104 protein-coding genes, 1 tRNA gene and 1 pseudogene (2 of these 106 running past the window's edge) are annotated in these 114,293 nt (G+C 63.2%); 43 read left to right on the forward strand and 63 right to left on the reverse strand.

What is annotated here, in order from left to right; translation table 11 throughout:
* Positions 1-821: the 5' portion of a geranylgeranyl reductase family protein gene (locus tag SM755_RS18700; RefSeq protein ID WP_323173968.1), read on the reverse strand. It extends 556 nt beyond the left edge of the window; only the first 821 of its 1,377 coding nucleotides appear in the window; it begins with the start codon at positions 819-821; its stop codon lies off the left edge, out of view.
* A 112-nt stretch (positions 822-933) separates the two neighbouring features.
* Complete coding sequence (locus SM755_RS18705; RefSeq protein WP_323173969.1) at positions 934-1,680, reverse strand: proteasome assembly chaperone family protein; 747 nt, start codon at positions 1,678-1,680, stop codon at positions 934-936.
* 113 nt (positions 1,681-1,793) lie between these two features.
* On the opposite strand from SM755_RS18705, the gene SM755_RS18710 reads away from it, so the two are divergent.
* Together SM755_RS18710 and SM755_RS18715 are read left to right on the forward strand one after the other, a co-directional pair.
* A complete protein-coding gene (locus SM755_RS18710) occupies positions 1,794-2,702 on the forward strand; it encodes an RsmB/NOP family class I SAM-dependent RNA methyltransferase (protein WP_323173970.1) in 909 nt (302 codons plus the stop codon).
* The gene (locus SM755_RS18715; RefSeq protein WP_006666441.1) at positions 2,702-3,253 is read left to right on the forward strand and encodes a hypothetical protein; all 552 of its coding nucleotides are present in this window, start codon (positions 2,702-2,704) and stop codon (positions 3,251-3,253) included. Before SM755_RS18710 ends, SM755_RS18715 begins: the two co-directional genes overlap by 1 nt.
* Positions 3,254-3,337: 84 nt before the next feature.
* On the opposite strand, the gene SM755_RS18720 is transcribed toward SM755_RS18715, so the two are convergent.
* A complete protein-coding gene (locus tag SM755_RS18720) occupies positions 3,338-4,048 on the reverse strand; it encodes a hypothetical protein (RefSeq protein ID WP_323173971.1) in 711 nt (236 codons plus the stop codon).
* A gap of 170 nt (positions 4,049-4,218) precedes the next feature.
* Entirely contained in the window at positions 4,219-5,799 is a 1,581-nt protein-coding gene (locus SM755_RS18725) for a DUF790 family protein (protein WP_323173972.1), read from the reverse strand.
* Between the two features lie 106 nt (positions 5,800-5,905).
* Between SM755_RS18725 and SM755_RS18730 the strand changes: the two genes are divergently transcribed.
* The gene (locus tag SM755_RS18730; RefSeq protein ID WP_323173973.1) at positions 5,906-6,793 is read left to right on the forward strand and encodes a mechanosensitive ion channel family protein; all 888 of its coding nucleotides are present in this window, start codon (positions 5,906-5,908) and stop codon (positions 6,791-6,793) included.
* Between the two features lie 491 nt (positions 6,794-7,284).
* On the opposite strand, the gene SM755_RS18735 is transcribed toward SM755_RS18730, so the two are convergent.
* The 5 genes from SM755_RS18735 to SM755_RS18755 form a co-directional block, all read right to left on the reverse strand.
* Complete coding sequence (locus tag SM755_RS18735) at positions 7,285-7,683, reverse strand: hypothetical protein (protein ID WP_323173974.1); 399 nt, start codon at positions 7,681-7,683, stop codon at positions 7,285-7,287.
* Complete coding sequence (locus SM755_RS18740; RefSeq protein WP_323173975.1) at positions 7,670-8,605, reverse strand: ABC transporter permease; 936 nt, start codon at positions 8,603-8,605, stop codon at positions 7,670-7,672. Before SM755_RS18740 ends, SM755_RS18735 begins: the two co-directional genes overlap by 14 nt.
* The gene (locus tag SM755_RS18745) at positions 8,602-9,615 is read right to left on the reverse strand and encodes an ABC transporter permease (RefSeq protein WP_323173976.1); all 1,014 of its coding nucleotides are present in this window, start codon (positions 9,613-9,615) and stop codon (positions 8,602-8,604) included. Before SM755_RS18745 ends, SM755_RS18740 begins: the two co-directional genes overlap by 4 nt.
* A gap of 72 nt (positions 9,616-9,687) precedes the next feature.
* Entirely contained in the window at positions 9,688-11,328 is a 1,641-nt protein-coding gene (locus tag SM755_RS18750; RefSeq protein ID WP_323173977.1) for an ABC transporter substrate-binding protein, read from the reverse strand.
* A gap of 212 nt (positions 11,329-11,540) precedes the next feature.
* Positions 11,541-14,531 (reverse strand): ABC transporter ATP-binding protein, encoded by a 2,991-nt coding sequence (locus tag SM755_RS18755; RefSeq protein WP_323173978.1) that lies wholly within the window; start codon positions 14,529-14,531, stop codon positions 11,541-11,543.
* Positions 14,532-14,612: 81 nt separating this feature from the next.
* Here SM755_RS18755 and SM755_RS18760 point away from each other — a divergent pair, with 81 nt between their 5' ends.
* The gene (locus SM755_RS18760) at positions 14,613-15,107 is read left to right on the forward strand and encodes a hypothetical protein (RefSeq protein ID WP_323173979.1); all 495 of its coding nucleotides are present in this window, start codon (positions 14,613-14,615) and stop codon (positions 15,105-15,107) included.
* Positions 15,108-15,179: 72 nt separating this feature from the next.
* On the opposite strand, the gene SM755_RS18765 is transcribed toward SM755_RS18760, so the two are convergent.
* The gene (locus SM755_RS18765) at positions 15,180-16,724 is read right to left on the reverse strand and encodes a DEAD/DEAH box helicase family protein (protein ID WP_323173980.1); all 1,545 of its coding nucleotides are present in this window, start codon (positions 16,722-16,724) and stop codon (positions 15,180-15,182) included.
* A gap of 107 nt (positions 16,725-16,831) precedes the next feature.
* Here SM755_RS18765 and SM755_RS18770 point away from each other — a divergent pair, with 107 nt between their 5' ends.
* From SM755_RS18770 to SM755_RS18785, 4 genes are all read left to right on the forward strand, one after another.
* A complete protein-coding gene (locus SM755_RS18770; protein ID WP_323173981.1) occupies positions 16,832-17,314 on the forward strand; it encodes an SRPBCC family protein in 483 nt (160 codons plus the stop codon).
* 209 nt (positions 17,315-17,523) lie between these two features.
* Entirely contained in the window at positions 17,524-18,804 is a 1,281-nt protein-coding gene (grpE, locus tag SM755_RS18775; RefSeq protein WP_323173982.1) for a nucleotide exchange factor GrpE, read from the forward strand.
* A 171-nt stretch (positions 18,805-18,975) separates the two neighbouring features.
* Positions 18,976-20,154, forward strand: coding sequence for an SPFH domain-containing protein (locus SM755_RS18780; protein ID WP_323173983.1), 1,179 nt, complete (start codon positions 18,976-18,978; stop codon positions 20,152-20,154).
* 49 nt (positions 20,155-20,203) lie between these two features.
* Positions 20,204-22,048, forward strand: coding sequence for a YcaO-like family protein (locus SM755_RS18785; protein ID WP_323173984.1), 1,845 nt, complete (start codon positions 20,204-20,206; stop codon positions 22,046-22,048).
* Between the two features lie 9 nt (positions 22,049-22,057).
* Here SM755_RS18785 and SM755_RS18790 read toward each other — a convergent pair whose 3' ends face one another.
* Positions 22,058-22,558 carry a fibrinogen-binding protein gene (locus SM755_RS18790; protein WP_323173985.1) on the reverse strand — a complete coding sequence of 167 codons (501 nt, stop codon included), beginning with the start codon at positions 22,556-22,558 and terminating at the stop codon, positions 22,058-22,060.
* Between the two features lie 117 nt (positions 22,559-22,675).
* Here SM755_RS18790 and SM755_RS18795 point away from each other — a divergent pair, with 117 nt between their 5' ends.
* Positions 22,676-23,161 carry a cupin domain-containing protein gene (locus SM755_RS18795; protein WP_006824436.1) on the forward strand — a complete coding sequence of 162 codons (486 nt, stop codon included), beginning with the start codon at positions 22,676-22,678 and terminating at the stop codon, positions 23,159-23,161.
* Between the two features lie 3 nt (positions 23,162-23,164).
* Here SM755_RS18795 and guaB read toward each other — a convergent pair whose 3' ends face one another.
* Positions 23,165-24,667 carry an IMP dehydrogenase gene (gene guaB, locus SM755_RS18800; protein ID WP_323173986.1) on the reverse strand — a complete coding sequence of 501 codons (1,503 nt, stop codon included), beginning with the start codon at positions 24,665-24,667 and terminating at the stop codon, positions 23,165-23,167.
* Between the two features lie 475 nt (positions 24,668-25,142).
* Here guaB and SM755_RS18805 point away from each other — a divergent pair, with 475 nt between their 5' ends.
* Both SM755_RS18805 and SM755_RS18810 read left to right on the forward strand, forming a co-directional pair.
* Complete coding sequence (locus tag SM755_RS18805; protein ID WP_323173987.1) at positions 25,143-26,207, forward strand: DUF5794 domain-containing protein; 1,065 nt, start codon at positions 25,143-25,145, stop codon at positions 26,205-26,207.
* Between the two features lie 46 nt (positions 26,208-26,253).
* Positions 26,254-26,428: transfer RNA gene (locus tag SM755_RS18810), tRNA-Trp, on the forward strand.
* A 2,076-nt stretch (positions 26,429-28,504) separates the two neighbouring features.
* Here the strand turns inward: SM755_RS18810 and SM755_RS18815 are convergent.
* Positions 28,505-28,924 carry a VOC family protein gene (locus tag SM755_RS18815; protein ID WP_006666421.1) on the reverse strand — a complete coding sequence of 140 codons (420 nt, stop codon included), beginning with the start codon at positions 28,922-28,924 and terminating at the stop codon, positions 28,505-28,507.
* A 901-nt stretch (positions 28,925-29,825) separates the two neighbouring features.
* Here SM755_RS18815 and SM755_RS18820 point away from each other — a divergent pair.
* On the forward strand, positions 29,826-32,111 hold the full coding sequence (locus SM755_RS18820) for a catalase (protein WP_323173988.1): 2,286 nt from the start codon (positions 29,826-29,828) through the stop codon (positions 32,109-32,111).
* Positions 32,112-32,541: 430 nt separating this feature from the next.
* Here the strand turns inward: SM755_RS18820 and SM755_RS18825 are convergent, their stop codons facing one another.
* Entirely contained in the window at positions 32,542-33,036 is a 495-nt protein-coding gene (locus SM755_RS18825) for a hypothetical protein (RefSeq protein ID WP_323173989.1), read from the reverse strand.
* Positions 33,037-33,213: 177 nt separating this feature from the next.
* The gene (locus tag SM755_RS18830) at positions 33,214-33,624 is read right to left on the reverse strand and encodes a DUF2267 domain-containing protein (protein ID WP_006666418.1); all 411 of its coding nucleotides are present in this window, start codon (positions 33,622-33,624) and stop codon (positions 33,214-33,216) included.
* Positions 33,625-33,826: 202 nt separating this feature from the next.
* On the opposite strand from SM755_RS18830, the gene SM755_RS18835 reads away from it, so the two are divergent.
* Positions 33,827-35,008, forward strand: coding sequence for a redox-regulated ATPase YchF (locus SM755_RS18835; RefSeq protein WP_323173990.1), 1,182 nt, complete (start codon positions 33,827-33,829; stop codon positions 35,006-35,008).
* A gap of 21 nt (positions 35,009-35,029) precedes the next feature.
* Here the strand turns inward: SM755_RS18835 and SM755_RS18840 are convergent, their stop codons facing one another.
* Complete coding sequence (locus tag SM755_RS18840; RefSeq protein ID WP_323173991.1) at positions 35,030-35,890, reverse strand: UbiA family prenyltransferase; 861 nt, start codon at positions 35,888-35,890, stop codon at positions 35,030-35,032.
* 163 nt (positions 35,891-36,053) lie between these two features.
* Between SM755_RS18840 and SM755_RS18845 the strand changes: the two genes are divergently transcribed.
* Positions 36,054-37,751, forward strand: a complete 1,698-nt coding sequence (locus SM755_RS18845) for a thiamine pyrophosphate-binding protein (protein WP_323173992.1) — start codon at positions 36,054-36,056, stop codon at positions 37,749-37,751.
* A 100-nt stretch (positions 37,752-37,851) separates the two neighbouring features.
* Here the strand turns inward: SM755_RS18845 and SM755_RS18850 are convergent, their stop codons facing one another.
* Together SM755_RS18850 and SM755_RS18855 are read right to left on the reverse strand one after the other, a co-directional pair.
* The gene (locus SM755_RS18850; RefSeq protein WP_323173993.1) at positions 37,852-38,007 is read right to left on the reverse strand and encodes a hypothetical protein; all 156 of its coding nucleotides are present in this window, start codon (positions 38,005-38,007) and stop codon (positions 37,852-37,854) included.
* Between the two features lie 185 nt (positions 38,008-38,192).
* Positions 38,193-39,608: a glycoside hydrolase family 32 protein gene (locus SM755_RS18855; protein ID WP_323173994.1), complete on the reverse strand. Its 1,416-nt coding sequence runs from the start codon at positions 39,606-39,608 to the stop codon at positions 38,193-38,195.
* 624 nt (positions 39,609-40,232) lie between these two features.
* Here SM755_RS18855 and SM755_RS18860 point away from each other — a divergent pair.
* The 3 genes from SM755_RS18860 (at position 40,233) to SM755_RS18870 (ending at position 43,377) form a co-directional block, all read left to right on the forward strand.
* On the forward strand, positions 40,233-41,291 hold the full coding sequence (locus SM755_RS18860; protein ID WP_323174070.1) for an ABC transporter substrate-binding protein: 1,059 nt from the start codon (positions 40,233-40,235) through the stop codon (positions 41,289-41,291).
* 117 nt (positions 41,292-41,408) lie between these two features.
* Positions 41,409-42,383 (forward strand): hypothetical protein, encoded by a 975-nt coding sequence (locus tag SM755_RS18865; RefSeq protein WP_323173995.1) that lies wholly within the window; start codon positions 41,409-41,411, stop codon positions 42,381-42,383.
* Between the two features lie 229 nt (positions 42,384-42,612).
* Positions 42,613-43,377: a glucose 1-dehydrogenase gene (locus SM755_RS18870; RefSeq protein ID WP_323173996.1), complete on the forward strand. Its 765-nt coding sequence runs from the start codon at positions 42,613-42,615 to the stop codon at positions 43,375-43,377.
* Between the two features lie 85 nt (positions 43,378-43,462).
* Here the strand turns inward: SM755_RS18870 and SM755_RS18875 are convergent, their stop codons facing one another.
* Positions 43,463-44,383 (reverse strand): hypothetical protein, encoded by a 921-nt coding sequence (locus tag SM755_RS18875; RefSeq protein ID WP_323173997.1) that lies wholly within the window; start codon positions 44,381-44,383, stop codon positions 43,463-43,465.
* Positions 44,384-44,712: 329 nt separating this feature from the next.
* Positions 44,713-46,113: an FAD-linked oxidase C-terminal domain-containing protein gene (locus SM755_RS18880; protein ID WP_323173998.1), complete on the reverse strand. Its 1,401-nt coding sequence runs from the start codon at positions 46,111-46,113 to the stop codon at positions 44,713-44,715.
* Between the two features lie 236 nt (positions 46,114-46,349).
* On the opposite strand from SM755_RS18880, the gene SM755_RS18885 reads away from it, so the two are divergent.
* A complete protein-coding gene (locus tag SM755_RS18885) occupies positions 46,350-47,357 on the forward strand; it encodes a TIGR04024 family LLM class F420-dependent oxidoreductase (protein WP_323173999.1) in 1,008 nt (335 codons plus the stop codon).
* A 27-nt stretch (positions 47,358-47,384) separates the two neighbouring features.
* On the opposite strand, the gene SM755_RS18890 is transcribed toward SM755_RS18885, so the two are convergent.
* Complete coding sequence (locus tag SM755_RS18890) at positions 47,385-48,506, reverse strand: pyridoxal phosphate-dependent aminotransferase (RefSeq protein WP_323174000.1); 1,122 nt, start codon at positions 48,504-48,506, stop codon at positions 47,385-47,387.
* 191 nt (positions 48,507-48,697) lie between these two features.
* On the opposite strand from SM755_RS18890, the gene SM755_RS18895 reads away from it, so the two are divergent.
* A complete protein-coding gene (locus tag SM755_RS18895; protein WP_323174001.1) occupies positions 48,698-49,408 on the forward strand; it encodes a DUF6517 family protein in 711 nt (236 codons plus the stop codon).
* Positions 49,409-49,429: 21 nt separating this feature from the next.
* Here SM755_RS18895 and SM755_RS18900 read toward each other — a convergent pair whose 3' ends face one another.
* The 3 genes from SM755_RS18900 to SM755_RS18910 form a co-directional block, all read right to left on the reverse strand.
* On the reverse strand, positions 49,430-49,939 hold the full coding sequence (locus tag SM755_RS18900) for a GNAT family N-acetyltransferase (RefSeq protein ID WP_323174002.1): 510 nt from the start codon (positions 49,937-49,939) through the stop codon (positions 49,430-49,432).
* A gap of 162 nt (positions 49,940-50,101) precedes the next feature.
* Positions 50,102-50,974 carry a 2-oxoacid:ferredoxin oxidoreductase subunit beta gene (locus tag SM755_RS18905; RefSeq protein ID WP_323174003.1) on the reverse strand — a complete coding sequence of 291 codons (873 nt, stop codon included), beginning with the start codon at positions 50,972-50,974 and terminating at the stop codon, positions 50,102-50,104.
* Positions 50,971-52,725: a 2-oxoacid:acceptor oxidoreductase subunit alpha gene (locus tag SM755_RS18910; RefSeq protein WP_006666404.1), complete on the reverse strand. Its 1,755-nt coding sequence runs from the start codon at positions 52,723-52,725 to the stop codon at positions 50,971-50,973. Before SM755_RS18910 ends, SM755_RS18905 begins: the two co-directional genes overlap by 4 nt.
* Positions 52,726-52,878: 153 nt before the next feature.
* Here SM755_RS18910 and SM755_RS18915 point away from each other — a divergent pair, with 153 nt between their 5' ends.
* A complete protein-coding gene (locus SM755_RS18915; protein ID WP_323174004.1) occupies positions 52,879-53,532 on the forward strand; it encodes an FAD-dependent oxidoreductase in 654 nt (217 codons plus the stop codon).
* Between the two features lie 28 nt (positions 53,533-53,560).
* Here SM755_RS18915 and SM755_RS18920 read toward each other — a convergent pair whose 3' ends face one another.
* The gene (locus SM755_RS18920) at positions 53,561-53,881 is read right to left on the reverse strand and encodes a zinc ribbon domain-containing protein (protein WP_323174005.1); all 321 of its coding nucleotides are present in this window, start codon (positions 53,879-53,881) and stop codon (positions 53,561-53,563) included.
* 169 nt (positions 53,882-54,050) lie between these two features.
* Positions 54,051-55,883, reverse strand: a complete 1,833-nt coding sequence (locus tag SM755_RS18925) for a PGF-CTERM sorting domain-containing protein (RefSeq protein WP_323174006.1) — start codon at positions 55,881-55,883, stop codon at positions 54,051-54,053.
* Positions 55,884-56,364: 481 nt separating this feature from the next.
* Here SM755_RS18925 and SM755_RS18930 point away from each other — a divergent pair, with 481 nt between their 5' ends.
* Positions 56,365-56,559, forward strand: coding sequence for a cold-shock protein (locus tag SM755_RS18930; RefSeq protein WP_006108691.1), 195 nt, complete (start codon positions 56,365-56,367; stop codon positions 56,557-56,559).
* An 86-nt stretch (positions 56,560-56,645) separates the two neighbouring features.
* Here the strand turns inward: SM755_RS18930 and mce are convergent, their stop codons facing one another.
* The 4 genes from mce to SM755_RS18950 all read right to left on the reverse strand — a co-directional run bounded on the left by mce (position 56,646) and on the right by SM755_RS18950 (position 62,300).
* A complete protein-coding gene (mce, locus tag SM755_RS18935; RefSeq protein WP_323174007.1) occupies positions 56,646-57,029 on the reverse strand; it encodes a methylmalonyl-CoA epimerase in 384 nt (127 codons plus the stop codon).
* 319 nt (positions 57,030-57,348) lie between these two features.
* Complete coding sequence (locus SM755_RS18940) at positions 57,349-60,000, reverse strand: PQQ-dependent sugar dehydrogenase (RefSeq protein ID WP_323174008.1); 2,652 nt, start codon at positions 59,998-60,000, stop codon at positions 57,349-57,351.
* Positions 60,001-60,170: 170 nt separating this feature from the next.
* A complete protein-coding gene (locus SM755_RS18945) occupies positions 60,171-61,853 on the reverse strand; it encodes a methylmalonyl-CoA mutase family protein (RefSeq protein ID WP_323174009.1) in 1,683 nt (560 codons plus the stop codon).
* A 165-nt stretch (positions 61,854-62,018) separates the two neighbouring features.
* On the reverse strand, positions 62,019-62,300 hold the full coding sequence (locus tag SM755_RS18950) for a hypothetical protein (RefSeq protein ID WP_006666397.1): 282 nt from the start codon (positions 62,298-62,300) through the stop codon (positions 62,019-62,021).
* 218 nt (positions 62,301-62,518) lie between these two features.
* On the opposite strand from SM755_RS18950, the gene SM755_RS18955 reads away from it, so the two are divergent.
* Positions 62,519-62,743 carry a hypothetical protein gene (locus SM755_RS18955; protein ID WP_323174010.1) on the forward strand — a complete coding sequence of 75 codons (225 nt, stop codon included), beginning with the start codon at positions 62,519-62,521 and terminating at the stop codon, positions 62,741-62,743.
* Here SM755_RS18955 and SM755_RS18960 read toward each other — a convergent pair whose 3' ends face one another.
* The gene (locus SM755_RS18960) at positions 62,744-63,391 is read right to left on the reverse strand and encodes a GNAT family N-acetyltransferase (RefSeq protein ID WP_323174011.1); all 648 of its coding nucleotides are present in this window, start codon (positions 63,389-63,391) and stop codon (positions 62,744-62,746) included.
* A gap of 107 nt (positions 63,392-63,498) precedes the next feature.
* On the opposite strand from SM755_RS18960, the gene SM755_RS18965 reads away from it, so the two are divergent.
* On the forward strand, positions 63,499-65,538 hold the full coding sequence (locus SM755_RS18965) for a prolyl oligopeptidase family serine peptidase (RefSeq protein WP_323174012.1): 2,040 nt from the start codon (positions 63,499-63,501) through the stop codon (positions 65,536-65,538).
* A 22-nt stretch (positions 65,539-65,560) separates the two neighbouring features.
* On the opposite strand, the gene SM755_RS18970 is transcribed toward SM755_RS18965, so the two are convergent.
* Both SM755_RS18970 and SM755_RS18975 read right to left on the reverse strand, forming a co-directional pair.
* Positions 65,561-66,499: a hypothetical protein gene (locus SM755_RS18970; protein ID WP_323174013.1), complete on the reverse strand. Its 939-nt coding sequence runs from the start codon at positions 66,497-66,499 to the stop codon at positions 65,561-65,563.
* A 146-nt stretch (positions 66,500-66,645) separates the two neighbouring features.
* Positions 66,646-67,356: an HAD family hydrolase gene (locus SM755_RS18975; RefSeq protein WP_323174014.1), complete on the reverse strand. Its 711-nt coding sequence runs from the start codon at positions 67,354-67,356 to the stop codon at positions 66,646-66,648.
* A 196-nt stretch (positions 67,357-67,552) separates the two neighbouring features.
* Between SM755_RS18975 and SM755_RS18980 the strand changes: the two genes are divergently transcribed.
* On the forward strand, positions 67,553-69,235 hold the full coding sequence (locus SM755_RS18980; RefSeq protein ID WP_323174015.1) for an aldehyde ferredoxin oxidoreductase C-terminal domain-containing protein: 1,683 nt from the start codon (positions 67,553-67,555) through the stop codon (positions 69,233-69,235).
* Positions 69,236-69,277: 42 nt separating this feature from the next.
* Here SM755_RS18980 and SM755_RS18985 read toward each other — a convergent pair whose 3' ends face one another.
* The 5 genes from SM755_RS18985 to dnaJ form a co-directional block, all read right to left on the reverse strand.
* A complete protein-coding gene (locus SM755_RS18985; RefSeq protein WP_323174016.1) occupies positions 69,278-69,670 on the reverse strand; it encodes a MoaD/ThiS family protein in 393 nt (130 codons plus the stop codon).
* Positions 69,646-70,155 carry a DUF892 family protein gene (locus SM755_RS18990; RefSeq protein ID WP_323174017.1) on the reverse strand — a complete coding sequence of 170 codons (510 nt, stop codon included), beginning with the start codon at positions 70,153-70,155 and terminating at the stop codon, positions 69,646-69,648. Before SM755_RS18990 ends, SM755_RS18985 begins: the two co-directional genes overlap by 25 nt.
* Positions 70,156-70,230: 75 nt before the next feature.
* Positions 70,231-70,800, reverse strand: coding sequence for an FAD-dependent oxidoreductase (locus tag SM755_RS18995; RefSeq protein ID WP_323174018.1), 570 nt, complete (start codon positions 70,798-70,800; stop codon positions 70,231-70,233).
* A 75-nt stretch (positions 70,801-70,875) separates the two neighbouring features.
* Positions 70,876-71,640 (reverse strand): hypothetical protein, encoded by a 765-nt coding sequence (locus SM755_RS19000; protein WP_323174019.1) that lies wholly within the window; start codon positions 71,638-71,640, stop codon positions 70,876-70,878.
* 70 nt (positions 71,641-71,710) lie between these two features.
* Positions 71,711-72,883, reverse strand: a complete 1,173-nt coding sequence (gene dnaJ / locus SM755_RS19005; RefSeq protein ID WP_323174071.1) for a molecular chaperone DnaJ — start codon at positions 72,881-72,883, stop codon at positions 71,711-71,713.
* 230 nt (positions 72,884-73,113) lie between these two features.
* Here dnaJ and SM755_RS19010 point away from each other — a divergent pair, with 230 nt between their 5' ends.
* Positions 73,114-73,899, forward strand: coding sequence for an SDR family NAD(P)-dependent oxidoreductase (locus SM755_RS19010; protein WP_049903737.1), 786 nt, complete (start codon positions 73,114-73,116; stop codon positions 73,897-73,899).
* Between the two features lie 260 nt (positions 73,900-74,159).
* On the opposite strand, the gene dnaK is transcribed toward SM755_RS19010, so the two are convergent.
* From dnaK to SM755_RS19025, 3 genes are all read right to left on the reverse strand, one after another.
* Positions 74,160-76,103, reverse strand: coding sequence for a molecular chaperone DnaK (dnaK, locus tag SM755_RS19015; protein ID WP_323174020.1), 1,944 nt, complete (start codon positions 76,101-76,103; stop codon positions 74,160-74,162).
* 532 nt (positions 76,104-76,635) lie between these two features.
* Positions 76,636-77,409 carry an ABC transporter permease gene (locus tag SM755_RS19020; RefSeq protein WP_323174021.1) on the reverse strand — a complete coding sequence of 258 codons (774 nt, stop codon included), beginning with the start codon at positions 77,407-77,409 and terminating at the stop codon, positions 76,636-76,638.
* Positions 77,406-78,419, reverse strand: a complete 1,014-nt coding sequence (locus SM755_RS19025; protein WP_323174022.1) for an ABC transporter ATP-binding protein — start codon at positions 78,417-78,419, stop codon at positions 77,406-77,408. The genes SM755_RS19020 and SM755_RS19025 overlap by 4 nt, the downstream gene beginning before the upstream one ends.
* Before the next feature lie 844 nt (positions 78,420-79,263).
* Between SM755_RS19025 and SM755_RS19030 the strand changes: the two genes are divergently transcribed.
* Positions 79,264-79,533 (forward strand): hypothetical protein, encoded by a 270-nt coding sequence (locus SM755_RS19030; protein ID WP_323174023.1) that lies wholly within the window; start codon positions 79,264-79,266, stop codon positions 79,531-79,533.
* Between the two features lie 312 nt (positions 79,534-79,845).
* On the opposite strand, the gene SM755_RS19035 is transcribed toward SM755_RS19030, so the two are convergent.
* Positions 79,846-80,487, reverse strand: a complete 642-nt coding sequence (locus SM755_RS19035) for a helix-turn-helix domain-containing protein (RefSeq protein WP_006666382.1) — start codon at positions 80,485-80,487, stop codon at positions 79,846-79,848.
* 146 nt (positions 80,488-80,633) lie between these two features.
* Positions 80,634-81,464 carry a hypothetical protein gene (locus SM755_RS19040; protein WP_323174024.1) on the reverse strand — a complete coding sequence of 277 codons (831 nt, stop codon included), beginning with the start codon at positions 81,462-81,464 and terminating at the stop codon, positions 80,634-80,636.
* 165 nt (positions 81,465-81,629) lie between these two features.
* Between SM755_RS19040 and SM755_RS19045 the strand changes: the two genes are divergently transcribed.
* Positions 81,630-82,016 carry a MaoC/PaaZ C-terminal domain-containing protein gene (locus tag SM755_RS19045; RefSeq protein ID WP_006666380.1) on the forward strand — a complete coding sequence of 129 codons (387 nt, stop codon included), beginning with the start codon at positions 81,630-81,632 and terminating at the stop codon, positions 82,014-82,016.
* 26 nt (positions 82,017-82,042) lie between these two features.
* On the opposite strand, the gene SM755_RS19050 is transcribed toward SM755_RS19045, so the two are convergent.
* The 5 genes from SM755_RS19050 to SM755_RS19070 form a co-directional block, all read right to left on the reverse strand.
* The gene (locus tag SM755_RS19050; protein WP_323174025.1) at positions 82,043-82,483 is read right to left on the reverse strand and encodes an RNA-binding protein; all 441 of its coding nucleotides are present in this window, start codon (positions 82,481-82,483) and stop codon (positions 82,043-82,045) included.
* A gap of 234 nt (positions 82,484-82,717) precedes the next feature.
* A complete protein-coding gene (locus SM755_RS19055) occupies positions 82,718-82,939 on the reverse strand; it encodes a hypothetical protein (protein WP_006824539.1) in 222 nt (73 codons plus the stop codon).
* Between the two features lie 111 nt (positions 82,940-83,050).
* Positions 83,051-83,449 carry a hypothetical protein gene (locus SM755_RS19060; RefSeq protein ID WP_323174026.1) on the reverse strand — a complete coding sequence of 133 codons (399 nt, stop codon included), beginning with the start codon at positions 83,447-83,449 and terminating at the stop codon, positions 83,051-83,053.
* The gene (locus tag SM755_RS19065) at positions 83,446-84,336 is read right to left on the reverse strand and encodes a succinylglutamate desuccinylase/aspartoacylase family protein (RefSeq protein ID WP_323174027.1); all 891 of its coding nucleotides are present in this window, start codon (positions 84,334-84,336) and stop codon (positions 83,446-83,448) included. Before SM755_RS19065 ends, SM755_RS19060 begins: the two co-directional genes overlap by 4 nt.
* Before the next feature lie 115 nt (positions 84,337-84,451).
* A complete protein-coding gene (locus tag SM755_RS19070; RefSeq protein ID WP_323174028.1) occupies positions 84,452-85,129 on the reverse strand; it encodes a type 1 glutamine amidotransferase domain-containing protein in 678 nt (225 codons plus the stop codon).
* Between the two features lie 154 nt (positions 85,130-85,283).
* On the opposite strand from SM755_RS19070, the gene SM755_RS19075 reads away from it, so the two are divergent.
* Complete coding sequence (locus SM755_RS19075) at positions 85,284-85,766, forward strand: Hsp20/alpha crystallin family protein (protein WP_006666374.1); 483 nt, start codon at positions 85,284-85,286, stop codon at positions 85,764-85,766.
* Positions 85,767-85,771: 5 nt separating this feature from the next.
* On the opposite strand, the gene SM755_RS19080 is transcribed toward SM755_RS19075, so the two are convergent.
* Complete coding sequence (locus tag SM755_RS19080; protein WP_323174072.1) at positions 85,772-86,791, reverse strand: bifunctional oligoribonuclease/PAP phosphatase NrnA; 1,020 nt, start codon at positions 86,789-86,791, stop codon at positions 85,772-85,774.
* 262 nt (positions 86,792-87,053) lie between these two features.
* Between SM755_RS19080 and SM755_RS19085 the strand changes: the two genes are divergently transcribed.
* Together SM755_RS19085 and SM755_RS19090 are read left to right on the forward strand one after the other, a co-directional pair.
* Entirely contained in the window at positions 87,054-88,235 is a 1,182-nt protein-coding gene (locus SM755_RS19085) for a thiolase domain-containing protein (RefSeq protein WP_323174029.1), read from the forward strand.
* Complete coding sequence (locus SM755_RS19090) at positions 88,232-89,737, forward strand: zinc ribbon domain-containing protein (protein ID WP_323174030.1); 1,506 nt, start codon at positions 88,232-88,234, stop codon at positions 89,735-89,737. Before SM755_RS19085 ends, SM755_RS19090 begins: the two co-directional genes overlap by 4 nt.
* A gap of 137 nt (positions 89,738-89,874) precedes the next feature.
* Here the strand turns inward: SM755_RS19090 and SM755_RS19095 are convergent, their stop codons facing one another.
* From SM755_RS19095 to SM755_RS19145, 11 genes are all read right to left on the reverse strand, one after another.
* Complete coding sequence (locus SM755_RS19095; protein WP_323174031.1) at positions 89,875-90,090, reverse strand: hypothetical protein; 216 nt, start codon at positions 90,088-90,090, stop codon at positions 89,875-89,877.
* 347 nt (positions 90,091-90,437) lie between these two features.
* The gene (locus SM755_RS19100) at positions 90,438-90,854 is read right to left on the reverse strand and encodes a DUF3054 domain-containing protein (RefSeq protein ID WP_323174032.1); all 417 of its coding nucleotides are present in this window, start codon (positions 90,852-90,854) and stop codon (positions 90,438-90,440) included.
* Between the two features lie 102 nt (positions 90,855-90,956).
* The gene (locus SM755_RS19105) at positions 90,957-91,556 is read right to left on the reverse strand and encodes a toll/interleukin-1 receptor domain-containing protein (RefSeq protein WP_323174033.1); all 600 of its coding nucleotides are present in this window, start codon (positions 91,554-91,556) and stop codon (positions 90,957-90,959) included.
* Between the two features lie 91 nt (positions 91,557-91,647).
* On the reverse strand, positions 91,648-92,046 hold the full coding sequence (locus SM755_RS19110) for a hypothetical protein (protein ID WP_323174034.1): 399 nt from the start codon (positions 92,044-92,046) through the stop codon (positions 91,648-91,650).
* Positions 92,047-92,109: 63 nt separating this feature from the next.
* The gene (gene tpiA / locus SM755_RS19115; RefSeq protein ID WP_323174035.1) at positions 92,110-92,754 is read right to left on the reverse strand and encodes a triose-phosphate isomerase; all 645 of its coding nucleotides are present in this window, start codon (positions 92,752-92,754) and stop codon (positions 92,110-92,112) included.
* A 157-nt stretch (positions 92,755-92,911) separates the two neighbouring features.
* Positions 92,912-93,457, reverse strand: coding sequence for a multiprotein bridging factor aMBF1 (locus tag SM755_RS19120; RefSeq protein WP_323174036.1), 546 nt, complete (start codon positions 93,455-93,457; stop codon positions 92,912-92,914).
* Between the two features lie 131 nt (positions 93,458-93,588).
* Positions 93,589-94,200, reverse strand: coding sequence for a CDP-alcohol phosphatidyltransferase family protein (locus SM755_RS19125; protein WP_323174037.1), 612 nt, complete (start codon positions 94,198-94,200; stop codon positions 93,589-93,591).
* Positions 94,197-94,730: an adenylate kinase family protein gene (locus tag SM755_RS19130; protein ID WP_323174038.1), complete on the reverse strand. Its 534-nt coding sequence runs from the start codon at positions 94,728-94,730 to the stop codon at positions 94,197-94,199. The genes SM755_RS19125 and SM755_RS19130 overlap by 4 nt, the downstream gene beginning before the upstream one ends.
* The gene (gene hisC / locus SM755_RS19135) at positions 94,727-95,908 is read right to left on the reverse strand and encodes a histidinol-phosphate transaminase (RefSeq protein ID WP_323174039.1); all 1,182 of its coding nucleotides are present in this window, start codon (positions 95,906-95,908) and stop codon (positions 94,727-94,729) included. Before hisC ends, SM755_RS19130 begins: the two co-directional genes overlap by 4 nt.
* Before the next feature lie 185 nt (positions 95,909-96,093).
* A complete protein-coding gene (gene ligA, locus SM755_RS19140) occupies positions 96,094-97,860 on the reverse strand; it encodes an ATP-dependent DNA ligase LigA (RefSeq protein ID WP_323174040.1) in 1,767 nt (588 codons plus the stop codon).
* 209 nt (positions 97,861-98,069) lie between these two features.
* On the reverse strand, positions 98,070-99,566 hold the full coding sequence (locus SM755_RS19145; protein ID WP_323174041.1) for a hypothetical protein: 1,497 nt from the start codon (positions 99,564-99,566) through the stop codon (positions 98,070-98,072).
* A gap of 343 nt (positions 99,567-99,909) precedes the next feature.
* On the opposite strand from SM755_RS19145, the gene SM755_RS19150 reads away from it, so the two are divergent.
* From SM755_RS19150 to SM755_RS19175, 6 genes are all read left to right on the forward strand, one after another.
* On the forward strand, positions 99,910-101,463 hold the full coding sequence (locus SM755_RS19150; RefSeq protein ID WP_323174042.1) for a hypothetical protein: 1,554 nt from the start codon (positions 99,910-99,912) through the stop codon (positions 101,461-101,463).
* A 120-nt stretch (positions 101,464-101,583) separates the two neighbouring features.
* Complete coding sequence (locus tag SM755_RS19155; RefSeq protein WP_323174043.1) at positions 101,584-102,387, forward strand: aldo/keto reductase; 804 nt, start codon at positions 101,584-101,586, stop codon at positions 102,385-102,387.
* 93 nt (positions 102,388-102,480) lie between these two features.
* Positions 102,481-103,473, forward strand: a complete 993-nt coding sequence (gene cofD, locus SM755_RS19160; RefSeq protein ID WP_323174044.1) for a 2-phospho-L-lactate transferase — start codon at positions 102,481-102,483, stop codon at positions 103,471-103,473.
* 6 nt (positions 103,474-103,479) lie between these two features.
* Positions 103,480-104,238, forward strand: a complete 759-nt coding sequence (locus SM755_RS19165; RefSeq protein WP_323174045.1) for a tRNA-dihydrouridine synthase — start codon at positions 103,480-103,482, stop codon at positions 104,236-104,238.
* Between the two features lie 71 nt (positions 104,239-104,309).
* The gene (locus tag SM755_RS19170) at positions 104,310-104,633 is read left to right on the forward strand and encodes a hypothetical protein (RefSeq protein ID WP_006666355.1); all 324 of its coding nucleotides are present in this window, start codon (positions 104,310-104,312) and stop codon (positions 104,631-104,633) included.
* A gap of 153 nt (positions 104,634-104,786) precedes the next feature.
* The gene (locus SM755_RS19175; RefSeq protein WP_006666354.1) at positions 104,787-104,915 is read left to right on the forward strand and encodes a hypothetical protein; all 129 of its coding nucleotides are present in this window, start codon (positions 104,787-104,789) and stop codon (positions 104,913-104,915) included.
* 93 nt (positions 104,916-105,008) lie between these two features.
* Here the strand turns inward: SM755_RS19175 and SM755_RS19180 are convergent, their stop codons facing one another.
* Positions 105,009-106,928, reverse strand: a complete 1,920-nt coding sequence (locus tag SM755_RS19180; protein ID WP_323174046.1) for an OB-fold nucleic acid binding domain-containing protein — start codon at positions 106,926-106,928, stop codon at positions 105,009-105,011.
* Positions 106,929-107,177: 249 nt separating this feature from the next.
* Here SM755_RS19180 and SM755_RS19185 point away from each other — a divergent pair, with 249 nt between their 5' ends.
* The gene (locus SM755_RS19185) at positions 107,178-107,672 is read left to right on the forward strand and encodes a Mov34/MPN/PAD-1 family protein (protein WP_323174047.1); all 495 of its coding nucleotides are present in this window, start codon (positions 107,178-107,180) and stop codon (positions 107,670-107,672) included.
* A 202-nt stretch (positions 107,673-107,874) separates the two neighbouring features.
* Complete coding sequence (locus SM755_RS19190) at positions 107,875-108,351, forward strand: adenylyltransferase/cytidyltransferase family protein (RefSeq protein WP_323174048.1); 477 nt, start codon at positions 107,875-107,877, stop codon at positions 108,349-108,351.
* Between the two features lie 135 nt (positions 108,352-108,486).
* Here the strand turns inward: SM755_RS19190 and SM755_RS19195 are convergent, their stop codons facing one another.
* Positions 108,487-108,642, reverse strand: coding sequence for a hypothetical protein (locus SM755_RS19195; RefSeq protein WP_323174049.1), 156 nt, complete (start codon positions 108,640-108,642; stop codon positions 108,487-108,489).
* A gap of 127 nt (positions 108,643-108,769) precedes the next feature.
* Positions 108,770-110,181: pseudogene (locus SM755_RS19200) on the reverse strand (dihydroxy-acid dehydratase); the annotation flags it as partial.
* A gap of 188 nt (positions 110,182-110,369) precedes the next feature.
* Between SM755_RS19200 and SM755_RS19205 the strand changes: the two are divergent.
* From SM755_RS19205 to SM755_RS19225, 5 genes are all read left to right on the forward strand, one after another.
* Positions 110,370-110,699 (forward strand): hypothetical protein, encoded by a 330-nt coding sequence (locus tag SM755_RS19205; protein WP_323174050.1) that lies wholly within the window; start codon positions 110,370-110,372, stop codon positions 110,697-110,699.
* A gap of 215 nt (positions 110,700-110,914) precedes the next feature.
* Positions 110,915-111,982, forward strand: coding sequence for a beta-ribofuranosylaminobenzene 5'-phosphate synthase family protein (locus SM755_RS19210; RefSeq protein WP_323174051.1), 1,068 nt, complete (start codon positions 110,915-110,917; stop codon positions 111,980-111,982).
* A 68-nt stretch (positions 111,983-112,050) separates the two neighbouring features.
* Entirely contained in the window at positions 112,051-112,374 is a 324-nt protein-coding gene (locus SM755_RS19215; protein WP_323174052.1) for a transcription factor S, read from the forward strand.
* A gap of 78 nt (positions 112,375-112,452) precedes the next feature.
* The gene (locus SM755_RS19220; protein WP_323174053.1) at positions 112,453-113,901 is read left to right on the forward strand and encodes a DNA polymerase IV; all 1,449 of its coding nucleotides are present in this window, start codon (positions 112,453-112,455) and stop codon (positions 113,899-113,901) included.
* A gap of 126 nt (positions 113,902-114,027) precedes the next feature.
* Positions 114,028-114,293, forward strand: the 5' end (the start) of a protein-coding gene (locus SM755_RS19225; protein WP_323174054.1) for a DnaJ domain-containing protein. Its footprint extends 1,381 nt past the window's final position; only the first 266 of its 1,647 coding nucleotides appear in the window; the start codon lies at positions 114,028-114,030; the stop codon falls past the right edge of the window.

Consider the following 114,293-nt stretch of genomic DNA (forward strand, 5'->3'; position numbering starts at 1 on the left):
CGCGTCGGGAGCGCAGCGCCGAGTTTGTTCTTGACCGTGGCGTCTGCGAACTCGGCGCGATTGGCGATGTCGTTTTTGAGCACGTCGACGAGTTCCATCGGCTCCTCGGTCATCTGGAAGCCCAGGCCGGCGTTGATTTCGGTCGCCGAGCGCGGGAAGTACCAGAGATAGCCCAGTTCCTCGGTGGGCTTGAACACGAGCGCGTCGTCCCACTCGACCGGCTCGGGGATCTCGAGCACTTCGCGGTAGGCCGAGCAGAACTGCGAGTAGTTCACGTTCGTATCGAACGTCGAGGCGGAGAGGTCGGCCTTGTCCTGCAGGACCGAGAGCGCGCCCGCGGCGTCGATGACGACCTCGGCCCCGTACTCGAGGGGGTCGCCGTCCCTGACCGCGGTGACGCCCTGCACCGTGCCGTTCGGTTGAACCACGTCGTTGACGACCGTATTGTAGTGGATGTCGACGCCGGCCCGAGCGGTTTCCTCCAGGAGGATCTGGCCGTACTTCCAGCGGTCGACGACGCCGCCCGTCTCGTTGAACGGGATTTCGATCGTCTCCTCGGTCTCGGGGTTCTCGAAGACGGCGCGTTCGATCCCCTGGTTCGTAAACGCCTCGTCCTTGAGCCGCTCGCGATCGAGGACGTCGGGGAACGAACTCTTTCCTTTGATCCCGTCGCCGCAGGCGATGTATCCCCCTTCCTCCTCGCTTTTCCGTTCGAGGAGGACGACGTCGAGCCCTTCTCGGGCGGCGGTCGTCGCAGCGAAGCAGCCGGCAGTCCCCCCGCCGACGACCACAATATCGTAGGCCTCCGTAGCCGAAGTCATCTCTGTTCCGGTCGAAGGGTATCAAGAATAAAAAATACGTGGGAAGTGTTTTGATGCCGTCAGAAGGACGGAATCCCCGATTTCGGTGCGAGACCGAGCACCCGATCTCTCGTTACTGGTACATTCGAAGCGGCTGCGCCTGCGTACTCTGTTCCTGGCCGGCGGCTTGCATCTGCTGTGCGAGTTGCTCGCGCTTCTCGCGAATCTCCTCGGCCCGCTCGACGAGTTCGTGCACGTCGACGGAGAGGTCGGCGAGTGGCGCGATGGCGTCATCGAGGAGGACGCTCGCGGCCTCGGGATCGGGGAACTGCGGACTGCATTCGACGACGAGGCCGAGGCTGTCGTAGTCGGCCTGGGCGGCGTGGTTGATGAGCGCGCCGGTGGGGCCGGTAACCACGCCGTCCTCGGGAGGAACGTCGATTTTGCGGTCGTCGAGGAGGGTGGCCGCGTCGCCGGTCGCGATGCCGTAGAGGGCGGGTTGTCGGCCGTCGTCGCGTTCGGCCGGAAGGCCGCTGAGATAGAGCGGCGTCGCCCCGTGGTCGACGATCCAGTTTGTTATGCACTGAGCCACGTCACCGAGCGCTTCCGATCGAATCGGCGCGTCGCTCTGGAGAGCGAGCAGGTTGTGTTCCTCGCTGACGTAGAGGCGGACGGGCGGGCGCGCCGTCCGGTCGCCGCTTCGGTAGACGCCGACGCGGGGGAGTCCATCGCAGTGAACGCTCGCGTAGTAGCGCATATCGAGTTCGTCCACGAGGTGGTCGGTCGCGATCTTGCCGACGAGGCCGAGCCCGGGAAAGCCTTCGACGAAGGTGGGATTCTCGAGCGTAGCTTCGTCCCCCTGCAGGCTGATTCGTGCCATGAATTGGCAGACACGGCGGATCGCCATAAAAACGACGCCGGTCCGTGATCGGCGAACTCGTCGAGGCTCGGCCTTCGAAACCCACAAACGCCGGGCGGTCGAACCGGGTGCTAATGGAGCCATTCGAGCGGTATCGACCGATTATCGACGACTTCGAGGCGTTTCTCGCGGCCTGCGAGCGGCCACTCGGCAACGCCGTTCGCGTCAATACGATCAAGGCCTCGGTCGAACGCACGACGACCGCCCTTGAGGCGGACGGCGTCGCCTACGATCAGGCCGACTGGAACCCGCGCGTGCTTCGCCTCGAGACGAACTCGCCGGGATCGACGTGGACCTCGTTTCACGGCTTCACGCACGGCCAGGAGGAGGTTTCAGCGGTCCCGCCGGTCGTCCTCGATCCCCAGCCCGGCGACCGCGTCTGGGACTGCTGTGCGGCCCCCGGTGGGAAAGCGACTCAGCTCGCCGCGCTGATGGACGATCGCGGGACGGTCGTCGCGAACGACAGCAACCTCGGGCGCATCTCGGCGCTGCGGTTCAACGCCGAACGCCTCGGCGCGACCAGCCTCGCCGTAACGAACGACGACGCGCGCAACTACTCCCTGCAGCGGTTCCCGTTCGACGAGTTCGACCGCGCGCTCGTCGACGCGCCCTGCTCCTGTGAGGGGACGATCCGGAAGAACCCCGACGCGCTCGACAACTGGTCGCCGGACCACATCAACTCCGTTGCGGGCATTCAGAAGGGCATTCTCCGCCGCGCACTCCAGGCGACCCGCGAGGGCGGCACCGTCGTCTACTCGACGTGTACCTTCGCGCCCGAGGAGAACGAAGCCGTCGTCCAGCACGCCCTCGAGACGGAAGACTGCCGCGTCGTCGACTTCGATCTCGGTCTCGAGTACGCGCCCGGCCTCGCCGAGTGGGACGGCGAGACGTTCGACTCCTCGATCGAGCAGGCCGCGCGGATCTACCCGCACCACAACGACACGGGCGGCTTTTTCGTGGCGAAACTGGAGGTGACAGCCTGATGGGAGACGACACGACCGACGAGCGGGCCGACGACGCGGAGCGAGAACTCGAGCAAAACGTCGGCCAGCGGTTCGGCCGGCTGCCCGAAACCGCCGCCGATCGGACCGTCGAGGGCCGCGCCAGCCGCGAGGAGGTCCTCGAGTTCTTCGCGGATCGCTTCGCCGTTCCGCGGGAGACGTTCGACGATTACACCTTCTGGGAGAAGGGTGCAGGCAAGCTCTGGATCTACCGCGGCGAGGCCTCGACGCCGCTCGAGATCGAGGCCATCGGCATGACCTGTCTGCGAACCCGCCAGGAGCACTGGAAGCCGACGACGGACTTCGTCCAGCGCTTCGGCCACCACGCCAGCGAGTGCGTGATCGACCTGGAGCGCGAGCAGGCCCGACGCTTCGCCGCGGGCGAGGATCAAGAACTCGCGTGGGAGGGTGACTGGGGCTACCTGATCGCGGCCCACACCGTCGCGGGCGAGCGCGAACCGCTCGGCGTCGGCCTGTACGTCCACGGCGAACTGCGCTCGATGGTGCCGAAGGGACGCCAGCGCGACCTCTAATCGTATCGTCTTTTGTACGATCGGTCTCGTGAACCTCGCTCGCACGGCTACGAGGCTACGAGGGACTGACCGCCGAAGAACGACTTAGCCGCGGATGGCACCGTAGAGCGCCCGCACCGTCGTCGGACCGTTCTCGAGTACCGCCGACGGAAACCGCCGTCTCCCGCCCGCTAGCGCGAACTCGAGCGCCCGCGTCGCATCGTCGAGAACGCCTGCACCGTGACCGACGAGAATCCGATCCGGTTCGAGTTCACGAAGCGAGCGGGGCGGGTCGAGTCGGCGAACCAGTTCGAGTCCGATTCGCTCGTTGCCGACGGTATAGGGATCGGCGGTTCCCATCGATTCGGGGACGTACAGTGTGTTGTGATCGGCCCAGTACAGAATCACCTCGTTCCACAGCGGCATCGGCTCGCACCGAACGGTTCGGATCGATGGGTCGAACGATCCCTCGTAGTGTCGTACCGGTTCGGCCGTGCGCTCGTCGACCCGCCCCATCCATTCCGGGACCCAGATCGGCACGTCGTACCGGCGCGCGAACCGATCCGCATCGCGGGTATGCCAGTTCGAACAGATCGCGACGCCCGCAACGCTGTCCTCGCGGTCAGCGGTGAACTCGTCGAGCAGATCGTCGACGCCGGGTGCCCAGAGGGGATCGAGCAGCCAGATGCCATCGGCACCGACGACCGCGTGACTCGCTCGGCGGCCGCCTTCGTCGGGATGGGCCAGCCAGCCGACGCCGTCGTCCCAGCGATCGATCTCCCGGAACTCATAAGAGCCGCGTCGATCGTATATCACATTCGCCTCTCAACTCGAACGATACTAACCGTGTTCGGTTATTTTCTATATTAATGGGTGGAACGAAATCGGATAGCTCGATCGGATCGGCGTCTGTCCGGGCCTGGACTGAGGGTCGGGACCGGCCCCGACCACGCAACAGTCGAGTCGCGACCCGACGGCCGTTCACCTCAGCGCTCGACGACGGTGCCGCCGCGTAACCCCTCCCACTCGACCCGATAGCCGAGCGCAGAAAGTGCCGCGCTCGCGTCCGAAATATCGCGCTCCCCGAGTATCGACTCGACCTCGGCGAGTTCCATGCCTGCCTCGATCTCCTCGCGAAGCGAATCGAGCACCGCTGGCCGGACGAGCGTTCGCCCGACGAACTCGTGGTCCGGATAGCGCTTGTCGGCGAGCGCGTCCGTGCTGACGCCGTGGCGCGCTGCCAGGGTTTCGAGTTCAATCACGTCTGCGTCGGGCGTGAACTCGTCCGGTAGGTCGGCCGCGCTCTCGCGCACGAGATCCGTTTCGTACTCTCGGAGCACGTCGACGATATCCTTGAGGCGGACGGTACCCGAGTAGGGGATCGCCCGGTGGTCTCGCGTCTCGATCTCCTCGCCGACGCCGAGCGATTCGTCGACGGCGACGAGGAGGGCGACATCTTCCAGGGTCTCGAGTTGGGAGAGCTTCTTTTCGACGTATTCTGGGGTCCAAAAACCCATAATCTCGAAATAGACGCGAAAGTCGCCGCGGCCACCGTCTCCCGCGTCCGACGGGTTCTCGCGGGTGCTGCCAGCGGGACGATAGTCGAACGCGAAGTCGGGGATCATCACTCGCGTCCCCGTCGCGAGGGGCTCGGGCTCGCGCACGAGATCCCAGTCGAGGTCGACCCGTGAGAAGCGGGCGGCGAAGTCGGCCTCGACACTACTATCGAAGGTCACGTCGGCGACCGGCTCGGCGTCGGGGACGCCCACGGGGTCTTCGTGGGAGAGCGAAAGCGTCCGCTCGGTGCCGCGGTCGTCGATGGTGGCTTCGAGGTGCCACTCGTCGGCCTTCGCGATCGTTCGCAGGAGCCGCGCGAAGCGGGTGCCGTACCGCCGGGTTGCCCGGAAGAGGTGCGTCGGGCCGGTGACGACGATCTCGCGGTTACTCGCGATGTCGCCCGTCGTCCCGGCCGCGGCGTCCGGGTTGCGAATTTCGTACATCAACCGTAACCGCTTGATCGCCGACACCAGCGCCTTCGGATCGTTCGAGCGCACGCGCACCTCGGTCGCGTCGAACAGCGCCGTCTGAGCCAGCGAGAGGTTGTACTGGGCGAGCAGGCCGTCCGGGTCCCAGCGGGGCTCGACCGATTCGAGGACCTGCCGATCGTCGAGATCGGCGTACAGCGCGTGCTCGAGTTCGTCCGCCGAGAGCGAGAGCGACTCGCCGGCGCGGATGAGCGCCATCGCACGTTCGTCCCGATCCACGACGCCGACGGACTCGGCGGCCTCGAAGACGGCTTTGCGGGCGCGTTCGGGGTCGATCGCGGCGTCGGTTTCGAATGTCGACTCGCGCTCGACAAGCGCCGACAGGCCGCGGACGAGTTTGAAGTCGTCCGACTCGCGCTCGAGGTCCGTGAGAGCCGACTCGAGCGTTGCCCGCCGCTCGCCGACGTGGCCCTGATAGGTACCGATGACGCGGGCGGCGAGCGGGCGGTGCTCGCGCGTCGCGAACTGCGGGTGGAAGCCGCCGCCGGCGCGGGAGACGCGCAACAAGTCCTTCGTCAGCATCTCGGTCTATGTGGTGTTCCGGGCGAGGGTACCAAAAATGGCGCGGCTACCGCGATCCGCCTGCCGAACTCGAAAAGATCTTTAGGAGCCGTTCCTCCGTTGGACTGTGAACGCACTCCAACTGCAGATTACTTCGGACGAACTCGCCTCGACGCTCGAAGGCTATGTGCCGGCTCTTCTCGACGGGCTGGCGACTGCCGGACTCTTTCTCGTCTCGTTTGTACTCCTCTACTGGCTCGGCAAATCCGTTGTTATCAGCCTCACCGAACGGACGCTCGAACGCAGAGGGTTCAATCAGGGACTCATCTCGCTCGCGCGAAGCATCGTCTCCGCGCTCGTGTTGCTCGGCGCGATCGCACTCGCCGCCACCATCGCCGGCTTCGGGATGATTCTCGTCGGCCTCTCGGCGCTCGGCGGTGCCGTCGTCCTCGCCGTCGGGTTCGCGGCCCAGGACCTGATCGCGAACTTCGTCGCCGGCATCTTCATCGTCAAGGACGAACCGTTCACCGTCGGCGATACAATCGAGTGGGACGACAACCGGGGTATCGTCCGCGACATCCAACTGCGCGTCACGCGCCTCGAAACGCTCGACAACGAACTCGTGACGGTCCCCAACTCAGAACTCGCGAACTCGGTGCTCGTCAACTCGACGCGAAACGGCTTGCTCCGAGTGTCCTACGAGTTCGGCATCAGCTACGACGATGACATCGAGCGGGCACGAGCGGCCATCATCGACGAAGCCGAGCGGGTTCCGGGCGCGCTCACGGACCCTGCGCCGTCGGTGGCAGTCACCGATCTCGGCGATTCGTCGGTCGTCCTTTCCGGCCGCCTCTGGATCGATCCGATCGAGCATCGACCGCCGGCCGCGCGAACGGCGTTCGTCGAAGCCGTCAAGGAACGCTTCGACGCCGAGGGAATCGATATGCCGTATCCGCACGCCGAACTCGTGGGCGAAGTCGGGATCGACGAGCGTACTGAGATGAACTCTGCGTAGACTTGTCCCGTGTGGAGATCGAGGGTACCCGGTCTCAACTTCGGTATCGGAGTCGGAACCCACACTCATCACCGAGCGCAGGTCGGTTACTGACGCCGGTACTGCGTTAGTTCCACTTCGGCTCGTTCGTCCACCGAAGAAGCAATATTTCTCCCCTCGTATGCATGAGAATAACACAATTCTCGCTGGTCGCCGCATCCGGAACGCGCTGGTCGCCCTCTCTGGGGCTGTTCGGATGTCGTTCCGGCGACCAACAGGACGCGTAGTTTCACGAGGAAACGCTCGAACCGGCTGCTGAAACGGCGAACGAAGATATCCCGATCGACACCGTTTCCGCCTACTTCACCATCGAACTCGACGCCGTTGCCGAGGAGGAGCGGAATTTCCGTGGCTGGCGTCGTATTCCGAGTTAGGATCGACATCTGATCACGCGGATACTTGATAGAACCGACGCTCGACCAGGAATTCGTCATCGGGGGCGAGTAGCCGGTTCAAACGCCGAACGCGATCGAGCAGGCGGCCGCGGCGACGACCCAGCCTGCGCCCGTCCACGACACGACGAAAAATGCCTCGCGAGCGCTGGCTTCCGTCCAGTCGGAACTCACGTCGAGGCGGTCTCGCATTCCTTCGATGGTGCGTCCCATGCCAACCGCCGTCGACCACGCGGTGACGCCGAATCCGAGGACGAGAGCGCCGAGTGCGAACGCCGTGTCGGTTCCCGTCCGCGGCGTCCAGATCGACGCCAGCACCAGCGAGATGACCGTTCCGAGTGCGGCACCGACGGCGATCCAGCTCGCGGTGGCGACCACGAGGCGACGGGTGCGTTCGACGCGGGTCTCCGAGAGGGAGGACCCGGAGCCGGAACCGGAAGCAGGATCAGTCGACGGCATCCCGCATGCGTGGATCTAAGGCGTCTCGCATCCCATCGCCCAGGAGGTTGAATCCGAGTACCGTAAGCGCGAGGAACAGGCCGGGGAAGAACGACCACCACCACGCACCCGAGAACAGGCCGCGCTCGACGCCCTCGGAGAGCATCATGCCCCACGACGGATCGCCGGGGTTCGCGCCGAACCCGAGGAACGAGAGCGCTGCGATGTCGATGATAGCCAGGCCGTAGTTCAGCGTCGACTGGACGGTGATCGGTGCCAGGCAGTTCGGGAGGACGTGGCGAATCAACAGTCGCGGGTCGGTTGCACCGAGCGCTCGCGTCGCCTCGATGTATTCGTCTTCGAGGACCTTCAACGCGGCACCGCGGACGACCCGGGCGAACCGGGGCGTGTACACGAGCGTGAGCGCGATGACCGCACGCCACAGCCCCAGTGACTCGGGGAAGATAGTAACGAGCGCGAGCGCCAACAGCAGCGACGGGAACGACAGGAGAACGTCCATCGTCCGCATGATGACGTTGTCCGTGAGATCCCCGTAGTATGCCGCGACGATCCCGGCGGTGATACCGAGGACTGTGGACGCGAGTACGGTCGCGGTCCCGAATTTCAGCGCGTACCACGCGCCGTAGAGCACGCGCGGGAAGATGTCCCGGGCCTGCCCGTCCGTTCCGAACCAGAACTCGGCGCTCGGACCGACGGCCGTCGGGTGCGCACCGAATTGGGTGTCGACGATCGTGTCGAAATCGTACGCGAACCGAGCGTAGATGGCAACGACGAACATCCCGACGATGATACTGAGACCGATAACGGCGATGCGATTCGACAGCAGTCCCGTGAGAAACGGGTTGGCGCGGATGCGCTCGACGAAGCTGCGTTCGATGTCCGTGGACTGGGATTGCGATTGGGATTGGGTTTCCGTGCTCATTGGTCGATCCGTGGGTCGAGGATGGAGTACGTGATGTCGACGAAGAGGTTCACTACCGTGTACATGAACGCGAATACGAGGACCGTCGCCTGCACCACCGGGTAGTCGCTTTTATTGATGGCCTCCACGAGCAACGTTCCGATACCGTTGATCTGGAAGACGGTCTCGGTCAGCACGGAGCCGCCGAGCAACGAACCGAACTGGATGCCGATGATGGTGATGACGGGGATGAACGCGTTCTGGAGCCCGTGTTTCATGACCGTCGTCTTCGCGCCCTGACCTTTCGCGCGAGCCGTCCGCATGTAGTCCTGGCGAACGACCTCCAGCATCGACGACCGCATCATCCGCGAGATAAACGCCATCGAATAGATCCCGAGGACGACGACCGGCATGAACAGATGCCGAGCCGCCGACTGAAACGCTTCGAGGTCGCCGTCGAGCAAGGTGTCGACGAGGATGAATCCGGTCGTCGAGTCGATGAAGTGCGTGGAGCCGATGCGCCCGCTCGTCGGAAGCACGCCCAGAATCTGTGCGAACAACAGGATGAGGAGCGGCCCGCTCCAGTAGATCGGGATGCTGATACCGGTAAGCGCTCCGATCCGAGAGAAGTGATCGGTCAGCGAGTCCTTCTTGACGGCGCTCAGTATTCCGAGCGGCAGTCCGAACAGCAGCCCTGCGATCTGTCCAAGAATCGCGAGTTCGATCGTGATGGGGAGCCGGTCGGCGAGGATTTCGCCGACGGCAGTCCCGCGCCGAACCTGGTAGGAATCGCCGAACTCGAGCGTCGCAGTATCCTGTAGGAAACGGACGTACTGCTGCCACAGCGGATCGTTGAGTCCGAGATCAGTTCGAATCTGCTCGACGAAGGATCGACTCGCTCGTTCGCCCGCGATGGTGACTGCAGGGTCACCCGGGGAAAGGTGGAGAATCGCAAAGACGACTGTTGCCACTCCGAACAGCACCGGGCCGAGCAACAGCAGGCGTTTGGCTACAAACCGTTTTGAGACCATGATTGGAGTATGGAGTCTGTCGTATGCGGAAGGGTATCGAGACCCTAAATAGCTCCCGACACCCGGCTGCGGTTAGTCGAGTTCAACCAGATGGAGGTGCGGGCCGCCGATGGCTGACACCTCGTAATTGCTGACGTTGCTGCGGACGCCGCGGATTTCGTCGGCGTAGTCGAGGTAGACCCACGGCGCTTCGTCGTGGGCGATCTGGGCCGCCTGGTTGTAGAGTTCAGTGCGTTCGTCTTCGGCCGCCGTCTGTTGGGCCTCCTCGACGAGATCCATGAACTCCTGGTTCGCCCACGCACCGCGGTTGGAGGTGTTGTAGCCCTCCGTGCTCCAGTCGACCCAGTCCTGTCCGTCGGGGGATTCGACCTGGGGATGGAGGAGGACGTAGTAGAAGTTGTCCGGGTCGGCGTTGTCGGTGTACCAGCCGGACAGCGACGCGTCGTGATTGCCCTCGCTGGTGTACGTGAGATAGTCATCGAACTGCCGCTCGTCGATAGTGACGTCGATGCCGATTTCGTCGAGATCCGTTCGGATGGTCTCCGCCGTCGGCAGCGGGGCCGGGTTGTAGCCGCGAGCGTTCTGGAACGTCGTCAGGTCGAAGGCGAAGCCGTCACCGTACCCGGCGTCGTCGAGCAGGGACTGCGCTTGCTCAGGATCGTGCGGGTACGGATCGAGATCGTCGTTGTATCCGAACAGCGCCGGCGGACACGGCTGGTCGGCCTGCTCCGCAATGCCGGAGTACACTTCGTTGACGATGGACTCGGTGTCGATGGCGTAACTGATGGCCTGGCGGACCCGCGCGTCGCGGAACGCCTCCACGCGGGACTGGTTGAACACCATGTACCCGATGTTGATTCCCTGCCCCGACTGGACGTCAACGGCGTCGGAGTCTTCGACGCTCTGGATGTTATCGGGTCCGAGGTTGTCGATGATCTCGAGTTCGCCTTCGACGAGGGCCTGCGTGCGCGTGGAGTTCTGTCCGCGTTCGATGAACAGCAGTTCCTCCACGTTCGGGCCGTCTCCCCAGTAGTTGTCGTTCGGCGTGAGCAGGATGCGGCCGTTCGAGGTGTCGAGTTCGTCGAGCTGGAACGGGCCGGTTCCGTTAGCGTCCGCGTTGAAGTCGAAGTCGCCCTCGATGTCGTCCTGCGAGAGGACGACGGCGGCGAACATCGCGAGGTTGCGCAGGAACGGTGCGTAGGGTTGCGTAAGCGTGATGTTCAGCGTGTAATCGCCGTCCGCCGAGATTTCCTCGATCCAGTTCCCGAGCGTGAACGGCCCGTAGGTGGACGCGTCCGTGAAGTAGTAATCGTACTCCTCGTCGACGAACCGCCGATAGGTCGCGATGAAGTCGTCGGCGGTGAAGTCCGTACCGTCGTCGAACTGTGCATCCTCGCGCAGTTCGATCGTGACGTCCTCTTCCTCCATCGACCAGTCGATCGCGAGACTCTCCGTGATAGCCGCTTCGCCGGGTTCGAAATCGATGAGCCCGTCGTAAATCTGGTTCGTGACCTTCGAAACCTCGCCGCTGGTCGTGTTCTGCGGATCGAGGGTGGCCGAGTGGGAACTGCGACCGTACCGGAGCGTGCCGCCGCCGTCACCGCTCCCCCCGAGACAGCCGGACAGTGAACTCGCCGCAGTTGCAACGACCGCGGCGCTACCGGCAGACTGCAGGAAACTACGCCTGGACACCTGTCTGTCATTATCTGTCATATGAGTATCCCGGGGTCCAACATATATAATACTACCGGAAGGAGTGGAGAGAAGGTGGACAGTTGACGACACTCTGAGAGTTTCGATTACTGGATCTGGAGAAAATCCCTATAAACGGGGGAGGAACACAAGTCTAACCGATCCAAGAGTGCCGTCTCGGAGATACTGCGACACCGCAGTGGCTCGATCCGTCACTACCGCGGCCGGGCCGGTCACTCGCCGTCGGTGAAACGGTGACAGGCCGCCGGGTGATCGGCGTTGCCGAGTGCGGGATTCTTTCGCTCGCAGACGCTCTCGAACGTGTCCATGAGGACGGCCTCGGCGGCCTCCCAGTCGCCATCGGCGAGGTGGCGGTACGACTCGTCGACCGCGCGGCGAGCGCGTCCCGAGAGCTGTCCGTCGAAGAACTGCGCGTCGAGCGCCGCGGCGAGGTCGTCGCCCCCGTCTGCGACCGCGCGCGGCGTTGGTGCATCATCGACAGCCAACTTCCGGGTGGCCTCGAGATCGATGTCGCGGGCCGCGACGCGTTGTCGGTAGAACATCACCTCGCGGTAGCGCTCCTGCTCGATATCGAGTTCATCCGGCGGGATGATCGCGGGACACCGCGTCCAGAAGTGACAGCCCGAGGGCGGGTCGATGGGTGATGGAACGTCCCCCTTCAGAACGGTGCGGTCTGTGGTGTCCGCGAGCGGATCCGGTTCGGGAATCGCGGACAACAACGCGTTCGTATAGGGGTGTTTCGGATCCGCGAACAGGTCGTCCGTCGCCGCGATCTCGACGATCTCGCCGAGGTACATCACCGCCACGCGATCCGAGATGTGCCGGACGACCGAGAGATCGTGGGCGATAAAGAGGTACGTCAACCCGAACTCTTCTTGCAGGTCCTCCAGGAGATTGATGATTTGTGCCTGGACGGACACGTCGAGCGCCGACACCGGCTCGTCGGCGACGATGAAGTCTGGATCGACCGCGAGGGCGCGGGCGATGCCGACGCGCTGGCGCTGGCCGCCGGAGAGTTCGTGTGGATAGCGGCCGTACTGACTCTCGTCGAGTCCGACTTCTTCGAGGAGTTCGAGGACACGGCGACGGCGAACCGCGCGCTTCGAGTCGCCCGCAGCAATGTCCACGTGCACGCTCGTGATGTCGCCGTCCTCTCGCGTCACGTCCGTCGTCACGTCGAGTTCTCCGTCGACAGCCACGGACACCTCGTTGTCCGCCGCGGAGACGTCTATGGGGACGACGGTTTCGCCGTCGGTACTGCCGAGTACTGCATCCACGTTGTCCGCGACGTCGACGGATACCGCGTCCGCTGGAACATCGGTCGTCGAGACGGCCGCGCGCGTTACGATGTCGGGGTCGGACTCCGGGAGCCCGTGAATCTTCAGCGGCTCCATGATGGTCTGCCCGACGGTCATCCGCGGGTCCAGACTCGACATCGGGTCCTGAAACACCATCTGCATGTCCTTGCGCTTCTCCCGCAGTTCCGACTTCGAGAGGTCACCGAGGTCTTCGCCGGCGAACACCACCGTGCCGTCCGTCGGCGGATTGAGGTGGAGGATGGCCCGACCCGCAGTCGACTTTCCACAGCCGGATTCGCCGACCAGTCCGAGCGTTTCGCCCTTGTGAACGTCGAAACTCACGCCGTCGACGGCCTTCACGCTCGGCTGTTCGCCGAAAAACCGGTCGAGAACGCCGTCTTCCTGCTCGTAGTACTTTTGCATCCCCCGGAGAGTGACGATCGGTTCGCCGACGTCGTGTTCGGTCACGGATACGACACCCTCCGTGCCGTACTCGCTCTCGTCGAAGTCCTCGAGGAGGCACTTCGATCGGTGGTCGACGTCCTCCGGGCCGTGCTGGAGCGACGGCATCTCGCCGGTTCGGCACTCGGGCGTAACCCACGGACACCGGTCGGCGAAGTGACAGCCGTCGGGCATCTCGATGAGGTCGGGAACGTTTCCCTCGATCGGGGTCAGGCGCTCTTTTTCCTCCGTCGGAAGCGACTCCAAGAGCGTGTAGGTGTACGGATGGCTCGGGTTGTAGAATATCTCCTCGACGGGGCCTTCTTCGACGATTTCGCCGGCGTACATCACCGCGACCCGGTCGCAGGTCTCCGCGACCACGCCGAGGTCGTGAGTGATCATCAGCACCGACATTCCGAACTCGTCCTGGAGGTCGTCGATGAGATCGAGGATCTGTGCCTGGATGGTCACGTCGAGGGCGGTCGTCGGTTCGTCGGCGATGAGCAGACCGGGACGACACGCGAGCGCGATAGCGATGAGGACGCGCTGGCGCATGCCGCCGGAGAACTCGTGGGGGTACTCCTCGAGTCGCGTGGTCGCCTCGGGGATGCCGACTTCGGTGAGAATTTCGACAACATCTTCGACGATTTCTTCGTCGTGCTCGCTGCCGCCGATCTCCGGAAGAATTTCCCGGATAGCGTTCAGCCACGTGTCGCGTTTCCGCTCGCCGTACCGGTGAAGCCGCAGGGATTCTGCGACCTGCTCGCCGACGGTCATCGCGGGGTTCAGGGACGTCATCGGATCCTGGAAGATCATCCCCATCTCGCTGCCGCGGACCTTCCGCATCGCCTCTTCGGGAGCGGCTGTCAGATCGACGACGCCGTCTTCGACTGCGATCGCGTCGGCGTCCGCACCGTTCTTGAATCGCTCTCGCGCTGCCTCGTCCAGATAGACGAATCCGGTGGTGGCGTCCTCGACGGCATCTTCGACGGCGTCCGCGACGACGGACTCGGTCGCGCCGTCGTCGAGTCGATCGGCGGCGTCCCGGAGGGCCGACCCGAGATCCGCGGGATCGGTACGACCGGCGAGGTCAGTAGCCATACTCCGAAGTTCGGGGCTGGCCGAGACGACGCTGTCACCAACGCGAAGGTCACCGGCGACTTCACGGAGTGCGTCGACGAGTTCGAATGGGTACGGGACGACGGCGTCGTCGTACTCGGCCGCGAGATCCGCGGCGAGTTCGGCGCGTCGCAGGAACACATGCCCGTCGACGATGTGTCCCGGATCGTCCACGAGGTCCATCGCCGAGAGTGCTGTCACGCTCTTCCCGGATCCGGACTCACCGACGAGGCCGACGGTTTCGCCCTCCTCGATCGTGAGGTCGATCCCATCAACGGCCTTTACTGCGCCGCGTTTGGTGTCGAACTGCGTGCGGAGCCCGGAGATGGAAAGGAGATCGGTCATTGACAGCAGTTCTCGAGGCTGTGATCAAATACCTTGCGGGACTTGACAACGCTTATCTCTGGGGGTGCCCGCGGTGCAGACATGAACGAGAATCCAGCGGATACCGTTCCAGGTGACGGTCAGGCCCAGTCGGGCTGGCAATCCGTTATCGAGGACATGGCGGCGACAGCCGACGAGTTCCGCAGTCGAGGGTGGACGACTCTCGAACTCCACCCCGGCGACTCCGTCCTCGTCGATTCCGACCGGCGCACCGGCCTCGACGTTGTCGTTCCCGGTCCCGAGTACGAGGAGCTCGAGTCGGTGACCGAGGACTGTGCGTTCGCAGACGTGGACGTGTTTCGGGCGGAGCACGGCAGCATGCTTTTCCTGCTTATCGTGGAGAAAGATCCGACCAACGAGACGGCCGTGTTCGTGCCCGCCTATTACGACCCGGGCTCCAGCCAGACGAAACTCGAACGCGTTCGCGAATCCGGCGACCTCCGCTTGTTCTGTAGACGGTTGAACGGCGACTACGTCGAGTTCGTCCACGGCGACGTCGCCCCGTTCCTTCCCGAGGCGCTGCAGGGTGAGACGTAAGCAGCCGTAGCAACAGGCCCGATCGGCTTCCGTCTGCTTCGAAAACGGTGAGTTAGAAGGGCGGTCGCCGCTTCACCGCCGGCGCTCGGCCACGTTCTCCTCGCCCGTCTCGCTGCTGATCACCTCGTACAGCAACGCGCGGCTCCCGTCCGATTTCGGCCTGAGTACCCGCCCCAGCCGCTGGGTGAACTCGCGCTCGCTGCCGCTGCCCGAGAGGACGACGGCGACGTTGGCGTCCGGTACGTCTACTCCCTCGTCTAACACGTTCGACGTCGCGATCCGGGAGTACGTCCCATCGCGAAAACGGTCCAGGATCTCGCGTCGCTCCGCCGCCCCGGTCTGGTGCGTGATCGTCGGGACGAGAAAGCGCTCGCTCACGTCGTAGGCCAGGTCGTTGTAGGCGGTAAAGATGATGATCCGGTCGTCGCGGTGGTCGTCGAGGATACCCTGAAGCGCGTCGAGTTTGGCCTCGCTGCCGCGGGCGATTTCGCGGGCGCGCTGGCGGGCGAGCAGCGCCTCCCGTGCGTCGGGATCGTTCCCCGAGCGCTTGACGAGTTCTCGATAGTCCGAGCCGCTTTGCATCCGGATATTCGATCGGGCGAGATAGTCGGCGAAGACCTGCTGTTTTTCGTCGTACGCTGCTCGTTCGGCCGGCGTGAGCGACACCTCGAGTCGCTTGAGGTCGTAGGCGGCGAGGTGGTCGCCCGCCAGTTCGTCGACCGCGACGCGGTGGACGAGCGGGCCGACGATTTCGGCGACGATCTCGTGGGCCTCGTCCGGCCGTTCGAACGTCGCGGTGAGCCCGAGTCGGGCGGGTGCGGCGAGCAGGCGGGCGATGTCGCGGTACCCTTCGCCGCCGAGGTGGTGGACCTCGTCGAAGACGACGAATCCGAACCGGTCGCCGACCGAATCGGCCTTGAGGTACGCCGAGTCGTACGTCGACACCGTGATCGGTTCCAGTCGCTGTTCGCCCCCGCCGAAGCGACCGATCGGACAGTTGAACTCGCGCTCGAGTTCGCGTTCCCACTGTTCGAGCAGGTCGATCGTCGGGACGACGACGAGGGTCGGGACGGACAGCCGTTCGATGGCCGCGAGTGCGATGACGGTTTTCCCGCTGCCGGTGGGGAGTTCGAGGACGCCGGCGGGGGCGCGAGCGCTGGCGAGCGGGCCGTCGTCGCCCGGGGCTGGCACGTCGGCCCACCGGTCGGTTTCGAGCCAGTCGGTGAGCGCCTCGCGCTGGTACGCGCGGAGTTCGTAGGCCGAGTGCAGGACGGGATCCGAAGCCGAAGCCGAATCTGAGTCCGAGCCCGAACTCGAGGCCGAAAGCGCAGGCAGGTCGAGAACGCGATCATCGATCGCGACGGCAGAGTTCGCTTCGGAGTCGGTTTCGAGCGCAGCGAGCCCGCGACGAAGCGCGGCGTACCGGAACGCTGGCGCGCGCCAGCCGTCCGTTCGAGGATCGCGCTCGAGTTCGCTGTCGGGGACGGTGCGTCGGAGCGACTCGGCGGTCGCGGGATCGAGTTCCGGAAGCCGAACCGTTCCGTCCTCGTAGTGGAGTTCGACGGGCAGCGTGTCCGAGGTCCGCGTCACGGTCGATGGTCGGGGAGAGAGATACATATACTGTTGGATGGGCGACGCCGTCGCGCGGGGACCGGAGTCGACACGCGGGCCAGCAGGGGTGCTTCGACACGCGGGATAATGTGGGTGCGGAGACGAGGTGTGGTATGCCGACGTACCAACATACCTCCGTCGTTCCCGCCGATTTCGCGACCGTGTGGTCGTTTTACGACGCTATCGAGGGATTAGAAGCGCTGACGCCCGAATGGCTCGGTGGCCGCGTGTCTCGGGTCGTCGGTCCGGACGGAACGGTCGCCCCGGACGAGTTCCGCGTCGGGACGGAAGTCCACCTGACGATTCAGCCGTTCAATTGCGGTTTCCTTCCGGAACGCGAGTGGGTCGTTTCGATCACCGATCGCGAGATGAGCGACGACCGCGCGGCGTTCGTCGACGAGCAGGTCGGCGACCGCGGCCCGTTCGAGACCTGGCGACACACCCACCGGTTCGCGGCGCTCGACGGCGATACCGTTCTCCACGATCGGATAACGTACCGCGTGCCGACCGCGGGAGACTTCCCCGTGATGACGCCGTTTCTCGCGGGATTCCTCCGGTATCGCCATCGCCGAACTCGCGCGTTGCTCGCCGAGTAACGCACCGTCGTTCGCGCGAGTTCAGCGAGGAGTCGACTGGTGATCCCGTGTGATCCTCGGTTCACGTTCGATCCCGCTACTGAGGGGGTTATCAGCCGCGAGACGGTCTCCCGACGCCGACAGCGGGCAGTATACCGACGGTCGGTGGAGCGGTGACGACGCAAGCGGCTACCTCAACCCTTTTAGTATCGCTGTTCGTTGACCTGAATATGAGCGAAGACGAGGGCACGAACACGCCAGCCCAGGGTGTCCCGTCCGACGAGGAATCCTCCGAGACGACGGCCGACGCCGACGTTGCGTCCGCTGTCGAGGACTCGGAATCCGACGCCGAATCGCCGGCGGAATCGACCGCGGCGGACGCTTCCGCCGCGTCGGATCGGACGGACGACACGACCGACGCTACCGAATCGGGATCGGAATCGGAACCGGAACCGGAGCCAACGAACGAGACCGACGCCCCAGCCGATGCAGACGAGACGACCGAGTCGGAAGTGAGCCAGTCGGCGACGAGCGCAGACACGTCCGCATCATCCGAATCGACCGAATCGACCCACCCGGCCGAACCGGCCGAACCGACCGAATCTGACGGCTCCACAGACCCACCGTCCGACGTCCAGCAACTCATCGACCGCGTCACCGCCTACGACGACGATCTCGCCCAGACCGTCACCGCCGTCGTCGAACACGCCCGCGACCTCTCGACCACCGTCGACCACCAGCGCGCCGAACTCGAGGACCTCACCGAACGCGTCGAGGCCCAGGCCGAAACGATCGGCGACCTCCAGGACGAACTCGAGGCGCGCGAGGAGACGCTGGCGGAGAACGAAGCGCAACTCGAGGAGTACGAGGCGGAGATCGAGGATCTGAAGGGACGACTCAAGCGGAAACAGGCCGACTTCCAGAACTACAAGAAGCGCGCGAAGAAACGCCAGGATCAGATCAAAGACCGCGCGACCGAGGACCTCGTCGAGCGCCTCATCGGCGTCCGCGACAACCTGAAACGCGCACTCGAGGAGGGCAGCGACGACGTGGACGGCCTTCGAGACGGCGTCGAAATGACGCTGCGCGAGTTCGATCGCATTCTCGAAGACGAGAACGTGACCGAGATCGATCCCGACCCGGGCACCGCGACGGACCCGCAGCGCCACGAAGTGATGATGCAAGTCGACAGCGAACAGCCCGAGGGAACGGTCGCGGACGTCTACACCCCCGGCTACGAGATGGGCGACAAAGTCATCCAGAACGCGCAGGTGACGGTGTCGAACGGTGAACTCGCAGGTGAGAGCGCCGGCAGTGAGGAGAGCGACGACAGCGACGGTGCTGGCGACACCGGCGGTGAAGACACGGATGGACCCGGTGAATCGACTGCACCCGCTGCGGACACTGCTACAGACGCTGCGGCCGATGAAGCGGAAGCGGCTGCAACTGCAGAGGCGGGCGCGGACGACGGCGCTGGCGGCGAAGATGCGAGTGTGTCCGAGAGCGAGTAGGAGACAGGAGCGTCAAACGGAGCCTTGCTGCGAGGAACCGGAATGCGGCGCAGAATCTATTGGTGACGTGATAGTCGACGATGGACGCGATTCGGGACCAGGGCAAACACGGGACGCTGTGCTGACAGCCCCATGCCAAAAGTTATTCGCCCGGCGGCCCTAGTATTCCTGATGGAGATACTGTCACACGGTACCCTGTCTCAAAGCCTGCAATTACAGCTACCGCTGCAGGTACAACTCGACGATCCACTCCTCATCGCCGGGGCGCTCGTCCTCGCAGTTGTGGTGGTCACCGTCTGGTCGATGGTCGAGATCGTCGACGCGTACAACAGGGCCGCACTCACCGTTTTCGGCGAGTACCGCAAGCTCCTGGAGCCGGGACTCAACATCGTGCCGCCGTTCGTCTCGCGTGTCTACACCTTCGACATGCGAACACAGACGATCGACGTTCCCAGCCAGGAAGCCATCACCCGGGACAACTCACCCGTCACCGCCGACGCCGTCGTCTACATCCGCGTCATGGACGCGACCCGGGCCTTCCTCGAAGTCGACGACTACAAAAACGCCGTCTCGAATCTCGCCCAAACCACCCTCCGTGCCGTGCTCGGCGACATGGAACTCGACGACACGCTGTCCCGACGCGAACTGATTAACGAGCGCATTCGGCAGGAACTCGACGAACCCACCGACGAGTGGGGGATCCGCGTCGAGAGCGTCGAAGTCCGCGAGGTCAATCCGTCGCCGGACGTCCAGCGCGCGATGGAACAACAGACCTCCGCCGAGCGCAAGCGCCGCGCCATGATCCTCGAGGCGCAGGGCGAACGCCGCAGCGCCGTCGAGACGGCCGAAGGGGACAAACAGTCGAACATCATCCGCGCACAGGGTGAAAAACAGAGCCAGATCCTCGAAGCGCAGGGTGACGCCATCTCGACCGTCCTGCGCGCTCGCTCGGCCGAATCCATGGGCGAACGCGCCGTCATCGACAAAGGCATGGACACGCTCGCCGATATCGGCCAGGGCGAGTCCACGACGTTCGTCCTCCCGCAGGAACTCTCCTCGATGCTCGGGCGCTACGGCAAGCACCTCTCAGGAAGCGACGTCAGGGAAGACGGCACCGAACTCGAGAGCCTCGGATTCGACGAGGAGACCCGCGAACTGATCGGCCTGGACGACATCAGCGAGATCATCGGCGAAATCGAGGAGACGGAGATGGATATCGAAGCGATGGAACAGGAAGCACAGGCGATTCAGGAAGGCGAGGATATGGGCGGGGAAGCGGGAGATGTCATCGACATTGCGGAGACGCGCCAAGAATCGGTCTCTAACGCGGAGTCTGATACGGAGCAGTAGCGAGCGACTCGAACACGACATTTTTGCCCGCCGCCTGTGAGGTTCGGGTATGCACGTACACGTCGTCGCCGACGATCCAGTTCGTGCGGCGCTCGTCGCTGCACTCGACGATGTCGACGTTACCGTCGAGGACGCGGATCCGGCCGACCTCGCCGACGCTCGATTCGCCATCGTCAGTGACGTTGCCGGCGCACGGACGTTCGAGCGGGCGAACGAGGCGGCTCGCGCCGGTGATACTCCGTGGATCGGCGTCGAAATCGGTGGTATCGGTGGCCACCCGCTCCCGGAAGTCGATGCTGCCGTCTCCGGGTTTGCCCCCGCAGCCGGCCCGGGCGTCGGCTGTTACGACTGCCTCCGAACGCGCGTCGGCGCGGCGCTCGACCGGGACAGAAACGCCGGCCAGCCACGCACCGACCGTTCGACGGCCCGCTTTGCCGGTGCCCTCGCGGGCAGGGAGTGCGTTCGCGTCTTTTCGGGTGCCGAACAGTCCGTGATCGGCCACGCGATCGAACTCCCGCACGTCCGACGCCGAGTGCTTCCCGTCCCCGGTTGTGCCTGCGCGTCGAGCGAGCGTGACCGGACCCTCTCCCGAGACGACGACTCGCTCGAACTCGACGCGGCCGTCGAACACGCAGAGCAAGCGATCGACGAACGCGTCGGGATCATCGAATCCATCGGCGAGGCCGACTCCTTTCCCGCCCCCTACTACCTCGCCACGAGTTCGGAGACGCGCGAGTTCAGCGACGCCAGCGCGCCGACCCAGGCCGCCGGGGTGGCCGACGACTGGAACGCCGCGCTGATGAAAGCCGTCGGCGAGGGACTGGAACGGTACTGCGCCGGCGTCTATCGGGACGACGAGTTCGTCCACGCGAGCGAGGACGACCTGGATACCGTCGTGTCGCCAACCGAACTCGTGCGGCCCGCCGACGCGCCTGCAGACGACGCGACGGGATCCCGTCGCTGGGTCCCCGGCGAGAACCTTGCGACCGGCGAGGCGGTTCACCTGCCCGCGGCGGCGGTGCAGTTCCCCCCGCCCGGCGACGAACTCGTGCCTTCGATTACGACCGGGCTCGGGCTCGGGTCCTCGACGACCGATGCACTGCTGTCGGGGTTGACGGAAGTTATCGAACGTGACGCGACGATGCTCGCGTGGTATTCGACGTTCGAACCGCTCGGGTTGTCCGTCGAGGACCCAATGTTCGACGTCCTCTCGCGGCGCGCACGAAGCGAGGGGCTCACCGTGACGCCGCTGCTCGTCACGCAAGATATCGACGTCCCGGTCGTCGCAGTTGCCGTCCATCGAGAGCCGGCGGCTGTCGGCACGATAACCCGCGGTGATGACGGTGGCGACAGCGGCGGTAACGACGCATGGCCGGCGTTCGCCGTCGGCTCCGCGGCCGCCCTCGACGCGACGGCTGCCGCTGTCTCGGCGCTCGAAGAGGCGCTTCAGAACTGGATGGAACTGCGAAGTCTCGGCCCCGAGGAAGCGAGCGAGGCGTCCGGTGCGATCGGCGACTACGGCACGTTCCCCGAGACGGTCCGTTCGTTCGTCGATGTCGAGCAAACAGTGCCAGCGGCCGGCGTCGGTCCCGATTCCGGGGCGCTTTCGAGCGGGGAACGCGAGGAGAGCGAGGGCGAGGGTGAAGGCGAAGGGAACCTCGCTGAACTCGAGGCGGTCATCGAGCGAGTGTGCGACGCCGACCTGACTCCCTACGCCGCCCGCCTGACGACGCGGGACGTCGAAGCTGCCGGCTTCGAGGTCGTTAGAGTCGTCGTCCCCGGCGCACAGCCGCTGTTTACCGGCGAGCCGTTTTTCGGCGAGCGAGCGCAGCACGTGCCGGCGACACTCGGATTCGACACCCGACTCGACCGGGAATTTCACCCGTATCCCTGAGCAGCGGCGTCACTCGTCCGTTTCGTTGGACGTTTCGTTAGACGTTTCGTTCGGTGTCTCGTTGGTAGCTGTCTCGTTTGTCGTATTATTGCTATTCGGAACACCCGTCTCAGTCTCGTCGTAACGGGCCTCTATCTCCAGGTCATCATCCGTGATCGTGACCAGAACTAGCTCCGTTTCGCCCGAAATAGAGACCTCTCGAACCGTCTCCTGGCCATCCTCCTCGCCGTGTTTTACGATTTGAAGGCTCTGGTTGACGGCGCTTAGGTGCTCCGGCTGGACGTTTTCGCCCGGCGTGACGGCGAAACTATGATCGTAGGTCTGTCGGTTTGTTTTCCGTTCGTATGCCTGAATCTGGATGTTATAAGAGCGACTCGCCTCGCTGTGGATCTCCATCGGGATCACGCCCTGCACGCTCCCCATGAAATGCTCCTGGACGCCCTCGATACAGCCCGAAAGTCCAACGAGGGCACCCACACCAGCAGACTGGATGACCGTACGGCGGTTCACAATTCTTCATCTGGAGCCGATACCTGTAGGCGTTACTCTTCGTCGTCGGGTATACAACAGCACGTCTCTCGAAAACTTGCCACTGGGATTTATGTTGATCTCCGTGAACACCCGCGTATGGAACGCGTCACGATCGACGAGGTCGAAAACCAGCCGAATCCGATGGCCGTCCACTCCGTCCGGCGACCGATCTCACAGGCGCTCGGTCTGTCGGACTTCGCGATGAACTACTTCGAACTCGAGCCCGGCGAGTCCTTCTCGGGCGGCTTTCACACCCACCACGATCAGGAGGAGGTCTTCTACGTCCAGTCGGGAACGGCGGCGTTCGACACGGAAAACGGGACGGCTACCGTCGATGCGGGCGAGGTGATCCGATTCGCCCCCGGCGACTTCCAGCAGGGGTACAACCCCGAAGACGCCGACGAACCCGTCGTCGGCTTCGCGTTCGGTGCGCCGGGATCACAACACGACTGGGACCAGATCGAATCGCTCGTCTACTGCCAGGAGTGCGAAACCGAACGGGGCCACGGCCTCGAACTCACCGATGACGGCCAGTTTCGACTCACCTGCACCGAGTGTGGGAACTCGTTCGTCCTCAGTTAGCGACTAGCTATCGTCCGGCGAGTAGTTCGGTGCTTCGTCCGTAATCACCACGTCGTGGGCGTGGCTCTCTGCCTGCCCCGCCGAAGAGACGCGGACGAACTCTGATCGCTCCTTGAACGCCGGGATCGTCTCTGCACCGACGTAACCCATGCCGGATTGCATCCCGCCTGCGAGCTGGTGGAGTTCAGATTGGAGCGAGCCCTTATACGGTGTCGCTGCTTCGACGCCTTCGGGGACGTACTCGTCGTCTTCGTCGGGCTCTTCCTTGAGGTAACGGTCGCTGTCGCCGGATTTCATTGCACCGACGCTACCCATGCCGCGATACTGTTTGTACTTCTTGCCGTTCATCGTGACGACGCGACCGGGTGCCTCGTCGGTGCCGGCGAAATACGAGCCGAGCATGACGGCGTCGGCACCGGCTGCAACCGCTTTGATGGCGTCGCCGGAATAGCGAATGCCACCGTCCGCGATCACCGGTACGTTGTGTTCGTTGGCAACGTCGGCTACCTGGGCGACGGCCGTGATCTGTGGCATCCCGGAGCCGGAGACGACGCGAGTCGTACAGATCGACCCGGGGCCGATGCCGACCTTGATTCCGTCCGCAAAGTCGACGAGTTCAGCGGCGGCTTCTCGCGTCCCGATGTTGCCGACGACGACGTCGGCGGCGACGCGCTCTTTGATCTCTCGAGCGCCGTCGATGACGTTCATGTTGTGCGCGTGTGCGGTGTCGATAAAGAGCACGTCCGCGCCGGCCTCGTCCGCGGCCTCGGCGCGGTCCTGTTCGAACGGGCTGACGGCGACGCCACAGCGGAGGCGGCCGTCCTCGTCGCGGACGGCTTCCTTGTACTCGCGGCGCTGGAGAATGCCCTGCATCGTGACGAGTCCGACCAGCAGGTTCTCGTCGTCGACGACGGGGACGCGTTCGATCTTGTGCTCGTACATCAGGTCGAACGCCTCGCGGGCGTCGATGTCTTCGGGGGCCGTGATGACCTCGTCGGTCATCGCCTCCGTGACGGGATCGTCTTCGTTGACCTCGAGGTGCGGCCGGATGTCGGTACTCGAGATGATCCCAAGGACTTCGCCGTTGGTGTTGACGACCGGTGCGCCGCCGACGCCTTCCCGGGCCATCAGGTCGTCAACCTCACGGACCGACATCTCGGGATCGGCGGTGACGACCGAGTCGAAGGGAATAACGAGTTCGTCGGCGCGCTTGACGCGTTCGATCTCGTCGACCATCTCGTCGACGTTCATGTTTCGATGAAGGACACCGAGGCCGCCGTGGCGAGCCATCGCGATGGCCATGTCGCTCTCGGTGACGGTGTCCATCGCCGCCGACAGGATCGGAACGGAGACCTCGACGGTTTTCGAAACGTTCGACGTGAGATCCGCGTCATCCGGTTCGACACGGCTTTCCTTCGGTCGAAGGAGGACGTCGTCGAACGTAAGCGCTTCTGGTACCTGGAGTTTCGAAGAATACGGCTCGTGCTCTGGAACGTCGTTCGCCATGTAAACTGTCCGAACGCCCGGGCAAAAAGCGTTGCGAGATGGGAACCGGAGTGAGAATCGCTGACGGGATAGCTGAACTCGTCCCGTCCACCGATACGACGGCCAGGTTGAGAGTCGGAACCGATCGATCAGATTAGTGCACCTTCGTCAGGATATGGCCGTCGACGGCGAAAGTATGCCGAGTTGTGTAACCGTATCTCACGCAACGTTTATTGACGGGCCGGTATTCCACTCGTGTATGAACGCTGTGAGTTCCAGCGAGGCCCGAACCGTTGGCCGGACGACCGCCGTCTCCGCCGCGAAAAATATGTTCGGGGAATTTACAATTTCACTTAAACTCACAGCACGAGGCATTCGCCGGGCGCAGTGGCCGAATCGGTCCGTCCCGGCAAACTGGTGTGATGGAGTCCAGTCCGTGCGGAGTCGGTTATCACATCACCCACTGGCCTCGGGTCATGGCCATCGTCCCTAAGCGATGAGTACGTCCCAGCACCCGGTTGCCCTTCGTCTCGAGCGATTAGTAGGGGGTGACGCTCGGCTGTTAGCGCTGGTGATGATGCTCCCGCTGGTCGATGGCGTCTTCCCGGCGCTTATCCTCGCCGGTGCAATCGATAGCCCTTCGAGTGCTATCCAGACCGGCCTGCTGATCTTCGGTGGCAGTGCCACCGTCGCCGTCATGCTCGCCGAGATGACCGGTACCCCGCGCGAGCAGGTCGCGATTGTCTTGCTCGTCGGTATCCCGCTGATACTGCTTGCCGCCGTCCAGGCTGCGCTCGCTCCCGCAATCGGAAGTCTCCTTCACGAGGCGATTATCGAGCGGTTCGCCGCCGTCGTCATCCTCGCAATCGCAGCGAAGACGGCAAGCGCAACGATCGGCGAGTACCTGCCAAGTCCCGGCGTTATTATCGGCCTTGGGCTGGTCGCAAGTATCGACCCAAGCGGTGTCACGCTTGCGCTCATGAACGATCCGGCGCTCGTGGTCAACGCCACGCTGGCAGCCGTGACCGGGGTTGCGTTTGCACTCGCCGTCGCAATCAGCGGCCCCTATCTGCGCGAGTACATGGACATCGATCGCTTCCGCTTCGGTAGCGCCGTTGCACTCGGACTGTTGCCGCTGTCCCTGGTCGGGATGGGCTTCGGACAGGCCCCACTGGCTGCCCTCGTCGTCGCGGCCGTCTTCGCGATCGATATTCCGTTCGATAGCAACGAGACTGCCTCGGCGAGTTCAACGATCACGAACCAGCGCGGACCGGATGACGAGTCCCCGTCTGTTCCCTCGTCGACGGCTGCGGCGGAATCGAGCAGATCATCGGCGGCGCGAACGGCTGCTTCGTTCGTTCCCGCTGTCGGCACCGGCCCGCTCACTGATGGTGGGGATACTGCAAGTCGTGAGGGAGATCGCAAGCACCACGGTGTCTCTGAGACGGACGGCGGTGTTGAACACGAGGCAGAACAAGCAGATGCAGCGTCGGACGCGGACGATGGCCCCTATCCGAGCGACGATACGACCGAAACCGAGGGCCGCGCCCCGTGGCTGTAGTCCGAATCGAAACCACTTTAGGCACTATCCCCCAACGAGATATCGAGGGGTCGTGGCCAAGCCAGGGATGGCGACTGACTCCAGAGGCACCGCGCCCGGGACGACACTCCAGACTGATATACTGATCGGGCACCTGATCAGTGTCCGTGTGATGACCCTCTGGAGTTCCGAGGCGCACCGGAGATATCAGTCGATCGGGGGTTCAAATCCCTCCGACCCCATACCCTCACTGCGAACAACATCGTGAGCGGTGAGTATTGGACACGGGAGGGGGATTTGAATCAGAGAGTAATTTTGCTGCGACCGTGGTTCAAACCCCTCCGATACAGTCCGGAATAAAAACCCTGGAGAGGCTTCTCTCGCGTTCTCTACGGAGATCCCTGCTGATCAAAGTAGATCGCATGTCAGGGACAACGCCGAGGTGCTATGAACTCGTGTTCACCTCGCTTTCTAGTTCGATAAACGACGTAGAGCCGCACTGACACCCCATTTTCCGACCAATGGGGATGATCGAACCGTCGGGGTACCGCTTAGATGTATAGACGGTCTCGCACTCACGACACTGTGCAAGAATTCGCTCTTTCTCTGTTTGGTTGCCCATACAAATAGCACGGTATCACCACACATATAGAGCTGGCAGGCTCATTACAGGTGTGCATACGGGATGTTATTATAAATAGAAAATAATACGGCAAATAGCAATATTATCTCTACTTTCACACGGTATAGTAAATCATCCGCCTAGGTGACACCACGGAACGCTTTACTCGGGAAATCTGTCCCTGCTTACGAACGTTGAGAATAGAGCCACTATTGACCTGTCGAGTTCCGCGGTGATCGCTGCCGCTGTGCGAGTGGAGCAACTGGAAATTCAGATCCAACCAGCTAGTCTTGGATGCTCCTCAGTCCCAGCCATCCACGTGGTCGGGAGACGATAAAACGTTCTCGTCGCCAAGAGACACCATTGAGCCACTTTAAAACTACGTCCGTTCCCGAACGGTCTGGACGGGAGAAGTGCAAACGGAACATCGAACTCACATCGAACTAGTTGCGAAATATCAGTCTGCTGCATGCTGGGGAAGAGGAGGTGAACTATCCACGGGTGGCGCACTGGCTGCAACTAGTGACCGTCGTTCGGTGCCTGCACAGCGGTCAGTAGCTGACCGATCATCACTACGTGACTATATATTCCGGTCATCCGTAGCGCTAGGCACCGAAATCGAGTTGACGGTCATGCACCACTCCACAATCCAAAGAAAATCTCACAGTCGTCATGGACACACCGGACGCGATGGTACCGAACATGTGGTGACTAGAATGGACAAATAACCGATGACAGCAACAGCAAACCGAAAGCTAGCGACTATCTCTTGTCCGCACTGCGAGCAGGAAACGGTGGTCTCGGTTCCGGACGCGGATGTAGAACTCGAAGTCAGACGGTACGTGGCCCTCTACGGAGACTATACGACTGCCGTGTGTCCGGCCGATCACAAATTCTGGGTATACTTCTGTTAGAACAATCAGAGGTGGATCGCTGCTCGACAGTACGCTGTTTTTATAGTACCCCGGACAACCGTGGTCACCGCTCTTTCGCCGGCAGACGGCCGCCAAGACGAGTTCAGTTGTCTACCCCGCGTCACCGAAGTGCAGCGCGAAAGACGGAATTGGATACAATCCGCCGGATCACCAGCTCTCATGGGTGTCTGCATCAGAGCACGACTCCGAAAGAATGCGGAGTTTGGAGTCACTACAACACCCGTCCGGCCGGCCCACGGGGTGCAGATCTCCGTTTGCGCGTTCGACAGCAGCGTAGGCGGACCCACACGCTTCACAGACTGCTGCTACTTTCCGGGACTCGTCGTCTTCGTCCATGACACTCAGTGCTGGTAGACAGCCAGCAGATATAGCGTTCTCGTGTGACAGCGTTCCGATCTGACACGGGTCGGTCCCCGGAGTGAACTCGGGCCTCGGAAGTGATGAGGCGGAACGTCTCTGAGGCAAACTCTGTTCGTACAGTGTGTCTCTGCTGGATGAACAAGCGCAGAACACGACCGTCTTGGAGTGATTCTGGACGGGGAAGCGCTCAAAGGGAGTGATGGATGCTGAGGCGGTCGAGTATAGAAAGGGGGTCCCACCGAGTGCGTTCGGTGGGCCGGTGGCGGACACGATGACGAGTTCGACTGGATGACTGCAGTTGCTGAGGCACTCGTTCTTTGTCCGGTGTGGGTCGAGAACGGGGTTCGAGAGCCGGATTTTGGAGTCAGAAAAATGACGCCGCTGACGCAAATTCTCGCGTGTTACTCGTCGGATAGCAACCCGACCCGGTTTCCTTCGGAATCCGTGATTACGGCGTAGTGTCCGCTCATTTCGGGGATGGGTTCTTTCGGGATTAGAACGTCTCCACCACCGGATTCAACGCGGTCGATCGCGTCGTCTAGGTCGCCGTTAACGTTCAGATAGACGACGAGCCCGGTATCTGTCGGCGTGTACGTAATCGTCGCGCCGTTGTCGGTCGTGAACTCGTCGGTTTCGATGATCATTCCGCCGACTTCCCCCTCGTCACTGTCGAACATTCCGGCTCGACCACTGGGGGCTTCCGCTTCGTCCTCTTCGGGGGAATACAGGTCGATATCACGATCGAGAACGGTCGAATAGAACTCGACAGCTCTGTCGAAGTCGGTACTGGGAATTTCGAACCAGCTGAGTGCGTGGGTCATAGTGGATCTCTGTAGAGAGGTGTTTCCTCGCTAGAGAGGTGGTGCTCTGGGACGATATAGAGCGCTCTCTGCAGATGAAAGGTGGCGCTACTCCGAGTAGTGAGGTGTCGTGGAGACCGGTTACGAGTGCGACTCAGCTAGATAGATCAGTCGAACGAAGATGTCAGGGTGGTCATCCCTGACAGACGAAATGCACGTGTTGCAGACGTGTTGGAATGCTAGCCTCGCAGTAGGGGGAGTGGATCGGCTACGAGACCAGATCAGCCTTTGAAACGGATGGTTATAATAGATCATCTATTGGCAAGTGTTGCCTTGCCATGCAAGTGTTGACATGGTTGAACGATACGATTTCGGGAGTGACTGTGCGGGTGATAGAGAGACGGGTTTTAGCTTGTGGACGCCTAGAAGGTGTGATGACAGTCCACCGTTCGTTCGACTCGGAGTCAGTGAGGGCATCTGAGTCCGGGTCTGAGTCTGAGTCTAAGTCTACATCCAAGTCCGAGTCCGAATCGCCAACCGAACCGGAAACCGACGGAAGCGGTGAGTCGAGTTCAGGTCGGCGTCAGGGTGAGAAGCGTCCTGAAAGAACAACCGCCGAGCGGCTGGCGGAGACCGAGCAGCAACTCGTACAGGTACAACGAACGCTCGTTGCAGTGGCACAGGTTGCGGATATCTCGATCGGGGGGCCGTGTGCCTACTGTGAGCGCAGTCGGGTACTCCTCATCGACGGTGAACTCCGCTGTCCAGAGTGTGGCTATCAACGGTCGCTCTGAGGTGAGGGTGACTGTTGATACCTCCGACCGGCACTCGTTTTCTAATAATCGTCTCGAGTTCACCGTGTTCGCTGCAAGCAAATGACTGGACGAGCATTAGGGGCTCGTTCGTTGAAGCGGTACTGTCCATGACTGACGACGACTCATCGCATGAGAACGCAACTGATCCGGACGCGTTCGAGACAGCGACGCGACCGGACGACGAGCAGAGTGGCCCAACGCCGATCCGGACGGATGGCTCGGGTTCGGACGATTCGACCGGGACGAGCGACGGTCGGGGCGACGACCTCGATGAGGAGAGCAAGCAGGACCAACTCGACGAAGTCCGGGAGGATGCGGAGGGAGAGTACCTGACGACGGATCACGGCGTACGGGTAACCGATACCGACAACTCGCTGAAGGCGAGCGAGCGCGGACCGACGATCATGGACGACTTCCACTTCCGGGAGAAGATGACTCAGTTCGACCACGAGTCGATCCCGGAGCGAGTCGTCCACGCCCGCGGGACGGGCGCGCACGGTTACTTCCAGCCCTACGAGGATCCCGATCTGGGCGAGTACGACGATATTTCGGAGATTACGAAGGCGTCCTTCCTGCAAGATCCCGACCAGAAGACGCCGGTGTTCACCCGGTTCTCGACGGTCGTCGGTTCGCGCGGTTCCGCGGATACGGTCCGCGACGTGCGGGGTTTTGCCACCAAATTCTACACCGAGGACGGGAACTGGGACCTCGTCGGGAACAACATCCCGGTCTTCTTCATCCAGGACGCGATGGAGTTTCCGGACCTGGTGCACGCCATCAAGCCTGAACCCGACGACGCGGTGCCACAGGCTGCCTCCGCTCACGACACGTTCTGGGACTTCGCCTCACTCAAACCGGAGATCACGCACATGCTCATGTGGCTGCTCTCCGGGCGAGCGTTGCCGCGGGCCTACTGGATGATGCAGGGCTTTGGCGTCCACACGTTTCGATTCGTCAACGACGAGGGCGAGTCGCGGTTCGTTAAGTTTCACTGGACGCCGAAGCTCGGGACGAACCAGCTCGTCTGGGACGAAACCCAGAAGATCGCCGGCAAGAATCCTGACTTCAACCGCGAAGGGCTCTACGACATCATCGACGAGGGATACGAGCCCGAGTGGGAACTCGGCGTCCAGATCGTCGAGGAGGACGACGCGGATCAGTTCGACTTCGACCTGCTCGACCCGACGAAGATCATCCCCGAGACAGAGGTTCCGGTCAGGCCGATCGGGAAGATGGTGCTGAACGAACGGCCGGACAACTTCTTCGCCGAAGTCGAGCAAGTTGCGTTCCACCCGGGCAACGTCGTTCCGGGGATCGACTTCACGAACGATCCGCTTCTCCAGGGTCGATTGTTCTCCTACCAGGACACGCAGCTCAACCGATTCAACAGCGCCAACTGGGACGAGATCCCGATCAACCGCCCCATCACGGAACGACACAACAACCAGCGCGCCGGCTTCATGCGCCAGGAGATCAACGAGGGCAAAGCCACCTACAAGCCGAACTCGATCGACGGCGACGACCCACAGGAGGCCACCGAGGAGGAGGGCGGCTACGAACACTACGCCGAACGGATCGACGGGAAGAAGATCCGAAATCGCAGCGAGAGCTTCCAGGAGCACTTCGACCAGGCGCGGCTGTTCTGGAACAGCATGACCGAGCCCGAGAAACAACACATCGTCGAGGCCGCTCACTTCGAGCTCAACAAGGTCGACCGCATGGAGATCCGCGAGCGCGTCGTCTACGACCTCTTCAATAACGTCGATCACGAGTTCGCAAACCGAGTCGCGAGGGGCATCGGCGTCGAACCGCCCGAATCGCCGGGAGACGAACTCTCGGAGCACGACGAGGAGGATCCGTCACTGAGCATGGAAAACCGGACGGAGGAGTCGATCGAGACGCGAAAGATTGCGATCCTCCTCGATGAGGGCTTCGAGGACGAGCACGTCAAACGGCTTCAGTCGGCACTGGACGATGCGGGGGCACGGACCAAGATCATCTCGAAGGTCGTCGGAGAGAAGTCAGGAACGGATGGAGACTCCGTCGATGCCGATCAGAATCACGTGACGGCGACCTCCGTCGTCTTCGATGCGATCGTCGTTCCCGGTGGCAGCGACAGCGTCGACGCGCTGGCCCAACAGGGCGAACCGAAACAGTTCATCGAGGAAGCGTTCAAACACCACAAACCGATCGCCGCCCTGGGCGACGGAACAGATCTCTTCGAGGCGGTCGACCTGCCGGATATCGAACTCGCGGCCGACGGTGAACTCGTTTCTGACGCTGGTGTCGTGACGTGTCGCAACGACGACCTCGACGAGTTCATCACGGCGTTTGTCGATGCAGTTGCAGCGCATCGCCACTGGGACCGGGATCCGGAAACGGTACCGGCGTAGGAACGCCTGCTTCGGGGAGCGGTCTTTCGCGCCGTATTCGACGCGGAATTCGCAACGAACGCCGATCGTTCTCTACGAATCGTCACTGAATCGGATTCTGTGATTCCAATATCCAGTATTCGGTCCACAATAGAATTATATCTCGTACAATTGTCCGCTTATATCCGGTAAAGCAGGATATTAGACGCAACAATTAGATTAATTAGTGTACAGACCGTTACTCCAATTGTCGGCGTTGAAGCCGACCCCGCGACGCATTGGCTACCGAATACTGCGAGTGCCGGTGGAACACTCTGCTCAATCGATGCGGCGGGCATTCGTGGCTGTGTGCCCGCCGTCCTACACACCAGACATACTTTTTACCCGCTCGATCGTCCTCACAAAGTCACAAAGAGACAGCGAGACGGAGCCACAGCGAACCCGGCGACCGTCACTTCGCGCAGGGCACTGACTCCGCCGTGGCCGCCTTCGTCTCGAGAACCCGGTGTGCGTAGAACGCGACTGAGAAATCCTGTGGACTCGGTATCGCACACGCAAGCCAGCCGATTGCGATTGCCGTCCCGACGGGAGAGTCAACGAGCGCAACGGGGACAGGTGCAACGCCGAAACCGAACACGAAGACCGGGAGCGCAAGCGCCAGCGGGGCGAGTGCTGCAACCCGCAAGACCCAGGGCGGCTCCGTTCCGTTCGGTCGTGGACGGACAACTGCCCACGGACAGTTCGCGAGAACATCTGCGATTCCACCCGCCCGTCCCGGGAGATACGAGATCGTGAACTCGATCCGGCCACTCCACAGGACGAGTGCGTGCGTCCACTCGTGTGCGACGAGCCCCAGCCCAACCGTCACCACGAGTGCGACCCCAGCGGACACGACATCCGGTCCGATTCCAATCCCGCTCATCGGCCGGTCGAGTGCCACCTCCATCCCCGAGACGCGGCCACTCGCCGATCGGTCGACCGTCCAATCATCCCACCACTACACTCGTTGCGATACCAGCCCAAGACGTTCCGGCTGTACAGGTTGCCGTATTAAGGGCTCGGCCGCTGCGAACGAGTCGGCGAATCGAAGCTGAAGAAAGACCGGCCGGTCACTACCGGTTCCCTACGCCGGACCGTCCTCTTGATCGGCGAGTTCGAAGAGATCGTCATAGCCCTCGTCGGTCGGTAACTGGTCCCGGATGTCGTCGAGCGCACCCGCCGTTACCGCCTCCGCGACGACGTCGATAACGACTTGCGCGTGAAACGCGGCCGCCGCCGGATCGTCGTCGCCGACATCCGATCGGCCGTCGACACGCGAAACGAACTCGTCGAAGTCGAAGCGTTCGACCTCGTCGACTTCCTCGAGGAAGCGTCCGAGTTCTTCGGGTAACTGGGCGGCGAGGTTCTCGGCTTCTCCTGGCTGAACGCGCTCGGAAAGCGTCGTCAGCGTCGCCCGGGAGATGCCCAGTGCCGCCTCTCGTGAATCGAGTTGTGCTCGGTTCTGGACCGCACCGATGAAGGTATCGTACTGCATGATCACTCCTTCTCCGACGCGTTTGGTGAGGCTACCCCCTTCACCTGAAGGCAGGTCTCCCAGCACTGAACTCGTCCCGACCGGTCGTCGACCGGTAGCGCCCCGCCGACTCTCGACGCTGCACCGCCTCACAGCGAATGTACCCGTCCGCATCCGTACAGGAACCGAAAGACAATTTGAGCGGACGGGGCTACGCCAGACTATGCTTTCGATCGCGCTTGCCGGGAAGCCAAACGCCGGCAAGTCCACGTTCTACACGGCGGCGACGATGGCAGAGGTGGATGTCGCCAACTACCCGTTCACAACTATCGACGCCAATCGCGGGGTGAGCTACGTCCGCACCGATTGCCCCTGTCTCGAGCGCGACGAGCGCTGTAACGCCGACAACTGCGAAGACGGCAAGCGCTACGTCCCGATCGAACTGCTCGACGTGGCCGGGCTCGTGCCGGGTGCCCACGAGGGCAAAGGGCTCGGCAACCAGTTCCTCGACGAACTCACGAACGCGGACGTGATCATCAACGTCGTCGACGCCTCCGGCGGGACCAACGAGAAGGGCGAACCCGTCGATATCGGCGAGCACGATCCCCTGGAGGACATCGACTTCGTCGAGGAGGAGATGGACCTCTGGCTCGCGGACATCGTCGACCGAAACTGGGAGTCCGTCGAGCGCAAATCCCGCTCGCCCGACTTCGACATCGACGACGCGCTGGCGGACATGCTTTCGGGCTTTGGCGCGTCGCCAAAACAAATCGCGACCGTCCTGCGGGAACTGGACTACCCCGAGGACCCCATCCAGTGGGAGGACGACCACCGCGAGACCCTCGCCCGCGACATCCGCCAGCGAACCAAACCGATCGTCGTCGCCGCGAACAAAATCGATGTCGCCCCCGCGGAGAACGTCGAAAAACTGCTCGACCTCGACAAACCCGTGATTCCAACCACGGCAGAAGGTGAACTCGCGCTGCGCCGGGCCGCGGACAACGGCCTCGTCGAGTACGATCCCGGCGACGAAACGATCGAAATCGGCGACGACGTAAGCGACGCCCAACGGGAGGCCCTCGAGGGTCTGGCGGAGACGATGGCCGACTGGGACGGCACCGGCGTGCAGGCCGCCCTGAACTTCGCCGTCTATGACCTGCTCGATCACCTCACCGCCTACCCGGTCGAGGACGCCTCGAAATGGTCCGACGGCAGCGGTAACATCCTCCCCGACGCCTTCCTCCTCCCCGACGGCTCGACCCCCGTCGACCTCGCCTACGCCGTCCACTCCGACATCGGCGACGGCTACCTCCACGCCGTCGACGCCAAATCCGGCCGCGATGTCGGCGAAGATTACGAACTCGAGGAAGGAGACGTGGTCAAAATCGTCTCGACAGCATCATGAGCCACAGCGGGCGGAGAGCGATCATAGAACGCCGGTGAGCGGTTCGAACCAGACTGCAGCGACCAGCACGGCGAGAAAGACGTACGAGCCCCGAATGAGTAACATCGTCGCGAGTTCAGGCGTGGCTCGCCGAGCGACGAGTGCGACTGCGGCGAAGGCGAGTGCGGCGAGCACTGCCGTCGGCGGAAAGACCTGTACGAGTGCGAGGGCGACGACGACGAATAGGGCCGTCGTCATGAGGCCGTAGGCGAGGGTGTACGCGCGGGCGGGGCCGACGAGGACGGCGACGGTGCGTTTCTGAATCGATCGGTCGTAGTCGTAGTCCTGAGCGTCGTCGATGACTTTGATGCCCGACAGGAGGACGAGGAAGACGAGTGCGAAGCCGAGCGGGACGGCGGCGATCGCGGCGGTCTGCGTCGCGAACCCGCCGAGAAGCGAGAGGGCGATGCCGAGGGGGTAACCGGTCGTCGCCGTCACGGGGTTCATATCGAGTTGCGGGGCGTGGTGGTAGGCGATGACCCACGTCGGGAGCGTCAGCGCGAGGGGGAGCCAGCCGACGAGTGCGTACAGGAGGAGGCAACAGCCGGCGAACAGGGCCGTCGAGAGGGCGAGCGCGAGTCGGCAGCCACGCTCGGTCAGCGGGTGATCGTCGTCCTCGCCGCGGATGTGAAAGTCGACGTAACCGTCCTTGACGTGGGCGGTGTAGACCGCGGCGAACATCGCGACGACGTGGACGATAGCGCGTGTGGGATCGACGGTGCCGGCGAGGAGGGCACCGAACAGCGACGCGGCGAGCGGGGGCAACATGAACACGGGATGGACCTGCGACAGGAACGCTCGTGCGGTCACCTCGAGCCCGGAGCCGCGTCTCGCGAGGGCCATACGCGATGGACCACGAACGGGCCTATAATACCACGGCCGGCGTCACATCGGCTGGGACCGGCGGCTTCTTTTGATCGGATGGACGGCTTTCACCGGCAGACCGCGACTCGCCGCAGCGCCCGGAACACACAGTTTGATGTGCTGTCCCGTGCCACGCACGAGTATGACGGATGCGTATACTGGTGCCGATTTCTTCGTCGACGCTCTCGAATCCTACGGCGTCGAGTTCGTCTTCGGCAACCCGGGGACGACGGAACTGCCGGTGATGGACGCGATCGGTCGCAGCGACCTCGAGTACGTGTTGGGACTACACGAGGACATCGCGGTCGGGATGGCGTCGGGCTACGCCCAGACGCGGCGCTATCACGCCCACCACGACGACTCGATCACGCCGCTTGGCGTGGCGAACCTCCACATCGCGCCCGGGCTGGCCCACGGCCTCGGCAACCTGTACGCCGCGTCGGTCACCGGCGCTCCGCTGGTCGTCACCGCGGGCAACCACAGTACGGACTTCCGCCACGAGGAGCCGATCCTTTCGGGCGACGTAGCCGAGATGGCAGACCAGTTCTGCAAGTGGTCCGACGAGGTGCTCGACGTGACGGCGCTGCCGACGATGCTCCGGCGGGCCGCCCGCGTCGCGATGACGCCGCCGACGGGACCCGTCTTCCTCGGCCTCCCGCTCGACGTGATGCTCGCCGAACTCGACGCCGAGCCCGAGCGCCTCGGCCCGATTCCGAACGCGGGCAGCGGCGATCCGGCCCAGCTCGAACGCGCCGCCGACCTGCTGGCCAAGGCCGAGAACCCGGTGCTCGTCGTCGGGGACCACGTCGCGCGCTCCGGCGCTGATGCCGTCGCCGCGGCGGTCGAACTCGCGGAGTCGACCGGGGCGCGCGTCCACGGTGAAATCCTCGCCAGCGAGGTGGACTTCCCGACCGATCACGACCAGTGGGTGTCCTACGTTCCGCCGGACGAAGACCTTGCCTCGATGCTGCTCGATACGGACACCATCGCGTTCGTCGGCTGTTCGACGAACACGACGCTGACGCGCCACGAGGAGGCGCTGGTCGATCCCGAGACGACCTGCATCCACGTCGGCGACGACGCCTGGGAACTCGGCAAGAACCAGCACGCCGACGCCGCCGTCATCGGCGACCCGGGACTCGTCATGCAGGATCTTATCGAACGCGTCCGACCGAAACTCTCAGCGGCCGCCGTCGACGAGCGACTGGAGGCCGTCGGCGCGGTCAAAGAGATGGTCGACGCCAAGATGGCCGAAATGGGAACGGGCGACGCAGAAGACGATCCCCGCGCGTCGAAAGCCGAACTCGTCGACGCGATGGAGCGCGCGGCCGGGGCCGGGGACGCCTCCATCGTCGACGAGGGCGTCACCTCGAAGTACGCCATGCTCGCGCGCTGGGACTTCGCGCCGGAACAGTACATCTCGAACAAGGGTGGCGGCCTCGGCTACGGCCTGCCCGCCTCGGTCGGCGCTGCCGTCGCCGAAAGCCAACGGGAGGACCCCCGGAACGTGATCGGCTTCATCGGCGACGGCTCGTACCTGTACTACCCCCACTCGATCTACAGCGCCGCCAGGTACGACCTCGACCTCACCGTCGTCATCCCTGACAACCGCAACTACCGCATCCTCAAGGACAACACGCTCGACTTGCTCGGCGGCGACGAGGCGGACCACGAGTTCGTCGGCATGGACTTCGAACCGCCGGTCGACATCGTCCAAAACGCCGAGAGCCACGGGGCGCGCGCTGAACTCGTCGAGCGGCCGGCGGAGATCGAAGACGCCGTCGCGGCGGCGGTCGAACGCGAGGGGACGGATGTTCTCGACGTGTTAGTGCACGACTGATGGGAGAAGGGAAGGGCAAGACGGCCATCGGCCGAATAAACAGAGCGGTCTGAGATTGGTTTTGGGTCGATTGCCAGCCTTCTCTCGGAGACCGGATGATCTACAGTCCGATATCGCCGCCACCGACGTCGCCGACGTTTCCGAGGTCGAGTTGGGAGAGCAATTGCTGTCGTTTCTCCTCCGGTAAATTCTCGATCAGGGTCTGTAGATCGTCGACCTGTACGTTCTCCGGATCGGGTAGGTTGCTGCTGCTCATGGCTATCACCGCGTGACTCCGACTACGCGAAGGTCCATAAGTGTATCACGAAAATAGCCGTTCGAACCCGGCGAGTGCAGTCGATCGGCCGCGCATCGACGTTCGAACGGAACGCGAGCGGTGATCGGGTCCGAGATCGAGACGAGGGTGGTTCCGTGCGCTCAACGCAGCCATTCGCGAGCCCGCTACTCCGCCGAGAGGGTGTAGGCAACGAGTTCTTCGAGCCGAGCGACACCGTCTTCGGCGAAGAGGGAGACGCCGGTGCTTTCCCGGTCCGGATAGACGAGATTCGTCATCGTGCGACGGCCGTTGGCGGCGAAGATTTCCACCGAGCACCGATCGACAAGCACGCGGAGGTCGAGCGCGTCGGTGGCTGGGAGGTCGACCGATGTTACCGTCCTATCCTCGTCGTTCGATCCGAAGAACTCGCCCGCGTTCGACCGATCGAATCGGAGCGTCCCGTCGGTCGGCTCGTAGCTGATCACGCTCTCTTGCTCCGGCCCGGTTCGAACCGCGAGTCCGACTGTGGACGCACTCTGAGGAGTGATGGTCGTCTCGATCTCGAGTGTTCGACCCGCGAGTTCAGTTCCGTCCAACGGGTCCCTCCCCGGTGTAATCGGTTCCGAGTGTAGTTCGGCGACGGGTTCCCGTCGGGCGCAGACGAGTTCTTCCGCGGGCCGTTGGATCACCGCGAGTCCGTTGTCGTCCGCTTCGAGGGTGAGCGTCCGCGGAACCGTCATCGCCCCCCGCCAGCCGGGATCTGGCCCTTCCATCGCATACTCCCAATTGTTCATCCACGTGAGTAGCAGGTCGCGATCGGCCGGTTCGTTCCCCCACTGTTGGGTCGCGTAGAAATCGTACCCGTGGTCCGCGCTGTGTACCTCCTCGCCGACGAACGCCGTTCCGTCGAAGTGACCGATGTGGTACTCGACGGACCGGTGTTCGATGGGTGAGACGGGAAGAACCCATCTCGTTTCGTCGGCCCCTTCCACCGGCCGTTCGAAGAGGCTGGGACACTCCCAGCCGGCACCGGCTTCGTCCACGTACGTGCTTTCGTAGGTCCAGTCGAGCAGGTTCGGCGAGCGGTAGATCTCGATTCCTGCCGGCCGTTCGTCGGCCGCTTCGACCCGGCTGACGACCAGTCGCCAGCTCTCATCCGGCTCGTACCAGAACGGGTTCGGATCCCGGAACTCGCCGGTGTCGCTCTCGATCACCGGATTGTTCTCGTACTTTTGGAGGGTTTCGCCGCCGTCGGTGCTGTAGGCGAGCCGTTGATCCTCGGTTCCGTCATCGTGGTGTCCGGTGTACAGAGCGACGAGCGCGTCGGTCCCGAATCCGGCAGTATTCCGCGAGTCGACGACGGCTCCGCCGGAGAACGCCTGGATCGAGTCGCTGTCCGGAATCTTCGTCCCGCGTTCGGTCCAGGTGACGAGATCCGAACTCGTCGCGTGATCCCACCGGCGGCGGCGTTCGCCCGCCTGGTAAAACAGGTGATACACCCCGTCGTGGTAGATCAGGCCGTTCGGGTCGTTCATCCAGCCGGTGGACGGTGCGAAATGGTACTCGGGCCGCCATTGGTCCGGTTCGGGGTTCGCATCCATCGTCGATACATCGGCCTTCGCGGGAGGAAACATTGTTGCTGCAGCGAACCCCGTTCCTACCGACTGCAGTACCGTTCGACGGTTCCGATTCGGCGACTGGCCGGGTGTGTTTCCCTCCCTCCGCGGATCGGTCTTTCGAACCATAGCGGCGCTGAGTATACGTAATAACTAAAAGAGATCGTTCATGTTTATTTCTTCTAGAATCACGACTCAATTCACACGATCCGAAGACGTCGCCCGCCGTGTCCTTCTCTGTGACGACGCTGTCGGCATCGATGTAGGCGTAACCGTCGGTTCACACGAGTGGCGGTGACGGGCGAAGACGAACTCGCCGGCTGCAGCCCCGTTGTGCGGTAGCGACTCCAACTCGCCGGCAATTTCGTCTCGCAAGCAACCGCGTGTCGTAGACGCCGCGACAGGATGCGTATCGGTCGGTGGGAATCGAGAATCGTGCGACAAAATCCCGCCTCCGCTGTGGAGATATCGGTTGATACGATCGCTTTAGGTCAACCTAATAGCGAAGTAGTTATTATGTTTTAGGCTAGCCTAAATAGTATGCCACGCAGCGAAACGGGTCGGACGGGACTGACGCGTAGGGAGTACGTCGCATACGGCGGCACAGCGATGAGCGGCGGATTGCTGGCGGGATGTATTGACTCCGAAGCGGGCGAACCGGACGAATCCGGTGGCGGATCGTATTCGGTGACGGTCGAACCGGCCGGAACGGTCGAGTTCAAGTCCGTTCCGGAGACGTGGGTCGCCTACACCGGGGATTACGCCGATATGGGTGTTGCGCTGGGTCAGAGTGATGGGCTGTTGGCGATCGGATTGACTGATCGATTCGGAACGCGCTACTACGACGAACTACCGGGGGTTTCGGTCGAGACAGGCGACCTCGTCGAACTCTGGCAGGGCAAAACCGACAAAGAACTGTTCTACGAACTCGGTGCGGACGTCCACCTCATCGATCCGAACTTCATGATCAACCAGGTCCAGTGGAGCGAGGACGACGTTGCGGAGATCGAAAATACCGTCGCACCGTTCGTCGGCAACACGATCTACTCCCGGAGCTACGGCTGGCACGATTACACGTACTATTCGATGTACGAGGCGTTCGAACGCGTCGCGGCGGTGTTCCAGGAACGAGACCGGTTCGATGCGTTTGCGCAACTTCACGATGCGGTCCTTTCGGACGTTCAGTCCAGACTCCCCGACGAGACGCCCGAAATCGCGATCCTCGCCCCGGAATCCACCGCACCGGAGGCGTTCTACGGATACACGATCGACGGGGGAACGCAAGCCAAACAGTGGGACGATCTCGGGGCTCGCGACGCCATCGCACGCAGCGGTATCGGCGGGTTCAACGAAACCGGCGGGACGATCGACTACGAAATGCTCCTGGAGATCGATCCGGACGTTATCGTCATCTGGAAGGAATCGGGCGTTACGGCGGATTCGTTCGAACGGGACATCGTCGAGCCGATGCGCGAGCACAGCACCGCGAGCAACCTCCGCGCGGTCGAAAACGACCGGATCATCTACGGCGGAGAGTTCTACCAGGGACCGATTATCTACCTCTTCCAACTGGAGATGGCCGCGCAGGACCTGTACCCCGACGAGTTCGGTGACGAACAGTTGTTCGATCGACAGGCGGTCGCCGATATCGTCACCGGTGAGTTCTGAGATGATCGCGAAAACGACCGGTAGAGCGAGTTTCGCGGTCGCCGCGCCGGGTTCGATCGACGCGTTTGCAGGAAGAGTGTCTCGATTGCTGCGGCTTGGCGGGGGTGAATCCGACACATGATCGGGACAACGCTTCACGAAATTCGGAGCCATATCGCCTCGCTCGCCTCCGAATCCGGACGATACTACCTCATTTGCGGACGAACGCACCACCGGCCAGTCCCCGCAGCAGACCTCTACTTCGAGAGCCGATCGGCCGCCCGAGCGGCGGCGCAGGCGACAGAACAGTACCGCACCGTGTTACGACGGTACGATCCCCAGGTGCCGTACTACGACGTGATCGTTTGTGAGTGCGACCCCGAGACGCCGTCCCGAGCCTCCACTGCCTCCCCCGCCGCGACTGCTGACCCGGACCAGCCCGCCGAAGCGCCGAACTCGCCACCAGCATCCGGCGACACGCAGTCGGTAATCGACATCTGTCACACGGTCGCCGGTGTCGTCTTCGAATCGATCGCGGAGTCGCCCCACGACGGCCTCGAAAACGCGATCATGGACACGTACCTCGACATCGCCGAAACGATCGAGCATCCTGACGAGCTCTGTCTCCAGTTGCTCACGAGCACCGCAACCGAACTCGAGAAGCGACTCGATCCTGAGGAACAACTCTCGTTGCTCTCGACGGCCGCCGCGAACCTCCCGATCGATGCGCAGACGGACGCGGCCGACGCGAAACCGCTCGACGCGGTGCTCTCAGAGTTCCAGGCCGTCGATATGCTCGAGTCCTATCGCGTCGAGCAGCGGTCGGTCGATGCCGAGTCGGAATCCCGCTCGTGGACGATCCGGATCGACGGCTACGCGCTCGGCGGCGACGGCGCGGACGGCGACCATCCCGAGCGAATCGTCACCCTCCCGATCATCGTCGAACTCTTCGGACGGCTCGCGACGCGGTCGCTCACGATCACGGACGTGGAACGACTTTCCGCAGCCGAATCGTCGTCCGCGCCGGCGGCCTGGCGGCTAACGATCCGGACGGGGGCGGAGGAACGGTCCCGCAAGCACGGGCTCGCCTGCGTTCGGGCCACCGGCCGATGAGCGATCGGCTCTCCGTCGCTCTTTTTTCTCCGCTTTCTCGCTGTTGCGACCAACTCCGGCGAGAGGTGCCGGCCCGCGTCGGCCGCATCCCGTGAATCCGAACTCGCGATTCGAGACGGTCACGAACTGGATACTATCTGGCCGAATGACGGGCTGAACTCCCTCTACTGGGGCGTACTAGCCTGCCGGTAGCCGTAGTACTTTCTCGCTCGTGTCCGAACTCACACGTATGGTTTCGTTCAGTGATGCAGTTGCGCTCGTCACGGGAGCCGGATCGGGTATCGGACGCGCGGCCGCGCTCGAGTTCGCCGATCACGGTACGAGCGTTGTCATCGCCGACGTCGATACCGAGGGTGGCGAAGAGACCGTCGCGCAGATCGAGGACGACGGTGGAGACGCCACCTTCGTCGAAGCCGACGTCACGGATCCGGACGCGACGGATTCGATGGTCGAAACCGCCGTCGACGAGTTCGGCCGGCTCGACTACGCGTTCAACAACGCCGGCATCGGCGGAGCGCAGACGACGGTCGATCAGTACGATCCCGACGAGTGGCAGGCCGTCATCGACGTGAATCTCGTCGGCGTGTTCAACTGCATGCGATCCGAACTCGGCCGAATGCAAGAACAGGAGGAAGGCGGCGTCATCGTGAACAACTCGTCGGTCCTCGGAAAGGTCGGGTTCGCGACGTCCTCCGGGTATTCCGCCGCGAAGCACGGTGTTCTTGGCTTGACGAAATCGGCCGCCCTCGAGAACGGCGAGACGGGCGTCCGCATTAACGCCGTCTGTCCCGGGTTCATCGATACCCCGCTACTCGCGGAAGGCGGAATGTCGAGCGGCTCGGAGGCACGAGAGCAGATCGAGAGCCGCCACGCAATGAACCGACTCGGCACGTCCGAAGAGATCGCAAACGCCGTCGTCTGGTTGTGCGACGACGATGCCTCGTTCGTCACGGGCGAAGCCCTCGGCGTCGACGGCGGGTATCTCAGCCAGTAATCTTATCGGATTCACCCACTTCTACCCTTCAGAAACTATTAAACGGGGTCAATAAACGGTCCGGATCTGACCGGCCGCGATCCGCTCACTCGTACTGTGTCGGTGATCGCAGTTCGGCCAGGTACTCGGTGCCGTCGTACCGAACGAACCACGTTCCGCTGTCCTCGTCGCCCCGATCGATCGCGGGGTGAGAGAGAAACCGTTCGGCGAGCGAATTGAACGCCTCGTCGTCTTCGCTCCCCGAGTATCTGCTTTCCTCGATCGCTTCGGAGACGATCTCCCGCTCGTCGCCGGAGAGGCCGGTCAGGTCGACCCGGTACTCCGAGCGGAGCCAAGACAGGAACTCCTCGTCCGTCGACGCGACGCGCTCAGCCTCGTAGTGGTAGTTGTATCCCTGTTTCTCCTCGGCGCTCTCCGGTTCGATCGAGTACCGGTTGTCGTCCCGGACGATCGCTTCGTGGTCGGGTTCGGGCACCAGTTCCGACCGGTCGACGTCCCGTTTGTCGTAGTACACGTCGATCCGCTCGCCGTCGGAGTTCGGCGGCAGCGCGGCGGCGAATTTCCGCCGGTCTATCTCCGGCAGGTCGCCGTACGCGATCGAGTTCGGATCGTCCTCGGCGGGCGTCTCCGCGGCCCCGATCCTGAACTCCGCGACGAGCAGCGTCCGGGGGACCCTCCTCGTCAGCGCGAGTGTGTAGTACGCGCCCCTGTACTCGATCGGCGACTCGACGTTCGAAGCGGCGATCGGTTGCGCGGGCCGCATCGGCGGGTATCTGGACGGGTAGCTCACCCTGTGTGTCCCGTTTTCGATAGTTTCGATGATAGCTACGTTCGTGTCGGTCGTCGGCTTGTCGGGGATAGAATCGTCCGCGTCGGAGAGGAGCACCGAGTCGGAGACCGCCCGCATCTTCAGGTGTGGACCGTGTCCCCCGCAGCCGGCCAGCGCGGTTGAGAGGATAGCAGCGCCGCCGGCGAGCACGCGTCTTCGCCGCAGTGACCGTGTCATCCGTCGCTTCGCCAGTCGCCGCGCTATTATATGTGTTTTCTGTAGAGAGCGTGTCATAGAATACGCCCCACGCTTTGGTCGATCTGATTACTGTTTCAAACCGTAACGCGTTTAGAAGTACGTGCACCCGGTGCACGAGCTATAGAATCAGCGAGAAAGATTCCAATTCATTACGGATACTGATATATCGTCAGTATCGATGGTGGTTCGACGTGGAGCGCATGACTGCCATGAGAACAGAGATAACGCTCTTGAAATCGCTGACTCTGAATACGCAGATATCCATGCGGGCTATTCTATGACACGCTGACTTGCAAGTTCAGTCGCCCTCACTCCGCGTCGTCCTCGGGAAAGATCTTTCCCGGATTGAGCGTTCCCGTCGGATCGAGCGCCCGCTTGACCCGTTTCATGGCGTCGACCGCGCCAGCGCCGTGCTCGGGTTCGAGATATGCCTGTTTACCCTGGCCGATGCCGTGTTCTCCCGTCGCCGTCCCGCCCATCTCGAGGGCCAACTCCACGAGTTCACGGTAGGCTCGTTCCCCGCGCTCGACGAAATCGGGGTCGTCGATGTCGACGAGGACGGTGTAGTGGAGGTTGCCGTCGCCGGCGTGACCGAAGCAGGGGATGAGGAGGTCCGTCTCGGCGGCGATCCGCTTCGCTTCGCGAACGAGTTCGGGATAGGAGCTGATCGGGACGGTCACGTCGCCGGGATGGATCGGCGTGAGGTCGGGGTCGTAGCTCGCTTCGGCGTAGGCCAGTTCCCGGCGGGTTTCCCATAGCGACTCCATCTCGGCGTCGTCGGCACTCATCTCGAAGCGGGCCACGTCGTGGTCCTCGAAGATGGTCCGACAGAGGTCGATCTCCGTCTCGACGCCGTGGTTCGCGTGGAACTCGAGAAAGACCATCGGCGCGTCGGGGAGGTCGGAGCCGAGGAACTCGTTTGCCATGTGGGCACTGAACTCGTCGACGAGTTCGATCCGCGCCACGTCGACGTCCGTCCGGATGGTATCGGCGATTGCCTCCGCCGCGTCGTCGAGTGTCTCGAAGATGGCGCGCCCGCCGCGGATCTGCTGGGGTCGCCCGGCGAGTTCGAGCGTGGCTTCAGTGACGACGGCGAGCGTGCCCTCGCTGCCGACGAGCAGGTCGGTCAGGTTGTACCCGCTCGAGGTCTTGCTCGCGCGCGAGCCGGTCCGGATCACGGTCCCGTCGGCGAGGACGGCCTCCAGGGCCAGCACCCAGTCGGCGACCTCGCCGTACTTGACGGTCTGCATGCCGCTCGCGTCGGTTGCGATCATGCCACCGATCGTCGAGATGTCGCCAGAGGAGGGCAGCGGCGGGAAGTAAAGGCCGTCGCTCGCGACGAACTCGTCGACTTCGGTGCCGATGATTCCCGGGCCGACGTCGATCTGGAAGTCGTCGGGCCGGTAGTCGATCACGTCGTCCATCCGCGTCAGATCGAGACTGATTCCGCCGTGGGCCGGGACGGCGTTGCCCTCCAGGCCCGTCCCCGCGGCGTAGGGGGTTACCGGAACGCCGCGCTCGGTCGCGCCAGCCAAGACGGCGGCGACGTCGTCCGTCGACTCGGGCCAGACGACCGCATCCGGCATCACGCCCTCGTCGAGTTGCTGTGCGCCCCAGTCCGCAGCGTGGGTTTCCCGCTGTCCCGACGCAAACGAAAGCTGCCCGTCGCCGAGTTCGAGTTCCTCGAGAAACGAACAATCGTGTGTCATATGCTGTCATTCTCGACACAGCGTATCAACGTTTCTCCCCCCATCAGCGGCGACACTTGCGGACGGCGGGCGAACGTAACGGCCAGACGACCGACTCCGCACCGACGGCTCCCGGTCTCCGCGACCCGTCGGGAACGCTGAATTTTATGTGAGTACGTCACGCGGTAGTTGGTGATGCACGTACACATACCACGCGACGATTCGACCCCGCAGCGATCGATCCGGAGGAACGACTCGTGAACGCCGACCTCGACCTCCTCGTCCGACTCGGCGACTACGACCGCCCGCAGGGCGTCGCCGAGCGCGCCGTCCAGGCCGAACGCCTCGGCTTCGACCGTATCTCGACCGGCGAGACGACCGGCTGGAACGTCGTCCCGCCGCTGACCCTCGCCGCGGACCGCACCGACGAACTCGGTATCTCGAACGACGTGGTCTCCCCCTACGGTCGCTCGCCCGCCCTGCTCGCCCAGACGGCGCTCACGCTACAGGACGCCACAGACGGCCGCTTCCGGCTCGGCCTCGGCCCGAGTTCACCCGCGATCACCGAGCGCTGGCACGGCGCGACCTTCGACCGCCCGCTTCGGCGCACGCGCGAGACGATCGAAATCATCCGCGCAGTCTACGAGAACGGCACGCCCGCCTACGAGGGCGAGATCTTCGATATCTCGGGGCTGGACTACGAAAACGAGATCCCCGAAACCCCGCCACCGATCGATCTCGCCACCCTCGGCCCAAAAGCGACCGAGCTGGCCGGGCGCTTCGGTGACGGCTGGACGCCGCAGTTGTTCACCCCGGACGGACTCCGCGATCGGCTCTCCGATCTCGAACGCGGCGCTGAACTCGGCGGAAAGACCCTCGCCGACCTGCGCGTCGCACCGATCGTCCGCGCCGTCGCATCGGCGGACCGCGAGCGGGCGCGTGACCTCGCCCGCGGCATGACGGCGTTCATGCTCGGTGCCTACGGACCGTATTACGGCGACTCGGTCGCCGACCAGGGCTACGCGGACGTCGTGGACGACATCCGCTCGGCGTGGGAAGACCGCGACACCGACGCGATGGCCGCCGCACTCCCCGACGACGTGCTCGACGACCTCGCGCCCGCAGGCACGCCCGCGGAGGTCCGCGAGTGGATCGAAACCTACGCCGCGATCGACGGCGTCGACGCGGTTCGCATCGGCTTCGCTACCGGCATGTCCGATGCGGATAAGAACGCGACGATGGAAGCCGTCGCTGAACTCGTCTAGGAAGGAACCTTGCGTTCTCGAGCGGCCTCAGCGAACCGCAGCCGTCGCGCTATCGATGATCTCGAGCGCCGCTTTCAGTTCTTCCATCCCGGTCGCATACGAGAGGCGCGCGTAGCCCTCGCCGTTCGAGCCGAAGGCCTCGCCCGGAACCGCGACGACGCCGCGGTCGAGCACCTCGTCGCACCACCCCTCCGGCACCCTCGGCATGGCGTAGAACGCGCCTGACGGCGTCGGCACCTCGAGTCCGGCGTCTTCGAGCCCGTCGACGACGACATCGCGGCGCTCCTCGAAGGCACCGACCATCTCCGCGACCGGCTCCTGCGGCCCCGTCAGCGCCGCCTCGGCCGCGAACTGCGCCGGCGCGGAGGCACACGCCTGGGCGTACTGGTGGACGCGCAGCATCCGATCGATCCGGTCGCCGGAGCCGACGAGCCAGCCCAGCCGCCAGCCGGTCATCGAGTACGTCTTCGAGCAGGCGCTGACGACGACCACGTTGTCCGTCTCGGCGAATTTTAGCGGCGAGTGGTGTTCTCCCTCGAAGACAATGTGCTCGTAGACCTCGTCGGAAATGCAGAGCACGTCGTGTTCGTCCGCGATGCGAGCGAACTCGCGCATGTCCGCCTCGCTCTGGACGGCCCCCGTCGGGTTGGCCGGGCTGTTGACGATAAAGACCGCCGTCTCCTCGGTGATGGCGTCCTCGACGGCCGCCGGATCGAGCGTGAGATCGTCCCGCAGCGACACCGGCTTCGGCGTTCCGCCGGCGATCCGCGTCAGCGCGTCGTAAGAGACGAAGCCGGGATCGGGAAAGATAACCTCCTGATTCGGATCGACGTGGGCCTCGAGTGCGAGATGCAACGCCTCGCTGCCGCCCGACGTGGCGATCGTGTTCCCGGGATCGACCTCGATGCCGTAATCGCGGTCGTACTTCGCCGCAATCGCCTCCCGGAGCTGTGGCGTCCCCTTGTTCGACGTATAGGCGTCCGTTTGCCCCGACTCGATCGCCTCGACCGCCGCCCGGCGAGCGTGTGCGGGCGTCGGAAAGTCCGGCTGTCCGAGTCCCAGGTTGATCGCGTCATCGCCTGCAGCCTCGAACACTTCTCGAATGCCACTGATCGACACGTTCTCGACCCGCGTTGCAAACTCCGTCATAACTGAATGGGCGCGAGCAATCCCGATAACTCTTGATGTGTCGGCCGTTGCCACCGGTGAACTCGTGACAGGGAATAGCTCGACGCTCGAATACGCATTCAGCCCCCGAAACGAGTTATTCAGTTGACTTGACGCCTGTACGCCCGGATTAGGCCATAACGACTATGGTGCTCGTTTCGAACACTGTGGTAATGGCTTCCAGTTCAAACCGTCGTGACAGTCACGATAACAATCATCTTTCGACTCGATCGCGCCGGTCGCTGCTCGCTGCAGGCGCGACCGGGTCGCTCGCGCTGACAGCCGGCTGTCTCGATTTCGCGCTCGGAAACGGCCCGCTCGAGTTCAGCGGCGACCGCGTCGCGCCGAGCGATGGTGCACTCGAAGAGACGGGATACGCCGAAGAGTCCGTCGAGGAACGATCGATCGAGAAATCGGCCGAGGTTGGCCTAGGCATCGAGCGCGAGTTCAAGGCGGGAATCTGGCAGTCAACGTACGTCAAGGACGTCTCGATTTTGGGCGGCGAACGGGAGGCGGCGCTGTTCACGGCGCTCTCGATTCCGGCAGTCGAAGTCGCCGGCCGGTCGTTCAACCCGCTTGAGGATCTGAGCAACGGTGAACTCGTCGAGCGATTGCTCGGCGAGGTCGACAGCGAGGCCGGACAGATCGAGGGGATCGAACACGAGGAGTCGTTCGGCCTCGACGTTCTCGGCGACGGGCGGGACGTGGACACCTTTATCGGGCAGTCGACGTACGACGGCGAGGAAATCGACGTGGAACTCACCCTGACATCGTTCGTACACGAGGATGATCTGCTCGTCCTGCTCGGAACCCATCCGGAGGTGCTCGCGGAGGAATCTGCGAACGTCGAAGTACTGCTCGAGTCGGCCGAACACCCCGTCTGAGCCACACAGTGGATGAGCGGGCTACAGTTCTTTCCGCATTTCGACGACCGTCCCGTAGACGCCCGTCGATTCGTGGCCGGAGAACTCGTGTCGGGTCGCACCGATGCGTTCGTAGCCGTGGGACCGGTAGAACGCGACGGCGTTTTGCGAGGCCGTGAGTTCGAGTGCGGTGACGCCTCGTTCTCCGGCACGCCGTTCCAGCGACTCGTAGATCCGGGACCCGACGCCCTCACGGGCGACGCTCGGATGAACGTACACGGCGGTTACTTCGGCGTCGGCGGTCGTCTCATATTCCTCGGGAGCGGCGACGACGAGCGACCCGAACCCGCGAATCGATCCGTCGACGACGGCGACGACGAGATAGTGGTCCGGAGATTCGATGGCGGCGGTGTAGTCCGCGGATTCACACCCTGCCGCCCAGGCGTCGACTTGTTCCTGCGAGTAGCTCTCAGCGCCGAGTTCGGTGATCGACGCCGCGTGGGTGGTTCGAATCGCATCGGCGTCGTCCGGAACGGCCTCCCGAACCTCCATGTATCGGCTTGCGGCGGCGGCACCAAAAAATCAACCGGCGGCGTAAAGCAGTGTATCAAAATGGCTGGCGACGGTCGACGACCAATCGCAATCGTACTCGCAAATACGAACAGAGAACCACGAAACCCGGCGAGAAAACGAACCCGAGCGGCGACCGGTCAGCTAGTAGAACTCGCGAACGAGGTCCATCGCGTCCTCGGGTGCGCCGTCCGGAATCTCGGACATGTCTTCGGTGACGCCGTGTTGTTCGTGGTACGGCACCGAGTTCTCGTCCTGGTACATGATGCCCTGGTACTCCTTATCGGCGTCGAGGATGACTTCTTTCGCGTCCTCGTAGTTCGTCGCGTCGTGGTCCTCGTCTTCCTGCAGGTCGACCAGCGAGTCGCGGAAGTAGTCGTAGGTGTCGACGTCGTTGAAGGTGACGCAGGGGCTGAAGACGTTGACGAAGCCGAAGCCGTCGTGTTCGATGGCTTCTTCGATGATCTCCTGGTGGCGCAGTGCGTCGGAGGCGAACGATTGGGCGATGAAGGTCGCACCCGAGGCGAGCGCGAGCGCGAGCGGGTTGACCGGCGGCTGCTTCGGACCCTCAGGCGTCGTTGAGGTCTCGAAGTCCGAGCGCGAGGTCGGCGAGGCCTGCCCCTTGGTCAGCCCGTAGATGCGGTTGTCCATGACGACGTAGGACATGTCGACGTTCCGGCGAACGGCGTGGACGAAGTGACCGGACCCGATCGAGTAGCCGTCGCCGTCGCCGCCGGCGACCATGACCTCGATGTCGGGCCGGGCCATCTTGACGCCCGTGCCGACAGGGAGCGCGCGACCGTGGACCCCGTGTAAGGCGTAGCTGTGCATGTAGGTCCCGATCTTTCCGGAACAGCCGATCCCGGCGACCACGAACGTGTTGTCGGGGTCGTTGCCGGTCTCGGCGAGGCCTTTCATCATGCCGTTCATCGTCCCGAAGTCGCCGCAGCCGGGACACCACGTGGGCTGTTTGTCGGATTTGAAGTCGGTGAATCGAACGTCGGATTGAGAGCTCATTGTGCTGGCACCTCCTGGGAGAGTTTGTCGGCAATTTCGTCGGCGAGTTCGTCCGCCTTGAAGCGGACGCCGGTGTACTTGTTGATGCGCTTGACGCGAGTGAGCACGTCGTGTTCGATAACGTCGGCGAACTGGCCGGTCGCGTTACACTCGACGACGATCGTGTCGTCTGCAGCATCGATCTCGTCGGACAGGTCCGGTCGCGGGAAGATGTACGGGACAGAGATGATGCGCACATCGATACCGTCGTCCTCGAGATACTCGAGGGCTTCGATCAGGGCACCCTCGTTGGATCCCCAGGAGATGACGAGATTGTCGGCATCGGCGTCGCCGAACTCGCGGTAGTCCCACTCCTCTCGTTCCTTGGCTGTCTCGACCTTTCGGGATCGCTTGTCGACCTGCTGAACGCGCTCGTCCTGGTCTTCGGTCCGGCGACCGAGTTCGTCGTGCTCGAGGCCGGTGGACATGTGCGCGCCGTCGGTCGTGCCCGGGATCGCGCGCGGACTGACACCGTCATCGGTGACGGCGTGGGCGCGAAAGCGACCCTGGGAATCGAGCCATTCGTCGACCTCGTCGTCTTCGACGAGTTTGCCGCGGTCGATCTCGACGGCGTCCATGTCGAAGGCCTCCGGTGAGAACGTCTGTTCGGTCACAGACATGGCCAGATCGGAGACGAGGAACACCGGCGTCTGGTACTTCTCGGCGAGGTTAAACGCCTCGATTGTCTTCCAGAAACACTCCGTGATTGTCGTCGGCGCGACGATGAATCGCGGCACTTCGCCGTGGCCACCGTACAGCGCCATGTTGAGATCGCCCTGTTCCTGCTTCGTCGGCATCCCGGTCGAGGGGCCGGAGCGCTGGACGTCGGTGATGACCAGCGGCGTCTCGCTGGTCGCAACCAGCCCGAACGTCTCGGTCATGAGGTCGATCCCAGCACCCGATGTCGCGGTCATCGATCGCGCGCCGGACCGTGCGGCACCGAGGGCCATGTTGATCGCCGAGAGTTCGTCCTCGGCCTGGACGACGTGGCCGCCGTAGTCCTCGATACGACCGGTGAGATACTCCATGATGGAGGTCGCTGGCGTGATCGGATACCCGGCGTAGAACCGGCAGCCGGCGGCGAGTGCGCCCATCCCGATCGCCTCGTTCCCGTTGAGCAACACGTAGTCGTTGTCGGTCGTCTCGAGGTCGTAGCCGAGATCCAGGTCGTAGTTCTCTTGAACGTATTCCTGACCGAGGCGGGCGGCTTCCTTGTTGTTCTCGACGATCTTCGAGCCCTTGCCGCCGAAGCGCTTCTCGAGTGCTTCATCCAGGTACTCGACGTCGAAGCCGGTGATCTCACACGCGGCACCGAGGGCGACGATGTTGCGCATGATCGCCCCACCGGCGTCCTCGGCGAGGGATTTCAGCGGAACGTCGACAGCGGCTGCGTCCTCGGGGATGTCCGCCTCCCAGGAGCGCTCGCCGTCGTAGATGATTGCACTCCCCTCGTGGAGTTCATCGAGGTTCTCGTCGATGGTGCGCTGGGTGAGCGCGACGAGAATGTCGAGGCGGTCGACGACGCTCTGGACTTGGTCGACCGACGTGCGGATCTTGTAGGCCGTGTACCCGCCACGGATTCGCGATGCGAAGTCTTTCGACGTGAATACGTGCCGTCCGGCTCGGGAAAGAGCCTGGGCAAAAATCTTCCCAGTGGAGTCGATGCCGTCGCCAGCCTCGCCCCCGACCGCCCAGTTGAGGTCCTCAGCCATGTTAAGGCGAACCTTGCTCCCTGCCAATAAAAAGGCTTCTGAAAGCACATTCAGGCCGCTTGAGAGACCCCAGAATCTGTACGTTTGGTCGGGGTTTCGGCGGGGGAACCAGGGAACGGAACGCCTTTTCGAGCGCCGGCCGAACGTCCCGGTATGGAAGGCACACAAGTCACCGTCGAATCGGTACGTGATGTCGGCCCCGAGACCGTCGCTCTCGAACTCGAGACCCCCGACACGTTCGACGCGCTGCCCGGCCAATTCGTCCTCGTTCGGGCCCGCCCCGACGAAGCGGACGAGCCGATTGCGCGCCACTACACGCTCTCTTCGTCGTCCGTCACCGACACCTTCGAAATCACCGTCGGCGTCGACCCCGACGGCGATCTCTCACCCTGGCTCGCCGCGCTCGAACCCGGCGAAACCATTCACATCGAGGGGCCGTTCGGCAATATCGCCTACGAGGGAACACACGATGTCGTCGCCATCGCCGGCGGCCCCGGCATCGGCCCGGCCATCTCGATCGCCGAAGCCGCTCACAACGCCGGCCACGACGCCGTCGTGCTCTACCAGGACGACGATCCCGCCCACATCGATCGGCTCGACGAACTCGAGGACGACGGTGAGACGGACACAACCGTCACGGTCGTCGACGACGACGCCGACGCTGAACTCGCCGACGCGATCGAAGCCCACCTCGACGAGGGAGCGGTGTACGCCTTCGGCTTCGCCGAGTTCGCCACGCTCGTCGCCGACACGATCGATGACGCCGGCGGCGATGCCGACGAGGCCCACATCGAAAATTTCGGCTAGTCACTCGCAACTGACCAATTGATCGCCGTTACTGGTCGGATTCTTCGTGTTGCCGTTCAACCGTAGATTCGGATTCGGATTTGGCTTCGGCTTCGGACCCGGACGTGGAGTTGGAACCGGACTCGGTTTCGGACTCGATTCCGGACTTGGTTCCGGATTCCGAATCGGACTCACGGTCGTCCGCACGAACAGCGAGTTCAGTACTGCCACAGGACGGACACGTCTCCTGCTCGCTGTAGAATCGTTCCCCGCACTCACGACACCGATACGGTGCCGCCTCGTCCCGTGCCGCCTCGGCTTCCTGCTTGAAGGATTCGACTTTTTCTCCGAGACGCTCGAACAAACTCATGCGTTGAGTGTGTTGGACGATCCGCATAAGTATTTGTGACCGTTGGGATCGATGCCACACGATGCCGTCGTGGCGGCCGAGGCCGTTCGTGAGCGCGGGAAGATCGGCACCTACCGAACCGTGAGACGAGCGGGGCCAAATCGGAAACCGCTAGAAAAAAGCGTCGTCGTTAGTTGCGGTATCGAGCTACCGCCATCGTCGAGAGGAGCGCAGCGAGAGCGGCGACAGCGCCGAATCCTGGCATCCCGTCGTCGTCACCCTCCTCAGTATCGGCCTTGGTCGACTCCATGCCGAGATAGTCAGTGACCTGTTGCATGTCGAGCCGTGGGTGATCTTCGTCCCACTCGCCGGGCATGTGAACGGTGGTCTCGTCGTTGACGATCGACTCCGCACGGACATCGTCTTCGCTCGCATCACCGGAGACCATGCCGGACGCGTAGACGTACGTCGCCTCCTCGTCGGTGTCGCCGTAAATGTGCGTGACCGAGAGGCCGTCATACGCATCGGTGAGTTGGTCTTCGAAGGCGGCGAGATCGTCGAACGTCGCACCCGCTTCCATGGTGATCGTCCCGTCGTCCATCTCGAGATCGAACTTCGCGAGTTCAAGATCGGCCTCGTCGAACGCCGAGACGAACTCGGTTGCGCTCTCGTCGACGGTCGGATCGTTCTCGAAGTCCTGCAGCAGACCGGTCATCGCGGTCTCGAGGAAGTCCTCCTGTGAGACGTCGAGGCTCATCTCCATCTCGATTTCGTCGTCGACGGTCTCGGCGCTCGCATCGAGCGAGAACTCGGGGTTCTCGATATCGCGCTCGGCGAGAGCCGTCGTATAGGCCTCCCAGTTTTCCGTCTCGGAGGTGAATTTAGCGGTGAGCGTCGCCTGCTCGGCAGCCGCCGAGGTGTAGCTTACGTCCCACTCCGCTGTCTGGGTCAGATCGGCTTCCTGCTGGGCCTCGTACATCGCTTCGTAGTCGGGGGTCTCCTGGTCCATTCCCTCGACGGAATTGGCGAGATCGAGCAGGGCGGGGACGGCCGACTCGAACCCGCTGAACGCGACGTTCCAGTCGCCCTCGATCGTGCCCGCGCCGTTGGTGTACGAGAGCGTAAACGTATCGAGTTCAGCGGCGAGGAGATCCGACGCTACCTGTTCGGCATCGCTCTGGTCGAGATCGACCTCGGAATCGCTCGCGAGTTCGTCTGCGATGGTCTGTTCGAGCCCGTCCGTTACGTTCTCGAGTTCGACGGTGTATGCCATATCGAGGTGGCCGCTCCCGTCGTCGTTTTCGGTGAACTCGTGTTCGTCGATGGTGACCGTTGCGTCGCCGCCGATATCTTGCGTGACTTCGTCGAACTCGGCCTGAAGCGATGCTGCGGCGTTCTCTTTCGTTCGCATTTCGTCCGTTTCGAACGCGGGGACGTTCTGCTGCTGGCTCACCGCGATCGTGTAGCCGTCGTCGCTGTCCGTAATCTCGAGGTCGAGCCCGGTTTCGGGACCGGTCATGGGCATGCCGTGTTCGACGTCGAAGTCGCCGCGGGTGGCGAACTCGTCGGCGCTCGAGACGACCTCTCCGGACGAGGAGGCCGACTGAACGACGCTGGCCATCGGGGCTTCGGTGGTATCGAGCGCCATATCGAGTGTCGCGTCGAACTCGTTGGTTTCGGCGGTCTGCTCGCCGGTGACATCCATCGAGAAGTCGTCGATGGCGGCCGGGCGATCGGTGGTGAGCGAGCCGGACGAATCGACGCCGCCGTCGTCGAGCGCCATCGAGAACGCCCCGGAGATATCTTCCTCCATGCTATCGGAAACGAACGCGTACGCAACCGATTCGCCCACGTCGAGTCCGAACTCGCCGGTGGCTTCGTCCTCATCGGTCGTTTCGTTGTAGACGAGCACGGCGTCACCGTCGTCGTTGATGAACACCTCGTCGGCCGGATCGGCCTCGTCACCGTCCGTATCCGCCAGAGCGGTACCGACACACCCAGACGTAATCAGTACGACAGCCATGACGACTGCCACGATACTTCGAAAAGACTGACCGCTAGTGAGTTTCCTACCCATCGTCTTAGTAATTTGATCTCTATCCTATATGTGACTTTCGGGATACTATTGACATGCGAAGAAGGTGAGTGCCACACCCGTCACTCCCTGTCCGTAACCGCGGGCTGAACTCGACGAACCGGTCGGTTCATACGGACTGCTGTAAGTCATTTGCAGCGCAACCGCAGGACGGTTCGCGGTCGCGGAGGGAATCGTTACAGCAGACCGCATCAGTCAGCGACGGATCTCAGGGCCGGCGGGATCTCGCGTATCACGAGCAGCGTTAGCAGATCCTTTTCTCGATGTGAACATACGTTCAGCAGACGGATAACGGCTGATGATGGTGTCTACGACGAGTTCAGCGACGGACAACACCGATCGGGTGTCACTGCTGTAGGCAGGCCCTTACGGAACCCTTATCTGTGTGACTCTCCTCTCTTGAAAAGCAATGGCGAAAGGAACTGTCGATTTCTTCAACGACACTGGCGGCTACGGCTTCATCGAAACTGAGGACGCGGACGACGACGTATTCTTCCACATGGAGGACGTTGGCGGTCCAGACCTCGAAGAAGGTACAGAACTCGAGTTCGACATCGAACAGGCGGACAAGGGCCCGCGGGCGACGAACGTCACCCGACTGTAACGCGGCCGACGAGTCAATTTCGTATTTTACGCGGAACGCGACGGAGTAGGGAGTGCCAACGCTGAGGCTGAGCGGTGGCTACGTCTTCAGTGCTCGACGAGTTCAATCAGAATCCCGCCGGTATCCGCCGGGTGTAAGAACGCGACGGTGTGGCCCCAGGCACCGGGGCGCGGCTCCTCGTCGACGAGAGTGACGTCGTGGGTGCGGACGGTGTCGAGTGCGTCGTCGATGTCGTCGGTCGCGAGAGCGAGGTGGTGGATACCGGCACCGTTCGATTCGATGTATTGGGCGATAGTACCCTCGTCGGTCGGTTCGAGGAGTTCAAGGTAGCCGTTTCCACAATCGAGAAAGACGACGCGCATGCCGTCGAACGTCTCCTCGTGCGCGATTTCGAGGCCGAACAGGGCGGCGTAGCGGTCGGCGAGTTCAGTTGCGTTCTCGGTGGCGATGCCGGCGTGGTCGAAGTGCATGACAGAGGTGTGTTCGGGCAACGGCAAATATCGAAGGGTTGCTGCAGGTCTCACGAGGGGGATCGCGATGGCCGTCGGATCGCGCCGCGGCCGATCGTCGCTCGGTTGTACGTCTGTAGGGGATCGCTTCCGAGGTGGATGTAAAACTACTGATGGTTTCCGAGACGGTTGCACTCTAGCGACCGCCTACAGCCGCGTCAATTCGAGTTTTCTGGGTGCGAATCGTTCGGCGGGACTTCGAACGCGGAGCGGCCTACAACCTGTCGCGCGGTCAAAAGAAGGTGTTCGATTCGCGAGCGGCTAGCGGTTCCGACTCGCGTTACTCCTCGATCGTTTCGTTGCCGTCGGTTTCGGTGGACTCGTTCTCGGTGGTTTCGTTGCCGTTTTCGCCCTCTTCGACGGGTTCATCCTGTGTGTCTTCGGTCGCTTCTTCGTCCGTTTCCTGTTCCTCCGCACCCTCGGTATCCGGCATCGAGAGTTCTTCGCCCTCGTCGGGCGCGACGAACTCCATGACGACGCCGGTGTCGCCTTCGGGGACGCCCTCCCGGTTTGCGAGGACGTAGACGTTGCCGTCGGAGTCCTGGCCGAATTGGCGGACGAAGTAGGGGAACGAGCCGTCGTCGGTGCCCGAGACCTGGAGTTCTTCCATCTCCCAGAGTTCGTCGCGCGGGACTGCCTGGTCGTCGGTGGTCCCGTTGTCGGTGGTCCCGTCGTCAGCGGCCCCGTTGTCAGCGGTGTCGTCGGTCGTTCCGTTCTCAGTATCGTCAGTGGCCGTCTCGTTGGAGTCGGCCATCCCGTCGGTGCCGTTCTCTGCGGTGGTGTCGGCGGTTTCGTTGCCGGTTGTGTCGGCTGATTCGGTCGTATTGTCCGCAGCGTCTGTCGTGTTGGTGGTGTCGGTGGTGTCGTCTGCGGATTCGGTGTCGGTGTCGGTGTCGGTGTCAGTCGTGTCGTCGGTGGTCCGGTCGTCGGTCGTCCCATCACCGGTTTCATCGTCGCCGCCCGTCGTGCCATCGGGATCGGTCGCCGCGAGCAATCGGCCGGCGGGTTCCTGGCGCGACGGGTCGGCGGTCCAGTCGCCGAAGATGTACTTGCCCTGGAGATCTTCGATCTGGCTGCTCTCGTAGACGTGGCCGCCGATGATCGTGATCCCGACCATCTCGCCGTCGTAGACGTGGGGATACTCGACGATCGGGTCCTGGAGTTCCTGCCCGTTGTACGGCGCTTCGTCGGTGGCCGTGTCGGGACAGTCTTCCGGCGGATCGCTCGGCGTGTCCGTGCTGAAACAGTGCGTTCCCTCCTTGACGTTCCAGCCGTAGTTGCCGCCGGATTCGACGATGTTTGCCTCCTCGTAGAGGTCCTGTCCGGCGTCGGAGGCGAACAGTCGCCCCTCGCTGTCGAACGAGATGCCGAACGGGTTTCGGAAGCCCCACGCGTAGTACTCGTCGAGGCCCTCTTCCTCGTCGACGAGGGGATTGTCCTCCGGAATGCCGTACGGTTTGTCGCCGGTGTCGGTGTCGGTATCGGTATCAGTCTCGGTCTCGGTTTCGGTTTCCGTCTCGGTCTCGGTTTCGGTTTCCGTCTCCTCGGTCTCCGTCCCCGCGTCCGTTTCCGTTTCTGTCTCCGTCTCAGTCTCGTTCTCGGCCCCGTAATCGTCCGTCTCAGTCTCGGTTTCGTTGCCGAGTTCGGAATCCGATGCCGTCGCCGACTCGGTGTCCGTTTCCATTTCGTCGTCGGTACTGACACCGTCTTCACTATCGGTACCGGTATCGGTCTCAGTACCAGTATCACCGGCCCCCGCCCCTTCGGTGTTGACGTCGATTCGATGAATCCCGCCGAGGAGGTTCTCGCTTACGTCCTGTCCGTTCCCGCCGGCGTTCTCGTCGTACCAGTCCTCGACGTGGCCCTCCATATCGTCGTTCGCCCCGCCGCCGTCGCCCATCGGCACGTACAGGCAACCGTCCGGACCGAACGCCATCGGCCCGGCGTCGTGGTTGTACTGGGGCTTCTGGAACTCCATCAGTACTCGTTCGGAATCCGGTTCTCCCTGCGTCAGATCGTCGTTCGCCTGGAACTCGGCCACGACTTCGACGTGGCTCCAGCCCTCTGGCGTCTCGTCGTTCGGCGGCGCGCTGTAGTGTAAGAAGAATCGTCCGTTATCGGTGAACTCCGGATGCAACTCGACGCCGAGCAGTCCCCGCTCGTCGTAGTCCTGATCCGGGTCCGCGTAACTCCCCTCGAACGTCCCGAGTTCAACGAGGCGGTCGCTCACGTCGATAAACGGCTCGTCCTGCACTCCCTCGCCGTCGATGACCCAGAGTTCACCCGTCTGGTCGGCGACGAAGTATCGGTCCTCGCCCTCGACGGCGGCGAAGTCTGTGGGTGCCGTCATCCCTTCGCCGATCGTCTGCAGGCCGATCTCCGCCCCGGGCTGGAAGAACGGTTCGCCGTCCGTCTCCTCCTCCGTTCCGTCGTCAGCCCCGCCGTCCTCGCCGACCGAGATATCTCCGCGCATCGTCCCCGCGTGGGGCTCGCAGTAGTACTCCGCCATCTCGCTCGTCGCCTCGAACTCGAGCGTCTGCGTTTCGCCCTCCTCGCTCATGAGTTCGGTTCGTTCGAGTTCACCGCCGTCGCCGTCGACGATGACGACGTTGTGCGCAAGGCCGTCCAGGTTCTCCCACGTGAGTTCGTATGTCGTTCCCGCCTCGAGTTCGAGTGTGGGGTTCGTTTCGCCCTCGATATCGCTGGGAGCGACGCCCTGCCAGCCGCTCGTCTCGCCGCCGAGTTCGATCGTCTCGCCGTTCTGGGCGAGCCCGAGCGAACTGACGGCGGTGAGACCGCCCGCGGCGGCGGTCGCCTGGAGCATTCGCCGTCGTGTGGGCAACCAGGAGGTGGTGTCCGATCGGTGGTACTCGTACTCGTCGATATCCTCGCCCGTCCGTTCAGAATCGCGTTCGTGCTCGTGTTTGCTCATCGTGCACTCACCACCGCGTCGGCTGGTGATTGGATAAACAACAGCGACCGTTCCTTCGAATTTGCGGGTCAATTGCGTATTGGTTCCGAAACGCGGCGCTCACGGTCGAGTTCGACCGGCTGACGACGATACCTAAACGGGGATTACTCCCGCCTAATAGCGGCTTCGGCCTACACCGCACTGCCGGGTTGATATTCCCCGAACTCGTCGCGGAGCACGTTACAGATTTCCCCGACCGTCGCGTACGCCTTCACCGCCTCGATGATGTACGGCATGAGGTTGTCTCCGTTTCGTGCGGCCTCGCGAAGGGATTCGAGGGCCGCGTCGACGGTTTCCTCGTCCCGGTCCTCGCGGACGGACTCGACGTTGTCGATCTGTCGTCGTTCGTCCTCCTCGGTGACCTCCTGGACGTCCATCTCGGGGTCTTCGTCGACCTCGAACTCGTTGACGCCGACGATGATCCGCTCGTTGTCCTCGATTTCCTTCTGGCGGTCGAAGGCGGTGTCCTGGATCTGGCGCTGGACCCACTGCTGTTCAACGGCGTCTAACATCCCGCCGCGGCTGTCGACTTCGTCCAGAATCTCGTAGGCCGATTCCTCGACGTCGTCGGTCAGCGATTCGACGTAGTAGCTGCCGGCGAGCGGGTCGATGGTATCTGCCGCACCCGACTCGTGGGCGAGGATCTGCTGGGTGCGTAGCGCGGTCCGGACGGACTCCTCGGTCGGCAGCGCCAGCGCCTCGTCCTTGCCGTTGGTGTGCAGACTCTGGGTCCCACCGAGCACCGCGGCGAGGGCCTGGTAGGCCACCCGGACGACGTTGTTCTCGATCTGCTGGGCCGTCAGCATCGAGCCCGCCGTCTGGGTGTGGAACTTGAGTTGCTTCGATTTGGGGTTCTGCGCGTCGAAGCGCTCGTCCATGATGTCGTGCCACATTCGGCGGGCGGCGCGGAACTTCGCCACTTCCTCGAAGATGTTGTTGTGCCCGTTGAAGAAGAAAGAGAGCTGCGGCGCGAACTCGTCGACGTCCAGACCGGCCTCGATCGCCGCCTCGACGTACTCGATGCCGTTCCCCAGGGTGAAGGCGAGTTCTTGGGCGGCCGTCGACCCGGCCTCGCGGATGTGATAGCCCGAAATGGAGATCGTGTTGAACTTCGGGGTTTCCGCGGCGCAGAACTCAAAGATATCCGTGATGATCCGCATCGAGGGTTCGGGCGGGTAGATGTAGGTGTTGCGGGCGATGTACTCCTTGAGGAGGTCGTTCTGGATGGTACCCCGAAGCTCCTCGCGGTCGACGCCCTGTTGGTCGCCGACGGCGATGTACATCGCGAGCAGGACGGACGCGGGCGCGTTGATCGTCATCGAGGTCGAGACCTCGTCCAGCGGGATGCCGTCGAAGACGGTCTCCATGTCCGCGAGCGAGTCGATGGCGACGCCGGCCTTCCCGACCTCGCCGGCGGCCATGTCCGCGTCGGAGTCGTAGCCCATCTGCGTCGGGAGGTCGAAGGCCATCGAGAGTCCGGTCTGGCCCTGATCGAGCAGGTAGTGATAGCGTTCATTGGTGTCCGCCGGCGTCGAGAACCCGGCGTACTGGCGCATGGTCCACAGTCGGCCACGATAGCCGGTCGAGTAGACGCCGCGTGTATAGGGTGGCTCGCCCGGATAGCCGAGATCGTCCTGGTAATCGAGATCGGCCACGTCGGCGGGCGTATAGAGGCGATCGACCTCTTGACCGCCCGTATCCGTCGTGAACGTCTCCTGGCGTTCACCGAATCGGTCGAGGATCGGGTCGACCTCCGTCTCCTGCCAGTCGTCCCGTCCGGCGCGGATCTCCTCGAGTTCGTCGGGATCGAACATTATGAATAGCGTCGACCGGACAGGGCTTGAAGGTTGATGAACGCGCCTTGTTTGCCATCGAATAGCGAGCGGACTGTGCGAGACCGTCGGTGATCGAGTTCGTTCGACTGCGCGTCTCCTCAGCCAGTCGGATCGGAGTACCTGCCGTGGCGAACGAGATCGGTTTCAAATAGCGTCAGCGGGGTCGTGTTCTTCGGCGACACGCGTGGCTTCGGCGGCGTAGCGCTCTCGCGTCGAGTGGTCATCGACCGTTCCGAGTTCGTCGGCCGTCACCGAGAGTCCGGCTTTCGTCTCGCGAGCCGGTCCCGTAAAACTCGGAAGCGCGCGTTCTCGACGGTGGTAGTGGCGTCCGTCCGTCGTGGCGTACACCAGGATGATGAGGTTGAGTTCGTCGTCCGAGTAGGTGCGTTCGACGAGCCAGACACGGGTGGTGTCGTCAGTATCCATGGGTATCCCTGTCCATCTCTGCGTCTGTGTTTGTATTGCTTTCTGCGCGGATATCCGTTTTCGTGCCCGTTTCAGTATCTGCATCCACCGCCGTGTGGCACTCAGATCGGTGTCGTATTACGCCCGCCTCAGAGTCCTCGCTCTCGGCTCTATTTGAATTCGTGACTTTCAATATGATCGCCACATCCGTTTTTGTCTTCCGTGACTGAATCACCGATATGGGGTCGTCGTTTCCGCCACAGTCGACAACCGATGAACCGCGTAATCGGCGTCGAGCGGCGCTGTACGTGCTTCCGTTTCTCTTGATCGGACTCTTCTATCTCGTCATCCTGATCTGGTGGGGACTCGATCCGCTGTGGGGGTTCGTTATTTTGCCGCCGATTCTCGGCGTGAGCGCGATCGCGTGGGTCGCGTTCCGCCACGGATTCGATCGACAGCCGTGACTACTGTCCGGTATCGTACTTGTAGGTCGCCGAGTCGGGATCGATCCCGAAGTCCTCGGCGGAGTCGTCGTCCGAGGCCGTCGACCGGCCTTCCGGTGCACGTTTGAACGCCTCTCGAAGGCGGTCCGGCAGCCTGAATTGGTCGACATCGATAGCGAGTGCGACGGCATCGGGGTCGGTTCGGTCGCGTTTCTCCGAGAGGCGCTCCTGCAGGACCGCCGGGAGTTGCGACTCCTCGATTCGACGAAAGCCGAACTGGGCCAAGTAGGCGCTCTCGCCGGTCAGCGAGTAGACCGTGTCGAACCCCTCGTCGCTGGCGTACTCGATCAGTCGCTCGACGACGTGAGCGCCGACGCCCTGTCCGCGCCAGGACTCGAGCACGCCGATACTGGTTAGTTCGCAGACTTCGGCAGGCTCCTCTCGGGCCGCCCCAGTCTCGGTACCGTCACCGTCGTCGCTCTCGCCCGTCTCGGTCCCGCTGTGATCCTTGTGAATTCGTATCCGGCCGAACCCGGCCTTTTCCCCGGACTCTTCGTCCACGGCGACGACGTAGTCGCGCGAGCGGAACGCCGTGTCGTCGAGCCCCATCGACTCGATATGATCGAGCAGCCAGACCTCTTCCCTGTTTTTCGCGTCCCGCACGTACATGATTTGACGTACGGCACTGATGGCCAAAAGGGTTTGTGGGAGTCCTGCCGCGTCCAGACGACATGATTTCCCTACTTATTAAGCTACAGAAACGTGATATGCTCACGATGACCACGGACGACGAAGACGCCCTCGAAGCCCTCGCATCGCTTCCGACGATCGCCCACCCGACCCTCTCGCCCAACGGCCGCGGCGTCGCGTTCTACTACGACACCACCGGACGCAACGAACTCCACGTTCTCGACACCGAAACCGGCGAACTCGACCGATGGTCCAACGGCGATGTCCCGCGCAACGCCCGCTGGTTCCTCCGCTGGGACGCCGACGGCGACCGCGTGTTCTTCCACCGCGACGACGGCGGCGACGAGCAAAACGACATCTACGCACTCAGCCGTGACGGGACGGTCGAGTCCGTCGTTGAACTCGACGGCCAGGCAACGCTGCAAGATGTCAGTGCTGACGGCGAGACGCTCCTGGTCAACACGAACACGGACGGCCAAATGAACGTCTACCGCTACGACCGTCCCGCCGACGAGTTCAGCAAGCTTACCGACTACGAGCGGGCCGTCAGAAATCCGCTGTTCTCCCCGAGTGACGACCGAATCGCGTACGCGACAAACGAGACGGACGACTTCGATAACCTCGACGTGTACGTCGCGAACGCGGACGGCTCCGAGCCGCGAAACCTGGACCTCGGCGAGGTGGGCGCGGAGTCGTTTCCGGTCGCGTGGAGCGGTGGCGGGGACGGTCCCGGAAACGGGGGCGGGGACGGAACCGAACGCGACGACCCGGACGGAAATACGGCTCGCCTGCTCGTCACCGACAACACGCCCGACCTCGGACGAGCCGGGATCGTGACGTTCGAGGACACCAGTACCGGTGCCAGTGTCGGTTCCGATTCCGATTCCGATGCCGGAACAGACACCGATACCGACGGCGACGCCGCAGTCACCTGGTACGGCGACAGCGAGTTCGAAGAGACTGCAGTGGCGTTTCTCCCCGACGATCGATTTCTCGCCCTCCGCACCCGCGACGCGCGGACGGTCCCCGTCGTCTACGATGTGGCAAGCGGCGATGGCCGCGAACTCGACGTACCCGCGGGCGTGACGACGGTCGGCCACCCCGGCCGCCGCGGCGTGAGCATCGACGAGAATCGGCTCCTGCTCCAGCACACCAGCCCGACCAGCCGACCGGAACTGCTCGCCTACGACCTCGAAACGGACACGTTCGAGACGCTGCTCGAGGCCGAGTACGGCCCGTTCACCCCCGACGAGTTCGGCGACGCGGAGTACCTCACGGTCCGGTCCGACGGCGTCCCCGAGACCCCCGCCGTGGCAGTCGACCACGAGCCGGCAGCTGAACTCGAAATCGGAGCCCTGCTGTACGATTCCGGGGCGCGGCCGTCGCCGCTCGTCGTCAAGATCCACGGCGGGCCGCGGGCCCGCGACGAGAAGTCCTTCGATCTCTACACGCAGGTGCTGGTCCAACGGGGCTTTTCGGTACTGGAGGTCAACTACCGCGGCTCGACCGGCCGCGGCCGCGAGTTCGTCGAGCACCTGTTCGACGACTGGGGCGGGGCCGAACAGGGCGACGTGGCGACGGCCGCGGAGCACGTCATCGAGACGCGCGACTGGCTCGACTCGGACCGCGTCGCCGTCTTCGGCGGCTCCTACGGCGGCTACTCGGCGTACTGGCAAGCAGTCCAGTATCCGGATCTGTACAACGCGGCCATCGCCTGGATCGGGCTGACCGATCTCGAAGAACAGTACGAGACGACGATGCCCCACTATCGAACCGAACTCATGGAGAAGTACCTCAGCACGCCCGCGGAGAACCCCGACCTGTACGAAGAGCGCTCGCCGATCACCCACGCCGACAACCTCGCGGCCCCGCTCCTGATGGTCCACGGCGTCAACGACAGCCGGGTCCCCGTCTCGCAGGCCCGACTGTTCCGCGACGAACTCGAGTCGCTGGGCTACGAGAGCGGCCCCGACGGCGACATCGAGTATCACGAACTCGGCGAGGAGGGCCACGCTTCGACCGATCAGCGCCAACAACTGCGGACGTTCGAACTGCTCGCGGACTTTCTCGAGCGGCGCGTGGGCGATGCGACTGCGGACGCCGTCGACAGCACTGGGGACGACTGACGCCGCGGGTCCCAGACGCCCACTACCCGCTCGCGAGCGCCGCCTCGAGCCGCGATTCGATCTCGTCTAACTCCTCGCGAATGGACTCGCCTTCCTCGCCCTCGAGTGCGGCGACCTGATCGATGAGCCCCTGGAGCCGCGAGTACTTCTCGTCCTCGTCGACGCTCGTCTTCTGCACGTAGACGCTCTCGCGAGTCTCGTAGACTTCCTCGGCGGTGAGATCGGTCACCGAGAGGACCACGTCGAGTTTCTCCGGATCGATCCCGAGGACCCACTCGCGCGGGATCTCGTACTCGTCGAGGGCGTCGAACACCGTCTCCTCGTCCAGCGGCCGCCGGCGCTCGCGAACTGTTCGGCGAACGGTCCCGTACCGGCCGTGAAGCTCCTGATCCGGCCCCAGTCTGTCGAGCAGTGCGTCCCGCGCCGATCCGCGGAGCCGGTCCGTGCCCCGCTGCACGTCCGAAGAGAGGACGTACAGGTCGGTCAGTGGGTCCGTCTCGAGGGACGAGGGATCGGCCGCGTCGTCGATATCGTCGAGTTCATCGAGCAACGCGGCGAGCAACAGCGCATCGTCGTGCACGCGTTCGGGCTGGGTTCGCGCCTCGACCGCGGAGACCAGAAACGGGCTCTCGCCGGCGACGGCATCTTCGGGATCGGAGATAATCGCGTCGTCCGCGACGGTGAACTCGGGGGCGAGCGTGACGACGACGGCGTAGGGCTCGACGCTCGGCTGGAGGTCGGCGACGGCGACCTGGGTGTTTGCAAGTTGGTCGACGAACACGTCGAACTGGTCGCGCCAGAGCGGGCGTTCCTCGCCGCTGTCCTCGAAGCGGACGGCGATCCGATCACCGGCGGTTCGGACGACGCTGAACCGACGGTCCGAGACCGGCGTCTCGAGTTCAGTGCCGGGGTCGAGCGTTTCACACTGGGTTCTGAGGGCGGTCCAGCGCTCGTCGTTCATGGTGGAACGGCCACTCTGAGAGGAGAAAAATCGGGGGCAGGCAGGTGCGCGCCGACGATCGTGCGTCTCGCCCGGTTCCAGAACGGTCCGAGCAGGCACGCGGTGATGACACGATCGAATCGTCCGTGCCCGCAGTCTCGGTACCGCTACGCGGTGGAGCCGAGAACGGTGGGGAGTTCGGCGAGCGAGCCGACTTCGTGGTCCGGATCCAGGTCCGATTCCGTTTTTGTCGATGCCTCGCTGTCGGACCGTGAGAGCAACACCGCATCGATACCCGCATTGTGTGCCGCCTGTACGTCGACGGAACGATCGCCGACGTACAGTGCGGAGTCAGCCTCGAGCTCGGCCATCGCGTCCTCGATGTTCCGTGGGTCGGGCTTCCGTCTGGCCAGTCCGTCGGCCGTCAGCGGACAGCCGTAGATCGTTTCGAACAGCGCGCGGAGCCCGAACCGATCGAGCAGCGACGAGACGACGGTCGGATGGTTGTCGCTGACGATACCGACCGGCAGTTCGATCGATCGAACAGCAGTAATGTCGTCGTAGACCGACCGCAATCCTCGTTCTACCGCATCGAGCTGTGTCCGAACGAGTTCCCGAGCGGCCCGGGAACAGAAGGTATCCGTCTCGATGCCCAGCGAGCGACAGCGTTCGGCGATGGCGGGGAAGTCACCGTGAACGAACTCGCGCACCAGTGTCGAGGCTGGGGCTGTGGCTGGGTTCGGGGTTGAGGTTGGCCCGGGCTTCTCGGACTGCCCGAGTTCCTCGTAGGTTCGACGCAACGAGTCGGAGAGTCGACGCGACGAGGGAGTTTCGACCACGACTCCGTCGAAGTCGAACAGGACTGCATCGTACTGCATTGGTGTCACTACTGTGTCCTGTCTCCCCTCATAGTTTTGTTTGTTCGCGTTTTGGTCCCGCTCTCGCCTCGCGCTGTTCCCGTTCCGGTTCCGCTCTCATTCTCGTCCCCGCCCCGATCGCGACCGCCGTTCTCAATTCGGGTCGTCGAGCAACCGGGGACCCACAGCTAAGGTCTTTCATGGATAACTGTTCGCTATGCTCCACGCGAACGGCCCGCTGCTCACCGTCGACGTCGGCGAGCGAACGGCCACCGAGACATCCATCGAGGACCTGCTCGCCGACACCGTCGGCGGGCGGGCGACGGCGACCGCCCTCGCCCACGAACGCATCCCGTTCGACGCGGACCCGTTTGGCCCCGAGAACCGCGCCTACCTCTCGACCGGCCCGCTCCAGCAGTCCCGGATGTCCTTTACCGGCCGCATGAACATGACCGGCCTCTCGCCGCTGACCGACGGCCTCGTCTCGACCAACGCCGGCGGCTACCTCTCGCGCAACTTCGTCGACACGGCCATCAGCGTCCTCGAACTCACCGGGAAGAGCGACGAGCCGCTCGCCGTCCACGTCACCGATTCCGGCGTCGAGTTCGAGCCGGTTCCTGAACTCGCGGGTGCGACGGTACCCGAAACGTCGGACTACATGGACGAACATCACGGTCTCGGTCCCGAGCACTGCATCGCGATCGGCCCCGCGGGCGAGAACCTCGTTCGCTTCGCGTCGGTGATGACCTTCGACTCGCGGGCCTTCGGCCGCGGCGGACTCGGTGCCGTCCTGGGTTCGAAGAACGTCAAGTGCGTCACCTTCGAGGGCGACGCGAAGGAAGCCGTCGAGGTCGACATCCCGAGTTCCCCGACGACGGACGTTCACCGCGAAGCCGCCCAGTCCGACGACCTGATGCGCCGCCAGGGGACCACCGGCAGCACGGAGTTCATCAACGACAACTTCTCGCTGCCGACGCGGTACTTCGAGGACTACGAGTTCGAGAACGCAGCACACATCGGCGGCGATGCGGTCGAGGCAAAGAAATACAAGAAGGGCGCGTGCTCGGCCTGTGCCTACGCCTGCAAACTCCCGACCCGGGACGAAGACCGCGGCGTCGAGACGGAAGGACCGGAGTTCGAAACCGTCTATTCCTTCGGTTCGCTGCAGGGCGTCGGCGACATCGTCGACGTGATGCAGGCCAACGACCTGTGTGACACCCTCGGCATGGACACCATCTCCGCGGGCGTCACCGTCGCGGCCTACCTCGCAAGCGAGGACGAGTTTGGCAACGCTGCACTCGCGCGGGAGATCACGGAACGGATCGCCCACCGCGAGGGCGTCGGCGACGTGCTCGCCGAAGGGGTCGCCCGCTGTCACGACGACCTCGGCGTCGACGATTACACCGTGAAAGGGATGGAGTTCGCCGCCCACGACGGGCGCGTCCTGCACGGTCAGGGGCTCTCCTACGCCGTCGCGAACCGCGGCGCGGATCACATGTACGCCGGCATGCTAGGCCTCGAGTACAGCGGTGAACTCGATCCCGAGGGCACCCTCGGCAAGGCCGAGACGCTCGTCACGATGGAGAATCACAACGTGTTCCGCGACACGGGGATTATCTGCGCGTTCGGGAGCGACTACGTCACCGAGGATCGACTCGAAGCGTTGTTCGACGCCGACTACACGACGCTTCTCGACATCGGTGCCCGTACTGTCGAACGCGAACGGCACTTCAACAATCGGCGCGGCCTCGACCGCGACGACGATCGACTGCCCTACGAAATCCCCGATTTCGAGGACGCGCTCACGGAGTATTACGACGCTCGCGGCTGGAATTACGACGGAACGGTTGCGGATCGAGCCGCAATTGCGGTCGATTCGTCCGTTCCCTCGGCGGACTGACTCGCCGCGTCCCGATTGTCGGTTTCCGGTTCTGGGTAGCGGTCAGCCACCGTACACCGACGGCACCAGCCGGATCACGACGTCCTCCCGCAGTCGCGTGTCCAGTCCGTCGATGTGGGTCACGTTTCGCTTATCGAGCGTCACGACGGTATCGCCCGCAAGGCCCGCGCCGTCGGCGGCGACGAGTTCACCGTCGAGTTCGCTGAACTCGACTTCGAGTTCGCGAAGGAGGCCGCCGACGGTTTCGGCGGTCGTCTCGTAGCGGACGGTTTTCGTGCCGACGGCGTCGCGGAACGGGCCGAAGAAGACGCACTCGAGTTGCACACGGGAAGTTCGGCGCGCGGTCTCTTGTAGTCGACGGGTCGACCGGCGGGGGACTGCGGCGAGAAACGGCGGTTCGATCCGATCGGTTACGACGGAGTCAGCCGATCCCACAGCGATTTCAGTTCCGAGGCCGTCGCCATCGTCTCGAGTTCGCGGTACGCCGATTTCTCCTCGTCGTAGTTCGATTCGAGCGGGGCGGTGACCGCCCTGTCGTACTCGAGTCGGTCCGCCATCATCGATAGCCCTTCGTAGGCGGTCATCTCGATGCGTTCGGTCATCATCCCCGCGTTCAGGTAGACCATATTCAGCAGGTCGTCGTCCGTGATGGCCTGTTCGAGTTCGGTCCGTTCCTCCTCGAGCGCGTCGAGGACGGGGGCGTCTCTGGCCTCCGCGGGTCGGTCGAGCGCCGCGAACACGTCTTCGATCCGCCCGACCTGGGTTCGGGTTTCGTCGCGGTGATCAGCGAACCCGTCGCTCAATCGGTCGTTGGTCGCGTTGATCGCCATCTCGTCGAGCGTGCCGACGAGTTCCTGTTCGATGTAGTACTGTTGGGCGAGTTTGTGGACGAACACGTCTTCGAAGTCGGTGAACTCCATATGCGTTCGTCCACCGAGCAGGGAGTTAGTCGCGAGGCCCGAACGTGCAGGCCGTGGAGTGGCGGTAACGGTCGCTCACTCGCTGAGCGACGGTACGTCGGCGGGCGTATCGAAGTCGTGGAAGTGTTCGCCTTTCTCCTTGCTGAGGATGTCGAGCGCCGCCGAGCCACCGTCGCCGGCCGCGATGACGGCCTGCCACTCCTCGGCGCGCACCATCGCACCAGTCGCGTACAGGTCGTCGACGCTCGTCTCCATGTCGAGGTCGACGTCGACGGTGTCCTCGTCGTCGAACGCGAGATCGAGTTCTTCAGCGAGCGATCGATCCGCGCCGGTCGCGAGCACGACGTAGGTTGCCTCGTACTCGTCGGCCTCGGTTTCGATGTGGAACCCGTTGTCCGCCCGTTCGATGCCGACGACCGGTTCGTCGCCGTTGATCGAGCCACCGCGGTCCTCGACCTGTCCGCGGGCGATTTCGAGGAACTCGTCCCCGCTGAGACTGCGGACGCCGAGGTAGTTGAACAGGTGGGCCTTGTGCATCCACGTGTCGTCGGTGTCGAAAACGACCGTTTCGAGACCGTTCTTTGCAGTGAAAAGGGCGGCGCTTAGGCCGGCGGGACCCCCGCCGACGATAGCAACATCTGCCATACGTCACGTATGGACGAACGTACAGTTAAACGATTTTGTCCGAATTATTACTCGTTCGCGCCGCGGTGTGACGCGTTACAATAGCGATATCGCAGCCGGATCGAGTTGTACGCGTTCCGGTCGTGTCGTCCGTGAGACGGCGACCGCCCCACGCTCGTCCGCAGGGGCCAACTCGGGCGGGTCCCCGTCGGCCGGAAGGACGACCACGGCCTTCGCAAGCAGCGGTGCGAGGACGCCCGCGACCGCAACTCGCGGGTCGGCGAGCGACTCGCGGACGACGACGCGCTTGCCCGCCTCGAGTTCGAACTCGTCGATGACCGCTCGAGCAGTCTCGATCGCACTCGCGTGGCTCACCGTCCGTTTCCCGTCGGTCAGTAGCACCGTGTCTGGATCGAGCATCTGCGGCGGAAACGACGGGTTCTCGCTCCAGAGGCCGGCATCGAAGTGCCTGACACCCGGTGTGGTCGGCTCGTCGCCGTATCCGAGTTTGCCGGTTCCCCGCGGCAGGTCATAGCGTCCAGTCTCGAGGTCGTCGACGGGTGCGACCAGCGCCTGCAGGTCGTCCGCGTCGCCGAGGTCGGCCGGCGGCTCGAAGTGCGTCTTGCCGCCGAGCAGCGTCGTCCCGAAACACGCGAGCAGGGCGAGCGGGCCGCTGCCGACGACGCCGACGGTCGTCCCCTCGTGAACGCCCGCGTGTCGCAGGAAGTTGCCGGCCTTCCAGGTCGTCGTACACAGCCAGTGTGCGTCGAACTCGCGGCCCGTTCCGTCGACGAGGACCGTTCGGTCACCGCGGCGGTCCCTGCCGAACAACTCGTCGACTGTCGCGACACGCTCGGTCATACCCGTCACTGGGTCCCGCGATGAAAAAAGCGCGCCGAAACGAGCGGCCGAGCGAGCGCCGAGTCGCCGCTCAGAACGCGCGCTTGATCCGCTCGAAGAAGCCTTCGTTGACCTCGATTTCGTCCCCGCCCGCCTCGGCAAACGCCTCCAGGGCCTCGCGTTGCTCCTCGTTGAGCGAGTCCGGCGTGACGACTTGCACCTTCACGTAGAGATCGCCCTGCCCGCGCCGGCGCAGCCGCGGCATCCCCTTGCCCTGTATCCGGAACGTCTCCCCGCTCTGGGTGCCCCGCGGCACGTCGAACTCGACGGCCCCGTCGAGCGTCGGCACCTCGATCGTGTCGCCGAAGGTCGCTTGCGGGAACGAAATCGGCAACCGGTAGCGCAGGTCGTCCCCGTCGCGCTCGAACTCGTCGTGCTCGCGGATCGCAACGTCGATCAGCAGGTCGCCGTGTGGGCCGCCGTCGGGACTGGGCGCACCCTCACCCTCCATCCGGAGCGTCTGGCCCTCCTGAATACCCGCCGGCACCTCGACGGTGAGCGTCGCCTCGTTGCGGACGTAGCCCTCGCCGCGACAGGAGTCGCAGGTTTCCGAGTAGAGGGTTCCGTCGCCCTCACACTGCGGGCAGGTCGTCGTCTGCTGGACGCGACCGAGCGGCGTCTGCTGGACCTGCGTCACCTGCCCGCGACCCTGACACTCCGGACAGGTTCGAGACTCAGCGTCCGGCGGGTGGCCCTCGCCGCCGCAGTCATCGCACTCCTCGGGGCGCTCGACGGAGAACTGCTTCTCGACGCCCTCGAAGGCCTCCTCGAGTTCAATATCGAGTTCGGTGCGCAGGTCGCGTCCTTTCTGCGGTCGACGGCGGCCCCGACCGCCGCCGCGGCCGCCGCCCCCGAAGACTTGCTCGAAGATGTCGCCGAGACCGCCGCCACCCATGCCGCCACCGCCCATGCCACCGAACGGGCCGCCGCCCATCCCGCCACCCATGCCGCCCTCGCTGGCGTCGAAGCCGTGTTTCTCGGCCTGTTCGTAGCGGTCGTGGCCCATGCGGTCGTAGGCCTGGCGCTTTTCCTCGTCGGTCAGGACCTGTTTTGCCTTCTGGATCTTCTTGAACTTCTCCTCGGCGTCCGGGTCGTCGCTGACGTCCGGATGGTACTCCGTGGCCTTCTTCCGGTACGCCTGTTTGATCTCTTCGGTGTCCGCGTCCGGACTCACACCGAGTACGTCGTAGAAGTCCTCGCTCATTCGTTGTTCCATCGATACTCGGTTGAACCACTTGAAACGACCGTTCCCCGAAAACGATCGACCATGTCTCGTCTCCGGCCGGTACGCCCCGTCAACTGATCGGACACCCGGCGGCTGAACTCGGGACACTCCGTGCTGGGAGACGATCCGCCGCTGACTCTTTCCTGTCTGGATAGTCACGATCACAAGACACAATACGTAAGTGGATAGGTCGGGCCATCAGCGATAGTATGGCTCCCCAATCGGAGACACGAACGGTGATCGTAACGGGTTCGACCAGAGGACTTGGACAGCGAATTGCAGAACGGTTCGCGGAAACCGGCGATAACGTCGTTATCTGCTCGCGCTCGCTTTCGGATTGTAAACGGGTCGTCGACGAGTTCGAGGAGAACGACTACGACGGCACGGCTCACGCGGTCGAAGTCGACGTGAGCGAGAAGTCGTCCGTCGAAAATTTGATCGACGAAACCGTCGACCGGTTCGGTCGTCTCGACGTGCTGGTAAACAACGCGGGAATCAACATCCGCGGTCCGGCAGAGGAGATGTCGGCCGCGGACTGGCAGCGGGTCGTCGACGTGAATCTCACGGGCGTTTTCTTCTGTGCACAGGCGGCGGGCACCCAAATGATCGACCAGGGGGACGGCGGCCACATCGTCAATATTTCGAGCATGATGGGAAAGATGGGACAACAGGATCGAACGCCCTACAATACGACGAAAGGCGGTGTGAACAATCTCACCCGGTGTCTCGCCGTCGAATGGGCGGAACACGATATCCACGTAAACGCTCTCGCACCGGGATACATCATGACCGAGATGGTCGAGCAAGCCCAGGACGATACCGGATTCGACCAACAGGATATCAGGGATCGGACGCCGCTCGACCGGTTCGGGACGCCGGACGAGGTCGCAAACTGCGTCGCGTTCCTCGCTTCCGATGAGACGTTCGTGACCGGCGAAGTGCTCACCGCTGATGGCGGCTGGACGGCATTCGGCTGGGGTTGCAAAGACAACTGAAAACCGCCGCTTCCGCCCCGCCGAATCCCGGGAATCGAGCGGCGCGTTTACCTATCACAAGCGGGAGAACGCGGCAGGAAGTGGGCGAAATAGGGAGGAAGAGGTCCGTCTCACTATCCCGAGTTCACGCCACTGCCAACGCCGGCGCTGTCGGCGGATCGGGAACAGAGTTCATTTCGGCACCCGTGACAGCCGCGTTGGATTCAATCGCGCCGCTAGAGTAAAACGAAGAAAACCGCTCGAAACTCCGTCAGAGACCGTTACTCGTCGTCTTCGTCCTCGACTTCGAAGTCAACGTCCTCGAAATCGGCGTCGACGAACTCTTCGTCGTCACCGCCGGCAGTGCCGCTCGGGCCCGGGTTGGGGCCGCCGCCCATGCCACCCATGCCGCCGGCACCGGCTGCACCAGCACCGCCGGCTGCGCCGGCACCGCCAGCACCGCCAGCGCCAGCAGCGCCGGCCTCCTGATACATCTGCTTGCCGATCTCCTGCAGTTCGGTGCTCAGGTCCTCGGTCGCGGTCTCGATGTCCTCGGCCGTCGCCTCGTCGTCGTCGATCGTCGCCTCGAGTTCTTCGATAGCCGCCTCGATGTCGCCGCGCAGGCCGTCGTCGACCGCCTCCTCGTTCTCTTCGAGGAGGGTTTCGGCGCGCTGAATCGTCGCTTCGGCCGTGTTCCGCGCCTCGATGCGCTGGCGCTTCTTCTCGTCTTCTTCGGCGTGCTTTTCGGCTTCCTGCTGCATTTCGTCGATTTCGGCGTCGGAGAGGCCAGCGCCGCCCTCGATGGTGATCTCTTCGGTTTCGCCGCTGCCCTTGTCCTCGGCGGAGACGTTGACGATACCGTTTTCGTCAATACTGAAGGTGACCTCGATCTGTGGCGTTCCCGCGGGTGCCGGTGGGATGCCGGTCAGGTGGAACTCGCCGAGCAGTTCGTTCTTCTCCGCGAGTTCGCGTTCGCCCTGGAAAACTCGGACCTGGACTGTGGTCTGGTTGTCCGCGGCGGTGGTGAAGATCTTCGACTCCTCGGTCGGGATGGTCGTGTTCTTCTCGATGAGGCGTTCGAAGAGACCGCCCTTGACTTCGATACCCAGCGAGAGCGGCGTCACGTCTAGCAGGACGATATCGTCGACCTCGCCGCCGAGGACGCCGCCCTGGATGGCCGCGCCGAGCGCGACGGCTTCGTCGGGGTTGACGTTCTTCTGGGGTTCCTGGCCGGCGAGTTCTTCGACCTTCTCGGCGACCTGGGGCATCCGCGTGGAGCCGCCGACGAGGAGGACTTCGTCGATGTCGTCTTTCTCGTAGCCGGCGTCTTCGAGCGCCTGCTCGGTCGGCTCGACGGTGCGCTCGATGAGGTCCTGGGTCAGGGATTCGAACTTCGCGCGCGTGAGCGATTCTTCGAGGTGGATCGGGCCGTCGTCGGTGGCCGTGATAAAGGGTAGGTTGATCTCCGTCTCTTTCCGACTGCTGAGCTCGATCTTGGCCTCCTCGGCGGCGTCCTTGAGCCGCTGGAGCGCCTGGCGGTCCTCGCGGAGATCGATGCCGTGGTCGGCCTCGAACTCGTCGGCGAGGTAGTCGATAATGGCTTCGTCCCAGTCGTCGCCGCCGAGGTCGTTGTCCCCGTTCGTTGCAACGACTTCGTAGACGCCGCCGCCGAGGTCGAGGATGGAAACGTCGAAGGTCCCGCCACCGAGGTCGTAGACGAGGACGGTCTGGTCGGCGTCGTCTTCGAGTCCGTAGGCCATCGAGGCGGCGGTGGGCTCGTTGATGATGCGCTCGACGTCGAAGCCGGCGATTTCGCCGGCGTCCTTGGTCGCCTGGCGCTGGCGGTCGGAGAAGTACGCGGGGACGGTGATGACGGCCTTCTCGACGTCGTCGCCGAGGTACTCTTCGGCGTCGCGCTTGATCTTCTGGAGGATCATGGCCGAGATTTCCTCGGGGGTGTACTCTTCGCCCTCGATATCGACGGTGTAATCGTCGTCGCCGATGTGGCGCTTGATCGAGGCGATCGTCTTTTCGGGGTTCTGGATCGCCTGGTTCTTCGCGGGTTTGCCGACGAGCCGCTCGTCGTCGTCGGTGAACGCGACGACGGAGGGGGTCGTCCGTTCGCCTTCGGCGTTGACGATGATCTCCGGATCGCCGCCTTCCATGACGGCGAACGCGCTGTTCGTCGTACCGAGGTCGATTCCGAGAATCTTGTTGCTCGCCATTGTGGAGGGTATTGTGCGCACTTTGTTTTAAGCGTTACTAGCCAGACTCGTGAGCCGAATAAAATTCTGGACACGCCGTTGTCACTGTTCCGTCGGGCGATTTTGCAGACGGGTGGAGATAGAGACGGATAAGCCTGGTGGCCGATATTGAGTTATCATTCGATGAGACGTGGAACGGTCGTCCGTCTAGTTATTCAGCGATAGAGATGCGTTGCTACCTTCAACAAGTAGAACGGAAGCCGCTAACCGGACGTAGGATGTCCCAGTTGCTGAGACAACCGAGACGCGGCTTCCGAGCCGGCGAGGGGACGCAGCCACAATTGGGTACGTTCTCACGAGAGAGAAGGAACGCGGCCGCAACCGAAACGGTACGACAGCTAGTGCCCTGGATCGCGTCGATAATCATCGCAGCGGCCATGATCGGCTCTTCGGCACGGTGCTGACACTGTCCCAGGGAAACTGTCCCGTACCCGAACTGAACTCGACGGTCGTGGACGATCCAAAAGGGGATCTCGTCGCTCGAGTTCAGCGGCTAGTAGTGACCGAGGATTCCCTTTCGTCGGGCGCGGCGCTGTGCCCACCGGAAGACGTAGTAGCCGGCCGCGGGATACGCGATCGCGGTACCGACCAGTAGCAGGATTTCCGGCGCGGGAATCTCCCAGAGACGGATTCCGCCGTCCATCGTTCGCCGCAGGAGATAGCTTCCCTGGGCGAGGGGGATCGCCTTCAACCAGGCGACCGATTCGACCGGTGCGGCGATGAACCCGACAAGCGCGAAGTTTACCACGCTCAGTAGGTCCTCGATCCGTTTGTACAGGATCGAAAGCCCCGCGAAGCAAAACCCGATACCGATCGCGGAGGCGAGGGTGAGCGCGCCGAGCGGGAGAACCGTCCCGAGATCCACCTGGAGCGACCGGCCGGATGTCACCAACAGCAGGAGCAACATAACGAGACCCCAGCCGAAGTTGATGGTCGTCCCGACGGCCGCTTTCACCAGCATTATCGTTCGGATGCCGAACGGGGTCATGTACAACTGCTCGAAGGTGCCCCACTGCGCTTCCGCTGTCACGGACCACGCGAGATAGCCGAACGATAGGGAGGCCATCGTCCAGAGGAAGAAGCCCACGATTATCCCGTCGAGAGACGCCGTGAGCGCGGGACCCGCTACCGCCTGCCCGCCGAAAAAGATCAGCACGAAGAAGAGATAGGTCAGGAACAGATTCGAGAGCGTATTAACCGGATAGCGAACCATCAGAATAAGCTCCTTGCGTGCGATCGCTCGCGTCAACGTGAGCAGGGCGTTCATCGTTCCCCTCCGTTTTGAGTTTCCGGCCGAGCCGCCTCGGTCGTCAGTTCGAGGAAGACGTTCTCGAGATCCGGCTGCAACGACTGGATCGAAACGAGCGGGACGGCCTCCCGCTGGAGTTCGTTCAGCAGCGTGTAGACGGAATCCTCGGATCGAGGCGTTGCTTCGAACCGTACGTGTTCGCCGATCCGCTCCCAACCCTGGGCGTTGTACCGGTGCTCGAGTCGATCTTTCGCCGCCTCCGAAAGCGGTGATCCGACGGTTAATTGGTACGCCTGCGTCCGGAAGAGTTCGACGAGATTCTCGACGGTGTCGTCCGCGACGATTCGCCCGGCGCGCACGATGATGACGCGATCGCAGACGGCTTCCACGAGGTCCATATCGTGGCTGCTGAGCACGACCGTCATCGAACGGTCGTCCGTAAGCCGCCGTATCTCCTGCCGGAGGTCGAGCGACGTTTCGACGTCGAGCCCGAGCGTCGGCTCGTCGAGGAAGATCACGTCCGTTTGCCGCGCCAGGGTGCAGAGAAGGGAGACTTTCTGCTTCATCCCGCGCGAGAGTTCCCGGACGGGCGTGTCGGCCTTGTCTTCGAGTCCGTACCGTTCGATGAGCGCGTCGTGGTAATCCGCGGTCCGCTTCGGATCGAAGCCGTTGAGACTCGCGAAGAACTCGACGTTTTCGCGGACCGTGAGTCGCCAGTAGACGTTGCGGGCACCTTCTAGCATCGCACCGACGTGTCGATAGATCGCCGTCGTATTCGAGAGTGCGTCCGTTCCGGCGATCCGAACGTCGCCGGCCGTCGGAGTGATCAATCCCAGCATCATCTTGATCGCCGACGTTTTTCCGGCCCCGTTCGGGCCGAGAACGCCGACGACGGTACCGGGAGAAATATCGAAACTGACGCCGTCAACCGCTCGAACTGCAGCGTCTCCCTGTCCGTAGACCTTCGTGAGGTCGCGGACGGAGATGACCGGGTCGGCGGCCGTTTCCGCATCGCTGTGTCGCGCCATCAGCGCCCCCCGCCGGCGGCGAATCGCCGAGTTCGGAATCCGCCTCGTTTGCGTAGCGAGATGGGCGAGTCGTCCCCCTCACGGTCGGTGCCGAGGACGGACCGTTCGCTTCGATGCGTCCGGGTGGAGCGGCGGTTCGGGGTTGAGTGTCGATTCGATCTGAACTCGCTCTTCCGAGCGACGCGAGTTCGCTGATTGGTGGCTGGTAACATGTATTGTCGGCTTGACTATCATGGTTGTCTACACTACGGAGAACGTAGTAGGACGATCACGTAGCTGGCGCTCCGACTACAGTGCGTGGTCTACGCAAAGCAACCCGAGCGAAAAAAGCCGACCCAGCTACAGCGTTACCATTAGCTGACGCCACGGAACCGATATTCATAATCGTTTCGGTCGTGAGGGTTTCGCGGTTGGATATCCGCGTCTCAGCCCGGTTCGAACCGCCGAGAACGGCAGTACAGAAGCTGATTTCGCCGTCGGCTTCGATCCGTGAACTCGGTTACGATGCGGCCACACCGTCCCTGCATCCTCTGTCGTTAGTACGAACGGCGATTTTCGGCCGAGAGCGACACGAGTTCTATCGCGGCCGAACGCTCCTTCCCACCGTCCAGCGGTAGATATAAGTCACTACCAGTCAACAATTAGGACGGAAGCCATAACGGACATGAAAATGTCCCGGATGAGCCACCATCCGAGACGTGGCTTCCATGCGGTGTTGCACTGAAGCCATGTTTGCGTACATTCTCACGGGATATAAACATCCCGCACGGTTGATGCATCGACGGAGTCGACCAGTAGCAACGCGTTCTGCCGAACGAACGAGCGAATCGGGGTGCCGATCGGTATGACCGACGACGCGGGCGCGAGCGATGCGGCTAGCGACGGCACCGCGAGCGACGTGGGTGACAACGGCACTGCACCCGACACGGCTAGCAACGGCACCGAGACGACGGACGAACCGGAGACCGTCAGCCTCCCCCGCTGTCCCCGCTGTGGGACGCCGATCGCACAGCGAACCATGATCGGCCCCGGCGAAGCCGTCGCCGGCCCCTGCGGCTGTCGCGTCGCCCCGCCGGACCCCAACCGGTCCGACTCGAATTCCGACGCCGAGTAAGCCGCGGCCACCGCCAACCGAGTTCACCTACACTCGGGTCGCGGCGGCCAGCCGAGTTGTCGGCCGGTGTGCGAGACCACCATCACTCTCACCACCGCAGTCATCGAACCCACACCGACACCCACCACAACCACCACCACCGCCACAACTCGGCCCGCAAACGCGACGCTCGGGTGAACTCCAGAGTCAAATTCACCGCCGCCAACGCTCGGCGCTGAAACCGTCGTAGCGAATCCCGACAATCGACGAGCACCGCGCTCCCGCTGAACACCCGCCGAGCGGTGTGCTGTAGCGCCCCCTCAGCCAGTCCCGTCAGTCGGGACCGCTGACGAAGGACTTGATAATCCGCGCCTCACCCCGCCGCAAAATCGTACTCGCAGTCGACTTGTCGATCCCGAGTTCGTCCGCCACCACAGCGAGGGTACACGTCCGCGGAATCTCGAAATACCCCATCCGAATCGCCGTTTCGATCACTTCTCGCTGGCGCGTCGTCAACAAGCGGTCCGCGTCCGGCGACTGAATCAACGAGAGGAGTTCGTACTCGTAGGGTCCGCCTTCGAGCAGCTCCTGCACGCGGTCCAGTTCCTGACGCGTCCCCGTGAGATCGAACTCGTACCAGCCGTCTTGTACCGTGATCGGGAACTCGATCGTGAGCGACGACCGTTCGACGAACTCGTACAGGGCGGTGTCGGTCGTCTCGTATTTGACGAGCGCGCGCCGCGCGTCCGATTCCAGCAGTTCGGAGATCTCTATCGAGGGATGGTCGGCCATCGCCGCGACGACGGCCGCCGGTCGGTCGGTGATCGTTTCGCCGAGTTCCAGCGCCCGCTCTTCGGTCCGGTATCCCGAGAGGAGCCTGAACGTCGCCTGCGGGAACGCGGTGGAGAGTTGAGCTACCCAGAGGGCTTCCGAGAGCCGTATCCGGAACGTCGCGCTAATCATCCGCTCCGTCATCGCGGGTTAGTCCGTCTCGTGTCATCGTCCACCGTTTCCGTAGGGCGTCGTGTAACTGCCTAGTACACGCCGATCGATATTAGTCTCCGGTTCCGGTTGCAGGCCGCGTGACGTACCCGCTGCCTGCGAGAATCCAACGGACTCGGTCACGCGACCAGCGGCGCAAGCGCCAGCGAAAACGCCAGGAGTAAGAGTCCCGCGTAGAGGCCCCCGACGAGCCAGACGACCTTTCGGGGTGCGGTGATCCGGCCCTGTTGCTCGGCGCGCGCAGCCACGTAGCCTGCTAGCGGAAGCACCTGCAACGCGTGGAGGCCGGCGAAGTGTGCCACCCGAAAATCCCCGACGAGCGTCCAGCCGACCGCCGGCAGCGTGTAGCCGCTACCGACGGAGTTCGTATTCAACACGCCCATCACCTGCCCCTCGAACGCGCCGACGACGAACAGCCCACCGCCGAGTGTAATCCCCAGCGCGAACGCCGGATGAACGTCGAATCCGTTTCGCGTCGCGCGAACGAACAGCCACGCGACCAGCAGCGTCATCGCGACGATCACCGCTCCCATCGTCACGTAGATGGCCGTGTCGACCGTCGTCGCGTAGTTGAAATGCGACCGGGTGCCACGAGCGGCCTGGCCGGCGATTGCGACGATTTCGATGCCCAGCGCACCCGCGATGGCCCACGAACTCGATCGACGAAATCGCCGCGAAACCGTCAGGTGCGGTGTAAGCCAGGCGAGGGTCGCGGTAAACAGACAGATCGAGACGGCAAACTTCGTCGGTTTGAGCCACGCGGACTCCCCGTTGACGACACTGGGGTCTACCGCGAGCCCGACGAGAAAACCCAGACCCAGAACGGCGTTTCCCGTGGCGGTCCAGAACAGGATCGGATTTCTTCCGTGGAGGTCTCGCGGGAGCGCTGTCAGTCTATGTACGGACGTTCCGTATCCGGTGGTAACAGACACGTCGTCGTTCCCGTTCATACGGAATCGACGGGCGTCGATCGCTTAGCTGCTTCACCAACATGTTGGGTTCCCCAGTGGGTTGCGATCCGACGGCTCGACCGACGAGCGCGTTATGATTGCTGCAGACCAACGAGTTCAGCGACCGCCATCGTTACGACGACCCGACCGGTACTGTCCGGTTGCATGAACCCACCAGTCGAAGGGGAGACGCGAACGTTCGAGCGGACGTTCACGGTAGCTGATGTCAAGCAGTTTGCCGAACTCTCCGGGGACGCGCAGCCGCGTCACACTGACGCGGATGAAGACGGTCGGGTGATGGTCCAGGGGTTGTTGACGGCGACCATGCCCACGAAGATCGGCGGCGACAACGAGGTACTGGCGCGGACGATGGAGATCGAGTTCATCCGACCGGTCTACACCGGAGAACACATCACGTGTCGGTCAACATACGAGACAGTCGCAGAACGAGACGACCGCTACGAGTTCACGTCGGCCGTCGACTGCGAGAACGAGGGTGGCGAGACCGTGTTGCGGGCGACGATTGAGGGGCTTATTTGGAAGGATGCCTGACACCGACAGGAGGGGAGTTCCTCGGTCTACGACGACTCGTCGCGCAGCCGTTCGAGAACGTCCCGCGCGTTCTCCAGGGCCTGTTCTTTCTTCGCCGGGTAGGCTTCGACCTTCGCCCGGAACATGATGCCGTCGCCGACGCGGACGGTTCCCCCGAAGGCGGCCTGCTTGTCCAGGCGCACGAAGAGTTCGGTGTTTTCGGTCACGCGGTCGTCGAGTTCGTCGAGCAGGGTGCCGAACGACTCGAGTTCGGTGAGTTGCGAGAGGACGTGGCGAACGTCGTCGGCGTTTTCGACGCGCGCCGAGAGGATGAGGATGCGGTCGCCGTAGTGGCCCTCGGTTTCGGCGCGATCGATTTCGAACTCTTCGGGGAGGAAGGTACGCAGGGCTTGCTCGACGCGCTTTTCGTCTTCGGTGGCGTAGCAGAACGTTCGGATGTCGACGTAGTGAAGCGGGATCTGTGGCATCGGTGTCGGTGTCGGTCTCGGTGTGAGTGTGGGCCTCAGAGTCGAGTTCGATTCGACGTCGGTGTCGGTGCCGATCGTAGTGGCAGTCTCGGTATCGCCGTCAGCGTCGGTTCGGTGTCGGTGACAAAACGGGACAGCGCGTGAAGGAGGTATTCACACGGCCAGCGGCTACACCCGACAAGAGAGGCAGTCGTGTGCCGAGCGTCGAGAGGCAGATACTGCCCGTGTATCGCGTTAGTTGTCGGTGTCTGCGTCTGTGTCGTCGTCTGCGTCCTCCTCGGCAGCCGCCTCCAGATCGTCCTCCGGAATCCCCGTCTCCTGGCCGTCCTCGAAGCTCACGGTGTAGGTTACATCGCCGAACATCGACTCCATCGTCTGGGTGATGGTGCCGGTGTCACCGTCGAACTCGCTGTGCTTGTCGTTCAGCACGACTCTGTCGTCTTCCTCGAAGCTCATAGTCGCAGTTCCCCGCCACCGCGTAAAAAGGGACTGATTCGCGTCACGATAGCTCGGTCGTGCCAGTGACGATCTGGTGACGATCTCGAGGCGACTGCCGCGAAAGCGTCCTCACAGCCGGCGGCGTTGTTCGTCCGCTGACTTCGTGCCCTCCGGCTCGGTCCCGGCCGACCGAACACGCAGCCACTCGCATCCGGCTCCGACACTGACTGCGAGGCCGTAACAGCTTCCGAGGAACGGAATCCAGTACACCCAGAACTCGAATCGGGGAGCGAGGGCGTTACCGATTGCGGTGCCGACGCTGTAGAGCACGTAGCCCGGCAGCGCAAGCGGTGAGAAGAGTTCAGTCTTGAGCCAGCCGAGGGCGAACGGGACGACGAGCAGGATGTAGGTCGCGATCGTGACCGGACTGGTAAGGGCTCGTCGGACGAGCAAGAAGGGGCTTGTACGCAGCTCCCTCTCCTGTGGGTGTGAGACGGGCTCCGCGTTCGGATCGGACGAAGCGGTCATGAGTCGGCCCTCGTTTCTGAACTCGTCTCGGTCGAGTCTGCGGCCGTCTTCGCTTGCGTATTCGACGGGGTCGAGTTCGCTGGAGCCTGCTCGAACTCGAGTAAGCCGTGTAACGCGAGGACGTGCGCTGTGACGAGCCGTGCTTGCTGGGTTCTGGTCGCCTGGTCGAGGAGGAACTCGGTGGTTTCAAAGAGGTAGGTGGCGGCGTCGAGTTCGTGGGCGGCCTTCTGGAAGAGCAACGGACCGCCGGCGGTGCTTTCCTGGGCGGTAAATCGGTGGAACGGCAGGTACCACGGGACGGCGTCGTCGTTGAGCGCATCGACGAGTGGCTTGCCACGGGCGGCGGCCGAGTGAAAGACGACCTGGCCGACGTACTCTCGATGGAGGCCGTAGATACCCAGCGAGCGGTGCAAGTCGAGGACGACATCCGGGTCGTACCGTTCGACGGCATCCCAGATGCCGGCTGCGAGTGATGTCGTCGGTGACTCGTCGCCGGGGAATTGGCGATTGAGATCGCCACTGGTCCCCCTTCGAGTATCGTTTTCGACGGCGACGCGATTGGTTTCGGGGACGACGACGATCGTTCCCGCGTCGGGGTGCCAGTCGGCGACCTCGTGGGCGACTCGAATGCCGCTTCGCTCATCCCCGTGGATGCCGCCGAACACCATCGCTGTCGGCCCGTCTCGTTGGCTCTCGATCGCATACAGCGGTGTTTCGTGAACCGTCCCGGGGAGCAGCCGTTCCGTGCTCGTGCTGGCCTCGCCCCCCTCTCCGGGAGTGCGCGCCACGGAGAGTAGGCGATCGTTTCCCGTCTGTGAACTCGTGAGCCCAGCAGTCGCTGTGCCTGCGAGTGCAGTGACGGCGGCCAGAGCGCGCCGACGCCTCATCGTATGGATGAAATAGATACTGCCTAAAGCCCCTTCTCATTGGCGATTCCAGTGTCAGCCACGAAATCAAAGGGAGCCAACTAGTCGGTCGTACGATCTACCCGGTCACCCGAGATCAGCGTTCGAGTTCACTCAGCAGCGTCTCGGCTGCCGCACTCGAAGAGCCGGGGCCGCGGGCGGTGAGCAGGTCGCCGTCGACGGTGACGCTCGTGTCCTGGTCGAGTTCGGCGTCCCAGTTGCCGCCGGCGGCGATAACTTCGTCTTCGACCCAGTAGGGAAGTTTGCGCCCGCTCGGCATCAGATCGTTCTCGTCGACGATGGTCGCTTCCCACTCGTTGGGGAAGCCGGTCACGTCGCGGCCGTCGACGATGAACTCGCCGTCGCTGTCGCGGGCGAACGCGAGCAGGCCGAGGGCGTGACAGACGACGAGTGCTTTGCCGTCGCCTTCGATGGTGTTTCGGAGCAGTCGGCGGGCATCGCTGTCCTGATTGACGTCCCATTCGGTTCCGTGGCCCCCGGGGAAGACGACGGTGTCGTAGTCGGCGGCGTCGGCCTGTGCCGTCGGGATCGGATCGTTGAGCCGTTCGTCGTTCTCGTGGACATCGCGGACGTGTTCGGCGGTCTCCTCGCCGACCTCGTCGGGGTCGAGCGAGCGGTCGTCGATTTCCGGCGGACTGCCGGATGGCGTGGCGACTGTAATTTCGATCCCGGCGTTCGAGAGCGTTTCGAGCGGCTCGACACACTCCTCTCCCCAGTAACCTTCCTCGCTAACGACGAACAGTGCGCGTGTCATCGGTCACGGTAGGGTCGGAAGACTCAAAACCTCCATCCCTGCCAATGATACTGCCGGTACCGACACGGACTCTATGATACATGTTCGCATACGGAACCCTCAATCGATCCTGAAGTGGCCTTTTTCGCCGCTGAGAACGTAGTTGAATGCGACTATGGCAGACAGACCAAGTCCCTTCGACGGCATCGACGAACTGCTCGACAGACTCAATCGCCAGCTCGAGACGGCCGCACGCTCGTGGGAGTCGGGGATGGAGGATCGAAGCCGGTTCGACCTCTCGATGGGGAGCTCAGCGACGAGCCTCGACATGACCGACGAGGGTGATGCGTTCGTTGTCACCGTCGACGTGCCCGGCTACGAGACCGATGACCTCGACATCCGCCTCTCGGGAAAGACGCTGTCCATTCAAGGAGAACGAAAGCGGGCGACGGAAGACGAGGAGAGTGATGAGGGGGACGAGGGCGGCGATGTCTACATTCGCCGCGAGCGCGAGGTTCAGTCGTTCAGTCGACAGGTATCGGTTCCGGAACCGGTCGACGCCGAGAACGCCGATGCGACGGTCAACAACGGTATCCTGACGGTAGAACTTCCCAAACGCGACCCGGACAGTGAGTCACATCAGATCGACATCCAGTGAATCGATCACGTCGATGGTGACGACTCGTCCAGGTTCAACGCGTCGAAGAACCGCTGGGCGATTCGTCCGCTGACGAACGCGAGGAGTTCGTCCGCGTCGCCCTGTTCGTCGGCAAAGATACCGAGTCCGATGTGGCCGCCGGCCATGTCGTGATGCCCGCCGACCGACCCGAGTTCACCGAAGCCCTCGGTGAGCGTCTCGCCCATGTTGATCCGCGGGTCGATCGACCGGCCGCTGACCCGAATCGCGTCGCCGACGATGCCGTAGACGAGGACGGTGTCGACGCCCTCGAGATTGAGAAGGTAATCCGCCGCCTGCGGGAGCGCATCGGTCTCGGTAGTTTTGCCGACGCTGGCGATCATCGAGGAGCCGCGGCGATCCCGGGTCGCAATCGCTCGGCCGATCGCATCGAGTGTCCCCGGCGAGAACGCGCTGCCGTAGAGCTGTTCGAGCACGTCGAGTTCGGCGTCGGGATAGACGGTGAGTGCGGCCTCGTACTCGCGGCGGGTCGGGTCGCGGACGAAGTCGAGGCGTTCGCGGTGGACCGCAAAGAGCAGCGCCGAGGCGAGGCGACTGGTCAGATCGATATCGAGGCTGTCGAGGTATTCGACGAAGATCGTGGCCGTCGCGCCGTATTCGGTTCGCACGTCGACGAAGGGTGCTTCGACCGACTCCCCGGGGTGGTGGTCGACGACGATGTCGGGTTCGATGGCCGGGTCAAGCGCCGTGTTGCTCCCCGGAACGGTGTGATCGACGAACGCAATGGTTGTGAACTCGTCAATATCGCTGTCGAGTTCCTCAAGCGGTTGCACGTCGACGGCGAGCATGTTGACGAACGCCCGGTTCTGCTGGTGTGAAATCTCCCCACCATACGTGATGATCACCTCGTCGACGTCGTGCTCCTCGGCGATCGCCTCGAGTGCGATAGCGCTGGCCAGACAGTCGGGATCCGGATTGTCGTGACAGACGATCGCGAGCGACGAGGTCGACTCGAGCACCGAAACGAGGTCGGCCGCACGGGACATGGGCTGAACTCGTCCTACGGGAAACAGGGGTTTGAACCCAGTGACGGTAACGGGGACCGTTCCGACGCCGTCGCGGCGAAACTCGCCGTTGACTGGCGTCGCCTGCGGGTACGGAGACCGTACGAAGATGCCGCCTTCGAGTAGGCAGATCCGACTCGAGAACGCCCGGCCTACGTGCGGGGCCGAGATGAGCAACGGCTCGATACAGCGCGTGCGAACCATTGACGAAATCTATTTCATACCCGGACGACCGTTTTCGTGTATGCGAGACGCCTATCTCGTCGGTGCGGGACAGTCGGCCTACGGGGCCTTTCCCGAGGAGAGCTACCGCTCACTGTTTCGAACGGCGTTCGACGCGGCCGTAGACAGCGTTCCGGACGAGTTCGACGCGGACGAAATCGACGAGGCCTTCATCGGTACGCTCGGCGTCGGCGGCCGGCAACTCGGCCTCTCGGGGCCCGCCGTAACCGAACACGTCGGTCTCGACGGCGTTCCCTGTACGCGGGTCGAAAACGCCTGTGCGGCGAGCGGCTTCGCCGTCCGGCAGGCCGTCCAGGCCGTCAAATCCGGCATGGCAGATGTCGCCCTCGCGGGCGGCTTCGAGGTCATGACCGACATGAGTTCAGACGCGACGAAGTACTGGCTCGGCGTCTCCGGCGAAACCGAGTGGGAACGCCTCTCGGGAACCACCTTTTCCGGCGTCTACGCCCAGATGGCAAGCGCCCACATGAACGAGTACGGCACCACCCGCGAACAGCTCTCGCAGGTCGCCGTCAAGAACCACGCGAACGGCGCGAAGAATCCCCACGCCCAGCTCGGATTCGAGTGTTCACTCGAGGACGCCCAGTCCGCCCCGGTCGTCGCGGACCCGCTCAACCTCTATCACTGCTGTCCGACCTCCGACGGCGCGGCCTGCGCCCTGATCGTCAGCGAGGACGTCGTCGACGACTACACCGACGACCCGATCCGCGTCGCCGGCGTCGGCGCGGGCAGCGACAGCGTGGGACTGTTCCAGCGCGACACCTACACCGGCGTCCCCGCGAGCCGGCGCGCCGCCGAGACGGCCTACGAGATGGCCGACATCGATCCCACCGACCTCGACTTCGCAGAGGTCCACGACTGCTTCGCCATCGCCGAACTGCTCGCCTACGAGGATCTCGGCTTTTGCGAACCCGGCGAGGCCGGCGACCTCATCGAGTCCGGCGCGACCGAACTCGGCGGCGACCTCCCGGTCAACACCTCCGGCGGCCTCAAATCCAAGGGTCACCCCATCGGCGCGACCGGTGCGGGACAGGTCGTCGAGGCGTTCAAACAGCTCTCCGGGACGGCCGGCGAGCGACAGGTCGAAACCCCGACGCGCGGACTCACGCACAACGTCGGCGGCAGCGGCGGTGCTGCCGTCGTTCACGTATTTGAGAGGCAACAGGAGGTGAGCGCCCAATGACTGCGATCACCGCCGTCGGCGCGTACACCCCACGGTTCCGTATTTCGGCCGACGCGTTCGAGGAGGCCTGGGGCCACTTCCAGGCCGCCGGCATCGCCGAAAAGGCCGTCCCCGCCGCCGACGAGGACGCCCTGACGATGGGCTACGAGGCCGCAACCCGCGCACTCGAGGCGGCCGAACTCGCGGGTGGCGAGGTGGACTGGCTCGCGTTCGCCACCTCGACCCCGCCCGTCGCCGAGGAGGACCTGACCGCCCGTCTCGGCGCGATGCTCTCCGTCTCCGAGTCGGCCACCCGCCACGTCTTCACGGGAAGCACGCGGGCCGGAACGCGCGCGATCTGGGCCGGCGTGGACGCGATCGACGCAAACGCTGGCGAGGCGACCGCCCTCGTCGTCACCGCCGACGCCCCGATGGGCCACCCGGACAGCGAACTCGACCACGCCGCCGGCGCGGGTGCCGCGGCGCTCGTCCTCGAACCCGACGGCCCCGCCCACATCACCGACCGCGCCGAGTTCGCCCAACCCTATCCCGGAACGCGCTTCCGAAACACCGGCGACGACGAGACGCAGGGGCTCGGCGTCACGCAGTACGACCGCCGGGCGTTCACCCAAACGATCGGCGGTGCCGTCGCCGAACTCGAGCGCGAGCGGGACCCCGACGCCGCGGTGATCCAGGCACCGGACGGCAAACTCCCCTACCGCGCCGCCGGCGCAGCGGGCGTCGACACCGACGACATCCAGGCCGCTGCGACCGTCCACGAACTCGGCGATCTCGGTGCCGCGAGCGTCCCCGCCTCACTCGCCGCTGCACTCGCCGCCGGCACCGAGTCGATCCTCGCCGTCTCCTACGGCAGCGGAGCCGGGGCTGACGCGTTCGCGCTCGAGACCGCCGGAGACGTGCCAGCGCGCATTGATCTTGACGGTGACGACACCCTCTCGTACGCCGAGTACTTGCGCCAGCGCGGTGTCGTCACGACCGGCCCGCCATCGGGCGGCGGCGCGTACGTCAGCGTTCCCTCCTGGCAGCGTTCGATCCCCCAGCGGTACCGCCTCGAAGCCGGCCGCTGTCCCGACTGTGGCGCGCTCTCGTTCCCACCAACGGGTGCCTGTGACGGCTGCGGGACACTCGATGCCGCCGAGCCAGTTGAACTCGGCGGAACGGGGACCGTCGAAGCCGTCACGACGATTTCGCAGGGCGGCGCTCCACCGGAGTTTGCCCCACACCAATCCCGGAGTGGCGACTACGCGGCGGCGATCGTTGCACTCGACGCAGCGGCGGACGACCGCAATAGAGACGGAGACGGCAACGGAAACGAAACTGCAGACGCAAACACGAACGCGGAGACAGCCACGCCTCGCACGGTCAGCGTTCCTGCAATGGGCACCGACGCTGCACCCGAGGCCTTCGCTGTTGGTGATCGCGTCGAGACAACGATTCGCCGCATCTACACCCAGGAAGGTGTGACGCGATACGGATTCAAGATCCGACCACAAACGCCGTAGCGGTCGACGCTACGACTCGTCGCGCACTTGGCAGTGCATCGTTTTCTACCCAGCGTGTGCCCTCACTCGAGAGAACAGACGCCCAGACAACGACGAACTCGGGCCGAGCGAAAACGAGGGTGACTGGAAAGGGACGACTAGTCCGCGTTGAGCGGTGGCTTTGCAGATCTCGCTTCGTCCGAAACATCGGCAGGCGTATTGATGAACATCGCGTGGCCGATGATCGCCATCGCGACGAACGCGCCGATAGGAACGGCAGCGATCAACGACAGGCCAACGGCCGTTAGGGCTGCAGTGATCCCGAGCAATGCGACTGGGATGAGGCCAAGAACAAGGTCGTAGTATCCAGTCATAATCCGTCCTATAGTACGCGAAATAAGTATATAAGTGTTTCCCATAATCGCTTGGTATTGGACTGATTTCTAATCCATATTCACTACGCTGGGTTTGTATAACTTATGAGTTGCTTATAGACCAACCCATCTCATTAAATACATGGGATAAGTTATGATATAACTAGGCGCAGAATCACCGTAGCGGCGGATATCGACACCACGTTCCTCTCTCAGAAACTGTGTTTCTAACTGTCACTGTTGAAAGCGGGTTCACAACCACCTCGCGTCTCTTCTGTATCGCCATCGCTGTGTGCAACCGTTCGATCTACGAGAGAGAACTCGGCGCAGGCGAGCCAACGGAAAGCTCAGCTTCGGCGCATGGCGACGTATCCGAACCGCCAACTGACCAGCGCGAGCAGTCCGAAGCCGGTGATCACGAAGCTGAACGTCCAGTGGAACCCACCCTCGAAATAGGGCGAGGCGCGAAGCGCAAGCCCGATGTTCGCCGCTGCGATCCACGTCAGTGCCGTGATTCGAACTGTCTCGACGAGCGATCGAGTCGACGCTCTCGTGTAGAGACCTGCCAGCACCGCCATCGCAAACCAACCGATCAGAAACGGCGCGACGCGTTCGAGCGTTGCGAGTGGGCCGCCGAGTGACCCGTGGTGAGACTGCCCGAACATGATCAGTCCCGTAAGAAGGACGACATCGACAACTGCAATCGCGATCGTCTCGCGGTCGATCGTCACTCCCCTGTCATCGACCCGGACTGCGGTGTCCATACGAACTCATCGGGACTGAACCACTATTGGTGTCCCGATTCTCCCGCCGTTTCACTCGCTTCGAGTAGCGGACTCGCCGACCATCGAAAACCCTTCGTTTGTTCACTCTCGACGAAGGTACCCGATCGTTCCCGGATCGAAATAATACTGCGACCCGCAGTTCGCACAGGTCGTCGAGAGCGTCTGGCCGTGCTGGTGGAGTTTCCAGAGTTTCGTCTGGCTGCGCTTGATCTCGAGTGTCACCGGGTGGTCGCAGTTCGAAACCGTACACGGGAACCGCACGTACCAGTTCGGGACCGAGAGCGCGCCAAGCGGCGCGAGTTCACTGCGGAGCCGACAGAGCAGGTTGAAGATGGTCACCGACGGATTCTCGCGGTCGATCGCGACGCCCTCGACGTCGGCGATGAAGCCGCCGCGATTCTCCTCGCTGTCGTACAGCGGGAGGACGGGAATGCCCTTGGCGAGCGCGTAGCCGGTCTCCTGGTTGATCCACTGGCTGGTTGCCGCCCGCTCGGTTAACACGGCAACGACCACGTCGCTGTTGGCGAGTCGCCCCTCGAGGCGCGCCCGCGAACGGCCGGATTCGATCTCTTCTAAGGCGATGTGGACGCCGAACGGGAAGTTCTTGACCGTCGAGAACAGGTCCTGGACGAGCTCGAGGTCACCGGGAGCGTGCGAGACGAATACCTGTTCTCCGGACATACAGCGGTCGTCGGTACCTTGGTGTGTGAATCATTATTAACGTATCTACTCGGACTGACTCTCACCCGTTCCTGATAGTCAGCATTTCGGATCAATCAAGGGCTTCCTGGGTGACCGTCTCGAGAACTCGCTGGGAGAACTCGACCTGCGAGAGGTCCGCCGAGAGGCGGTCGAACCACTCGCACTCGACGTGCCAGGTGCCACGGCGGTCGCCCTCGGGTGTCAGCGAGGTCACCTCGAGTCGACCGGGTTGCCACTCGCGTTCGTCGGCGATCGCGAGCAACGTTCGAAGGACGGCCCCAACTTCGTCGCTCGTGATCCCGGGGGTCTCCGAGACGGTTTCGTATTCGAGTTCGATTCGCGTGCCATCGTCGATAGCTGTACCCGTCGTGTTTCCGTCGCTTCCCGCCGTTTCGAACGCGGTGACGTAGATGCCGTGGCTCATGAGCCGATTCTCGAGTGCGACACCGACGGGTCGCTGGTCGGTCATATGTGAGTCATTAGCGCGACGAGAGAAAAGTCGTCGGGCTGGTAGTCGTTGTGTCGGGTCGCGTTAGAGCGGGTCGACGAGCGCTTCGAGCGCCGCCGTCGGATCGTCAGCCTTCGCGACGCCGCTTGCGAGCAGGACGCCCTCGGCACCGAGTTCACCCGCGGCGACTACGTCGTCGCCGGTGCTGATGCCGGCTCCGCAGAGCACAGACACCTCGGAATCGACGCCGGCCGCGGCGTCGACGGCGTCCTCGACGATGTCGGGATCTGCCTGACTGACCGGCGTGCCGGTGCCGATGAGTTCTGGGGGCTCGACCGCGACGGCGTCGGGGCCGAGTGCTGCTGCAGCACCGATCTGGGCGGGATTGTTCGCACAGACGACGGTTTCCAGGTCGGCTCGTTGTGCTGCTTGAACGGAGCCGTCGATATCTGCGAGCTTCAGGCGCTGCTCGGAGTGGTTAATCAGTGTCCCAACCGCGCCCGCCTCGGCGACGGATTCGGCGAGCGCGTGTCCCGTGTTGCTCCCGTAGTCGATCGGATCGACGTGCTGGGCCCACGTCTCGACGCCGGTCTCGGCGACGCGTTCGAGGTGGGCCGCCTGGGGCGCAACGGCCAGGCGAGCGTCAGTTGTCTCGTTTACGTCGCGGACGGCCTCCGCAACGGCGACCGGATCACACGGATACGTCTTCAGGTTGACGAGGACGAACATAGCAGAGAGGCCCGTCCCGCGAAAGAAATAGCTTGCGAGTCGACGACCGACTCGCGGCAATACTCGCGGGAGACGGCGGGCTGTAACCAACTCGGTCTCTCACTGTCCTGCTCTCGCTGCGATTCGGTATCCGCTATCTGTTATCCGCGATCCGCTCTCAATCCTTGCGCTTGACGACATCCCCGAGCGTGTAACTGCCCGAAGAAGAGCCACCGGACCACTCGGAGTCCTCGCTCGACCCACCCTCCGCGCTCAGATTGATTTCGAGGAAGCGCTCGAGTTTCGACTGGACGCGATCGCTCGGCAGCGTATCACCGCGCTCGATCTTGCGGATGAGACTCGACTTCTCGTTGAGTTCGTTCGCCAGATCCGACTGGCTGAGGCCCTGATCCTCGCGGGCCGAGCGGACGAGATCGTCGTAATCCGGCGCGAGTTCATCCATGTCGTCGAACATGTCCGACCGGCGCTGTGAACTCGAGGACGAGGACGACGAACTCGTCCCGCCCGAGGCCGACCCGCCGGACTGGCCGCCTGAACTCGAGGACGACCCGGTCGAGTACTTGGTGGACGTGTTCGAACTCGAGGGCTGTTTGACCTCGGTTCCGAAGTCGGTACAGTCCGCGCACACGTCTAACTTCGCGCCCTCGACCTTGATGGTCTTCGGAGACGACGTCTCGGCGCCACACATCTCGCACTGAACCATGAGTGAACCTATATCCCGGCGAGTCATAAACCATGCGGCGCGGCCCTGTCGCAGAGAAAACGGTCTCGTTGGAACCGAACTACCCGTCACGAGATCCTTTGTCTCCGAAATCCGGATACCTGAAAACGGTCTCAATCCAGCGCAGACCAGGAGTAAAAGAACCGCTGGAGCGCGGTCAGGTGGCCGACGACGGCGAGGAAGACCAGCAGCCAGCCGACCAGCGTCAGCCCGCCGAGGTCACCCGAAACGGGGAACGCGAGGACGCCGACGACGCCGATGATCGCGAGGCGGTCGGCGCGGCCGACGAGGCCGCCGTAGACGCGATCGAGGCCGACGGCCTGGGCCTGGGTCCCGAGGTAGGAGGTCATGACGACGCCCGTGACGGCGAGGAAGCCGAGCAGGTAGTTACCGATGCCGGCCGCGAGACCGCCGATGATGACGATGTCGGCGTAGCGGTCGAGGACGTGATCGAGTAGATCGCCGCCCGCGGAGGCGACCTCCTGTTCGCGGGCGAGTGCGCCGTCGACGATGTCGAGCCAGCCGTTGACGAAGACGAGAACTGCAGCCACGAGATACCAGACCGGGTCCGCCCGCCCGCCGAGGAAGAACGCGCCAGCGGCCAGGACGGCCATGCCGAACGCGAGGACGCTCACCCCATTGGGCGTCATCCCGACGCGGTCGAAGCCGGTGACGAACGGGTCCAGAAATCGCGAGACGTACGGTCTGAATCTATCGAGAGTCATGTCAGATACCCCATAAAGTCAACGTCTCCGGCACTCGGCTCCCGGTCGCCGGTTACGACGCGCTCGAGTTCGTCCGCGACCGTCTCGGGTGCTCGGTCGGTGGTGTCGATTTCGTAGACCGACTCGAGACCGTGTTCGTCGACGGCTTCCGAGAGGATCACGTCCAGTGCTTCGCTCTCTGCGTTCTCGCGAGCCTTGGCGTCGGTTTCCCCGCGCTCGCGCAGGCGCGTCTCGAGTTCAGCAGGCGCACACCGGAGGACGACGACGCGGTCAGCGTCGAAGTGGTGTGCGAGGTGGGATTCGACGAGACAATCCCCCTCGCGCGCCGCGAGCCACTCCGCTAGCGCGTCGAGGTCTGCGACCTTGCTCTCTCGATTGGCGTCGACCTCGGTGTAGAGGCCCTCGTCCTCGAGCACCTGATTGAGGTGGACGAGTTCGAACGCTTCTGCGGGTTCGCCGAGTCGAGATTCGAGCAGTTGGGTCGCTGTTGTCTTCCCCGTTCCGGGCGTGCCGGTGATTGCGATTCTCACGTGTCGGCCACCTCCGGTTCCGACTCTGATTCCGACTTCGACTTCGACTTCGACTCCGATTCCGGTTCCGGTTCCGGTTCGTAGCCGAGTGTCGCGAGCACGTCGGAAAGCGTCTCGATCGCGCGCTCGGTTTCGGCCTCGGTACCGCAGGTGATGCGGATGCACTCCGGGAGGCCAAAACTCGTACAATCGCGAACGATGACGCCGCGCTCTTGCATCGCGTCGGCGACTGCGGTCGCGTCACCCACGTCGACGAGGACGAAGTTCCCCGCGCTCTCCCAAACGTGTGCGTCGATTTCCTCGCGCATGGTGGCGCGGGACTTGCGGACCGTCTCGACGGTTCGCTCGACGTGGTCGCCGTCTTCGAGGGCGGCGAGGCCGGCCCGACAGGCGAGTTCACTCGCGGCGAAGGGGGTGTTTACGCGGGCGTAGGCGTCGGCCCATTCCTCGGGAACGACGGCGTAGCCGAGGCGAAGCCCGGCGAGGCCGTAGACCTTCGAGAACGTCCGTAAGACGGCGATATCGTCGCGAGCGTCGAAGTCGTTTCGCCCCTCGACGAGCGAGACGGCGCTGTCGGTCTCGGCGAACTCGCCGTAGGCCTCGTCGACGACGACGAGCGTCTCCGCGTCGGTTTCGTCGGCGAGCCGTTCGATCTCCGCGAGTTCGATCGTCGACCCCGACGGGTTGTGTGGACTGGTGAGATAGACGATGCGCTCGCCCTCGTATTCGCTGAGGACGGTGTCTGCGGTCTGGCTGAACTCGTCTTCGCGGTCGAGTGCGTACTCGCGGACATCGCCGTGGTGGAATCGCGCGCTCATCCCGTAGTAGGCGAAGCCGGGCGTTGGAACGAGGACGTCGTCGCCGGGCTCGAGCATGGCCCGCGAGAGGTAATCGAGCGCGCCGTCGCCGCCGTTTGCCAGCCAGACCTGGGTGGGGGAGACGCCCCAGCGGTCGGCGACGGCGTCGGTAAGGTCGGTGTGGGCGGACTTCGGGTACGAACTGACGTTCGAGGCGGCCTCGCGGATGGCCTCGGCGGCCGCCGGCGAGGGCCCGAGCGGGTTCTCGTTCGAGGCGAGTTTGACGAACTCCGAGGGGTCGCGCCCGAGTTCACGGGCGACCTCCTCGATGCCTCGACCCGCCTCGTAGGCGACGTGATCGGACAGGTCGCGCGGTTGCATACGCGAATTCTGTTCGTCGTGGCTCTTAAGGGTGCTCACCTGTGTCGACGGTCTCGCACGGAACGATAGTGACTAGCGTTCACACGCGACAGTTACGCATATTCGATAGTCGCCGAAAACTATTCGGAAAATTGAACTCCCGGAAAACGACGAACGCGGGCCGCTCGAGACGGTGTCCTGACGGCCTACTGCAGGTTCCGGAGGCGCTCGAGCGTGTCCGCTTCCTCGGGATCTTTGTCGTACCGAACGCCCACAAATCGCGGGAACCGAAGCGCATAGCCAGACGAGTACGTCGGCGAGGCCTGAATCTCCTCGTAGCCGACCTCGAAGACGACCGCGGGTTCGAGTTCAACGTTTTGTCCCTCCTCGGCGGCGATGTGGGGGTCGAGTAGTTCGGTCAGCTCTTCCAGTTTCTCGTCCGTGATTCCGGTTGCGACTTTCCCGACCGTCTCGAGGTCGTCGCCGTCGCGTACGGAGAGTTCGAACGTGCCGAGGAAGGTCGCCCGGCGACCCTCGCCCCACTCCGCGCCGGTGACGACGCAGTCGAGGGTGTCCACGTCGGGCTTGCGTTTCCGCCAGTTCTTTCCGCGCCGGCCCGGCGAGTACGCCGAGTCGGGGTTCTTGAGCATGATGCCCTCGTGGCCCGCCTCGAGCGCGTCGGCGTCGATGGCCTCGATCTCGTCCGGATCGTCGGTGAGCCACAGCAGCGAGAGGCCGTCGACTTCGGCGGGATCTTGGTCCTGGTTCTGGTCCTGATCCCGGTCCTGGTTCTGGTACTGATTCTGACCCGGCCCAGCGGCGAGCACCGACTCGAGACGCTCGTGTCTGCTCGTCAGCGGCGCTTCGAGCAGGTCCTCGCCCCCAGCGTGGAGACAATCGAAGAAGACCGGACGGACCGACACGTCCTCGCGAGCCTTCGCCACGTCGTGCTTGCGCCGGAAGCGCTTGAGCACCTCCTGAAACGGCAGCGGGGTATCATCCTCGTCGATCGCAACCACTTCGCCGTCCAGGATGACCGACTCGTCGAGCGTTTCCGCGGCGAACTCGACGACCTCCGGCAGCGCGTCGGTCACTTCCTCCATGTTCCGGGAGAAGACGCGCGTCTGGCCGCCCGGATCATGGTGTAACTGGATGCGAGCCCCGTCGTACTTCCACTCGACGCCGGCCTCGTCCCACTCCTCGAGGGCGTCCGTGACGGTCCCCGCCTGGGCGAGCATCGCCTGAACCGGCCGGCCGAGTTCGAGTTCAATACCGTCGAGCCCCGACACGCCCTCATCGCGGGCAACTTGCGCGACCTGTCCGTAATCGTTCGAAACCTGCAGGGCGCGCTCGACGCGGTCCTCGGGGACTTCGAACGCTTCGGAGATTGCATCCCGGACCGTCCCCTCGCCGACGCCGATGCGCATCTCCGAGAGCACGAGGCGGGCGAGGTAGCGCGCTTCCGAACTCGAACAGCGGTTGAACAGCCCGAAGAGGAGGTCGATCTTTCGGTCCTGGCTGCCCGCGCCCTCGGCGGCCGCGAGTTCGGTGAGCGTGTCGTCGACTTCGCGGACGGTGAGGTCGCCGCCGCTGCTGCCGGTGCTGTCGTCGCCGTTGCTGCCGGTGCTATCGCCACCGCCACCGGTGAACGCGCCCAGACCCTGCTGGCCGCCGAAGTCGTAACTCGCCGCCACGTCGCCGATTTCGCCGCGTTCCGCGAGGCGCTCCTCCACGTCGTCCGCGGCGACGTTCGTCCCCGCCGCGCGGGCGATGGCCTCGTAGCACGTGTTCGGGCCGATATCGAGCGTGGTCGAGTCCCAGGCGGGAAAGACCCGGCCCTGGACGAATCGAGCGACGACGGGAAGGTCGTCGCCGGCGTCTGCAAACAGGTCGCGAACGTGGGCGACGATCTCGAGGTCCGCGGATTCGGCGTCGATTGCGGCGACACGGTCGGCGAACGTGGCGAACTCCATCGGCGGTGTCTATCGCCGGGGTGCCTAAAACGGTTCTGAGAGCGATCGCCTGTGAGTTACCGTCTTGGCCGGCGACCAGTTTGCGTTCGAGCGTATACAGGTGACTGTCGAAACCGTCAGCGATGATGCGATCATCGTTGACTGCCGAGATTGGACTATCTCCCAATCATTTCTAGAAATATTATTATAAAATGAAATTGGTTGTGTTTTTATACTTCTACTGATTTATACGATCCCGTTCTGTCAATCAAGTCTGTCGTTGTTCGTTTTGCAAAAGTTCCGGAATGTTCACAAGGACATTTCGCATCGTAATATTCTAGGTGAAGCCATTCGAACCGTGCGCGAGTTCGAACATCAATATAATGTCCGTGCCCAGCTTTGTTATCGACAGTTATATTAGCGCCAGCGGCATCATCCGGGTGAGCTGGGAAATATTTGTTTCCAGTATTGTCTGCTGCATAATCATCAAGTGGGAGATCCCAGTAGAACTCTTGTTTCTCACCAGTACCCGTATCTGAGACAGATGGCCCAGAACTACCAGATCCGTTTAATAAGGCATATCCCACAATTGTGCTTCCGATCTGACCCCACTTCCCACCTACAACGCCGACAATGTTTAGTACAGTTCCAAGAAATTCCGAGTTCGTCCCATTATCATCATCAGAATCTTTTGGCCTAGGATGGCGAAATTCTACATCATTAAGATCTGACTCGTCCGAGTGCCCAGCCCAGAACTCAATATTTGTCTGAAATGGGATACCTTCGTCTTGATCACAGGGTTCAACATGGGGATCCGGTGGATCCTCAAAATATAATTGCATATGCCAGCGTTTATCGTTACTAAATGCTATCTCATGTTCACTTGTCATCAATTCCCCATCCGAGTCATATCGCCGTGTTCCAAATGTTGCATATTGACATTCCCAGTTGATTGTTCTAGAATCTTTATCACACCGAGAAGGGTAAAAATGGTAATCTGATGATTCAGGAGAAAGATTCCTCACAATAGCTCCTACGTCATATTCATCATCATCGGATGGCTCAATTTCAGAACTCAAGCCGGTATTATCACCTATATTTCTGTTGTCTTCTACTTTCCTAGAAGTATACATATTTCGGACACTATTGCTCGTTGGTATCCCCTTCTTTGGAAGAGATACTTCAGAAAAACCAGTGACGATTTCTCGCCGTCTGTCTGGTTTTAGTGCTCTTCCAATATCCTCTGCAGTAATACCATCTGAAATAGGGCTGAGCGAAAAGGCTAGTGGGCCATACTCTGCAGATGGCCGTTTCAATGTTCCGGTGATTTGGCTACCAATAACATCAAGTCTACCATGTAATGGGAGATTCTTCCCATTATAGTTAACAGAATATTCATCCGTGTTCTTCATGAATGTATACATACTGGAATTACTATTATTACCGTGATCTGATAATGGCTCATCTACACCTAGGTCAATATCAAAACCTGCAGCAGAAAGAGTTCCTTTAAGACCGTCTGGGGCAAAGTCTAAAACTGCAGTTGCGTTACCTTGTTCCTTATCAGTAACTGGATCATATGTTTTTCCAATAAACTTATTTGGACCATCAGCGGCGACAGTCCCAATACTAGTGATAGCTGCTGTACCACTAGCTGCGGCAACGCTTCCCAGCACGCTTCGTCTGCTGTGATAAGAGGTGTCACCCTCCTTATTTGGCTGTTTCATAGCCATATTATAGTTATACAATATGAGTGTTAAACCTTTCTACTAGTTGTGTCTAATGGTAATATACTATTGGGGCTGAGAAAGGTATATGATATAATAATAACTATATCTTTAATTTATATATGATATATAGGGGCTATTTCATAGTTACTTGACGGTCATCAACTCAAATATAGACATAATATTTTAATCTCTAACGCACACTTTTATTATCGCCCATTGGTGGATAGAAGCGACTGTGCAACTGAACTCACTAAGAGCAGGTGGAATCGGCGATTGACAGTAACCCAACCGCGCGGGTTCGAGGACGACCTTTAAACCGGTCGCGCTCGCACAGGGAGGTATGCCAACAGCGGACCTCGCGGCGCGGGTCGCGGACGTGTTGTCGGTCGAAGCCGACGGCTTTCGCGAGCGAGCCGAAGCCGACGCCGAGGTGATCAAAGAGGAAGTCGAGGACGGCGTCTTCGACAACCCCCAGGCGATCGTCGGCCTCGAGTACGAGTTCTACGCGATCAAGGATGACGACTGCGCGCTGCGGCGGGTGCCCCGTCGCCTGCTCGAACTCATCGGCTTCGAGAAAGAACTCGGACTCCACAACGCCGAGATGACGACCAGTCCACAGCCGTTGAACGTCCACGGACTCGCCGCTCAGGAGTCCGAGGTCAAAGCGCGCTTGCAGACGGCGTTGAAGGTGACCAAGTCCGACCGGATGCGGCTGGTCAGCGACGGACTCTGGACGATTCCGCCGGAGGGCGAGGATGCGACGACGTACCTCACCGACAGCGTCGAACGCACCGTCGATAGTGCGGACGGCAACGCACAGTCGATCCGTGCGGCGACGAACATGAGCGACTCCGCGCGCTACCACGCGATGGCCAACACGGATCGAGCCGACGCGGCCGGCATGCGCATCGACGCGCCGCACGTCTCGCTGCAGGCCGATACGGTCATGCCCGAGAGCCTCATCACGTCGATCCAGCCCCACTACCAGGTGCCCCACGCGCCCGACCTCCCCGCGTACTTCAACTACGCCGTCCGGACCGCCGGCCCGCTGCTCGCGCTCGGCGTGAACTCGCCGTTTTTCCCCGCGGATCTCTACGACGACGGGACGACCGCCGCGGACATCCTCGACGACGGCTGGATGGAACACCGCATCAGCGTCTTCGAGACCGTGTTGAACGACCCGAACACGGGCGAGGGGAAGGTGCGATTCCCGCATGATCTCGAGTCGGTCGACGAGGCGATCGACCGCGTCGCAAGCGACGACACGATGGTGCCGATGCCCGTCGAGGCCGGCGAGCGCTTCGACGACCAGTTCCCCCACTTCCGGCGCAAGCACGGCACCTACTGGCGGTGGGTGCGCCCCGTCTTCGGCGGCCCAACGCGCTCGGCCGCGAACGCGCGTATCGAGTTCAGACCGATCCCCGCTCAGCCGACGGTTCGGGACTCCATTTCTTTCCTGGCCGCCTTTGCCGGCCTGCTCGAGAGTCTGGTCCAACTCGAGCACCCCGTCCACGAACTCGACTGGCAGACTGCCCGGGAGAACTTCTACGCCGCGATGCGCGACGGACTCGATGCCGACCTGGTCTGGATCACGAACGACGGCAAGGAGACGACGGACACGCTGGCGCTCTACGACGACCTGCTCGCACACGCCGAGGACGGCCTGACAACCCGCGGACTGACCGACGAGCAGGCAGCGAAGTACCTTTATCCGCTGCGCCGGCGCGTCCGTCAGCAGGTGACGCCGGCCCGGTGGAAACGCGAGCAGGTTCGCGCGGCGGTGGCAGAGGGTGCGGATCTCGAGACGGCGATCGAAACGATGCAACGGCGGTACGTCGACCGGCAACGCGAGACGCTGCTCGAGGGTAGTTTCGCGGACTGGATCGGCGACTGACGTCCGTTCTCGTTCTCGTTCTCGTTTTCGCTCCCGTTCCCGTTCTCGTTTCCATTTCTGTTTTCGTTCCCATTTGCCGGTTCCCCCACGCCCGAGTACGACCTCGGCGTACAGTCGAACGTGTCCATTCACATACAACTTCCACAGCCGGGGTTCGGCACGTCCGGCCACGACGGCGAGAGCTGTACTGACGCTGTCGTCACGGCACTCGAAACGGGCTACCGGCACGTCGACACTGCCCAGATGTACGACAACGAACGGGCCGTCGGTCGCGCTCTCGAACAAGCCGATGTCGACCGCGACGAGATCTTCCTCGCGACGAAGGTCCACCCCTCGAACCTGGCCGGCGAGGACGTTCTCGAGACGACCCGCGAGAGCCTCGACCGTCTCGGCGTCGAGACCGTCGACCTGCTGTACGTTCACTGGCCGACCGGGGCTTACGACCCGGCGGATACCCTCCCCGCGTTCGACGAGGCCCGAACGCAGGGGCTGACCCGCCACGTCGGCGTGAGCAACTTCACCCCGGATCTCCTCCGCGAAGCCGTCGACACCCTCGAGTCGCCGCTTCTCGCCCACCAGATCGAACTCCACCCGTGGCTCCAGCAGGACGAACTCGTCTCCCTCGCTCGGGAACGAGAGATACAGACGGTCGCATACTGCCCGATCGCCCGCGGCGAACTCGCCGAGAGCGAGACGCTCCAGGAGATCGCGGCCGCCCACGATTCCGATCCGATCCAGATCGCACTCGCCTGGCACTGCCAGCGCGACGACGTCGTCCCGATCCCAAAAGCGACCGGCGACCACATCCGCGAGAACTACGCGGCGCGCGAGATCGATCTCGGCGAGGACGAGTTCAGCGAGATCAGTGAACTCGATCGCGGTGAGCGGGTGGTCGATCCTGACGAAGCGCCCTGGAATCGATAGCCGTCTTCGCCGCCTTGTCGGTACGGTCCGTGAGCAATGGTACCACGGCCGTGGCCACAAGTGATTAAGTACTCACAGGCGAGAGTCTGGGATATGGTTACCTTCCTCTCCGGGGGCACCGGAACGCCGAAATTGTTAGACGGTGCCGGCGTCGCGTTCTCACCGGAGGAGACGACGATCGTCGCCAACACGGGCGACGACATCGAACTCGGCGGACTGTTCGTCTCGCCGGACGTCGATACATTGCTCTTTCAGGGCGGCGGGATCCTCGATCGGGAGCGATGGTGGGGCATCGACGACGACACGCATCGAACCAATTCGGCGCTGATGGACATCGCCTCGGCCGCCGACCTTCCCGAGGGACCGCAGTACCTTCCGACGGAGAGACAGACCGCCGGCCGTGAACTCGCGAACTGGCGGCGCTTTTCCGGGGTCGCCGAGTTCATGACGATCGGCGACCGGGACCGGGCGGTCCACATCACGCGGACGAGCCTGCTCGATCAGGGCCACGGGCTGAGCGAGGCGACCGCACGACTCGCCGACGCGTTCGGACTCGATGTCGACCTCCTGCCGATGAGCGACGATCCCGTCGCGAGTCTTATCCACACGCCGGAGGGAATGATGCACTTCCAGGAGTACTGGGTCGGTCGTCGGGGCGAGCCGTCCGTCGACACCGTCGAGTTCCGCGGCTCGTCCACGGCGGAGCCAGCGCCGGGCGTGCTCGACGCGCTCGATGATATCGTCGTGATCGGCCCGTCGAATCCGGTGACGAGTATCGGGCCGATGCTCGCGCTGCCCGGGTTTGCGGACGCGCTCGCCCAGACGACGGTCGTCGTCGTCTCCCCGTTCCTCGGCGACGACGCCTTCTCCGGGCCGGCCGGCGAGTTGATGCAGGCGGTCAACGCGGAGCCGAGCACGTCCGGACTCGCGACCGCCTATCCGTTCGCCGACGCGTACGTGATCGACACGGACGACGACGCCGAGTTCGACCGCCCGACGATTCAGACGGACATCCGAATCGACTCCCAGGCGGATGCCAGACGAGTTATCCGTGCGGTCGCCGAAGCGATCGACATCGTCAGTTGAGTCACGATGTTCACGCCTCCGCTCGCACTCGCCAGCCTCAGCGGCGAATCGAACGCCGACTGGGCACGCGCTGGCTCCGAATACGCCGGGGCCGCGTTCCTCGGCGGCATCGCCCTCGACGCAGACGCCAGAGCAGCGGCGCGAGAACTCGTCGCCCGCGACCGCACCGAGTTCATCCCGGACGATCCGCTCGCCTTCATCGACCGCGAACTCGAGGCCCTGGCGGACGCGCCGATCCAGCCCGCGTTTAACGTCCGCAGTACGACGCCGGGTCCGATCGTCGAGGCGGCTCGCATCTGCGACGGCCACGACGCCTTCCTCGAGATCAACGCCCACTGCAGACAGGACGAACTCTGCGCCGTCGGCTGCGGAGAGACGTTGCTGGCCGACCGCGAGCGCCTGGCCGGCTACGTCGAGGCGGCCGCAGCTACCGGTGCCACCGTCGGCGCGAAAGTCCGCGCGGAGGTTCCCGGTGTCGAACTGCCGGCGCTCGCTCGTGAACTCGAACGCGCAGGGGCCGCATTCGTCCACGTCGACGCGATGGACACCGAGTCGGTCATCGCCGACATCACCGCCGCGACGGACCTGTTCGTCGTCGCCAACAACGGCGTCCGCGACGACGAAACCGTTCGTGAGTACGCCGAGTACGGGGCCGACGCGGTGAGCGTCGGCCGGCCGAGCGACAACCCCGTCGTGCTCGAACGCGTTCACGATGCTGCAACGCGCCGACTCGGCGAGCGAGCGAACGCCGATCCGAGTTCGTAACGCGGCCACCCGCCGACTCGCTGCCGACGACACCACGAAAAGATTTTCCAGCGGGCACACCTCCACCCCCTATGAGCCTCGACGACCTCTCGGCGGCAATGCAAGACTCCTACAGCGCGTTCGACGACGACCTCACCGTCTCGCTCGACCGCGAAACCCGAAACGAACTCGCGATGCTCGAAACGGCGCTCGAACCCGACGAAACGGACGAACTCGTTCGGCGCGCGATCCACATGCTCTTTCAGTCGAGCGTCGAGACCGGATCGCTCGATTTCCACCTGCGGTCGGGTTTCGACGTCACGTACGACGAGTACCTCTCGGGGATGACCTTCGACGAGATGACCGGCGCGGACCAGTATCCGACGATGGACGACGAGCGACGATACCAGTTCTAGAGACTCGGCGCTTCCTGGCTTGCGAACTCGATCCGCCAGTGGGACCGTCCGACATTCCGCTCGATACCGAATGACGTATGTGTTTTAATGTCACTGAAGACTTCAGTCTCCATAATAGGTGCGCTTATTGGTGCTGATCACTCGACTCCAACCATGGCAATCACCCAACGCGATACCGACACGACGTACCGCTGTCCATCCTGCGCCGGTGAACTCGCGGTCAGCTACGACTCCTTCGAGTGCGTAGACTGCGGGTTCACGCCCCGTCACGGATCGGACTGAGAGAAAGAGAGAAATTCGCGTTTTACGGCCGCTATTCTGGGACGAGTTCGTGAACGATAAGCCGCAGGAAATCGGACCGCCGGATGACCGGGGTTAGTCGTCGTCGATCGGCGCTGCACTCGAGAGCGCCTCGTCGATCTCTGCTTCTTCCATCTTCTCGACCAGCGCGTCGATGACGTCCTCGCGTTTGCCTTTGACGAACTTGATCGAGCCGACGACGAGGTGGCCGCCGCCGGAGACGCCGCCGCCCGGTACTTCGTCTTCGAGTTCGGAGACCATCTGCGGGATGTCGAGGCGGACGCCGTCCGAGCGCAGGACGGCGAAGTCGGGGCCGTAGCCGACCGTGATGACGGGATCGCCGGTTTCCTCGATCTTGCGGTCGTGAATTTCGCCGGTGGTCTTACCCGGTGCGGGGTAGGTAAAGCGGTGGGCGTAGTTTTCGACGTCGATCCGGTAGAGGTGAGCACCGTTGTCCAGGTCCTCGTGTTCGAGGTGGGACATGGCGGCGTCGAGTTGTTCGTCGACTTCTTCGCGGGCGCGGTTGGCGAAGAACGAGATGAGTTCGCGGTGGTGTTCCTCGTCGTCGCTGTCGATCTGGAGCAGGTCCTGGATCAGTTGGTCGCCGGAGTTATAGCGCAGCCAGAAGGCGGCGTAGTCGAGGGCTTCGCTGACGTCTTGCAGCCGATCCTCGTCGTAGCCTTCGTCGGCAGCGAGTTCGATGTAGTCGTCCATCGCGTCGGCTTTCGAACGGTCCGAGAGACCGGCGACGGCGGGGACGTGGCGGAGTTCGTCCGTGATGTCCGGGTAGATCATCCGGGCGAGTTCGACACAGAGCATGCCCGTGGTGATCCGGTAGTCCTCGTCATGGAGGTAGGGGTTGACGTGGGCGTCGAGGAGGTCGCCGACGGCGTCGGGATCGGGGTGGTGGTGATCGATCGCGACGATCGGAATGTCGTAGTGGGTCAGCGCCTCGTAGGCCGGCACGTCCTCGGCCGTCGAGCCGTTATCGAGCATCAGGAGCAGCGGGAGCTGCTGGCCGTGTTTCTCGCGGTCTTCGAGCGCGAAGTTCAAGTCCCGCGTGGCGTCTTCCATCTCGTAGAATGGGGCCTTCGCGGGCAGACGCTTGATGAGGTGCTGGGGCGCGTTTTCGTCCTCGTGAACGTCGGCGATGAACCGCTCGAGTGCGATCTGAACGGGAACGGCAGCGCACATCCCGTCGCCGTCTGCGTGATGGCGCACGCGGATCGGGCGGCCCTCAAGTACCGTCCGGCGAAGCAACGTCGCGACCTCCTCTAGGTTCGGTCGCAGCTTTTCGAACGCGGGCCAGTCGATCAGCGAGTCGACATCGTGTGGTTCGGCGCGCTCTTCGAGTGCGGTATCGAGTCGCTCGCGGGCTTCCTCGGCGATTTCTCCCTCGAGTTTCGAGAGCCCGTCGACTTCGATCTGGACCGATCCCTCGCGGTGTTCGGGCGTCCCTGTAACGCGGACTACGTCGCCGACCTCGACCTGCGGATACGCGCGAACGCCGGCCTCTTCGAATGCCGCACAGGGGACGACGCCGAACTCGTCGGTGATGTGGAAAATGGTCGGGCCGCCGGTCTGTTTGACCTGCACGACCTCGCCCTCGACGTGGATCTGTTCGCCGATCGAACTCTCGAGGCGGTTGGTTCCGGTCAGCGTGTAGTCGTGAGAGATACCTTCGACGGTATACTCGTCACTCTCGACATCGATGTCGGCGGGTTCGAAAGCAATATCGCCGTTATCCCGGACGGTTTCGAGTTCGACGACGAGTTCGTCGCCGACGGCGTAGGTGCCTTCGAGAACGGACTCGTGGACGAGTCCGGAGACGCTTTCGGAGAGATCGACGAAGACGCCGTAGTCGACAATGCCGTTGATTTCGGCGAGATAGGGCTGGTTTCGTTCGACATCGTCTGCGGTACAATCAGCATCGAGATCGTAGACGACGGAATCCCCGCCGTCGTCGCCGGGGACCCCGGCGGCCTCACGTGTCATCTTGAATGTCGGGTTAGTGATGGCCGCGTATAACCCTTGTCAAGCAGCGACGACAGCCTCGGACTGCCCGCATGGCCGCAGAAGACGGCGTTCATCGGTTCTATCGGTCTATTGGTTGTAGCGAATAGTAACAACGGCGGCGAGTGACTGCCGGACAATCTTCGCGTGTTGGTGTGAGAACGGGCCGTACTGGAATCGAGAGGCCACTGCATCGGAACGTTTAGCAACCGCAAGGCCGCAAGAGGTGATATGGGGCTGCTCGACGCGCTGTTTCGCTCGAACGAGATCCTCGGTATTGCCGAGGAAACCCTCGAGTTCGCCATGGAGTCTTCGGAGGCGTCCCACCCGAACGAGTATATGGGATTCCTGCGAGGAACCGAGGCGGAGCGACTGGGATTGGAGCAGGACGGACTCGTCATCACGGACGTTCTCGTGGTGCCGGGGACCGAATCCAACAGCGTGAGCGCGACGGTCAAGACGAGCCAAATTCCGAACGACGTGAAGGCACTCGGAAGCGTTCACTCCCACCCGAACGGCGTTATCAGCCCGAGCAGTGCAGATCTACAGACCTTCGGTCGCGGCAGCGTCCACATCATTATCGGCGCACCGTACCGCCAACACGACTGGAAGGCGTTCGACTCGCAGGGGAAGCGAACGACCCTGAACGTGATCGACGTCGACCTGCCCGAGACCGAGGATTTCTTCGATTTCACGCAGGCGGATATCGACGAGGAACTCCGGTGACGGCCGATGGCTGAAGGCGACGAGCACCGACGAAACGACGGCGGACGACCGCGACAGACCACGCACGACAAACGGCAACGAGCCGAGCAAGCTACGGACGTATGACAGACTCAGCATCTCAGTCGGACGAGCGGCGAGCACATTCACGATCGGATACGGACGCAGACGCGAACAGGGGTACGATACGAATGGAGAAACGAACATGAGCGGGGACGCCGACAGAAACGGCCGCTCGAACCCAGCGTCGAGTTCTCGAACGGTCATCGCTCAGGGCACCTTCGATATTCTCCATCCGGGTCACGTCCACTATCTCGAGGAGGCCGCCGCGATGGGTGAGGAACTGTACGTGATCGTCGCCCGCAAGGCAAACGTCGATCACAAGGAAGCGCCGATCTGCTCGGCGGCCCAGCGACGCGATGTTGTCGACGCACTCGAACCCGTCGACGAGGCCCTCCTCGGGCACGAAGAAGACATCTTCGTCCCGATCGAACGGATCGACCCGGACGTTATCGTCCTCGGCCACGACCAACACCACGATCCGGCGGCGATCCAGGCTGAACTCGACCGACGGGAGATCGACTGTACGGTCGAACGCGCGAGCGGGCGCGACCCCGCCCACGAGGATGAACTGCTCTCGACGCGGCTGATTATTGAGCGAATTCTCGACCGTCGCGGGTAAGCGGTAAACGGCAAGCGGTTGTCCGACCGTTCGTTGCGTCTCGTGCCTCACGTCGGTCGGTGACTGGGTAGCGTGCACCCGAGTCAGGAGGGTGCACGTAGCCGTGGCCGCAGTGCGTGCAACCGTAAGAGCCGATCAATTTCTGCGCACGACCGGCGGCGGCAACCGCATCGAATCGACAGTGTGTCCCGTTTCGACGAAGTGCTCGATTGCGCGTTTCGAAACCTCGGCCTCGGTGTGGCCGCCTGCCGTATCGAACTGCCAGTCACACTCGAGACAGTACTTGTACATCTACTCGTCCTTCGGTGATAGTTCGGGGAAAATCTCGTGCAGGAAATAGAAGGGGGAGCGGCCGGTAGACGGTGCTTACGCTTCGTCTAGGTCTGATTTAAGCCCCGGGTTCGTCACCGCTCCGTTCGACGCCGAGCATCTCGCGCATGCCGGGACCGCCCCTGGGTCCCTCGTTGCGGATGACGATCACGTCGCCGCTCTCGATGTGACCTTCCTGGACATAGTCCATGGCAGCCTCCTCGTCCTCGAAGATCCGGGCCGGCCCCTGGTGGTAGAACTCGTCGTCGTCGGTGACCTTGAGCACCGCGCCGTCGGGGGCGAGGTTGCCCGAGAGGATTTTGATTGCGCCCTCCGCTTCCTTGGGGTCGTCGACTGGGTAGAGGAAGTCCGCGGAAACGTCGTCGTCGGTCGACAGGTCGAGTCGGTCCAGTTCCTCCGCGACGGTCCGCCCGGTCACGGTCATCGCGTCGCCGTGGAACAGGTCGGCCTCAAGCAGGCGACGGATGACGATCGGCACGCCGCCGATCTCGTGGAGGTCGTTCATCACGCGGTCGCCGCCGGGGGCGAGGTCGGCGATCTTCGGCGTCCGGCACGAGATGTCGTCGAAGTCCTCCATGTCGAGGTCGACGCCGGCTTCGCGGGCGAGCGCGAGCAGGTGGAGGACGCCGTTCGTGGAGCCGCCGACGGCGGTCTGGAGCGCGATAGCGTTTTCGAAGGACTCGCGCGTGAGAATATCGGAGGGACGGCGGTCTTCTTCGACGACTTCGACGGCGAGTTCACCCGCGCGACGGGCGACCTCGTAGCGCTCCTCGTCCTCGGCGGGCGGGGACGCGCTTCCCAGGGGTACGAGGCCGAGCGCCTCCGAGAGGGAAGCCATCGTGTTCGCGGTGTACATCCCGCTGCACGAGCCCGCGCCGGGGCAGGCCTCGCGTTCGAGGCCGTCGAGTTCATCGGCGTCCATCTCGCCGGCGGCGTAGGTGCCGACCCCCTCGAAGAGGTTGACGACGGTCACATCCCGCCCATCGTGCTGGCCCGGCATGATCGACCCGCCGTAGAGAAAGACGGAGGGGAGATCCGTCCGGATCGCGGCCATCATCATCATCATCATCATCATCGTCATCATCATTCCGGGCAGGTTCTTGTCGCAGCCCGCGACGGTGACGAGCCTGTCGATGCGCTCGCCGAACGTGACGAGTTCGACGCTGTCGGCGATGAGTTCCCGCGAGATGAGCGACGCTTTCATCCCCTCGGTCCCCATCGAAATCGCGTCCGAGATCGTGATCGTGCCAAACTCGATGGGCATGCCGCCGTCGTCGTCGGCAGCGTCGATGGCCGACTCGGCGACGTCGTCTAAGTGGACGTTACACGGCGTGATGTCCGCGCCGGGTTCGGAACACCGATCATCGGCGAGGAGAGATCCTCGTCGTCGAAACCCATCACGCGAACCATCGCGCGGTGGGGTGCCTTGTCAGGACCATCGGTGACCTCGCGGCTCCGAAGGCGCTCGTCTTTGCCGTAGTCGAACTCGTCGCTGCTCATGCTCGGACCTTGTGGCAGGGAACCATAAGTCACCGTTTCTCGGACGTTCCTTCCAGCGGTGAGTGCATGGATCGCCGGACGGCGAAGCGGCGGATCGGACGAAAGAAGTCGTCTACGCCTGATGGTCACGGATTTTGATCGATTCCGGAGGAAGAAAGCTTATATCCCGGCGTTTAGCTCATCGAAGCATGGCACGCGACGATCCGGTATCACAGGATACGAGCGTACAATCAGCCGAACAGCTTCCGAACCTCGTCACGATCGTGGGACGCGGCGTCCCCTCGACGTTCGAGATCGCCGTCGACGGCGAGATCGAGATGCTCGCGGACGACCCGGTCGCGGAGGCGACAATCGTCTCCGAAAAGGTCGCCGAGGGAACGATCGACGTTGGCGTCCAGCGGTTCCGGTTCGCCGGCGAGATGGCGAACATCCACGTCGTGGATTGGAACGGCGTTCCGGCGTCCGAATCGCCGAATACGCCGACCGTTCACGTCGAGTATGGATCGCCGAAACGATAGCGACCGCGTTTGCCGCGGATCCGACTGATCTGCGAGTCCTTCTCTCGAGGTCCGACTCACCGGCAGTGAGATCGCTGGGCGTTGTTTACGGCCACAGAACGCTCGACGGCAGCCGCGCCCGTCTCCGGTCTCTCTCGTCGCTTCGAACTGTCGTCAGGCGTTGCCAGCGTCGAAACCCCCTTGCCGGAACCACCCATACAACGGACACGACTTCCATGCAGCACTCGAGCGACCCGGCCACCACGCCAGCGCCCTCGTCGTCAGCGGCGGGCACGGACAGGGTGACCGTCAGCGCCGGCGCTCGACTCCACGTCGGCTTTCAGAATCTTTCGCTCGCCCGCGAGCGCCTCTACGGCGGTATCGGTATCGGCCTCGCGGAACCCCGCGTCACCGTCGTCGCCACCCGCGCCACCGACGTCGTTGCCGACGATCCGCTCGTTCGGCGGTACGCGAGCCGCGCCGTCGATATCCTCGGCGTTCCCGGCGTTTCGCTGACTGTCGACGAGCAACTCCCCCGTCACGTCGGCCTCGGCAGCGGCACGCAACTTGCCCTCTCGATCCTCGCGGCGACGGCTCGAGTTCACGATCACGATCACGACCCTGACCACGATCACGATCACGACCCACAAATCCGTTCCCGCGCACCCGCCATGGGCCGCGGTGGTCGCAGCGGCGTCGGCGTCGCAACCTTCGAAAACGGCGGCTTCGTCGTCGACGCCGGCCACCCGACGAACCGGTTTACAACGGCCCCGCCGGCGGAGGGCGACTGGACCGTTCCCCCGGTCGTCGCCCGCCACGACCTGCCCGACGACTGGCGCTTTCTCGTCGTCGTTCCCGACGCCGAACCCGGCCGCAGCGGCGAGGACGAGGACGCCAGCATGCGCGCCGTCGTCGAACGCGCCGACCCCGCGATCGCGGACGAACTCGCCGGCGTCGTCACCCGGAAACTACTGCCCGCGGCCGCCGCCGGCCGACTCGAAGCCTTCGGCGAAGCCGTCCGCGAGATCGGTCACAAGAACGGTGCGTGGTACGCCGATGCCCAGGGCGGCGTCTTCCGCCCGCCCGCCGGCGAACTCGTCGAAGAACTCGAGGGCTGTCCGGTGCTTTCCGGCGTCGGCCAGTCCTCGTGGGGACCGGTCGTCTACGGCGTCACCGACCGCGAGCACGCCGACGAGGCGGTGACTGCGGCCGAGAACGCACTCGCGGATCGTGAACTCGACGGTGCGGTCATGCTTTCGCGTGCCGCCCCGTCGGGAGCGGGTGCCAGAATACGGGTCGGCTGATCGAAACGCCGAGTGACGGACTGCGGGGAGGCGAGGGGCTTTTGCCGTGCGCGTTCGTACGCGACGGTATGCAGTTTTGCGACGATTGCGGCTCGATGATGAAGGCGGACGGCGATCGCATGGTCTGTGCGAACTGTGGTGCGACGAGCGAGCGGGACCGCGAGCGCGAAGACGAGTTCGTCACGACCGAATCCCAGACCGACGACGACGTCATCGAGTCCGACGCGAACGCGAATTTCGAGGGCAAGCCGAAGGCGACGGACATCGTCTGCGACGAGTGCGGGAATCAGGAAGCCTGGTACACGCTGAAGCAGACGGCCTCAGCCGACGAGCCGCCGACGCGATTCTTCAAGTGTACCGAGTGCGGACACCGCTGGCGTGGCTACAACTGAGCCGGACCCGATCGACGAAAGCCAGCGGCGGACGCAACGTTCACAACTCCCCGCACCTACCTCTACACGAATACACGAATGTCTGACGGGCCGCAACTGCCCGGCGTCGAGGCCGCGGAGACGACCGACCGCATCGTTCTCCACGTCGACGCCGACTGTTTCTACGCCTCTTGCGAGCGCCTGCGCGAGCCCGAGTTACAGGAGTCGCCCGTCGTCGTCGGGATGGGGTACGAACCCGGCGAGACGGTCGGGGCCGTCGCGACGGCGAGCTACGAGGCCCGCGAGTTCGGCGTCGAAAGCGCACAGGCGATCTCGACGGCGCTCGAGCACCTGCCGCGCCGCGCCGCACTCGATCCCGAGGCGGACGACCACGATCCCGAACTCGAACGCGAGGAGACCGGCTACTACCGCCCCGTCGACATGGACTACTACGAGTCCGTCGCCGCCGACGTGCGAACGATCCTCCACGACTGCGCGGAGACCGTCCGCGAGGTGAGCATCGACGAGGCCTACCTTGACGTGACGGAGCGAACCGCCTGGGGGGTCGCGGACGGCTTCGCTCGCCACATCAAGGATCGCATTCGACGCGAGGTCGGCATCGACGTTAGCATCGGCGTCGCGCCGACGATGAGCGCCGCCAAGATCGCAAGCGACTTCGACAAACCCGACGGGTTGACCGTCGTCCAGCCCGGCGAGGTCCGGGAGTTTCTGGCCCCGCTCGACGTCGAGTTGCTTCACGGCGTCGGTCCCGTCACGGCGCGTGAACTCCGAGCGATGGGACTCGAAACGGCCGCCGACGTCGCTGAAGCGGACCCCGACCCGCTCGTCGACCGCTTCGGCGAACGCGGCCGCGAACTGTACGACCGCGCGCGCGGCGAGGACGACCGCCGCGTCGAACCGAAGGGCGATCCGAAGAGTTTCTCCCGCGAATCGGCCTTCGCCGATCCCGTCTCCGATCCGGACCCGAAATACGAACAGATCGAAACCCTCGCCGCAGCCGTCGCCGACCGCGCGCAACGGGAGGGCGCGCTGTACAGAACCGTCGGCGTCAAGGCCGTCCTCCCGCCGTTCGATGTCAACACCAGGGCCCGGTCGCTCCCCGGGCCCGTCGACGACCCCGAACTCGTCGACCGGATCGCGCGCGAACTCTTCACCGAGTTCGATACGGAACCCGTCCGGAAACTCGGCGTTCGCGTGGCCAATCTCGAGTTCGCGACGGCTGATCAGACGAGTCTCGACGGGTGGGAGGGTGCTGTCGCCTCCGCTGACCGGGACCGTCCTGCGGTGGACGACGGTGACGATAGTGATGATAGTGATGATGGTGACGACGACGGACAAGCCGACGAGACACCGTCACCATCCCCGTCGAAATCAGCGCGGAAATCGGAACCCGAAGCGGTTGCTGAGACGACTGATATGCATCACGAAACCGGTCCGCAGGACGAAGCCAACCCATCCGATAGCAGTGAGTCTCCCGCAGACGCGTCTGTACCCGGAGGCCAGACCCTTTTGAGCGACTTCCTGTAGTTCGGCATCGTTCCAGCATATGTTTGAAACAACACACTATTGGTAAGAAAAAGCGAACAACGAGAACACTGATATTATAACAGTTCACGAATAACGCCACTCTAGACAGTACGCTCTCGATCGTTTATGACTGAGGATTTCTACGACCTTCTCGAACTCTCTGCCGATGCCTCCCAGGATGAACTCAAGGAGGCCTACCGCGAGCAGGTCCGCGTCTATCACCCGGATCTGAACGACGACGATCGCGCGCAGGCGCAGTTCGTCGCCGTCAAGAAAGCCTACGAAATCCTCAGCGACCCGGTCGAGCGCCAGGCCTACGACCGGCTCGGACACAAGGATTACGTCGCAAAGCGGACGAGCGGCATTCCCTCGCCCGATATCTGGGCCGATAC

Source organism: Natrialba sp. PRR66, from assembly GCF_034808065.1.
Lineage (GTDB): Archaea > Halobacteriota > Halobacteria > Halobacteriales > Natrialbaceae > Natrialba > Natrialba aegyptia.

Bases quoted from the DNA above. Each gene is read 5' to 3' on its own strand.
- SM755_RS18705 (WP_323173969.1), bottom strand. From the start codon at position 1,680: ATGGCACGAATCAGCCTGCAGGGGGACGAAGCTACGCTCGAGAATCCC.
- SM755_RS18710 (WP_323173970.1), top strand. From the start codon at position 1,794: ATGGAGCCATTCGAGCGGTATCGACCGATTATCGACGACTTCGAGGCG.
- SM755_RS18715 (WP_006666441.1), top strand. From the start codon at position 2,702: ATGGGAGACGACACGACCGACGAGCGGGCCGACGACGCGGAGCGAGAA.
- SM755_RS18725 (WP_323173972.1), bottom strand. From the start codon at position 5,799: ATGCTGACGAAGGACTTGTTGCGCGTCTCCCGCGCCGGCGGCGGCTTC.
- SM755_RS18735 (WP_323173974.1), bottom strand. From the start codon at position 7,683: ATGCCGTCGACTGATCCTGCTTCCGGTTCCGGCTCCGGGTCCTCCCTC.
- SM755_RS18740 (WP_323173975.1), bottom strand. From the start codon at position 8,605: ATGAGCACGGAAACCCAATCCCAATCGCAATCCCAGTCCACGGACATC.
- SM755_RS18745 (WP_323173976.1), bottom strand. From the start codon at position 9,615: ATGGTCTCAAAACGGTTTGTAGCCAAACGCCTGCTGTTGCTCGGCCCG.
- SM755_RS18750 (WP_323173977.1), bottom strand. From the start codon at position 11,328: ATGACAGATAATGACAGACAGGTGTCCAGGCGTAGTTTCCTGCAGTCT.
- SM755_RS18755 (WP_323173978.1), bottom strand. From the start codon at position 14,531: ATGACCGATCTCCTTTCCATCTCCGGGCTCCGCACGCAGTTCGACACC.
- SM755_RS18760 (WP_323173979.1), top strand. From the start codon at position 14,613: ATGAACGAGAATCCAGCGGATACCGTTCCAGGTGACGGTCAGGCCCAG.
- SM755_RS18765 (WP_323173980.1), bottom strand. From the start codon at position 16,724: ATGTATCTCTCTCCCCGACCATCGACCGTGACGCGGACCTCGGACACG.
- SM755_RS18770 (WP_323173981.1), top strand. From the start codon at position 16,832: ATGCCGACGTACCAACATACCTCCGTCGTTCCCGCCGATTTCGCGACC.
- grpE (WP_323173982.1), top strand. From the start codon at position 17,524: ATGAGCGAAGACGAGGGCACGAACACGCCAGCCCAGGGTGTCCCGTCC.
- SM755_RS18780 (WP_323173983.1), top strand. From the start codon at position 18,976: ATGGAGATACTGTCACACGGTACCCTGTCTCAAAGCCTGCAATTACAG.
- SM755_RS18785 (WP_323173984.1), top strand. From the start codon at position 20,204: ATGCACGTACACGTCGTCGCCGACGATCCAGTTCGTGCGGCGCTCGTC.
- SM755_RS18795 (WP_006824436.1), top strand. From the start codon at position 22,676: ATGGAACGCGTCACGATCGACGAGGTCGAAAACCAGCCGAATCCGATG.
- guaB (WP_323173986.1), bottom strand. From the start codon at position 24,667: ATGGCGAACGACGTTCCAGAGCACGAGCCGTATTCTTCGAAACTCCAG.
- SM755_RS18805 (WP_323173987.1), top strand. From the start codon at position 25,143: ATGAGTACGTCCCAGCACCCGGTTGCCCTTCGTCTCGAGCGATTAGTA.
- SM755_RS18815 (WP_006666421.1), bottom strand. From the start codon at position 28,924: ATGACCCACGCACTCAGCTGGTTCGAAATTCCCAGTACCGACTTCGAC.
- SM755_RS18820 (WP_323173988.1), top strand. From the start codon at position 29,826: ATGACTGACGACGACTCATCGCATGAGAACGCAACTGATCCGGACGCG.
- SM755_RS18825 (WP_323173989.1), bottom strand. From the start codon at position 33,036: ATGGAGGTGGCACTCGACCGGCCGATGAGCGGGATTGGAATCGGACCG.
- SM755_RS18830 (WP_006666418.1), bottom strand. From the start codon at position 33,624: ATGCAGTACGATACCTTCATCGGTGCGGTCCAGAACCGAGCACAACTC.
- SM755_RS18835 (WP_323173990.1), top strand. From the start codon at position 33,827: ATGCTTTCGATCGCGCTTGCCGGGAAGCCAAACGCCGGCAAGTCCACG.
- SM755_RS18840 (WP_323173991.1), bottom strand. From the start codon at position 35,890: ATGGCCCTCGCGAGACGCGGCTCCGGGCTCGAGGTGACCGCACGAGCG.
- SM755_RS18845 (WP_323173992.1), top strand. From the start codon at position 36,054: ATGACGGATGCGTATACTGGTGCCGATTTCTTCGTCGACGCTCTCGAA.
- SM755_RS18850 (WP_323173993.1), bottom strand. From the start codon at position 38,007: ATGAGCAGCAGCAACCTACCCGATCCGGAGAACGTACAGGTCGACGAT.
- SM755_RS18855 (WP_323173994.1), bottom strand. From the start codon at position 39,608: ATGGATGCGAACCCCGAACCGGACCAATGGCGGCCCGAGTACCATTTC.
- SM755_RS18860 (WP_323174070.1), top strand. From the start codon at position 40,233: ATGAGCGGCGGATTGCTGGCGGGATGTATTGACTCCGAAGCGGGCGAA.
- SM755_RS18865 (WP_323173995.1), top strand. From the start codon at position 41,409: ATGATCGGGACAACGCTTCACGAAATTCGGAGCCATATCGCCTCGCTC.
- SM755_RS18870 (WP_323173996.1), top strand. From the start codon at position 42,613: ATGGTTTCGTTCAGTGATGCAGTTGCGCTCGTCACGGGAGCCGGATCG.
- SM755_RS18875 (WP_323173997.1), bottom strand. From the start codon at position 44,383: ATGACACGGTCACTGCGGCGAAGACGCGTGCTCGCCGGCGGCGCTGCT.
- SM755_RS18880 (WP_323173998.1), bottom strand. From the start codon at position 46,113: ATGACACACGATTGTTCGTTTCTCGAGGAACTCGAACTCGGCGACGGG.
- SM755_RS18890 (WP_323174000.1), bottom strand. From the start codon at position 48,506: ATGACGGAGTTTGCAACGCGGGTCGAGAACGTGTCGATCAGTGGCATT.
- SM755_RS18895 (WP_323174001.1), top strand. From the start codon at position 48,698: ATGGCTTCCAGTTCAAACCGTCGTGACAGTCACGATAACAATCATCTT.
- SM755_RS18900 (WP_323174002.1), bottom strand. From the start codon at position 49,939: ATGGAGGTTCGGGAGGCCGTTCCGGACGACGCCGATGCGATTCGAACC.
- SM755_RS18905 (WP_323174003.1), bottom strand. From the start codon at position 50,974: ATGAGCTCTCAATCCGACGTTCGATTCACCGACTTCAAATCCGACAAA.
- SM755_RS18910 (WP_006666404.1), bottom strand. From the start codon at position 52,725: ATGGCTGAGGACCTCAACTGGGCGGTCGGGGGCGAGGCTGGCGACGGC.
- SM755_RS18915 (WP_323174004.1), top strand. From the start codon at position 52,879: ATGGAAGGCACACAAGTCACCGTCGAATCGGTACGTGATGTCGGCCCC.
- SM755_RS18920 (WP_323174005.1), bottom strand. From the start codon at position 53,881: ATGAGTTTGTTCGAGCGTCTCGGAGAAAAAGTCGAATCCTTCAAGCAG.
- SM755_RS18925 (WP_323174006.1), bottom strand. From the start codon at position 55,883: ATGGCTGTCGTACTGATTACGTCTGGGTGTGTCGGTACCGCTCTGGCG.
- SM755_RS18930 (WP_006108691.1), top strand. From the start codon at position 56,365: ATGGCGAAAGGAACTGTCGATTTCTTCAACGACACTGGCGGCTACGGC.
- mce (WP_323174007.1), bottom strand. From the start codon at position 57,029: ATGCACTTCGACCACGCCGGCATCGCCACCGAGAACGCAACTGAACTC.
- SM755_RS18940 (WP_323174008.1), bottom strand. From the start codon at position 60,000: ATGAGCAAACACGAGCACGAACGCGATTCTGAACGGACGGGCGAGGAT.
- SM755_RS18945 (WP_323174009.1), bottom strand. From the start codon at position 61,853: ATGTTCGATCCCGACGAACTCGAGGAGATCCGCGCCGGACGGGACGAC.
- SM755_RS18950 (WP_006666397.1), bottom strand. From the start codon at position 62,300: ATGGATACTGACGACACCACCCGTGTCTGGCTCGTCGAACGCACCTAC.
- SM755_RS18955 (WP_323174010.1), top strand. From the start codon at position 62,519: ATGGGGTCGTCGTTTCCGCCACAGTCGACAACCGATGAACCGCGTAAT.
- SM755_RS18960 (WP_323174011.1), bottom strand. From the start codon at position 63,391: ATGTACGTGCGGGACGCGAAAAACAGGGAAGAGGTCTGGCTGCTCGAT.
- SM755_RS18965 (WP_323174012.1), top strand. From the start codon at position 63,499: ATGACCACGGACGACGAAGACGCCCTCGAAGCCCTCGCATCGCTTCCG.
- SM755_RS18970 (WP_323174013.1), bottom strand. From the start codon at position 66,499: ATGAACGACGAGCGCTGGACCGCCCTCAGAACCCAGTGTGAAACGCTC.
- SM755_RS18975 (WP_323174014.1), bottom strand. From the start codon at position 67,356: ATGCAGTACGATGCAGTCCTGTTCGACTTCGACGGAGTCGTGGTCGAA.
- SM755_RS18980 (WP_323174015.1), top strand. From the start codon at position 67,553: ATGCTCCACGCGAACGGCCCGCTGCTCACCGTCGACGTCGGCGAGCGA.
- SM755_RS18990 (WP_323174017.1), bottom strand. From the start codon at position 70,155: ATGGAGTTCACCGACTTCGAAGACGTGTTCGTCCACAAACTCGCCCAA.
- SM755_RS18995 (WP_323174018.1), bottom strand. From the start codon at position 70,800: ATGGCAGATGTTGCTATCGTCGGCGGGGGTCCCGCCGGCCTAAGCGCC.
- SM755_RS19000 (WP_323174019.1), bottom strand. From the start codon at position 71,640: ATGACCGAGCGTGTCGCGACAGTCGACGAGTTGTTCGGCAGGGACCGC.
- dnaJ (WP_323174071.1), bottom strand. From the start codon at position 72,883: ATGAGCGAGGACTTCTACGACGTACTCGGTGTGAGTCCGGACGCGGAC.
- SM755_RS19010 (WP_049903737.1), top strand. From the start codon at position 73,114: ATGGCTCCCCAATCGGAGACACGAACGGTGATCGTAACGGGTTCGACC.
- dnaK (WP_323174020.1), bottom strand. From the start codon at position 76,103: ATGGCGAGCAACAAGATTCTCGGAATCGACCTCGGTACGACGAACAGC.
- SM755_RS19020 (WP_323174021.1), bottom strand. From the start codon at position 77,409: ATGAACGCCCTGCTCACGTTGACGCGAGCGATCGCACGCAAGGAGCTT.
- SM755_RS19025 (WP_323174022.1), bottom strand. From the start codon at position 78,419: ATGGCGCGACACAGCGATGCGGAAACGGCCGCCGACCCGGTCATCTCC.
- SM755_RS19030 (WP_323174023.1), top strand. From the start codon at position 79,264: ATGACCGACGACGCGGGCGCGAGCGATGCGGCTAGCGACGGCACCGCG.
- SM755_RS19035 (WP_006666382.1), bottom strand. From the start codon at position 80,487: ATGACGGAGCGGATGATTAGCGCGACGTTCCGGATACGGCTCTCGGAA.
- SM755_RS19040 (WP_323174024.1), bottom strand. From the start codon at position 81,464: ATGAACGGGAACGACGACGTGTCTGTTACCACCGGATACGGAACGTCC.
- SM755_RS19045 (WP_006666380.1), top strand. From the start codon at position 81,630: ATGAACCCACCAGTCGAAGGGGAGACGCGAACGTTCGAGCGGACGTTC.
- SM755_RS19050 (WP_323174025.1), bottom strand. From the start codon at position 82,483: ATGCCACAGATCCCGCTTCACTACGTCGACATCCGAACGTTCTGCTAC.
- SM755_RS19055 (WP_006824539.1), bottom strand. From the start codon at position 82,939: ATGAGCTTCGAGGAAGACGACAGAGTCGTGCTGAACGACAAGCACAGC.
- SM755_RS19060 (WP_323174026.1), bottom strand. From the start codon at position 83,449: ATGACCGCTTCGTCCGATCCGAACGCGGAGCCCGTCTCACACCCACAG.
- SM755_RS19065 (WP_323174027.1), bottom strand. From the start codon at position 84,336: ATGAGGCGTCGGCGCGCTCTGGCCGCCGTCACTGCACTCGCAGGCACA.
- SM755_RS19070 (WP_323174028.1), bottom strand. From the start codon at position 85,129: ATGACACGCGCACTGTTCGTCGTTAGCGAGGAAGGTTACTGGGGAGAG.
- SM755_RS19075 (WP_006666374.1), top strand. From the start codon at position 85,284: ATGGCAGACAGACCAAGTCCCTTCGACGGCATCGACGAACTGCTCGAC.
- SM755_RS19080 (WP_323174072.1), bottom strand. From the start codon at position 86,791: ATGTCCCGTGCGGCCGACCTCGTTTCGGTGCTCGAGTCGACCTCGTCG.
- SM755_RS19085 (WP_323174029.1), top strand. From the start codon at position 87,054: ATGCGAGACGCCTATCTCGTCGGTGCGGGACAGTCGGCCTACGGGGCC.
- SM755_RS19090 (WP_323174030.1), top strand. From the start codon at position 88,232: ATGACTGCGATCACCGCCGTCGGCGCGTACACCCCACGGTTCCGTATT.
- SM755_RS19095 (WP_323174031.1), bottom strand. From the start codon at position 90,090: ATGACTGGATACTACGACCTTGTTCTTGGCCTCATCCCAGTCGCATTG.
- SM755_RS19100 (WP_323174032.1), bottom strand. From the start codon at position 90,854: ATGGACACCGCAGTCCGGGTCGATGACAGGGGAGTGACGATCGACCGC.
- SM755_RS19105 (WP_323174033.1), bottom strand. From the start codon at position 91,556: ATGTCCGGAGAACAGGTATTCGTCTCGCACGCTCCCGGTGACCTCGAG.
- SM755_RS19110 (WP_323174034.1), bottom strand. From the start codon at position 92,046: ATGACCGACCAGCGACCCGTCGGTGTCGCACTCGAGAATCGGCTCATG.
- tpiA (WP_323174035.1), bottom strand. From the start codon at position 92,754: ATGTTCGTCCTCGTCAACCTGAAGACGTATCCGTGTGATCCGGTCGCC.
- SM755_RS19120 (WP_323174036.1), bottom strand. From the start codon at position 93,457: ATGGTTCAGTGCGAGATGTGTGGCGCCGAGACGTCGTCTCCGAAGACC.
- SM755_RS19125 (WP_323174037.1), bottom strand. From the start codon at position 94,200: ATGACTCTCGATAGATTCAGACCGTACGTCTCGCGATTTCTGGACCCG.
- hisC (WP_323174039.1), bottom strand. From the start codon at position 95,908: ATGCAACCGCGCGACCTGTCCGATCACGTCGCCTACGAGGCGGGTCGA.
- ligA (WP_323174040.1), bottom strand. From the start codon at position 97,860: ATGGAGTTCGCCACGTTCGCCGACCGTGTCGCCGCAATCGACGCCGAA.
- SM755_RS19145 (WP_323174041.1), bottom strand. From the start codon at position 99,566: ATGAAACAGCCAAATAAGGAGGGTGACACCTCTTATCACAGCAGACGA.
- SM755_RS19150 (WP_323174042.1), top strand. From the start codon at position 99,910: ATGCCAACAGCGGACCTCGCGGCGCGGGTCGCGGACGTGTTGTCGGTC.
- cofD (WP_323174044.1), top strand. From the start codon at position 102,481: ATGGTTACCTTCCTCTCCGGGGGCACCGGAACGCCGAAATTGTTAGAC.
- SM755_RS19165 (WP_323174045.1), top strand. From the start codon at position 103,480: ATGTTCACGCCTCCGCTCGCACTCGCCAGCCTCAGCGGCGAATCGAAC.
- SM755_RS19170 (WP_006666355.1), top strand. From the start codon at position 104,310: ATGAGCCTCGACGACCTCTCGGCGGCAATGCAAGACTCCTACAGCGCG.
- SM755_RS19175 (WP_006666354.1), top strand. From the start codon at position 104,787: ATGGCAATCACCCAACGCGATACCGACACGACGTACCGCTGTCCATCC.
- SM755_RS19180 (WP_323174046.1), bottom strand. From the start codon at position 106,928: ATGACACGTGAGGCCGCCGGGGTCCCCGGCGACGACGGCGGGGATTCC.
- SM755_RS19185 (WP_323174047.1), top strand. From the start codon at position 107,178: ATGGGGCTGCTCGACGCGCTGTTTCGCTCGAACGAGATCCTCGGTATT.
- SM755_RS19190 (WP_323174048.1), top strand. From the start codon at position 107,875: ATGAGCGGGGACGCCGACAGAAACGGCCGCTCGAACCCAGCGTCGAGT.
- SM755_RS19195 (WP_323174049.1), bottom strand. From the start codon at position 108,642: ATGTACAAGTACTGTCTCGAGTGTGACTGGCAGTTCGATACGGCAGGC.
- SM755_RS19205 (WP_323174050.1), top strand. From the start codon at position 110,370: ATGGCACGCGACGATCCGGTATCACAGGATACGAGCGTACAATCAGCC.
- SM755_RS19210 (WP_323174051.1), top strand. From the start codon at position 110,915: ATGCAGCACTCGAGCGACCCGGCCACCACGCCAGCGCCCTCGTCGTCA.
- SM755_RS19215 (WP_323174052.1), top strand. From the start codon at position 112,051: ATGCAGTTTTGCGACGATTGCGGCTCGATGATGAAGGCGGACGGCGAT.
- SM755_RS19220 (WP_323174053.1), top strand. From the start codon at position 112,453: ATGTCTGACGGGCCGCAACTGCCCGGCGTCGAGGCCGCGGAGACGACC.